This window comes from Blastocatellia bacterium (assembly GCA_035275065.1).
Lineage (GTDB): Bacteria > Acidobacteriota > Blastocatellia > UBA7656 > UBA7656 > DATENM01.
On record DATENM010000039.1, the window covers coordinates 115,344 to 230,686 of the forward strand.

Sequence of the window (115,343 nt, forward strand, 5' to 3'; positions counted from 1 at the left end):
GAGCCTATGGCTCAGACCGAACGCAAGCGGCTCTTTCTGATTGATGGGATGTCGCAAATCTACCGCGCCTACTACGCCATCCGCGGCCTCTCCAACTCGCAAGGTCAGCCGACGAATGCCGTCTACGGCTTCACCATGACGCTCAGGCGGCTCATCTCTCAAGAGAAGCCCGATTACCTTGGCGTCGCCCTTGACTCGCCGGAGCCGACCTTTCGCCACGAAAGCTTTGAGCGCTACAAAGCGACGCGCGGCGCGATGCCCGATGACCTGTCGGCGCAGATGCCTTACCTGCTGCGCGTCTGCGAGGCGCTGCGCGTGCCCATCACCCGCGAGCCCCGATACGAAGCTGACGACATCATCGGCACGCTCGCCAAGAAGGCCGAAGCGCAAGGGCTCGACGTCATCATCGTCACCAACGATAAAGACATGTGCCAGCTGGTTACCGACCATATCAAAATTCTGCGCACCGAGCGCAACGGCATGATGGGTTTGCTCGACCGCGAAGGGGTCAAGGAGCGGCTCGGCGTCTGGCCCGAACAGGTCGTTGATCTGCTCGGCCTCTGGGGCGACCAGTCGGATAACATTCCCGGCGCGCCCGGCGTCGGCGAGAAGGGCGCCCAGCAGATCATCGAGCAGTTCGGCTCCATCGAAAACGCCCTGGCGCACGCCGGCGAAATCTCGCGCAAGACCTATCGCGAGAGCTTGCAGAACAATCAGGAACTGATTCGGCAATCGCGCGAGCTGGCGCGCATCCACTGCGAGATGCCAATCGAGCTGGACCTTGAGGCGCTGGTTTATGAAGCGCCCGACCGCCGCGCCGCTTACGAGCTGTTTTCCGAGATGGAGTTCGCGCAACTGACACGCGAGTTCGCCGACGCCGCCACCGCCGAGGCGGTCGCGACCGTCGCGTCGCGCAAGGCGGGCCAGCCGCGCTACGTGCGCATCGAGACCCGCGCTGAGCTTGAAAAGTTCATCCGCTCGCTTTACGCGCTCGACCGCTTCGCGCTGGCGATGGCCGAGCGCGCCAAAGGCCCGGTCTACGGCATGGCTCTCTCGACGGCGCAGATGAACGCCGCGCTCATCGATTTCGAGAAGATCGAAGGCGCGTTGCCGCTAATCAAAGAGGCGCTCGAAAACGGCTTGATCCAGAAAGCGATTCACGACTGGAAAGGCGCGCTGACGTCGCTGCACCGCTACTGCTGTGACGCCACGCCCGCGCCGACGGATAAGGCAACTGTAAAGAAGATTACAGAGGGCGCGATGCAGGATTTCGCGCCCGAAGTGCGCATCGAAGGCGTCGAAGACGACACGCTGCTTGCGGCCTACTTGCTCGATCCGAATCGCGCCAGCCACCGCATCCTCGAAGTGGCGCGCGAATTTCTCGGCATCGAGATCGCCGAAACCATTGATGGCTTCGACGCGGACGACGCCCGCGCCCTGCAAGCGGCAGACTTGACCTTTCATCTCGCCGACGTGCTGCGCGCCCGGCTCGAAGAGAAAGAGCTGGAGCGCGTCTATACCGAGATCGAATTGCCGCTCGTCGAAATTCTCTTCGAGATGGAGCGCATCGGCGTGCGCATAGACACGCGGGCGCTCGCCGACGCCGGGCAAGAGATGGAGCAGGAGCTTCAGCGGCTGACGGCGAAGATTTATGAGCTGGCCGGCCAGGAGTTCAACATCAACTCGACGGTGCAGCTCGGCGAGGTTTTCGAGAAGCTCAACTTCGATGTCGGGCGCAAGACGAAGACCGGGCGCATCTCGACTTCGGCGGACGTGCTGGAAGAACTGGCCGCCAAGTACGAGCTGCCGCGCTTGATCCTGGAATACCGCGAGATCGCCAAGCTCAAGAGCACCTATGTTGACGCGCTGCCGCGCCTGATCGATCCGCGCACGGGCCGTGTGCATACGACGCTCAATCAAGCGGTGACGGCTACGGGAAGGTTAAGCAGCACGAACCCCAACCTGCAAAACATCCCGATCCGCAAAGAATCGGGCCGCCGGATTCGCGCGGCGTTTGTCGCGTCGCCGGGCTACGTCCTGATGTCGGCGGATTATTCGCAGATCGAGCTGCGAATCTTTGCTCACCTGACGGGCGATCCTGAGATGACCGACGCCTTCTTGAAGGGCGAAGACATCCACGCGCGCACGGCGCGGCTGGTCTTTGGCGCGAAGACCAAACAGGAAGAAAGCGAAGCGCGGCGGCTGGCGAAGATCGTCAACTTCGGCGTCGCCTACGCGGTCGGCGCTTTCGGGTTGGCGGCGCGCACGGGGCTGTCGCGGGCCGATGCGAAGCGCACGATTGACAATTACTACGAAACCTTCAAAGGCGTGCGCCGCTACATGGAAGAGATTCCCGCCGAGGTGCGCGAGACCGGTTTTGTGCGCACCGCCTTTGGTCGCATTCGCCCGATCCCCGACATCAATAATAAGAATCACAATCTGCGGGCGCGCGCCGAGCGCGAAGCGATCAACGCGCCGATTCAGGGGACGGCAAGCGACATTGTGAAGATGGCGATGGTGCGCGTCCATCGGCGCTTGAGAAAAGAGAAGCTCGGCGCACGCATGATCCTACAAGTCCACGACGAGCTGTTGTTGGAAGTGCCCGAAAAGGAAGTCGAGCGCACGACCGCAGCGGTGCGCGAAGAGATGGAGCGCGTCTATCAGCTCACGGTGCCGTTGGTCGTTGACATCGGGACAGGGTGCAACTGGCTCGAAGCCAAGCCGTAGTCATAAGCGCACCTGCCAACTTAAGGCAGCGCGAAGGCGATGACGGCGTCGCCGCGTTTGGTGCCGAGCTTGCCGTGACCGCCGGCGCAGATGACGACGTACTGCTTGCCGCCAATCTCATAGGTCATCGGCGCGGCCTGAGCGCTCGCCGGCAGCTCAGCTTTCCACACCTCCTTGCCGGTTTCTACATCAAAGGCGCGCAGGTAAGTGTCCATCGCCGCCGCGATGAAGACGAGACTGCCTGCCGTCACCACCGCGCCGCCGAGATTGAGCGAGCCCCACTCGCTCGCCTTTGGAAACATGCCGAGCTGCGGAATCATGCCGAGCGGCACTTCCCAGCGCAAAGCGCCGGTCGCCGCGTCAACTGCCGAGAGCGCCCCCCACGGCGGCGCATTGCACGGCGCGCCACTCGGGCTGACAAACGGCTCGCGGTACATCGCGTAAGGCGTGCCCTTCTGCTGAGCGAACTCGCCCTTCAGGCGCTCGCCTTCGTGCGAGGCGCGCATCCGTGTGTATTCGTCACGCGGGATCAAGCGCGCCACGGTCGCCAGACGATTCGTGTTGACGATGATCAGATTGCGCGCCGCGTCATAAGCCATGCCGCTCCAGTTCATGCCGCCGACGTTGCCAGGAAAGATCAACGTGCCTTCGATACTCGGCGGCGTGAAAACGCCCTCCGAGCGCAGCTTCTTGAGGCGCTCGCGGCAGGCTTCTTTGTCGGCAGGCGTTAATCCCCAAACATCATCGGGCGTCAGGCGTTGCGGCACGACCGCATGCGGCAGGGTAGGGAAGGGCTGCGTCGGCGAGCTCTGTTCGCCCGCTACATCGGTTTGCGGCACGCGGCGCTCTTCGACCGCAAACAAGGGCTTGCCGGTGTCCCGGTCGAGCAGGAAGAGGTGGCCGATCTTGGTGCCAACCGCGACCGCATCCACACGGCTGCCCCGGCGCTTGATCGTAATCAACATCGGCTGCGCCGCGACGTCGTAATCCCACAGGTCGTGATGCACGACTTGAAAATGCCAGGCGACCTGGCCGGTGGCGGCGCGCAAGGCGACGACCGAGTTGGCGTAATGATTATCACCTTTGCGCTCGCCGCCATAAAAATCCGGGCTCGGGCTGCCGGTCGGCACAAAGACCAGACCGCGCCGCGCGTCTACCGAGATAATTGACCAGGCGTTGGCCGCGCCGGTGCGCGTGGCGCTCTCGCCCTGCCAGCTCTGGCGCGCCGGGTCTTTGCCGTCTTTAGGAATCGGGTCCCAGCTCCAGCGCAATTGCCCCGTGCGGGCGTCGTAAGCGCGGACGACGCCGCGCTCGATCTCGACGCCGCGGTTGTCGCCGATGGACGAGCCGACGATTAACAGATCACCGATCACTGCTGGCGGCGAAGTCACCTGATAATTACCGCGATCCGTCAGCCGCACATCACGCGTCAGATCAACCTGCCCGTCATTGCCAAAGTCCTTGCAAGGCTGGCCGGTCGCCGCGTCGAGCGCGATCAATCGCGCATCAATCGTCGCGACAAAGATGCGGCGCTGCCCATTGCGGCTTTCGCGCCACGTCGAGACGCCGCGCGAAGTGACCTCCGAGTAGCTGCCCGCCGGGTTGACCTTCGGGTCGTACGTCCAGCGCTCGGCGCCCGTTTGCGGGTCGAGCGCGACGACGCGGTTGAACGGCGTGCTCAGATACAAAACGCCGTCAACCAGAATCGGCGTCGCCTCAAAGGCCGACTTGCGCCCCGCCGAAGTCTCAGGAATCGCGCCGGTGTGATACGTCCAGGCGACGCGCAGTTGATTGACGTCGTTGCGGGTGATCTGCGCGGCGGGTGAGAAGCGCGAGCCGCCGGCGTCGCGCCCGTATGCCGGCCACTCGTCTTTGGGCTTCTGCTGGCCACATACGGCTACAGGAGTCAAGCTCAACAATAAACCGGCGGTCAGCGTCAGCGCCGCGACAGTGCGCCGCCCGTGGGTCAACCATCGCTTTTCTAATCCCTCACTCATTGCGTCCCTTCCTATACGGCTGCGATCATCCACATTGCCGGATGCCAGACCATCTTACTTCGGCTTGCGATAGGTGACGCGCCATACCTTCATCGCGCCGTCGTCGGTGATGAGCATCGAGCCGTCTTTTAAAACCAGCAGACCGACGGGCCGGCCCCAGACTTCGGGGCGGTCTGCGCCGAGCATCCAGCCGGTCAGAAAATCGTCGTAGCCGCCGACCGGCTTGCCACTTTTATCAAAGTGGATGCGCACGATCTTGTAGCCGGTGCGCGGCTCGCGATTCCACGAGCCATGCAGCGCCACAAAGGCGTCGCCGCGATACTCTTCGGGAAACATCTTGCCTTCGTAAAAGGTCAGGCCGAGCACCGCCGAGTGCGCTTGAATCAAGACGTCGGGCACGACGGTCTTCTTCACCAGCTCGGGCTGCTCGCCTTTGCGGCGCGGGTCTTCGTGCGGGCCGGTGTAAGCATAGGGCCAGCCGTAAAACGCGCCATCGGTGATCGATGTCACATAGTCCGGCACCAGATCGTTGCCGATCAAATCGCGCTCCTGCACGGCGGCCCAGAGTTGCCGTGTGCGCGGGTTCCAACCCAGACCGATGGGGTTGCGCGTGCCGCTCGCAAAGATGCGCTGGCCGCTGCCGTCGGGATTGAACTCAGAGATGGCGGCGCGCATCGGCTCTTCGCCGGCATCCACATTCGTCTTCGAGCCGACCGTGACATAGAGCTTCGAGCCGTCGCCATTGAAGATCAAATTGCGCGTCCAGTGCTCGCGGTAACCGTTGCCGGGCAGGTCGGCGACTTTTTCGGGCGCGCCTTCGGCTTTCGTCTGGCCGGCTTTGTACTTGAAGCGGATGACGGCGTTGTTGTTGCCGACGTAGAGATAATCTTTCCAGAAAGCCATGCCGAACGGCGCATTGAGCCCCTCGGCAAAAACAAACCGCTGGTCTACGGTGCCATCGCCATTCGCGTCGCGCAGGATGCTGATGCGCTTGCCTTCGGATTCGGCGACAAAGACATCGCCATTCGGGGCGAGCGCCAGCCAGCGCGGGCGGTCGAAATTGCCTTCGGCATAGGTCGAAACCTCGAAGCCGGGCGGCAAGGTGAGCCGCGCATCAGCCGGCTTCGAGACGACGCGCGATGGATTGACCGGCCCTCTCAGCACCTCGGGCGGCGGCAGGTCGGCAACCTTGATGTCGTAATGCCGCAACTCGTTGGGCAATTCCGCGGGCAACGGCGAGCGCTTCGATGCCGACTGCGCGCAGGCTAGCGAAGCCGTTATGAGAAGCAGACTAATCAAAATCGCGGCGTGGCGCGTCAGGCGGGTGACGGCTGCAACATTCATTTTCAATCTCATGGATTCAGCTCCAGCGTTAGCAAAGATCCCTGTCCGTCCACAGGCGGCATCGCCGCCCGCATCATTTTCTCATCATGCTTTCTGCTTGTATAATGCCATTATGCAGAAGCGACAGATCGGCGTCGAGGTACTGGTGAAAGACCATTTCTGGAACGAGACGCATGGGCGCTACGTCTATGCCTATGATTGTCCCGCCTGTGGACAGGCGAAGCTCGTCGCCGAGCTAGGCATCCATCGCTGCGATTGCGGCTCGTGGCTGATCGTCACCAATCAGCGTTAGCGGCGGCGTTCATTCTTCGCCGCTATCGCTGGCCTTGAGCCGGAAGAAGACTTCCATCGTCACCTGGTATTCGATCTGGCCATCGCGCAAAGCGCCGCGCTGGTCGCGAATCTCGAACCAGCGCAGCTCATTAATGGTCTGCTGGGCGCGCTCGATGGCGACGCGAATCGCTTCGCTGAAACTCTCGTTCGACGTTCCCACTACGGTCACGCCTTTGTACACGCCGTCTGCCATAATCATTCCTCCTATAAAGATAGTGACAAGTGACGAGTGACAAGTGACAAGAAAGAAGTGATGAGTAATGAGTGAGAGAGCGTTGCAGCAATACCGACACGCTCTTGTCACTTGTCACTCTTTCCTTGCCGTGCCGCGATAGAGGCTGCCGATGATGCGCGGCAGGCCGGGCATCACATCGCGCGCCAGCCGGTCTATGGTCAGGCCGGCGCTGGTTATCAGCTCGTCAATCTGCCGATTGAGATGACAGCCGCAAGCGATGACTTTTTGAATCGGGTTGAGCCGCTGCTGCCACCTGGCAATGCGCGCGTCGTCGCTCAGCCCATGTTCGAGAAAGACCATCAGGCCCGTTGGCTTGAGGACGCGGCGCATCTCAAAGAGCGCCGCCGCCACATCGGCAATCGTGCAGAGCGTGAAGGTCGTCACCACGCCGTTAAAGTGGTCATCGGCAAAAGGCAACCGGCCGCTGGCGTCGAGATACATCTTGTCAACCGGCATCCGTGCGGCGGCAATGCGATTGGCGACGCGGCTGGCGAGCATGCGTTCAGGATCAATGATCGTCAGGTGGCTGACCGTTTCAGGGTAATGCGGCAGATTCAGGCCCGTGCCGAAACCGATCTCCAGCACCCGCCCCCGAAGCGGCTCAAGCGTTGCCCGCCGGTAACGACTGACTTCATCGCCGCGCAACAAGACATCGAGCGCGCGCGGGAAGATCTGTCGTGAATAAAAGCCCATCGCTCACCTTGCCAGTGAGCCAATACTTTACAACGGCGGCGGCAGCTTAGAGAAGGTGCGAAGGCCCGATTATCCTAAAGGTTTTCTTTTTGTTGCGGCCCTTGATAGGGCGGCGCGGGTTCAGATAGACTCATTACAGACGGTCGAATCCAGACTGCTGACGAGTGCCCTTGCGAGAATCTACGGGAGAGAATTCATGATGCCTTTTGTTCGGGCGATCACCGCCTGCCTTGCTCTATTGCTCTTTGCCGCGACCGGCGGCGCGCAGACGTTCGACGTCAAGACGCAGACGCTCAAGAACGGCATGAAGATTCTTGTGCAGGAAGATCATTCGATCCCGAACGCGACGCTTTACGTCTTTTACCGCGTCGGCTCGCGCAACGAGCGCCCCGGCACGACCGGCCTGTCGCACTTCTTCGAGCATATGATGTTCAACGGCGCGAAGAAATACGGCCCGGGCCAGTTCGACCGCGTCATGGAGGCCGCCGGCGGCAGCAACAATGCCTATACCAACAATGACGTGACCGTCTATCAGGACTGGTTCCCAAGCTCGCAGCTTGAGCTGATGTTCGACCTCGAAGCCGACCGCATTCAGAATCTCGCCTTCGACCCGAAGATCATCGAGAGCGAGCGCGGCGTCGTCGCCAACGAGCGCCGGCTGTCGGTCGATAACGACAACTTCGGCACGCTCTCCGAGCAACTCCAGGCGACCGCCTACACGGCGCACCCGTACCAGTGGCCTGTGGTCGGCTGGATGGTTGACATCGAAAACTGGAAGATGGAAGACCTGCGCCATCACTTCGAGATGGGCTACTCGCCGTCGAATGCGACGATGGTCGTCTGCGGCGATGTCAGCGCCGATCAGGTCTTCGCGCTGGCAAAGAAATACATTGAGCCGATCCCGTCGCACGCGCCGCCGCCGCCGGTGACCACGCAAGAGCCCGAACAGCAGGGCGAGCGCCGTCTGGTCGTCAAGAAGTTCGCGCAGTTGCCGCTGCTGATAGTCGGCTATCACGTGCCGCAGACGGCGAGCAATGAGTATTACGCTTTGCAGGTCTTGCGAACGATTCTCTTTTCGGGGCAAAGCTCGCGGATGTACCAGCGGTTAGTGGATAAAGATCAACTGGCGATCAGCATCACTTCAGACATGGAGTTTGCTTTCGACCCGACGCTCGTGCTGGTCACGGCGCAGCCGAAGGCCGGCGTCGCCACCGAAGCGGTCGAGCGCGCCATCTATGACGAGTTTGACAAAGCGCGGGCGCAGCCGGTCAGCGATCAAGAGATCGCCAAAGCCAAGAACATCCTGCTGGCCAACTTCTACCGCGAGATGAAGACGATCAACGGGCGCGCCAACACGCTTGGCAGCTACGAAGTCTTCTTCGGCGATTATCGGAAACTTTTCAACGCCGTGCAGGAATATAACAAAGTGACCGCAGACGACGTGCGGCGCATCGCGGAAAAATACTTTGGCGACAAGAACCGCACCGTCGCGACGCTCGTGCCGGAAGCCGAAGAGAAGAAATAGGGAAGAAGAATTCATGAAGCGATTGCTCACGCTTTTATTCGTCATTGCGATTGCCACGTCCGGCAGCGCGCCGGTGCGCGCCGCCGATGGCGCGCTCAAGCTGCCGCCTTTTAAGAAGGTCAAACTGCCGAACGGCCTGACCCTCATGTTGATGGAGCAGCACGAAGTGCCCATCATCAGCTTCAACTTTGTCATTCGCGCCGGGGCGGTTGCAGACCCGGCAGGCAAAGAGGGGCTGGCGGCGCTCACCGCCGGATTGCTGCGCAAAGGCACGCGCTCGCGCAGCGCCGACCAGATTGCCGCGGAGCTGGATTTCATCGGCGGCACGCTGAACACCTCGGCGACCTATGATGACTCGAACGGCGCGGCGGAGTTCGTCAAGAAAGACATCAATAAGGGGCTCGACCTGCTCGGCGACGTGCTGCTCAATGCGACCTTCCCGCAGGACGAAGTCGTCAAGCTGCTCAAGCAGCGCGCCGACGCCATCAAAGCCGCTAAGGATGAGCCGCAAGCGGTGATCGGCAATTACTTCAACGCCTACCTCTACGGCAATCACCCGTACGCGCGGCCCGTCGGCGGCGACGAGCGGACGCTGGCGGCGATCACCCGTGATGACGTGGTGAAGTTCTATCAAACCTACTACACCGCGCCTAACGCGATTCTCGCCGTCGTCGGCGATTTCAACACCGCGGAGATGCAGCAGGCACTCACGGACAAGTTCGGCTCGTGGAGCGGCAAGGCGACTGCCCCGGCGAGCGTGCCTGAGCCGCAGCCATTCGCCGGCAAGAAGCTGTTGCTGATTGACAAGCCCGACGCGACACAGACGTTTTATCAGATCGGCAACGTCGGCATCAGCCGCACCAACCCCGACCGCGTTTACATTCAGGTCATCAACACGCTGTTCGGCGGGCGCTTCACCTCGATGCTCAACAGCGCCCTGCGGATTCAGAGCGGCCTGACTTACGGGGCGCGCTCGACCTTCAACCAGTTGCGCGCCGCCGGGCCGTTTGCCATGTACACCTACACGCCGAACGCGACGACCGAAAAAGCGATGGACATGACGCTCGATGTCTTGCGGCGGCTGCACGACAAAGGCATCACCGAAGAAGAATTGAAATCGGCCAAGAGTTATATGAAAGGCCAGTTCCCGCCGACTATCGAAACCAGCGACCAGTTAGCGGCGCTGCTGGCGCAGTTGGAATTTTACGGGCTTGATGAAAGCGACGTGAATAACTATTACGCCAAGATCGATTCGATGACGATGCAGGACGCGCAGCGCGTCATCAAGCAATATTTTCCGGCGGATAATCTGGTCTTCGTGCTGATCGGTAAAGCTGGCGATATTCAGAGCGTGGTCAAGAAGTACGCCACGCAGTTCGATACGAGATCGATCAATCAGCCGGGATTTTGAAACCGCTTTGTCGCGTTTCAATGACGCGACGGCAGAATGATCCCCTTTGGAAAAGATGAAAAAGCTCCCAGCTATCGCGATCCTATTCGCCCTTATGATTTCGCCGCTCGGCCTGTATGCCGATGACGGAATGTGGACCTTCGATAACCCGCCGCGCAAGCAGTGGAAAGAGAAGTATGACTTCGCGCCTGCGGACGCCTGGCTCGATCATGTGCGGCTGGCCAGCGTGAGATTGAACGACGGCGGCAGCGGCGCATTCGTGTCACCCGATGGCTTGCTGATGACCAACCAGCATGTCGCCAGCGGCCAGTTGCAGAAAGTCTCGACCAAAGAACGCGACTACACCAAAGAAGGTTTTTACGCGCGCACCGCCACCGAAGAGTTGAAATGCCCCGACCTGGAAATCAATGTGCTGGTGGCGCTCGAAGACGTCACCGCCCGCGTCCGTGGCGCGGCCAAGCCGAATGCTTCCGACAGAGAGGCCAACCAGCAGCGCAAAGCCGAGATGGCGGCGATTGAAAAAGCCTCCGCCGAAAAGACCGGCCTGCGCAGTGAAGTCGTGACGCTTTACAGCGGCGGCGAGTACTGGCTCTATCGTTATAAAAAATACACCGATCTGCGGCTGGTCTTTGCCGCCGAAGAGCAGATCGCGTTCTTCGGCGGTGACCCCGACAACTTCACCTACCCGCGTTATGACCTCGACGTCGCTTTCTTCCGCGTTTATGAAAACAATCAGCCGCTCAAGACCGAGCATTATTTCAAATGGTCGGCAAGCGGGCCTGCGGACGGCGAGTTCGTCATTGCCAGCGGCAACCCCGGCTCGACGGCGCGGTTGTTGACGCTGGCGCAGATTCAGTACCAGCGCGACGCCGGCAACCCGCTACAGATGCAGACCTGGACATCGCGGCGCGATGCGTTGGTGAATTATGCGAAGCGCGGCCCGGAGCAGGCGCGGCAGGCCGGCGCCGGATTGCGCTCGCTGAACAATTCGCTCAAGCGCCTGGTCGGCCAGCAGGAAGGCTTGAACAACCCGCGGCTGATGGCCAAAAAAGAGGCCGAAGAGAAAGCCCTGCGCGATGCGGTCGCCGCGAATGCCGAGTGGCGGCAGAAGTACGGCGACGCCTGGGAGCAGATCGCCGCCGCTTATCGCGACCTGCCGCGGATGGCGCGGCGGCAGGCGTTCACGACGCTTGAGCCGTCGCGGCTCGGCAAGATCGCTTCGACCCTCGTGCGTTATGGCGACGAGGTCGGCAAGCCGAACAATCAGCGCTATGACGAGTTCCGCGACTCGAAGCTCGAATCGTTAAAGTTCACACTCTTTTCGCCGGCACCGGTTTACGCTGAGATGGAAGAGGCGATCATTGCCGCGTGGCTTGAAGAGGCGCAAAAAACGCTTGGAGCCGACGACCCGTTCATCCGCGCCGCCTTGCAAGCCTCGACGCCGGCAGCCGTCGCCAAAAGCGTGGTTGCCGGGACAAAGCTCGCGGACGTTGCGACGCGCAAGGCGCTCTTTGAAGGCGGCGCGGCAGCCATCGCCAAATCCGACGACCCGCTGATTCAACTGGCGCGGCGTGTCGAGCCGATCATCCGTGAGCTGCGCGCCTGGAACGAAGAGCGGATTCAGAGCGTCGAAGCGAGCGCCGGCCAGCGCATCGCCGCGGCGCGCTTTGCCGCATACGGCAAGACCGTGCCGCCGGACGCGAATTTCACGTTGCGCCTGAGCTATGGCCGTGTGCTCGGCTACGAAGAAGACACCACCTTCGTGCCCTACAAGACGACGCTTTATGGCCTCTATGATCGCGCCCGCAGCTTCGACGAGAAGCCGCCCTACGATCTGCCGCGCCGCTGGCAGGAAGGCGAAACGAAGCTGAATCTGGCGACGCCGTTGAACTTCGCCTACTCAGCGGACACCATCGGCGGCAACTCCGGCAGCCCGGTCATCAACCGCAACGCCGAGATCGTTGGTCTCAACTTCGACAGCAATGTGCAAAAGCTGTCGAACCGTTACTGGTACATCGAAGAGAACGAAGGCAGCCGCGCCGTCGCCGTGCATAGCGCCGCAATCATCGAGGCGCTGCGCAAGCTGTATGGCGCCGAGGCGCTCGCCAGAGAGATCACTGGCCGTTAAGAGAATCGAACCTTGCCCTTTGGCGTGACGTAAACGGTATTTGGCCTTGCCCAGTACGCCATATTTCGATTTTCTTTGCAGTCACAACCCACGCAGTGGAGCCGCTTGAAAGGAGTCGTCTGATGACCAGAGTGTTCGCGCTCGCCCTGTTGTTGCTTGCGCTGTCAATTTCTTCGTTTGCTCAAAGTGCAACCCCAACCTTATTTCAAAAGCCGACGGTAAACCGTACACACATCGTTTTTGTCTACGCCGGCGACCTGTGGATCGTGCCGCGCGAGGGCGGCGATGCCAAGCGCCTGACGGTAGGCGTCGGCACCGAAACCGACCCGCACTTTTCGCCCGACGGCTCGATGGTCGCTTTCACGGGCCAGTACGATGGCAACACGGATGTCTACGTCGTGCCGACGGCGGGCGGCGTGCCGCGGCGGCTGACCTACCACCCGGACAGCGACCACGCCGTGGGCTGGACGCCGGACGGCAAGCAGGTGCTGTTCGCATCGGGCCGCAACAGCACATCGAATTACGCGCGACTCTTCACCGTCGCCCTCGATGGCGGCGGGCTGCCCGCGGAATTGCCGCTGCCGGTCGCCTCCTTCGGCGCGTTTTCAGGCGACGGCTCGGCCATCGCTTACGAGCCGCTCAGCCAGTGGCAGCCTGACTGGAAGAATTATCATGGCGGCCAGACCATGCCGATCTGGGTGGCACGCCTCGCGGATTCGTCCGTCGAAAAGCTGCCGCGCGAAAACTCGAACGACCGTTACCCGATGTGGATCGGCGATAAGATTTATTTCTTGTCGAATCGGTCGGGCGCGGTGACGCTGTTCGCTTACGACACCAAGTCGAAGAAGGTTGATGAGCTGATTAAGAACAGCGGGCTCGATTTCAAGTCGGCGTCGGCGGGGCCGGGGGCGATAGCCCTCGAGCAGTTCGGCACGATTCAACTGTATGACCTGAAGAGTGGCAAAGCGAGCCCGGTCAATATCCGCGTCAACAGCGACCTGCTCGGCCTGCGCCCGCACTTCGAGAAAGTCGGCAACCGTATAACGAATGCCGCCATCTCGCCGACGGGGGCGCGCGCCGTCTTTGAAGCGCGCGGCGAAATCCTTAGTGTGCCCGCCGAGAAAGGCGGCCCGCGCAACCTGACCAACACCACTGCGGTGATGGAGCGTGACCCGTCGTGGTCGCCCGATGGCCGCTGGATTGCTTACTTCTCAGACGAGTCGGGCGAATACGAGTTGCACCTCCGCGACCAGCGCGGCACCGGCGACGTGAAGAAGATCAAGCTGCCGGCGACCTTTTACTATTCGCCGACCTGGTCGCCCGATAGCAAAAAGATCGCGCTCTACGATCATCAACTGACGCTCTGGTACATCGATCTCGATAAAGGCACGCCGGTCAAGATTGACCGCAACCCAATCGGCATGAGCAACGACGTGCTGGTGCCTGTATGGTCGCCCGACAGCAAGTGGGTGGCTTATGCCAGGCACTTGCCGAATCTGCTGCGCGCCATCTTCATCTACTCGCTCGATAGCGGCAAGGCGAGCCAGATCACCGACGGCCTGAGCGACGCGCGCTACCCGGCGTTTGATCGCAGCGGCAAGTATCTTTACTTCACGGCCAGCACCGACCTGGGGCCGCAGATCAGCTTCGCCGACCTGTCGGCCTTCGGCTCGCAGGTGACGCGCAGCGTCTATGCCGTCGTGCTGCGCAACGATCTGCCGTCGCCGCTGGCGCCCGAAAGCGACGAAGAGAAAGTCCAGCCGGAAAAGAAAGACGAGGCGGCTCCTGCCACTCCCGCCGCCCCCGCGGGCGACAAGAAGCCGGGCGATCAGCAGCCCGAAGAGAAGAAGCCCGATGCCGCGCAAGGCCCGGCTGCCGGCGGCCCGCCCGCCAAGAAAGCAGTCGAGCCTGTGCGCATTGACCTCGACGGCATTGACCAGCGCACCATCGCGCTGCCCATCCCGGCGCGCAACTACGTTGACCTGCAAGCCGGCAAAGGCAACCTGATTTACCTCGTCGAAGCGCCGGCGCAGGCGGGCGATGGCTTCGGGCCGCCATCGCTCACCGTGCAAAAGTATGACTTCGACAAGCGCAAGTTCGACAAGGCCATTGATGGCGTCGGCGCTTTTCAGGTCTCGGCCAATGGTGAGAAGGCGCTCTACCGCCAGGGGCCGAACTGGGTCATCGGCTCGACGGCGACCCTCGGCCAGCCGATGCCGCCCGGCGCGCCCGGCGGGCCGAACATCCTGAGGCTCGCCGACATGGAAGTCCACGTTGACCCGAAGGCCGAGTGGAAGCAGATGTACCACGAAGTCTGGCGCGGCGAGCGCGACTTCTTCTATGACCCGAACCTGCATGGCCTCGATTTGCGGGCGACCGAAAAACTCTACGAGCCTTACCTGAGCGCCGTCGCCCACCGCGCCGACCTGAACTACCTGTTCACAGAGATGCTCAACAATCTGACCGTCGGCCACATGTTCATCTTTGGCGGCGACCTGCCGCGCCCGGACTTCGTGCCCGGCGGCCTGCTCGGCTGTGATTATAAGGTCGAGAATGGCCGCTACCGGTTTGCGCGCGTCTTCAACGGCGAGAACTGGAATCCGCAATTGCGCGCGCCGCTCACACAGCCCGGCGTCAACGTCAAAGCCGGCGAATACCTGCTCGCCGTCGGCGGGCGCAACCTGACGGCTGCCGAGAATGTCTATCAAGCGTTCGAGAGCCGTGCGGGCAAGCAGGTGGTCATCAAAGTCGGGCCGAACGCCGACGGCTCCGGGTCACGCGAAGTGACCGTGGTGCCGGTCGCCGACGAGGACGGCTTGCGCCACCTGGCCTGGGTCGAAGGCAATCGCCGCAAGGTTGACCAGTTGAGTGATGGTAAGCTGGCTTACATTTATATCCCGAACACGGCGGGGGCCGGCTACACCAGCTTCAACCGCTACTTCTTCGCGCAGACCAACAAGGAAGGCGCGGTCATAGACGAACGCTTCAACGGCGGCGGCGCGCTCGCCGATTACGTTGTCCAGCACCTGACCCGCCAGTTGCTCAGCTACATTCACTTCCGCTATGGCACGCAGGACGTGCCGGTGCCGGCGGGCGCGATCTATGGCCCGAAGGCGATGTTGATTAACGAAATGGCCGGCTCGGGCGGCGATGCCATGCCGTGGTACTTCAAGAAGACGGGCGTCGGGCCGCTGGTCGGCAAGCGCACCTGGGGCGGGCTGGTGGCGGCATTCCCGGCGCCGCAGTTGATGGACGGCGGCGGCGTCACCGCGCCCGACGCAGCCGTCTACGGGCTCCAGGGTGAATGGGAAGTCGAGAATCACGGCGTCGCCCCCGACATCGAAGTCGAGATGGACCCGGCGGCGTGGCGGCAGGGCCGCGACCCGCAACTGGAGAAAGCCGTCGAGTACCTGATGAGCGAGCTCAAGAAGAACCCGCAGCAGAAACCGAAGCTGCCGGCTTATCCCAACTATCACAATGGCGCTGCCTCGTCAGGGAATAAATAGGCCGAACGCGTAATGTGTAATTCCGCAGCCCGCTGAAGCGGGCTTGCCCGCAGGGCAGCTAGGCCAGCCGTTTTACGGCTGGTTCATCGCGGCAGATAAACCGGAAGCCCGTTTTAACGGGCTTACCCAACCGGCTTGAGCCACCTGCAACCGCGTGGCTCAAGCCGCGGAGAGAAGGACGCTGAAGCGCCCTCCGATCTTTTCACTGCATCGCCAACCAGCGCTAGAATCGCTGGCCTAATTGCCCTGCGGGCAAGCCCGCTGAAGCGGGCTGCGGATTTGCTGTACTCAAGGAGACTCAGATATGAAAAAAGTATTACTCTCTCTTCTCTTCATGATCGCACTGACGGCGGCGGCGCTGGCGCAATCCAACAACAAGCCGCTGTTGATGCGCTATCCGACTGTCAGTCAGACGCAGATCGCCTTCTCGTACGCCGGCGACCTGTGGACGGTGCCGCGCGAAGGCGGCGAGGCGACGCGGCTGACGAATGGCGTGGGGAACGAAACCAGCCCCATCTTTTCGCCCGATGGCCGCTGGATTGCCTTCACCGGCGAATATGACGGCAACGTCGACGTCTACGTCGTGCCGGCCACAGGCGGCGTGCCGAAGCGTTTGACCTATCACCCCGGCCCCGATAGCGTCGTCGGCTGGACGCCGGACGGCAAGCAGGTGCTGATGGTGTCAGGCCGCGATAGCGCTTCGGGCCGCTATGCGCGCCTCTTTACGATGCCGATTGATGGCGTCTTCCCGACGCCGCTGCCGCTGCCGATGGGCTACGAAGGCGCATATTCGCCCGACGGCTCGCACCTGGCTTACGTGCCGCTGCCGCGCGGCTTCAACTCGTGGAAGCATTATCGCGGCGGCATGACGACGCCCATCTGGATCGCCAATCTCGCCGACTCGCAGGTCGAAAAACTGCCGCGCGACAATTCCAACGACTTCAACCCGATGTGGGCCGGCAACAAGATTTACTTCCTTTCCGACCGCAATGGCTCAATTACCCTGTTCGCTTACGACACGGGCGCGAAGAAGGTCGAGCAACTGGTCCGCAACGACGGCCTCGACATCAAGACGGCCAGCCTGGGGCCGGACGCCATCGTCTATGAGCAGTTCGGCTCGTTGAACCTTTACGACATGAAGAGCGGCAAAGCCCGCAAGGTCAACGTCACGATCAACGCCGATATGCTGGCAGTGCGCCCGCACTTCGAGAAGGTCGGGACGCGCATCGGTAGCGCGGCGATCTCGCCGACGGGGGCGCGCGCCGTCTTTGAGGCGCGCGGCGAAATCCTTAGTGTGCCCGCCGAAAAAGGCGACCCGCGCGACCTGACCAACACCACTGCGGTGATGGAGCGCGACCCGGCGTGGTCGCCCGATGGTCGCTGGATCGCTTACTTCTCAGACGAGTCGGGCGAATACGCCCTGCACCTGCGCGCCCAGAATGGCATGGGTGATGTGAAGAAGATCAACCTCGGCAGCCGCGCCTTCTACTACTCGCCGGTGTGGTCGCCCGACAGCAAGAAGATCCTCTACACAGACAATCACCTCAACCTCTGGTACGTTGACGTCGAGAAAGGCACGCCGGTCAAGGTCGTGACCTCGACGCGCGGCAGAGGATTCTACCCGTCGTGGTCGCCTGACAGCCGCTGGATCGCCTACACCATGCCGGTGGAGTCGTGGTATGGCGCGGCCTTCATCTACTCGCTCGAAGAGAGCAAGAGCACACAGATCACCGACGGCATGAGTGACGTGACCCTGGCCGAGTTCGACCGCAGCGGCAAGTATCTTTACTTCACGGCAAGCACAGACATCGGCCCGGCGGTCTTCGGCTTCGACATGACGAGTTACCCGCACCGCCCGACGCGCAGCGTCTATGTCGCTGTGCTGCGCAAGGATTTGCCGTCGCCGCTGGCGCCCGAAAGCGACGAAGAGAAAGTCCAGGAAGAGAAGAAAGACGGCGACAAGCCCGCCGACCCATCCATCGATAAAAAAGACGGCGCGGCCAGTCAGGCCGGCGAGAAGCCTGCCGGCAACCCGCAAGCCGCCGGCGCAAAGCCCGCCGGCAAGAAACAGCCGGAGCCTGTGCGCATCGACTTTGACAAGATCGGCCAGCGCATCCTGGCGCTGCCCATCCCGGCACGCAACATCATCGGCCTGGCGGCGGGCAAGCCCGGCACGCTATTCGTGGTCGAATTCTCGCCGCCTGCCGTGCAGACGCCGGGCGCGCCCGTGGGTGCGACCGTCAGCAAGTTCGACATGGAGAAGCGCAAGCTCGACAAGGTGCTCGACAACGTCAGGGGCCTGGACCTGTCGGCCAATGGCGAGAAGATGCTTTACCGGCAGGGCCAGAACTGGTTCATCGCCTCGGTGGCGACGCTCGGCCAGCCGCTGCCGCCGGGCGCGCCCGGTGCGCCGAGCATGCTCAAGACCGCTGAGATGGAAGTCCACGTTGATCCGAAGGCCGAGTGGAAGCAGATGTACCACGAAACGTTCCGCGTCGAGCGCGACTTCTTCTACGATCCGAATTACCACGGCCTCGACCTGCAAGCGGCCGAGAAGCGGTACGAGCCGTACCTCGATTCGCTGACGCATCGGGCCGATTTGAACTACCTGTTCCAAGAGATATTCGGCGACCTGACCGTCGGTCACCTCTACGTTTCGGGCGGCGACATTCCCAATCCCAACCGCGTTGCCGGCGGCCTGCTCGGCTGCGACTACGCGATAGAGAATGGGCGCTACCGCTTCGCGAAGATTTACGATGGCGAGAACTGGAATCCCGACCTGCGCGCGCCGCTCACACAGCCCGGCGTCAACGTGCAGGAAGGCGAATACTTGCTCGCCGTTGGTGGGCGCAACGTGACTGCAAGCGACAACCTCTACGCCTTCTTTGAAGCGACGGCGGGCAAGCAAGTGGTCATCAAAGTCGGGCCGAACGCCGACGGCTCCGGGTCACGCGAAGTGACCGTGGTGCCTGTGCCGAGCGAAAGCGGCCTGCGCAACCTCGCATGGGTCGAAGGCAATCGCCGCAAGGTCGAGAAGATGAGCAACGGCAAGCTGGCCTATGTCTGGCTGCCCGACACGGCGGGCGGCGGCTACACCAACTTCAACCGCTACTACTTCTCGCAGCTTTACAAAGATGGCGCGGTGATTGACGAGCGCTTCAACAGTGGCGGGCAGGCGGCGGATTATGTGATCGATTATCTGCGCAAGCCGCTGAACAGCTACTGGGCGGTGCGCGACGGCGAAGACTTCCGCCAGCCGTTCGGCACCATGCCTGGCCCGAAGGTGATGCTGGTGAATGAGTACGCCGGTTCGGGCGGCGATTACATGCCGTGGATGTTCCGCCGCGCCCAGATCGGGCCGCTGATCGGCAAGCGCACCTGGGGCGGGCTGGTCGGCATCGGCGGCACGCCGTCATTGATGGACGGCGGCGCTGTGACCGCGCCGAACTTCGGCTTCTACTCGCCCGAAGGCAAGTGGGAAATCGAGAATCACGGCGTCGCTCCCGACATCGAAGTCGAGATGGACCCGGCGGCGTGGCGGCAGGGCCACGACCCGCAATTGGAGAAAGCCGTCGAGGTGCTTCTCGAATCGTTGAAGAAGAACCCGCCGCCGCCGCACACCAAGCGCCCGCCATACCCGAACTATCACAATGGCAAGCCGCAGGATGCGAGCAAGTAGACCGCGCCTCCGCATGGAGTCCTGCCTTCGGGTGGGACTCCATGCGACCTGCACCCAAGGAGACTCCGTATGAAAAAAGCTATCTTTCTTGTGCTCCTCATCCTCGGCATGGCGAGCGCCGCTCTGGCGCAGGGCGATAAGCCGATGCTTTTCCGCCAGCCGACTCTGAGCCAGACACATATCGTTTTTGTCTTCGCCGGTGACCTGTGGATCGTGCCGCGCAGTGGCGGCAGCGCCGAGCGGCTGACCACAGGCGTCGGCGTTGAAGTGACGCCGATCTTTTCGCCCGATGGTTCCATGATCGCCTTCACCGGCCAATATGATGGCAACCTGGATGTCTACGTCGTGCCGGCCACGGGCGGCGTGCCCAAGCGGCTGACTTATCATCCCGACCCCGACGTCGTGACCGGGTGGACGCCCGACGGCAAGCAGGTCGCCTTCCTCTCGCCGCGCAATAGCGACACCTTTTATAACCGTTTGTTTACGGTTCCCGTAGACGGCGGCTTCCCGACCCAGGTGCCGCTGCCGATGGTCGAGCAGGCGTCTTATTCGCCCGACGGCACACGCCTGGCGTACATGCCGCTGGCGCCGGCCTTCCAGCAGTGGAAGCATTATCGCGGCGGGCGGACGACGAAAATCTGGCTGGCGCGGCTTGCGGATTCGAGCGTCGAAGAGATTCCGCGCAGCAACTCGAACGACTTCGACCCGATGTGGGTCGGCGATAAAGTTTACTTCCTCTCTGACCGCAATGGCCCGATCACGCTCTATGCGTTCGACACGCGCACGCGCCGCGTCACGCAAGCGATCACCAACAACGGCTTGGACATCAAGTCAGCAGCGGCGGGGCCGGGCGCTATCGTCTATGAGCAGTTTGGCTCGCTGCACCTCTACGACCTGGAGTCGGGCAAGGCCGAGCGCGTCAACATTCAACTGGCCAGCGACCTGCCCGGCGTGCGCCCGCATTACGACAAGGCGGCGCCGCGCATCATGGCCGCGGGCATCTCGCCGACCGGCGTGCGGGCCGTCTTTGAAGCGCGCGGCGAAATTCTGACGACGCCGGTAGAGAAGGGCAATGCGCGCAACCTGACCAATACGCCGGGCGTCATGGAGCGCGACCCGTCGTGGTCGCCGAACGGCAAGTGGATCGCTTACTTTTCTGACGAGTCGGGCGAATACGCCCTGCACCTGCGCGACCAGACAGGCATGGGCGAAGTCAAAAAGATCAGCTTCGGCAGCGCGGCGTCGTTTTACTATTCGCCGATCTGGTCGCCCGATAGCAAGAAGATCGCTTTCACTGACAAGCGGCTCAACCTCTGGTACCTGGAGATCGATAAGGGCACGCCGGTCAAAGTCGACACCAACACTTTTGATAATCCCTTCGCGGTGCTTGACCCGTCGTGGTCGCCTGATAGCCGCTGGATCGCTTACACGCGGCAGTTGAAGAACCGTTTGTGCGCCGCCTTCATCTACTCGCTCGATACGGGCAAGTCACAGCAGGTGACCGATGGCCTGAGTGACGTGCGCTATGCGGTCTTTGACCAGAGCGGCAAGTACCTCTACTTCACCGCCAGCACCAACATCGGCCCGACGACGGGCTGGCTCGACATGTCGAGCTTCTCGTATCAGGTGACGCGCAGCGTCTACGTCGCGGTATTGAAGAAAGACCAGGCGTCGCCGCTCGCGCCCGAAAGCGACGAGGAGAAGATTCAAGACGACAAGAAAGCCGATGGCCCGCCGAAGCCCGGCGCTAAGAAAGAGCCGGACCCCGTGCGCATCGATTTCGACGGCATCGGCCAGCGCATCCTGGCGCTGCCCATCCCGGCGCGCAGCTACGCCGACATGAGGGCGGGCAAGGCCGGCATGGTCTTCCTTCTCGAAGAGGTGCCGCAGGTTGGCGCCGGCGGCCCGCCGGGCAACGTCCTGCACCGCTTCGATATGGAGAAGCGCAAGTTCGAGAAGGTGATCGAAGGCGTCGGCATGTTCGCGGTCGCGGCCAACGGCGAGAAGATTCTCGTTGGCCAGGGGCCGCCGCTGCCGCCGGGCGTGCCGATGATCGGCTATCGCTTCCAGGTCATCCCCGCCGCGCAGCCGCCCAAGCCCGGCGAAGGCGGCGTCAACACCGCCGAGATGGAAGTCTACGTTGACCCGAAGGCCGAGTGGAAGCAGATGTACCACGAGGCATGGCGCGTGCAGCGCGACTTCTTCTACGATCCGAACTATCACGGGTTGGATCTGGCGGCGACCGAGAAGAAATACGAGCCGTATCTGGAAGGCATCGCGCACCGCGCCGATTTGAATTACCTGTTCGCAGAGATGCTCGGCAATATGTCGGTCGGGCACCACTTCACCTTCGGCGGCGACGTTCCGCAAGCGCCGCAGGTTCGTGGCGGGTTGTTGGGGTGCGACTACGCGATTGAGAACGGCCGTTACCGCTTCGCCCGCATCTTCAATGGCGAGAACTGGAACCCCGGCTTGCGCGCGCCGCTGACGCAGCCCGGCGTAGACGTTCGCCAGGGCGAATACCTGATCGCCGTCAACGGGCGCAACCTGACGGCGAGCGATGATGTCTATGCCGCCTTTGAAGGCACGGCGGGCAGGCAGGTGGTCATCAAAGTCGGGCCGAACGCCGACGGCTCTGGGTCACGCGAAGTCACCGTGGTGCCGGTAGGCAACGAGGGCGGCCTGCGCAATCTGGCCTGGATCGAAGGCAACCGCCGCAAGGTGGCCGAGCTTTCGGGCGGGCGCGCGGCTTATGTCTATCTGCCGAACACGGCGGGCGCGGGCTACACCAACTTCAACCGCTACTACTTCTCGCAGATTGATAAGCAGGCGGCGGTGATTGACGAGCGTTTCAACGGCGGCGGCTCGGCTGCCGATTATATGATCGATTACATGAAGCGCACGTTGATGAACAAGTGGGCGACGCGCGAGGGCGAAGACTTCGTGACGCCCGTAGGCGCGATCTTCGGGCCGAAGGCGATGATCATCAACGAGTACGCCGGCTCGGGCGGCGACGCCTTGCCGTGGTACTTCCGCGAGGCGAAGATCGGGCCGCTGGTCGGCAAGCGCACCTGGGGCGGGCTGATCGGCATCTACGGCTATCCGACGCTGATGGATGGCGGCCAGGTGACCGCGCCGCGCGTGGCGTTCTACAACTTGAAGGGCGAGTGGGAAGTCGAGAATAGCGGCGTCGCGCCCGACCTCGACGTTGATCTCGACCCGAAGGCGTGGCGTGCCGGGCACGATTCGCAGCTCGAAAAAGCTGTCGAAGTCGTGATGGCGGCGCTCCGTCAGAACCCGCCGGCGAAGTATCGCAAGCCGGCGTACCCGAACTTCTACAGCGCCGCGGGCCGTGCCGCCGCGCCGACGCCGTCGGCGCGCGCCAGGGTGACGAAGCGCAAGCCCGCGGCGAAAGCCAACTAGAGCGGTTCTTAATTGTGGGTGCCGTGTAGCGCAATCTGTTAGATTGCGCGAGTCACAGCGCAATCTAACAGATTGCGCTACACCCGATTGACTATCACTCTAAAGACATCAGCCCCGCGCGATGATCTGTTTCAGCAATAACAGATCATCGCGCGGGGCTGAATTTTTATGCAAACAGCAGAGCGCGGCGGGCGGCGCTCAAGCCTGCTGCGCGGACGGCAAGCCTTCGGGCGGCGCGGCGAGTGCCGCCAGCCGCCGCGCTCTTTCATCCTGCCGGTCGGTAATCTTCTTGACCACGATGATGCAGGCAATCGCCGTAATTATGGTTAACAGGTCGCTCGCCATATGGATCCAAGTGGCGATGATGTAGTCGTTAAGAATCTGCGCCTTGCTGTCCCAACTGTAAGCGATCCAGGCGACGATATTCGACAACAGCCACAATCCCCACCAGACCACCACCAGCAGCGACTTCGAGGAACCGGCGACGAACGCATGCATGGGCCGGACGCCGACTGCGGTGACTGTCTCCGGGTCGCTCTCGCGCCAGATTTCCTGAAAGACCTGGAAGGGGCGGAAGAGGTTAAGGATGGGAATGAAGAAGTAGCCGACGACCCATCCAGGCGTCGTGTCGGGGTTAGCGCCGAGCGGGCGCAAGTTCTTGTACGCGCCATACAGCCACACCAGAAAAACGACCGCCGCGGCGACAAAGTTGACCAGCACGACGAGCTGCACGACCGCCTGGCGCGTGTCGTTTGCCAGCAACTGCGCGGGCGTCACATCGGTCAGCCCTTCCATGACTTTGTAGAGCAGATCGATCTGCATGAATTTCGATACGGCGGCGATCAAGTGGGTGACGATATTGGCGGCAAGAAAGCCAATCGCCACGTAAGCGCGTGTGCGCAGCGGCTCATATGGCTCCACGACATCAGGCGGGTTCATCATCGGCGACTCCTCTGAATTCGGTCGGGCATCATCTTAACATCAACGCGGCGGGCCGCAATCATGAAACACGAAAGGCCGAGAGAACTGCTCCCCCGGCCTTTCGCGTTTCGACAAACCCGTTTGGCTTACCACTCGCCCTGGCGGACGCGCCGCTTGATCTTGCGCTTGACCAGGTCGCGCTTGAGCGGGCTGAGGTAGTTGATAAACAGCTCGCCGTCCAGGTGATCGGTCTCGTGCGACACGCAGCGCGCCTCCAGGTCCATCACGTCGAGGGTGAATGGGCTGCCGTCAATGTCCTGGGCGTGGACGACGACGCGCTTGGCGCGGGTCACCGGAAACGAGATGCCCGGAAAGCTCAAACAGCCTTCGTCGCCGGTCTGTTCGCCTTCTTCGATCTCGATGACCGGATTGATCAGGGCGATCTTGTGTGTGGTGTCTCTGCCGCTGCTGCAATCCATGACGAACAGCCGCTTGAGCAGTCCGACCTGCGGCGCGGCCAGCCCGACGCCCGGCGCGACATACATCGTTTCGAACATGTCGTCAACGAGCTTCTTCAGCTTCTCGTCGAACTCGGTGATTTCCTGGGCGCGCTGCTGCAACACCGGGTCGCCATATTTCACAATCTCCAGTTTCATTATTCGCTTTTCATCTCCTTGTGTCGTTCGTCGGCCAGTCGCCGCTCGGCTATCTTTTCGCCGAGCATGTGATTGAGCACCGCCGTGCGTGCCCGGTAGTGTGCCACTTCGCGCCATGCGACGCCGGCCAGCCCGATCAATATTATAGCAGCGCCAATTAAGCTGTGCGTAGCGTAACCCACGGCGAAGCCGACGAAGAAGATCGCCACCAGCGCCAGGTAATAGAAAATCCCGTGCGTGCGCGTCGCGTTGATCGAGCGGCGCAGCTCTGCGACCTCGCGGTCAAGCTCGTCGCGCCGCCGCGCCGCCTGCTCTCGTTCGTGCCCCGGTGAAAACATAGCGGATAGTGACAAGTGACAAGTGACAAGTGACAAGAGGTGACAAGTGAAGAAGCAAAGGCTCGCCTCTGGTTACTTCTTGTCACTTGTCACTCGTCACCTCCTCAGTATCGTTTCATCTGTTCGCAGTAGCTGTCGAAGTTGCGGCGCATCTCGCCGAGGCTGTCGCCGCCGAATTTTTCGCGCGCCGCGTCGGCCAGGACCATCGCCACCATCGCTTCGCCGATGACCCCTGCCGCCGGCACCGCGACAATGTCCGAGCGCTCGAAGGCCGCCGCCGATTCTTCTTTGTTGATCACATCGACGCTCGCCAGCGGGCGGCGCAGCGTCGAGATCGGTTTCAAGTGGCCGCGCACGCGAACCTCTTCGCCGTTGGTGATGCCGCCTTCGATGCCGCCGGCGCGATTCGTCGAGCGCGTAAAGCGCCGCTCGCCGGCATTATAGCCGATTTCGTCATGCACCTGCGACCCGCGCAGCCGGCTGACCTCGAAGCCTGCGCCGATCTCGACCGCCTTCACTGCGTGGATGCACATGATGGCTTGCGCCAACCGGCCATCGAGCTTGCTCGACCATTGAATGTGCGAGCCGAGCCCTGCGACTGCGCCGCGCGCCACGACTTCAAAGATGCCGCCGAGCGTGTCCTTTGCTTCTTTGGTCGCATCGATCAGCGCCAGCATGCGCGCCTCGGCCTGCCTGTCGGCGCAGCGCACCCGGGTATCATCGCGGATGGCAACGATCTCTTCCCATGTCGCCTGGACAGGCTCATCCGGCACGCCGCCGATCATTGCCGTGTGGCTTGCGATCTCGACGCCAAGCTCTTTCAGCAGCAGCCTGGCAAAAGCGCCGGCGGCGACGCGCGCCGCGGTCTCGCGGGCGCTGGCGCGTTCGAGAATATCGCGCAGGTCGTGGGTGTCGTACTTTAAGCCGCCGGCGAGATCGGTGTGGCCGGGACGCGGGCGAGTGACGCGCCGCGCGCGCTTCTCTTCTGTAAAGTCGCGCGGCTCGACGTTCATCACGTCCACCCAGTGCTCGAAGTCGCGGTTGCGGATCATAAAGGCCACAGGCGAGCCGAGCGTCGCGCCGTGGCGCACGCCTGCGAGGATTTCGACCTCGTCGCTTTCGATCTTCATGCGCCCGCCGCGCCCATAGCCCTGTTGTCGCCGCCAGAGCTCGTGATTGATGAACGACAGGTCAACCGGCAGGCCGGCGGGCAAGCCTTCGACGATGGCCACCAGACCCTTGCCGTGCGATTCGCCCGCCGTGGTGAAAGTAAAATGCATAGCTATCTCGTCTCTATTGATCGTCAGAGCGATTCTAGCCCGCGCCCTGCCGGTTCTCAAGACAAGCGGCGTTGTAACTGAAGCGTTCACCGCGCCAGTGTGATTTACATACGCCGTGCCTGTGATCATTCGCGCTCGCCGCGCTATACGGCGCGCTTTGCAGGGCCGGCAAACGGCACGCTCATTGCGAACTTGAGTGTTTTAATGACTCGCCGTGTGGCATTGCCACGCCGCGCTGTCACCGTTCGATGACAATTCACATTCCGACGAGCAAGGGGGAACGTCATGAAAACCATCACACGCATTGTTGCCATTGCTGTCCTGATGCTTGTAGCCGGATTGGCTAATGTAGCGCAGGCGCAGCATCCATACCGCCTCAGTGAAGGCGACCTGAAAGGGTTGATCAGCCGCCTGGAGCGCGACAGCGATCAGTTTCGCAAGAGTCTCGACAGCTCGCTCGACCACAGCCGCCTCGACGGCTCGCGCGCCGAAGACCGCATCAACGATTTCGTCAAAGGGTTCGAAGAAGCGACCGACCGCCTGAAAGATCGCTTTGATGACAACAACTCGGCGAGCGCTACGGTGCAAGAAGTCCTCGACCGCGCCGCCGTCATTGACCGTTTTATCGCTAACCACCGAGTGACCGGGCGCGCTTATGATGACTGGATGCGCGTGCGCGCCGACCTCGATGAGCTGGCGTCGACTTACACCGTTGCCTGGAAATGGCCGGTCATCGAAGTGACCGTCGTCCCCTCGGATACGGTGGTCACGGATGCGGTTGTTGTCGAGCGCCACGCGCGCCGCATCAATGACAGCGACGTGAAGAACATCATCAGCCGCATTGACGCGCAGGCCGAGCATTTCCGCCATTCGCTGCATGACGCGTTGAACCATTCGCACTTCAATCACACGAGCGCCGAAGACGACATCAATGCCTTCGTCAAGAACTTTGAGCGGGCGACCGACCGGCTCAAAGATCATTTTGGCAAACATAACGCTGCCGCCGCCGACGCTGAAGAAGTGATGCACCGCGCCGCCAGCATTGACGCCTTCATGCGCGCCCACGAGATGAGCCCGCGGGCGCAGGACGACTGGCAGGCGTTGCGCCGCAACCTTGACGAGCTGGCGCTGGCCTACAGCGTCGAATGGCGCTGGGACTAATTTTCAATCAAACGACAAGGAGGGAGATTATGAAGATAGAGGGAATCAGGAGCATGGCGCTGGCGCTTTGCCTGACGCTGATTGGCAGCGTCGCGGCGCTGGCTGACGATAAAGACAAAGGCCCGGTGGGCGAGTCGGCGAAGGCCGCCGCGGCGTTTCGCGAAATCATGGGCGCGCCCGACAAGGCCATCCCGCACGAAGTTCTCGACGCGGCTGAATGCATCGCCGTCTTCCCGGGCGCGAAGAAAGGCGCTTTCGTCGTCGGCGTGCAGAAGGGCGACGGCGTCGTCAGTTGCCGCACCGGCAGTGGCTGGAGCGCGCCAGTCTTTCTCGACATGGAAGGCGGCAGCTTTGGCCCGCAGATCGGCGGCCAGTCTACGGATTATGTGCTGCTCTTCATGAATTCGAAGGGCGCTGATCGTTTGCTGCAAAACAAATTCGAGATCGGCGGCGAAGCCTCTGTGGCGGCTGGCCCTGTGGGTCGTTCAGCCTCGGCTTCGACCGATTGGAAGCTGAACGCCGAGATTCTATCGTACTCACGCAGCAAAGGCGCGTTCATCGGCGCGGCGCTCAAGGGCGTGAAGATTTCCGTTGACGACAGCGATATGCGCAAAGTCTACGGCAGCAGCGCGACCGCGCAGGCGCTGCTGCGTGAAAACAAATTCGAGGCGACGCCAGCGGCGCGCGCCTTCCCGAACACGCTGGAACAGTTCTCCGCCGCGCAGGCGACCAGCAAACAGCCTTAGGCAAGTCGGATTGGGTGATTGAGCTGAAGCCGCAGCGGCCACGGATGGCGTGCATCACTGATGCGCTTCATCCGTGGCCGCGTTCGCGTTTGTGGTTTTGCCGCTCAAGCGACTTCGAGGCGGCGATTGCGCAGGTGCTTGATGCGGTCGCGCAACTCGGCGGCGCGCTCGAATTCATAACGGGCGGCGGCGGCGCGCATCTCGTGTTCGAGCCGCGCGAGCGTCTCTGCGATCTTCTCAGGCGTATACTCTTCGATCTCTTCGACGTTCGTCGGCACCTTGAAGTAATCGGCCTCGACAATCGACACCAGAGTCGAATCGATTGCCTTAACGATGGTCTGCGGCGTAATGCCGTGCTCGCGGTTGTACTCGGCCTGTTTTTCGCGGCGGCGCTGGGTTTCGCCAATGGCCCGGCGCATCGAATCGGTGATGCGGTCGGCATAGAGAATCGCCTTGCCGCGCACGTTGCGCGCCGCCCGCCCGATGGTCTGAATCAAGGATTGCTCCGAGCGCAAGAAGCCTTCCTTGTCGGCATCGAGGATGGCGACCAGCGAGACTTCGGGCAAATCCAGGCCCTCGCGCAGCAGGTTGATGCCGACCAGCACGTCGAATTCGCCGGCGCGCAGGTCGCGCAGAATCTTGATGCGCTCCAGCGTGACGATGTCCGAATGCAGGTAACGCACGCGCACGCCAACTTCGGTGTAGTACTCGGTCAAATCTTCGGCCATCTTCTTGGTGAGCGTCGTCACCAGGACGCGCTCGCCGCGCTCGGTGCGCTCGCGGATTTCATTCAACAGGTCATCGATCTGGCCGCGCACCGGGCGCACGTCGACTTCAGGATCGATCAAGCCGGTCGGGCGAATCACCTGCTCGACGACCTCGCCGCCGGTCTTCGTCAGCTCGTAAGGGCCGGGCGTCGCCGAAACGAAGATGAGCTGGCCGACTCGACGCTCCCACTCCTCGAAATTGAGCGGGCGGTTGTCCATCGCCGAGGGCAAGCGGAAGCCGTACTCGACCAGCGTGCGCTTGCGCGACTGGTCGCCGGCATACATGCCGCGCACCTGCGGGACCGTCTGGTGGCTCTCGTCAACCATGACAATCGAATCACGCGGCAGGTAATCGAGCAGGGTCGGCGGCGGCTCGCCCGGCAGCCGGCCCGTCAGGTGGCGCGAGTAGTTTTCAATGCCGTGACAGTAGCCCAGCTCCTTGAGCATCTCAATGTCATACAGGGTGCGCTGGTGCAGGCGCTGCGCTTCGAGCAGCTTGCCGCCGCTGATGAGCTTCGGCTCCCACTCGTCAAGCTCTTCCTTGATCGTGCGGATGGCGCGCTTCAAGGTGTCTTTCGGCATCACGTAATGCGACTTGGGGTAGATCGGCAATCGCTGGTGAGTTTCGAGAACTTCGCCGAGCAGCGGGTCAATCGTCGAGATGGCTTCGATCTCGTCGCCCCAGAACTCAATGCGGATCGCCCTGTCCTGATAGACCGGATAAATCTCGACCACGTCGCCGCGCGCGCGAAAGGTGCCGCGGGTGAATTCGATGTCGTTGCGCTGGTACTGAATCTCGACCAGTTTCTTGAGCAGCGCCGTGCGCGACAACTGCTGGCCGCGCTCGATGAAGACGACCAGGCCATAGTAAGCGTCGGGGTCGCCCAGACCGTAGATGCACGACACCGAGGCGACGATGATGCAGTCACGCCGCTCGAAAAGCGAGCGCGTCGCCGATAGCCGCAGGCGGTCAATCTCCTCGTTGATCGTCGCCTCTTTCTCGATAAAGGTGTCCGTCGAGGGAATGTAGGCTTCGGGCTGATAGTAGTCGTAATAACTGACGAAGTATTCGATGGCGTTGTGCGGGAAGAACGACTTGAACTCCTGGTAGAGCTGCGCGGCGAGCGTCTTGTTGTGGGCCATGACGAGCACGGGCCGGCGGACATGCTCGATGACGGCGGCCATTGAAAAGGTTTTGCCGCTGCCGGTGACGCCCAACAACACTTGATGCTCGCGGCCTTCGTTAATGCCGCGCACCATCTGTTCGATGGCCTGCGGCTGATCGCCCTGCGGCACATATTCGGATACAAGTTTGAAATCCATTGTTCCTCTTGCCCGGTTGTAAATCAGTCTTTGGACGGAAAAGAAAATTATACCCGCGGGCGGCGCGCGCCGGCAAACAGCGGCCCGGCGTCGGTAGTTTTTGTAACAAAAATCGCGAAAAAAGAGTTGCGCCGGCGTTAGAAAAATCCGCAGTTGATTGACTGGCGCCGACCGCTTGACTTTGCATGGGCGCATGCCGATAATGCCGATTGCCATCACACTGCCTTTAGTCATCGCGTGTGGATTTCCGCAGCAGTTGACAGCACAAAACCGAACAGGCGAGGAGTGACCATCAACCCGATCACAGAGACCAGCCTACCCGACTTGACGCTTTTCCGGCGCGGCAAAGTGCGCGATATCTATGCGGTCGAAGACCGGTTGTTAATTGTTGCGACCGACCGCCTGTCGGCCTTTGACGTGGTGCTGCCGAACCCGATCCCGATGAAAGGCGTCGTGCTAACGCAGCTCTCACTATTCTGGTTCGACTATCTGAAGGGAATCGTCGCCAATCACCTGATCTCGGCGCGCGTCGAAGACTATCCCGCGCCGCTCGCGGGGTTTCGCGAGCCGCTTGCGGGGCGCTCGATGCTGGTTCATCGCGCCGAGGTCTTTCCCGTCGAATGCGTGGCGCGCGGCTACCTCGCCGGGTCGGGCTGGAAGGATTACCAGCAGAGCGGCGCGGTCTGTGGCATCAAGCTGCCGCCGGGCCTGAAAGAATCCGCCCAGTTGCCGGAGCCGATCTTTACCCCGGCGACCAAAGCCGAATCGGGCCACGATCTGAATATCAGTGAGCGCGAAACCGCGAACCTGATTGGCGAAGAGGCGACCGCGAAGCTCAAGGCGCTGACGCTCGACATCTACGCGCGCGCTTCATCGTATGCCGCCGAGCGCGGCATCATCATTGCCGACACCAAGTTTGAGTTTGGCGTCAAAGACGGCGAAGTCATCCTGGTTGACGAGGCGCTGACGCCTGACTCGTCGCGCTTCTGGCCGGCGGCGCGCTACGAGCCCGGTCACAGCCAGCCGTCGTTTGATAAGCAGTTCGTGCGCGATTACCTGGAGACGCTCGACTGGAACAAGCAGCCGCCTGGGCCTGTGCTGCCCGACGAAGTCGTCGCCCGCACGCGCGACAAGTACCTGGAAGCGTACCGGCTGCTGACCGGGCACGAGCTGGCGCAATCCGCATGACGGTTCTCGATTATTTCGTTTTGATCGTTGTCGTCGCGTCGGTCATCTGGGGGGCGAGTCGCGGAATTATCAAAGGCATACTCTCGGTGGTCTCGGCGGTTTTCGGGGTGATTCTTGCGGCGCAACTTTATCCGCTGGCGGCGCCGCTGTTCGCGCTCTTTACAGAGTCGCCGCGCCTGGCGAACCTGCTCGGCTTCATCAGTCTCTTTTTGTTGGTGCTGATCGGCGGCAGCTTGCTGGCGCGATGGCTGCGCGGCGGGCTGAAGCGGGCACGGCTGGGATGGCTCGACACCGGGCTGGGCGCGGTTTTCGGCCTTGTGCGCGGCTGGCTGATCTGCTCAGTGATTTATCTCGCATTGACGGCTTTCCCCGTCAAGCTGGAAGCGGTCGGGCGAGCGAGCTTCGCGCCTTTGCTTCTCGAAGGCACGCGGGTGATCGCTTACCTGACGTCTAGTGATCTGCGCCGGCGCTTTCTTGACGGTTATGCCGTGGTTCAAGCGTTATGGGGACAACATGGGTGACAGGCCGCAAAAGCAAATGACGAATAAGAATAAACAAGTAGAGCGCTCGCTCTAGCGCCGAAGGAGAATTAACGATGAAAAGCAGGCTCGAGGCACTGGTCGCCGAGATGGTCGAACGCGGCATTTTGTTCGAAGACGCCGTCGCCGAATTCGAGAAGCACTTTATCTTATCGGTGCTGAAACGCACGAATGGCAATCTCTCGAAAGCCGCCGAAGAGCTGCGCATCCACCGCAACACGCTGTCAAAGAAAGTCGAGAAGTTTTACCAGAACGGCCACATGATCGGCGCGCGCCACCGCCGCCCGCGCGTCCGTGCGGCAGCCGTCGCCGCACGCGGCAAAAAATAATCGCCCCCCTGTTCCCCCGTTCAATGATCGTTTGCCGCCCCGGTTGCTGTCGTTGCCTGGCGCTTCAGAATCTCTTGAATATCGGCTTCGATCTTCGCCGCCTTGCGGGCGCTGGTGCCGATGTACTTGCTGTAAATCTTCATGTCGCCGGTGACCACATAGGTGGTCGGGAAGCCGATGACGTTGAGGTCATAGGTCTGGTCGTCATCGCCGAGCAGCACCGTGTATTTCATATTACGCTTGGCAACAAACGGTTTCACTTCCTTGGCGTCGCCTGAGGCCATCGTCACGCCGATCACCTTTAATCCCTTGTCGCCGTACTTCGCCTGCAACTGGTTCCACACCGGAATCTCCAGCAGACATGGGCCGCACCAGGTCGCCCAGAAATCGAAGACGTAGACACTGCCTTTCAGCGAGTCGGCCTTCACCGGCTTGCCGTCGAAATCCACCAGATGAACTTCGGGCAGCGCCTTCAAGGGCTCGGTGCCGGCGGCGTTCTGCGCGCTTGAAAGCGCGGGCGCAGTCAGGGCAAGGGCCAGGGCCAGGACGATCAAAAGTTTCATAGCGACCTCCGAGGGAATGTTGCCGTGACGCGGGCGTCACTCCTATGATTGTAGCCGACCGATGGCAGCGCAGGAAAGGGACGCGGCGACGCGGCGACACGTCCCTCCTGCGCCCCGTCTTGAGAAACCGCTGTTGATAGTGTAGACTTGCCTATGAATCCAACTGGAGGAAATCCGTGAGCACTGAATTAGGTCAGCTCATTGAGCTCCAGGAACTCGACCTCGAACTGCAACGGCTCAACGACAGGCTGGCACGCATCCCGGCGGAACGGGATCAAATCGAGAGCGAATTCCGGCAATACGCGGCAGAGTTCCTGAGACTTCAAGAACAACACGATAAAACCCTCAACGACCGCACCCAACTGGAAACCGAACTGGCCTCCGCCCAACAGCATCACGATAAATTCGAACAAGACAAGATGCGGGTCACCAACCCGAAGCAGTACGAGGCGGTGGTGCGCGAGATTGACGCCACGAAAAAACAGATCAGCGCCTTCGAGAGCGAAATCCTCAAGCGTATGGAAGAGACCGAGCGGCTGGCTTCGGAAATCGAGCAGCGCGCCCCCGACGTCGAGCGCCAGCGCCAGGAGGCCGACCAAACGCTGGCTGGCTTTGACGCCGAGCGGCAGGATGCCGAGCGGCAGATTGCCGACCTCAACCGGCGGCGGGCGGAGCTGGCAACGAAGGTCTCGAAGCCGCTGTTTGCGGCCTATGACCGGCTGGCGCGCAGCCGCCGCGGTCTGGCGTTATCGCTCATCAGCAACGAAGGCATCTGCTCGGTCTGCCGTGTCCGCGTGCGGCCGAAAGTCTTCAGTGACGTGCGCCGCGGCGACCAGATGATCACCTGCGAAAACTGCGGTCGTATTCTTTACTACAAAGCCGAATCAACCAGCGAAGCCGTGGGATGAAGTCAGTTCTCAGTTCTCGGTGAATCCTGTTGCGCGTCTGCCATACTGACAACTGACAACTGACGGCTGGCAACTGATTTATGGAACGCTTATCTATCGAAGGCATCCAGGAATTCTGGCAGCACCCGGACGCCGCTCATGACCGCAGTCTCATGAGCTACCGCCCGGCCATGCTCGTCGAGTGCTCGATCAATTTCCGCAGCCTGCGCGCCGGCTTGAACCATTCCGAAGAGCGCACCTACAGCGCCTGGCTGCCCGAATCCGACCTGGCGATTGATTGGGATCGCCCGGCAGTTGATTCGGCGACGCTGTCGCAACTGGCCACCCGCCCCGATCCCGGCATCCCCCATCATAATGGGAATTACCAGACGACTCGTGAAGGCTGCGCGCAGTATGAAGCCGAGTTGATCGCCCGACTGGTGCGCAACGAGCGGCTGCGCGTCTTCTTCACCCCGGTCTTTGGATTGTTCTCGGTGCCCGGCGAGACCCGCGAAGATTTTCTGCCGCGCATTGCCGAAGCGGCGCTGTCGCGCGTCGAGCCGGAATTGAAGCGCCTGCGCAACCGCTTCGAGCTGCAACTCGAACAGGTGCGCGAGGCGCAGGGCTTGAAGGGCTCGCGCCTGGAAGAGATCAGTCTGGAGAGCTTCATCGCCCATAAGTTGCACCTGTTTGAGAGCGAGCATCGCCTCGCCGATATGTTCTCGACGCTGGCCGGCGCGGTCTTTGGCACCACCGAGCCGAGGCCGCTTTCAGAAGTGGTCAAGTGGGAAGACGCCGAGCTACGCGAAGACCTCGACCGCATCGAGCAAGAGGCGAGCGAAGCCTTGCGGGCGCTTTACGAGGAATACCTGGCGCTGGCCAATGAGTACGACATCTTCGAGATCGGTCTACAGCCGCAGAATATACAGGTCGCGCGCCGCCTGCTGCTCTGGGTGCCTGTGGCCAACACACAGTAGCCGGTCGTCAGCGGTCGGTTGTAACTCGTGACCGCCTCTGTCAAAATTGCAACGATTCCACGGACGGCGCGTCCACGGAATCCAAGCAAACGACCGCCGACCACGGACTACTGCTTATGCCTCACGAACCGCCCGCGCGCATCGGAATCGTCACCAAGCCCAACGAGCCGCGCGCCGCCGAAATTGCCGCGCGCATCGCCGAGTGGGCCGCCGATCACGAGATCAACCTCTTCGTCAACGACCGCGTCAAAGAAGCCGACCTGCCGCCCGGCACCTTTTCGGCCTCGGCCCGCGAGATCGCCGATCATTGTGACGTGCTGGTGGCGCTTGGCGGTGACGGCACCATGATTGCCACCGCGCGGCTGGTGAGCGGGCGCGGCACGCCTGTGCTGGGCGTCAATCTCGGCACGCTCGGCTACCTGACCGAGTTCACCGTAGACGATGTGGTGCCGGCGCTCGAATACGTCGTGCGCGGCGATTATGAGATAGACCGGCGGCTGATGCTTGAATGGCGCGTCCTGCGCGACGGCGATCAGGTCGGCGCCGGCACAGCGCTCAACGACGTGGTCGTCAATAAGTCGGCGCTTGCCCGCATCATCGATATCGATTTCACGGTTGGCGGCCAGTACGTCACCACATTTCGCGCCGACGGGTTGATCTTATCAACGCCGACGGGCTCGACGGCTTACAACCTGTCGGCGGGCGGGCCGGTCATCGTGCCGGGCGTCGAAGCCATCGCCATCGCGCCGATCTGCCCGCACACGCTGACCAACCGCCCGCTGGTGCTGCCGCATTACGCAGAGATTCGCCTGCGCGTCCACACGCGCGAGCAGGAAGTGATGCTGACATCGGACGGGCAGACCGGCATGCCATTGATGGCCGACGACCGCATCGAGCTGCGCAAGAGCGCCCGCACCTTTAACACGGTGGCCGCGAAAGACCGCGACTACTTCGAGATTCTGCGCTCGAAACTGAGATGGAGTGGACGGTGAAAACAGGAGGCAGGAGGCAGGAGGCAGGAGGCAGTACCCGGATGGTCGTCTTCGATTCACATCATAGCCTTAATTCAAAGACTGCTTCCTGCCTCCTGCCTCCTGCCTCCTAGCTACCGGGGGACGCCATGCTATTTCCCATTGGGGATGATAATCAGGGCCGGCTGACGACACCGTTTGTCGTCTATGCCATTATCGCCGTCAATGTTCTCGTCTTCCTGCTGTTGCAACAGGCGATGATGACGCCGCAGGGCGAGTATTTCACCTCCGGCTATTCGGTCGTGCCGCTTGAGATCACGACCGGCACGGACCTGCAAGCGCCGGTCATCTTGCCGGGCGTCTCCGCCGATGCGCGCGGGCGCGCGGTTCCGCGCGCCGTGCAGATTCCGCAAGCGCCCGGCCCCTCGCCGATCTACTTGACGCTGCTGACGGCGATGTTCATGCACGGCGGCTGGATGCACATTATCGGCAATATGCTTTACCTGTGGATTTTCGGCGACAACATCGAAGACAATTTCGGGCACGGCAAATTCGCCATCTTTTATCTCATCTGCGGGCTGGCGGCTTCGTTCGCGCAGATCGCCGTAGACCCGCGCTCGCCTGTGCCTTCGCTGGGCGCATCGGGGGCGATTGCCGGCGTGCTCGGCGCTTATCTGGTGATGTTCCCGCGCAACCGCGTGCGCAACATCGTCTTTCTCGGCTTCTTGATTACCACCATCGAGCTGCCGGCGCTCGTCGTGCTGGGCTTCTGGATCGTCATTCAGATCTTCAGTCAGTATACGGCCAGCTTTTCGCCGGCGACGCACAGCGGCGGCGTCGCTTACATGGCGCACATCGGCGGCTTCGTCACCGGGTTGTTGCTCTCTTTCATCTTTCGCAACCGGCAGACGCGGCGCACCCAGCCGCCTTTTTATGAGTCCCACTGAATATGATCGTACTTGAACGCCTGACGAAAGTTTATGGCACGCTCACCGCCGTAGATCACATCGATCTGGTGATTCCGTCGGGTCAACTGGTCGGTTATCTTGGCCCGAACGGCGCGGGCAAGTCGACGACCGTCAAGATGCTCACAGGCATGATCGCGCCGACCGCGGGGCGCGCTGAGATTTATGGGCTCGACGTGCAGCAGCAGAGCCTCGAAGTCAAACGGCTGATCGGCTACGTGCCGGAATCGGGCGCGGTCTACGAAACGCTGACGGGCCGCGAGTACCTGGAAATGGTCGGGCGCTTGTATGGATTGGATGATGCGGTCATTCGCGACCGCGTCATCAAGTTCGCTGATTTTTTCGAGCTCGCCCGCGACACGGTTGACCGCAAGCCGCTGGCGACTTATTCAAAAGGCATGCGGCAGAAGGTGGTCATCTCGGCGGCGCTGATTCACAACCCGCGCGTCATCTTTTTTGACGAGCCGCTCAACGGATTGGACGCCAGCACGCAGTTGATGTTCAAGACCCTGATTAAGAACCTGGCCGCCGAGGGCAAGACGATTCTTTACTGCTCGCACATCCTCGACGTCGTCGAGCGCACCTGTGACCGCATCGTGATCATCGATCACGGTCGCGTCGCCGCCGACGGCACGCTCGCCGAGCTGCGGACGGCGAGCGGCGAGGGCTCGCTCGAACGCATCTTCAATAAGCTGACGGCCCCCGCCGACCTCGAAGAACGAGCCGAAGAGTTCTCGAAGACCTTCAGCTTTTAGCCGTTGCCGCCATGCCCATTCTTTCTTTTATCACCCCTGCGCTGGCGCGCTTCGATGTCGATAGGCGGCAACTGGCGACGCTCATCGGGGTTTATCTCAAGCAAGACCTGCGCGGCGGCAGGGCGTTTATGCAGTTCAGCGCCCGCGAATATGTGCGCGGCAATGCGGCGCTGCTAATGCTTTTCGGGATGTATGTCTTGACCGGCCTGGTGATGGGCGGCATGGCGCTGTTCACCGACATTGACGCGCTGCATTTCTCCATCGTGATGCATACCTTTACGTTGCTGATCGTCGCGCTCGCCATCCTCGCCGAATCCGGCAATGTCATTTTCAATGAGAGCGAAGCCGACATCCTCGGCCACCTGCCCATCAGCTCGCGCACCTACTTCGCCGCGAAGGTGCTGAACCTTTTTCTCTTCACCGCTTTGCTGGCCGCCGCCGCCAATCTCTTTCCGGCCATCTTCGGCATCTGGACGGCCGGCGCGAATGTCTTGTTTTTGCCGGCGCACGCGCTCGCGTCGCTGCTCGACGCGCTGCTGGCGACGGCGCTGATCGTTACCAGCTATGGCCTGCTGATGCGGCTGGTGGGCCGCGAGCGCTTCGACAGCCTTATTGCCTATAGTCAGATCGTTCTCGTGTTGCTCTTCATGTTCGGCTTTCAAATTCTGCCGCGCGTCATGGAGATCAACTTCTTGCAGATGGCGCGCAGTTACCGCTGGTATTACCTGCTGTTCCCGCCGGCGTGGTTTGCCGGCGTCACCCTGGTGCTGATGGGCAAGGCGCAGGCGTTTGCCGTGGCGCTGGCCGGCGTCGGCCTCACGGTGCTGGTGGCGCTCGGCCATCTGGCGATCCGCAAAGTCGGCAGTGATTATTCATCATTCGTCGTCGGCCTGAGTTATGGTGACGGCGCGTCAAAGCTGGTCACGGCGAGCGCGCCGGTCGTCGCACATGAGCGCGGCGGGGCCAGCCGGCTTAAATCTCTGTGGCTGGCGCGGCCTGCCGAGCGCGCCGCCTTTGATCTGGTTTCCGTCTATCTGCGGCGCAACCGCGAAGTGAAAGTGCGGCTCTACCCCTCGCTGGCCTACTTCATCTTCGTGCCGCTGCTGGCGGTCTTCAGCGAAGGCTTGCCCGACCCCTTCGTGGCGCGCGGCGTTCAGGCGTACTCGCTGATGGGGGCGCTGATGATCTGCTACGTCGCGCTTACGGCAGTCGAAGTCTTACGCTTTTCCGAGCATCAAGCGGCGGCTTACATCTTCCGTGTCGCGCCGGTGGCCCGCCTCGGCGACCTGCACGGCGGATTTCGCAAAGCGGTCTTCGTGTGGGTGGCGTTGCCGGGGTTTGCGGTGTTGTTTATGCTCTACGCCATCCTGTGGCGCAGCCCGCTGCATGCGGCGCTCTTGCTTGCGCCCTGGGTGATCATCACGCCGGCGGCGTTAATGCTCGGCTTTCTGTTTCGCGAAACCTTGCCGCTGGCGCGCAAGTATCAAAAGGGCCAGCAGACCTCGCGCAACCTGGTGCTGTTTCTCTTCTGCTTCGTGGTGCTGTCGGTGTTCGGCGGCTTGCAAGCAATCGCCATCCGTGGCCGCCTGCCTGTGATTAGAGCGGTCTTTCCTTACTGGCTGTTTATCGCCCTCAGCCTCTCGATCTCGGCGTTCTTTTACTTCAGCCTGCGCGCCTTGAGCCGCGAGGCGAGAGTGGTTCAGCCCGATGACCGTTTGTAGGCACGGGCGCAGCCGGAGACGTTTTTCGCTCGACCGTGGGGGGAACCAGCGGCTCTTCGACATGGCCGCGCTGCCAGTTGAAGAAGCGATAACGTCTGGAGGGCAGGGAGCTGAAACGCGGATCGCTGCCGGTGTAATAGATGTAGATTGATGGGCCGTACGCGGTGTCCTTCAACTCGCCCAGCAAGTGGTACTCCGGCCAGACATCGGGCGTCAGCAGCGCGTAGTCTTTGCCATCTATATCAACTGCTTTTCTCACGCGGTTCTCGATGTCGGCGAAGCAAGCATCCTTCTCAGGGAAGGCCAGCCAGACGGCGGGCGAGATTTTTCTGACGACCGGACACAGCTCATCAGGGATCAACTCTCTCAAAGTGGTTTCGTACTCGGCGAAGGTAACCAGGCCCGGGTTGCGCAGCCCTTCGCCATACTTCTTGTATAGTCTGACCAGCATGACGCCGAATGCGAGCCCCGCGATCAGCATGGCGACGGTTGCGGTTTTGTAGACCAATCGCGCCTCACGCCAGCTCCTCAGTCGTAAGCCGCCCATCCGATCATAGGCATCCTTGAGCATGACGGCCGCCGCGAGCGCGAACCAGGGCGCGAGATGCGCCATGTAATAAATCTCTTTGTGGCCCGTGATGATCGCGTGAAAGAGCACCGTTACCACGGTGACGATCAGCAGGTGAACGCGGTAATCGCTCATCGCCTGCTTCTGCCTGATGCGACGAGCGCACACCCAGAGCAGGTAGATGATAGCCGCCGCCGTCAGCAGTTGGAAAACATGCGACAGGGTGTGCGGCAAGCTCTGAAAGATCAGCCCATAGTGTGTGCCGGCGTACTGCGACCGGGCGGTGTACCAAGCGCGATAACGTGCCGCTTCGCCGACGAAGTTTTGCCAGAGCCCGCCCGGCTCGAAGAGCATGAAGTGAAGCTTGTCCTGGCGGTTTTGCAGTAGATAGTTTTTGTAATCGATCAGATCGTAAACGATCTCGTACGCCATGACGGCGAGCGCGCCGCCCGCGAATGCATAAAGCGGCCGCTTGCGAAACGCTCGCCATCCCTGGTCGAGCAAGATCAATAGACCGATGGCGCAAATCATGTAGAGAATGTTCGTGTGGCACATCACGCCACAGCCGACGGCCAGCCCCGATGCGAGGTAGTAACGCGCTTGCCGTCGTCGCCTGCCGACTTCGTATAGATAGAAGCCGAGCATCGCAAAGAAGGCCGCCAGATAGTCGTTGCGAAGCATGCGGCTGCGCTCGATGAAAGTGATGTCAGAGAGCAGCAGCAGGGTGGCCATCAGCCCGACCCGCCAATCCAACAGCCGCCGGCCCAGCGCATAAACCATCAACAGCAGCAGGACAGCCGTAATCAGGTTGAAGATGCGGCCTTGCAGCAAGCCCCAGCCGGTGAGCTTCAAGAAGCCGCCCAGGATGACGAAGTAGACGGGCGTGTAAGAATGCCAGTGGTTTTCGATGTCGCCGCCCAGATAACGCAGCATCGGCAGCGCCAGCTTGCCGTGAACGAGCATCTCGTAAGGCACCTGGAGCGTGTAGGCTTCGTCGGTTTCGGGCAGCGGCACGCTGGCCAATCGTTGCGCCGCGACCAGGACAAAGCCTGAAAGGATCAGCGCCAGCAGCGCCAGGTCGAGGTGGTATCCAAGATGTTTGCGGCGCATCGGTATGTGAGGCGTCGTGTCGCTCATCCGTAACCTGTTCGCGCATTCGGGCCGTGTGTGATGCCGCATCGCCGAACGGCTGGACGGTGATGCAGGACTGTGGCAAGCAAAGATAAACGGTTATCGCCCAAAGGACAAGCTCGGCGGTTCAGGGCTTCACTCTCTGCGTACGGGCAGGGCCATTCAGTTCTGCGAAACAGGGATGAAAGAAAAACACAGAGACACAGAGGTATGGAGACACGGAGAAAACACGGCGTCTCCTCTGTGTTCCCTCCGTGCCTCTGTGTCTCTGTGTTTAATTCACCTTTTGAATGTCGAGAACTGAATGCCCCTGGCGTACGGGCGAGCATCGCATCAGCGGGCCATTCTGCTATGGCGCGGTCGCCGCTGGTTGTGACACTATTTTGGCTCTATGAAAATGACAAGGGGCTTTATGAATATGAGGTTGAAGAGATCGGCGCGCCGCCGATGGAATTTGCGAAACGCGGTATTGGCATCTCTACTATTGGCGCTCGTCGCGGTCTGTAGTTTTAACAGCAACCGCGTCACGGCGCAGACATCTCCCACCCTCAGGTTAGTGCCGGTGCTGTCGGGCCTGGAAGGGCCGCTGTATGTGACCAGCGCCCACGACGGCAGCAATCGCCTGTTCGTCGTCGAACAAGACGGGCGCATCAAGGTGCTGCAACCCGGAGCCAGTGCGCCGACCGTCTTTCTCGACATCACGGCAAAGGTCCTATCGTTCAACGAGCAAGGGCTGCTCGGACTTGCCTTTCACCCGCAGTTTGCGACCAATCGCCGTTTCTTCATTGACTACATCCGCCGCTCTGACGGCTCAACGGTGGTTGCCGAATATCAGGTCTCGGCGACGAACGGGAATGTGGCCGAGCTGACCGAGAAAATTCTGTTGGTGATTGCCCAGCCGTCTGCCAGTCATAAGGCAGGCATGCTGGAGTTCGGCCCCGACGGCTATATGTACATTGCGGTCGGCGATGGCGGCCCGGCTCGCGACCCCAGCAACCGCGCACAGAATCTCAATGACCTGCACGGCAAGATTCTGCGCATTGATGTAGACCACATGGATGGCGATCAGCCTTACCGCTCGCCGGCGGATAATCCGTTCATCGGCTACCCGGCGCCGGCGCGCAGCGAGGTCTATGCCTATGGGCTGCGCAACCCCTGGCGCTTTTCGTTCGACCGCGAGACGGCGGCGCTCTATGCCGCGGATGTCGGGCAGGGAGCGCGCGAAGAGATCAACCTGATTCAGCGCGGCGGCAACTACGGCTGGCGCATCTTTGAAGGCACGCTCTGCACGAACCTTGATCCGCCGCTGTGTGCGACGGTGCAAACCATCCCGCCGCTGCTGGAATACACACACCCCAGCGGGCGTTGCGCGATCATCGGCGGCTACGTCTATCGCGGCACGCGCGCTAGCTTGCCGACGGGCGCTTACATCTATGGCGACTACTGCACGGGCGAGATTCTCATGTTGCAGAATGGCGCTGAGAAGCTGCTGGCCGATACTTCGCTAGGCATCACTTCGTTCGGCGAAGACGAGGCGGGCGAGATTTATGTCACAGGCGAAGGCGGCACCTTGCACCGCCTCGACCTCAACCCGCCGCCGACGACGCCATTTGCCATCGGTCGCGCGTGGGTGCGTAAGCGAGCGAGCGGCGCGGTGCTGGACCCCATCAGTGTGCGCGGCAATGGCAAGAAGTTCGAGATTGTCGTCTTGGAATCATCAACGCCGACGGCGGCATCGGCCAATGCGACGGTCGTCGTCAACGGCATCGAGCTTGCCACCGACTATACATCAACCGAGACCGAACATCCGATATTCGTGGCGCGGCTCAAAGGCTTTATGCTGGCGACGCCCGGCCCGCTCGTCGTCGAAGTCGTGCGCGCTGACGGCACGCGCTCGAATAAGCTGACCCTGCAAGTCGTGCCGTAAAGCCCGGCGCGACCTGTAAGCAGGCCACCCGTCAGAGAGGTTTTGCGGAGTGTTCTGCTTCGTCGCTTGCCGGTTTGCCGCGCCGCTCGCGTATCTTTGCCGAGAGCCGAGAGGTCAGCTGCCCGATGGTGATGCCGGCGCAGTAGAGGGCGACGGCTGAGGCGATGAATAGACAATAGTGAAGCGCCAGAATGTAGCGGTACTCGGTGCTCAACGCCGATTGAACGCAGAGATAGTAGAGCGGCACGACGAGCAACACCACCAGCACGCGACCGCGCCCCGCCAGGCCCAACAGCAACAAACCGGCGACGACTAGCGGCAGCATGCCCCTGGTCTTGAATAGATTCTTTTGCAGGCCGTGAGCGAGGGCGCGCGGGTAGCGCGTCCACAAGTAAGGGGTTGCGCCAAGCTCGAATAGATCGGCCTGACCCACTCGCGTGATGTGCGGGGCAGAGGCCGGCCCGTTGTTGCTAATCACCAGGCGCGCGGCGCTGCGGTCGCCGCTCGCAAACACCATCTGAAGCAGAGGCATCTCCGGCTCACCCGGCGGCTCATCAGACGACGGCTCGCGCCTTTCGCTTTTCGGTTTTCGGCTCGCTGCCGACTCCGCGGGCGGGCTATCCAGAATTGCCGACGCCAGTGTAAAGCGCCGGTCTACCGTAGTCACCTTGACCGCGGCGGCTGCCTGCTCGGCTTTGATTCTCAGGGTGAGCAGGTAATCGGTCTGTGGCTTGAGGCGCAGAGGCGCAGAGGCAAACTGATTGCCGAAGGCCGACGAATCGCCGGCGACCCGCAAGGATTGACTGCCGGCGTCCAGCGCCACGTCAGCCGCCGGTGCGGCGAAGGCTTCATCGCTAAGCCATCCCGATGCGGCGCTCGACCAGACAGGTGTCGCGTCGTCCGGGCGCGCGGCGGCGTGCGCGACCGCGGGCTCTGCGGAAATGATCGGCACGCTTGCGGTGTTGAAAGGCCAGTCGGCGGGGCGCGCATCATTGTAGCTGAGCATGAATGCAGCGCGGCGCAGCATGCCGCCGGCGAACCAGAAGGGATGAGCGCGAATCACCTGTAGCCCGCGCGCATAGCGGTACTGATCGCGCTCGATGCCATCCGGCGCCCAGGGGTTCTGGGCATAGTCCGGGCGGTTGTGCCACTCGGCATCCTTGAGCGCGGCGTCCTGGTCTGAAGTCGGCATTTGGAAGCGGCCTTGCTTATCCAGATCGCCGATGCCGACAACCAGATTCTCGCCGCCGGCAATCGATAGCGGGATGAAGCGATGAAACAGGATGGCGTTGCGAATCGTGATTGGCGCAATCACCAGGATCGTCGCGCCAATCAGCGTCAGCGCGTAGCGCAGCCGTTTGCCGCGAACAACCAGCGCCGCCAGCGCCAGGGCGAGAAACGGCGCCAGCATTAACGCGTTGGCGCGCAGCCAGCACGACACGCCAATCATAGCGCCGGCGGCGATCACCGTGCTGAGCCGGGGCTGCTTCGCCGCTTTGATGAGAAAGTAAACCGCTAAGAGGATCGGCAGCACCGCAAGGCTGTCGGGCGAAAGCCACAGCGAGTAGAAAGCCAGATGCGGCGATAGCGCGGCAAGCAAACCGGCAATCAGCGCAATTGTCCCGTTGAGCAGCTCGGCGGCGATGAGGAAGACCATCACGACCGCGAGCCCGTCACCGATGACTTGCACCCACCTGACCGCCGAGTTGGAATCATTCCACACCCCGAAGACCGCCGCCATCAGCATGGAATAACCGGGCGGGTGCAGCAGCAGTCGCGCATCTCCCGGATCAATTGGTGTGCGCGGAAAGAGCAGGCCGCCGCCTTCGCGCATCTGCTGCGCTTCGCTTTTGTACTGCCTGACCAGGTCGGCCATCCACGGCTCACCGCGCGTCAGCTCGGCGCGATAGTCCTGCCAGTGCAGCAGGCGAACGCCGACGGCGATGAGGAAGAGGCTGGCGCAGGTCAGCAGGATGATTGAGCGCCGCCAGCGAGCCGGCGGCGTGGCGTGCAAGCCGAAACGGTCGGCTGTCCATTTTGCGGTGCGGCGCGCGACCGACAGCCAGCGGTTGCGGTCTGACACAAATATCATGTGACGGTCTCGAAAGGCTCTCAGCTCTGATGAGCAGCGCCGCGATTATAGCACAACCGAAGTGCCACACCATTCACCGGCTCTTCGTCCGCAGGTACGACCGGTTGAAGCGCTTTCGAGCCGCCTGCTACACTTCTCTTTTACTCGCGCAGTCTGAAAGCTGACTACCGGCTGCAATCCTGAAACCTGTCGGCATAGACAGTCTAAAACCGCCCGGCGCGACTGTGGCGGAAAAAGGAGAGATATGGCAACCGAAATCCTGGAGCACACGGGGCTCGTCATCGAAGAGACGCCGCCCGAAGCCTTGGCGCTCGTGCCGCTCGACACCTTCGCTTACAAGTATCCCGGCAAAGAGATTCGCATCGAATTCACCTGCCCGGAGTTCACCGCCATCTGCCCGTTTTCGGACTTCCCCGACTTTGCGACGATCAAGCTCGAATACGTGCCCAACGAGCTGTGCGTCGAGCTGAAGTCGCTGAAGCTCTACATCAACTCGTTCCGCGCGGTGAAGATGTTTCACGAGCATGTCATCAACCGCATCCTCGACGATTTCGTGCGGGCGTGCGATCCGCTGGCGGTTGATATCGAAGGCGACTTTAATGTGCGCGGCAACATCAAGACGGTGATCCGCGCCGCGTACCGGCGCGCCGAAACCGCGCGACAGCGGGCGGGCGCGAACTGAGCCGCCGCCTTCGCCGTACAGACAGGCAATGCTATGGAGATGCAGAAGTCATACTATGTCGTCACCTACAGGCCGGCTTACCTGGCGCTGCTTCAGAGCAGGTCCGCCGATATTGCTCAGGCCGACGACCCCGGCGGCCTGCCTTGCGTCGTCGTCTCGATCACGCAGGGCGGCTTTGGGCAAGACATGATTGACGACGAGCGCCAGGCGAAAGAGCGCTTTCTCGAACACCTGTTCTACGCTGACGATGTTGACCTGTCGCGCACGGCTGACGTCTTCGACCAATACTTCACGCTCGTGCCGGCAGACGAATTGATCGATCTCGACGAAGAGGTTTGAAACATTTCTGGTTCCTGGTTAGTTGTCCCAGGTTCTCTGAAAGGGCCAGAGTTTGCTAACCAGGAACCAGGAACCCTATCTTTATGCAATTGACAATTTCCACGCCCGCGACCTTCAGCTTCCGCCGCACAGTCATCAGTCACGGCTGGTGCGAGCTGCCGCCGTTTGATCTGGATCGCCAGGCGTGGGCGCTCACGCGCGTCATTGCTACGGGCGAGGCGCGGCCCATCACCGTCACCCTTAGCGAAGGCGAGCAAGCCATCAACGTCACGACGCGGCGCAAGCTCAGCCGTCGCGCCGCCGACAAAGTTCTGCGTGATGTGCGCCACATGATGCGGCTCGACGACGACATGAGCGACTTTTATCAGCTCACGGCCAGCAATCCCGCCTTCGCGTGGATCGCCCGCAATGGCGCGGGCCGCTTGCTGCGCGCGCCGACGGTTTTTGAAGACCTGGTGAAGATGATGTGCACGACTAACTGCGCGTGGTCGCTTACAGAGAAGATGGTCGGCGGGCTGGTCGGCGCGCTCGGGCGCGAAACCTCGGACGGCCGCCGCGACTTTCCGACGCCTGAAGCGATGGCCGCGATGCCCGAAAGTTTTTACCGCGACACGGTGCGCGCCGGTTATCGCTCGGCTTACTTGAAAGAGCTGGCCGAGCGCGTGGCGACGGGCGAGCTCGATGTCGAATCGTGGCTGACGAGTGAGCTGCCGACCGACAAGCTGATCCGCGAGATGAAGCGCGTCAAAGGTGTCGGCGATTATGCGGCGGAAAACTTGTTGAAGCTCGTCGGTCGCTACGACGGCCTCGGCCTCGATTCGTGGGTGCGCCCGCAGTTTTCGCGCAAGCACAACAAAGGGCGAGCGGCGTCGGACGAAAAGATTCGCCGGCATTACGCGCGCTTCGGCACATGGCGCGGCCTCGCCTTGTGGTGCGATCTGACTGAGGATTGGCTCGACGAAGCAGGCAACGCCAAGTGGTGAACTAAAGCGGTTTTCAATTGGATGTAGCGCAATCTGTTAGATTGCGCCGTGACTCGCGCAGTCTAACAGATTGCGCTACACGGCAAACTCAATCGTTCAGCCGCGAGCGGACAAACCGCAAGACTTCCTGATTCATATAGCGCTCTTCAGCGGTGATCGTCAGGCAGGGTTTATTCCGCTTGATCTCGCGCGCCAGCAAGACCGCTTGCGACTCTGCCGCCGGCCCACCGCCGGCCCGATTGAGCAATAGATAAGCGTCAGCCATGTCGAAGAATTGCCGCGCCGAATCTTTAAAGTCGGCGCTCGCCGGATCGATGACCTGCAAGAAGAGCGTCGGTTTGATGAAGCGGCGCAGGCTGTTGCTTTCGATGATGACGTGCGCGTCTTCGGCAATCGCCTCTCTGAGCGAAGGCAGCGCCGTAAGCAATTCGCCCTGCCCGGCGCGCACCCACAGGGCGCGCCGCGCCCCGGCGGCGAGGAATCGCGCCGTGTCGGTGCCTGAGTCCCTTTGCCGCTCGGTGGTGATGGCGAAGGCATGCTCGGCGACGGCGCAATCGCAAAGCTCGCCGCTGGTCGAGCAGACGCCGTGGCCGAACTGCGTGATCTTGACCGCCGTCCAGTGCATCTCCGGCAGGCCGCGAATGATGCCTTCGACAACCGACGTTTTACCGATGTTGCGCGTGTGACCGCCGACCATCACCATCTTCATAAGCATTCCCAGCTTGCGCCGCCGCGGGCCGACACCGCTTGTCTCTGAAGCCCCTGATCGTTTATAACATGGCTCTCAGCACCAGCCCAACTTTCACCGTCTTAAGCGAAGGCATCCATGATCAAAGTCAGCATCCTTTACCCGAACAGGCCGGGCAACCGCTTCGACCTCGACTATTATCTCAACCAGCATATGCCGATGACGATTGAAAAGCTCGGCGGCGCGCTCAAGGGCGTTTCAATCGATTACGGCCTGACCAGCGACCTGCCCGATTCGCCGCCGCTCTACGTCGCCATGTGCCACCTGCTCTTCGATTCAGTCGAAGCGTTTCAAGCGGCATTCATTCCTCACGCCGCGGCGCTGCAAGGCGACATCCCGAACTACACGGACGTCGAGCCCGGCATCCAGATCAGCGAAGTCAAGCTTTCTCGCTGACCGCCACGCTTGACCTGACAACCCTGAAACAGACCCCTGTGAGGCGTCGTATGCTCAAGCAAATTACTTGAGGAGACTCACAATGAAAATGCTTTCAGGGCTGATGATGGTCATGCTCGGTCTGGGAACATCGTTCAGCGGCGCGGCGCAAACTTCGTCTTCGCCGGCGACAGCGGCAGCCGGGCCGGCGCGCAAGGTCAAAGGTCAGGTGTTGACCTCGCCTGCGACGCCTGCGGTTCGCCTCGAATTCGGCAAGGATTTCAAGTACGTCGGCCATCAGGAATTCATCCTCTACGACGTGGCGCACGCCGAGCAGCACTTCTTCGTGGACGCCGACAAGGATGGCCGAATCAAGCGATTCTACTGGGTGCAGTTCGAGGGCTACTTGCCCGGCAACACCCACACCTACCGCTACAAATCGAATCAGACGGTCGACATCGGCGGGCTGGCCTTCTTCGCCGACGCGGCGGCGAGAAATATGAAGATCAACGTCAGCCGCCCGGACTCGGACGGCAGCCGCGCCCGCGCTTTCCTCGAAAGCAAGGGCTACCGCATGGCCAGCGACGAGATGTTGTGGCAACGCCTTGTCCACCTCGTAGACGAGTCGCGGCGCGATGAATTGATGATCATCTATATGGAAGACCTGACACCGACAGGCTTACGGGCGAGCGACCTGTGGCGTGGCGGGCGGGCCGAGTCACAGTGGGACGACATGGCCAAAGCGCTGCTCGACCGCGCCGTCAAGAGTCTGAAACTGCGACGCTGATCGGTTGACCGGCGGCGGACTTTTTCAGGTATAGTATCACCCACCTGGCGGTTCTATTCGGCGTGCCCACTATCATAAGTTCCCAGATGGAGAAGGTCATGAATCCGATGTTTTCTCGACTGCTCGTACTTGTTCTCATCTGCTCGCAAGCTGCGCTCGGCCAATCCCCGGCGCAGTCGCGCATCCAGCGCGTCGAGACCGGGCTGCTGCCTGCTGTGCAGATCAAAGGCGCTCCCGGCTGGACGATCCAGGAGCGCATGAAGCATTACCGCATCCCCGGCGTCAGCATCGCCGTCATCAATGATTACCAGGTCGAGTGGGCGCGCGCCTATGGCGTCAAAGACCTTGAGACGAACGAGCCGGTGACGACGGAAACGCTTTTTCAGGCCGGCTCGATCAGCAAGCCGGTCGCGGCGATGGTGGCGCTGAAGAAAGTCAGCGAGGGCAAGATCGCGCTCGACGAGGACATCAACAACAAGCTGACCTCGTGGAAGCTGCCCGATAATGAATTCACCGCGAAGAAGAAGGTCACGCTCGCCAACCTGCTCTCGCACAGCGGCGGGCTCACCGTGCATGGCTTCCCCGGCTACGCGGTCGGCCAGAAGATACCGACGCTGCCGGAAATCCTCGACGGCAAGCCGCCGGCCAACACGCCCGCCGTGCGCGTTGACTTCGAGCCGGGCTCAAAATTCCGCTACTCAGGCGGCGGCATCACCATCGCGCAGCTCGCCATCATGGACATCGAGAAAAAGCCTTACCCGCAGATCGCTCGCGATGTCGTCCTCGGGCCGCTCGGCATGACGCACAGCACCTACAGCCAACCGCTGCCCGACGACTGGCGCAAGCAGGCCGCGACCGGCTACCGGCCCAACGGCAAAGAGGTCGAAGGCAAGATTCACGTCTACCCCGAGATGGCGGCGGCGGGATTGTGGACGACGCCCACAGACCTCTGCAAGTTCGCCATCGAGGTGCAGCTTTCGCTGGCCGGCAAATCCAACAAGGTACTCTCCAAAGAGATGGCGGCGAAGATGGTGACGCCTTTCCTCGCGGACGCGCCGCCCGGCCTGGGCTTCTTCGTTGAGAAGCACGGCAACGCCGTCTACTTCGGCCACGGCGGCGCCGATGAAGGCTTTCGCGCCGGCCTGCTGGTCAATCGCGATAAAGGCTATGGCGTCGCCGTGATGGTCAATTCCGACAACGGCCAGATCATTGACGAAGTCTTCCGCGCCGTCGCCCGCGAATACCAGTGGGAAGATTACCTGCCGCCGCCGGTCGCCGTGGTGACGCTCGCCGCCGACAAGCTGGCCGATTACGAGGGGCGTTTTCAGCTCTACCCGGACCTGGCTCTGACCGTCAGCCGGCAGAACGGCAAGCTGCGCGGGCAAGTGACCAACCGCGAAGCCTTCGACCTGCTGCCCATCTCTGACACCGAGTTCATCACGACGGCGGATGATGTTCGCTACGTCTTTGTCCGCGACGCCGCGGGCCACGTCGCGGCGATGAAGGTGCGGTTCGGCGAGGGAATCATAACGGCCCCGCGCCTGGCTAAAGACGCGCTGATCCCTTACGAGCTGCTGGTGGCGGGCAAAGTTGATGAAGCCGTCGAGGCGTATCGGAAGATCAGGCGCGAGTTCCCGAACGATCCGGGGGCGTCCGAGGAGCATCTCAACAACCTGGGCTACGGCCTGCTCCAGCAGAAGAAGATTGCCGAAGCGATTGCCGTCTTCAAGCTCAACGTCGAGCTGTACCCGAAGTCCTGGAACGTCTATGACAGTCTGGGCGAAGCCTACATGGCGAATGGCGAGAAAGAGAAGGCCATTGCGAGCTACAAGAAGTCGCTAGAGCTCAACCCCGGCAACACCAATGGGGCGGCGATGCTGAAGAAGCTGGAGCAGTGAGCGGCGCAAGGCGGGTTTCATTTTGATGTAGCGCAAGGCGGTTAGCTTGCGCAGCGACTGGCGCAAGCTGTTAGCTTGCGCTACATGGCAAACGCTATCGAAAACGGCGCTAAAGTGACACGGCCTGCTCGGCCCAGAATTGAAATTCGCGATGCTTATGCTCTTCGGCTTTTGCCAATTGCTCGCCGCTCGCCACCTGCCGCACACGCTCGAAGACGCGGGCGCCGACATCGTCAATCGTTTCGGTGCCGTCAATGATGCCGCCCGCCGACAAGTCGAGGTCACGCGACATGCGCTCGTAGACCGGCGTGTTCGAGGCCAGCTTGATGACCGGCGCAATGGCATTGCCGATAGTCGTGCCGCGCCCTGTGGTGAAGACGACGACCGTCGCGCCCGCAGCCACCAGCCCCGGCGTTGATTCTTGATCGTAGCCCGGCCCCTGCATCAGGTTCAGGCCGCGACCGCCGGGCGGCTCGGCGTATTCGACGACGCCTTCGACGCGCGTCGTCCCGGCCTTGGCAATCGCCCCGAGCGACTTGATGGTGATGTTGAGCAGGCCGCCGGCCTGATTGCCGGGACTCGGGTTCTGATTCAGCACGGCGCCGAACTTCGCGGCGTAATCTTTGTACCAATCAACCATGCGGTAGACGGCGCGGCCGGTCTCGGCGTCCCTGGCGCGGTTGGCGAGAATGTGCTCTGCGCCACAAAACTCCGGCACTTCGGTTATCAGCACGGTGCCGCCCCGTTCGACCAACAGGTCGGCGGCGCGGCCCAGCGCCGGGTTAGCCGACAGGCCGGAAAAACCGTCCGAGCCGCCGCACTTCACGCCTAGCACCAGCTCGCTTACCGGCACGGCTTCGCGCGTCGCGAGGTTGACTTCCGGCAGCATGCGCTCGACCTCTTGCATGCCGCGCTCGATGGCCGCCTGCGTGCCGCCGACTTCCTGAATGCCGATCTTGGCCACAGGCTTGTCGAAAGCGCGCTCGCGCCTGAGCAGGTACTTTTCGACGTAAGCCAGGTTGGTCTTCTCGCAGCCCAGATCCATCAAGATGACGCCGCCGACGTTCGGGTGATCGGCATAGTTCGATAAGGTCCGTAGCATCACGTCGAGGTTCGAGCCATCCTGACAACCGCAGCCTTTATTGTGCGGGATGGCAACGACGCCATCCACATTAGGAAAGCGCTCGCGCTTATAGAGCATGAACTCAGCCATCATGGAAATCTGCTGCGCTTCGTGGCTGGCGCACATGCTGGTCGGAATAATTAGGACGAAGTTGCGGGTGCCGACGCGGCCATCGCGCCGGCGAAAGCCCATGAAAGTTGGGCGCTCGCTTTCGGGAACATAAGCCGGCGGCGGTGTTGCGAGGTCGTCAGGCAACTGGCGCACGACGGGAACGTCGTCGGTCATGTTGGCGTGAGTAATCGCGTCGCCTTCTTGAATGCCGAGCGAGGTGCCGATGGGCTGGCCATACTGCAAGACGAAATCGCCCGCCGCAATCGCCCGCGTCGCGAAGCGGTGGCCCGGCGGCACGCTCGCCTTGACCTCAAGCGCGCGGCCGCCGGGCAGGGCAACGATCAGTCCGGGCTCGGTCTGCTGTTTGACGACGGCGACGTTGTCTTTGGGATCAACGATGATGGCGTAATCCTGAATTGGCGCGGCCTGTGCAGTGCGTAGGTCAGTCATGATCTTTTCAGCTCACTCTATAAATTTGGCGATGGTCTGTGATGCTTGAGCCGCATTCATTTTACCGGTATAAGGTCCGACGCGCTATTGCTGAAGCAGTCGCTGCAACCCGGCTTTGCGCGACGTGTCTTTGGCCGAGGTCAAGAAGCGCTTCAGCCATGCTCGGCGCTGCGCGTCGCCCCGCGCGGCAATCTCGGCAAGCTCTGTGAAGTTATCTTCGACAAACGCTTCCTTGCTGAAGCCCTCGAAGGCGCAGGCGTTGTCGAGCTGTTTCGCCGTTACCTCGCTGCGGCGCTCGTCGAGGATGAATTCGCCCTGCGCGGGATTCCACACGTAGTAAGCCTTCAGTCCCCTGGCGAAAAGCGAGAGCGGCGTATCGTTCGCGTCATTGGCCGAGATGTTGTAAGTGATCATGAATTGAATCGGTATCGTATAGACGCCGTTTTCAAGATCGTGGCGCAATACTACCGCTTTATAAGAGCGGCCGAGAGACGCCTGGTATGGCTGATGCTCGCCCTCCACGGGATAAGAAAGCACCTTCTTCACGCCATCGTCGCGAACCTCGTGCCAGCCTTCTTCATAAGCCACCATTCCCAATCCGCGCCCGGCCAATTCTCGGACGACCAGCCAGGTGCGGCCGTCGCCCTGCTCGATGCGGTAGGCGGGCGGCCCGTACCGCTGGCCGTGACAATCAACCGAGCCGAGCAGCTTCCACTCGCCTGAGCCTGCCTGTCGGAAGATCAGGTACTGGTAGAAGTCATGGCTCTGGAGCGATATCTTCAGGACGACCGTCTTTCTGCCATCTTCATTGCTTCTCGTCAGGTCGAAGGTCTCCGCCTCGCAACCGCCTTCGCAGCGATAAGTCATGTCTGTCGGCAGCTCAATGTTCAACATTCGCCAGACCTGCTTCAGGTCAAGCTCGTCGTTAATGTCTATGAGCGACTCGATCAGGTAAGGCGACGGCGGCGCGGTATTCTGGGATGGTTTCGGGCTCTGCGCCGCGAGCGCGGAGGCGGCAAACACGGCGCAGAGCAGCGCACAGCCGAGCCGGCGCAGGATCGATGCCGCTGGACGTCGGCGCGCCTCAGAGAAGAAACTGTAAGGACGATTGCGGGTCATATTCCTGTGCTTCTTTGCCATGCATGAAAATTCTAACCGCTCGGTCGCCGATCAAGCTAATAGTCGTGCCCTCGACCCTGAGCATGCTGCCTTCGCGCAATCCGACGACAGTAATCGTGGGATTGACTTCGATGAATTCGAGAAGCCGTTCTTCGCGCGTCTCGCCTTGATGGCCTTCGGGGTGCGCGTCCAGGTAGTGCGGGTTGATCTGAAAGGGCACGAGGCCGAGCGCGGCAAAGCCCGGCGGCTCGATGATCGGCATATCGTTCGTCGTCTTGATGGTTGGGCAGGCGACGTTCGAGCCTGCGCTCCAGCCGATGTACGGCACGCCTGCGCCGACCCGCCCGCGAATGGCTTCCAATAGATTTTGCTTGTAGAGCCGGTGTAGCAGGTGAAATGTATTGCCGCCGCCGACAACGATAGCTTCGGCCTCTGCGACCGCCTGCCGCGCATCCTCGCGTGTGTGGATGGCATCGAGCCCGTAGCCGAACTGCTCGAAGCGCTCACCCACGCTTTCGGCGAATTGGTCAAAGGTATAGCGCACGGCGGCGAACGGGATGAATAGCACACGGCGCACGCCGCCGCCGAGAAAGGCTTTGATCTGCGCTTCGGCATGATCGAGATAGCCTTGCCCGTAGTTTCTGGAGTTGCTCAATAACAGTAATCGCCTGTCCGTCATGGTCTCAATCGCTTTCGCCCTCTTGCTTAGAATGGCCGACGAGTGACCAAAAGCTTACCATGCCCGCCTCTGTGGAGGCAGCCCGCTCTATCCGCTTGCAAAAGCGCAGCCGTCCCGAAAAAGGCTGAAATTTCGCCCGACTCAGGTATAATAAGCCGACAACGTGGACCCATGCGGATAAAACCGACAGTCAGCTTTAAGGAGTTGATGTATGAGAGGCCACATCTGCCAGCCTGTTTGCGACAAGGCGTCGGAAAATCGCAAGCCCTTCAACCCATGCAGACCGCTTGAGACCCGTCGTCAGCCAATGACACGGTTGATGGCAGCGCCCGCTTGCTGGAGAAGGCTTGCGACTCTGTTGGTGATCGGTATTGCCTTCGCGTTCCTTCAGCCCGCAAACGCCGGGGCGCAGACCGTGACCCTGGACAGCGTCAGCAGCAATGGCGCTTTTGACGGGACGGTTGGCGTGATGAGCCTCAGTTGGTCGCACACGGTCGGCAACGGGCCGAGTCGCATACTGATCGTCGGCGTTTCGACCTCGACGACCATGCTGCCTCCCCTCTCACCTCCGACCCGAGTCAGCGGCGTTACCTATGCCGGCATCGCGATGACGCGCATCCTGACGCAATCTTCAACCGACTTTCGCAGCGACGTCGAAATGTTTCAGTTGCTCAATCCGCCGGTCGGCACGGCTAACGTCGTCGTCACCCTCACCGCCGCCGGCATCAACTACGTCGTCGGCGGGTCTGCGTCGTTTTTCAACGTCGATCAATCCACTCCGTTCAACGGCACCGCGCAGAATTCAGGCGCCAGCGGCTCGCCCGCCGTCACGGTGATCAGCGCGCCGGGGAGCATGGTGCTCGATACGGTGGCGACCTTGCCGAGCGGCTTCCTTGCGCCGGCGGGCGGGACACAGACGCTGCAATGGGATGGGAGCCCGTTTTTTGGCTTCGCCTTCGACGTCGGCGCCGGCAGCACGCGGGCGGGCGCCAGTCCGGCGGTGACGATGATGTGGCAAAACATCGGCCAGCCGTGGGCCATCGGCGCTGTGTCATTAAAACCAGCAGTGCCGACCGCCGCACAATTGTCGTCGTTTACCGCTACCGGAACGGAGACCGGCCGCGTGCTGCTCGCATGGCAGACTGGCTTTGAAGTCGATAACCTCGGCTTCAACCTTTACCGCGACGACGGTGGCAAGCGCGTGCGGCTCAACCGCCAGATGCTGGCCGGGTCGGCGCTGCTCGCAGGCCCCGGCCTCAACCTGCGCGCGGGCCATTCCTACTCGTTGTGGGACGGGCTGCCTCTGAGCAAAGACGCGCAGTACTGGCTTGAAGACGTTTCCATCGATGGTCACAGCACATGGCATGGGCCGATTGTTGTCGGGTCTTCAACGCTTGCTCCCTGGCAACCGCGCCCGCTGCCGCCGCCCGCCGACAGCCCCGTGCGGTTGAGCGCCCTCGGCGTAAATGCCTCGCCATCGGCAGCGACTCACCTGCTGGAGCGCGCCGCCGCGCCGCCGCAGATCAAGCAGGCTTCAGCCGCCGAGCTGGCCGCGCAAACTGATCTTGCCATGCGACCGGCGGTGAAGATTGCGGTCAGGCACGAAGGCTGGTATCGCATCACTCAAAGCGAGTTGATCCAGGCCGGGCTCGATCCGCAAACCGACCCGCGCCTGTTGCAGATGTTTGTGGACGGCAGGCAAGTGGCGATTGCGGTGGCGGGAGAAACCGATGGGAGCTTTGATCCGACGGACGCGGTGGAGTTCTACGGCGTCGGCATCGATTCGGCAGCGACCGACACTCGCGTCTACTGGCTGGTCGCGGGCGCGCAGCCCGGCCAGCGCATCACGCCTGTGAAAGCCAAAGGCGCGCGCGCGGCTGAGCCGAGCTTCGCTTACACGGTTGAGCGGCGTGACCGCAGCATCTACTACCCGGCGCTCAGAAACGGCGACCGCGAAAATTTCTTCGGAGCGGTGATCGCCCACGAGCCTGTCGAACAGCTGTTGACTGCGCGGCACACGGACGGCGCACCCACGTCATCGGCGCAGCTCGAAGTGACGCTCCAGGGCGTCACCCTACAAACGCATCGCGTCCGCCTGGACTTCAACGGCGCGACGGTCGGCGAAGTCGGCTTCGAGGGCGATGCCCTGGGCGTGGCGAAGATTACATTGCCGGCCTCGGCGGTGAAAGAGGGCGACAACCGGCTAACGCTGGTGGCGCTCGACGGCACGAGCGACATCAGTCTGGTTGACACCATCCGCTTGACCTACCGGCACCGTTACGCGGCGGACGACGACGCCTTGCAATTCAGCCTCGCCAGCCGCCAGCAGGTAACGATTGAGGGATTCAGCAGCCAGGCGATTCGCGTCCTTGACGTCACCGACCCGGAAGCGGTGCGCGAAGTGCGCGGACAGGTGCAAGCGCGCGGCGCGGGTTACAGCGTGACGGTGAGCGGGCCAGCCGGCGGGCCGCGCCTGTTGCTGGCGATTGCCGAAGGGCAGAGCCGGCGCGTCGCCGCGTTGACCGCCAATCAGCCGTCGAGCTTGAGGCAGCCTGCCGCCGGCGCAGACCTGATCATCCTGAGTCACCGTGACCTTCTCGACCGCACACGACCGCTCGCCGCCTTGCGCCAGAGCCAGGGTTTGAGCGTCGCCATCATTGATGTCGAAGACGTGTTTGACGAGTTCGGCTTTGGCGTAAAGTCGCCGCAGGCGATCAAAGACTTTCTCGCGTTTGCCCGGTCGAGCTGGCAGAAAGCGCCGCGCTACTTGCTGCTGGTCGGCGACGCCAGCCTCGACCCGAAGAATTACCTCGGGCTAGGCGATGCCGACCTGGTGCCGACGCGGCTGATCGATACCGCAACGATGGAGACGGCTTCCGACGCGTGGCTGGCCGACTTTGATGGCGACGGCATCGAAGACATGGCCGTGGGCCGCTTGCCTGTGCGCAGCGCCACGGAGGCCGCCGCCACGGTCGCAAAGCTCATCAGCTACGAGCAAAGCGCGCCGGTGGACGGCGTCTTGCTGATTGCCGACGCCAACCGCGATTTTGATTTTGCGGCGGCGAGTCGGCAGCTACAGGGCTTAATCCCGCAGCGCATGATGGTCGAGAGGCTGGATGAGAATCAACTGAGCGCCGCGACCGTCAAGCAGCGATTGATCGAAAGCATCAATCAAGGAAGGAAGCTGATCAACTACAGCGGTCACGGCTCGGTCAGCCTGTGGCGGGGCGAGGTCTTCACTTCAAGCGATGCCGGCGCGCTCATCAACGACGGCAAGCTGCCGGTCTTTGTGATGATGACCTGCTTGAATGGCTACTTTCATGACCCCGGAATGGAGAGCCTGGCCGAGAGCCTGATGAAGGTCGAGCGCGGCGGCGCTGTCGCGGTCTGGGCGTCATCGGGAATGACTGAGCCGGGCAGTCAGGCGTTGATGAATCAGGAACTCTACCGGCAACTATTCGGCGATGCAAGCTTGAGACTCGGAGACGCCATCATCAAGGCGAAGGCCGCCGCCGGCAGCACAGACACGCGGCAGACATGGCTGTTGTTCGGCGACCCGACCATGCGTGTGAAGTAGTCGAAATCGCTGCGAGAAAAGATCACTTCTTGAAGCGGAATGTCGGCCCGGTGTGGCACCGCTTACAGTCGCCGAAGTCGTCGCCGCCAAAGGCGCGCTTGTTGTTATGACAGGTCATGCAGCTTTGCGCCGACGGCGAAGCGTGGTGCATCAGCGGCTGCGGCGCGGTCACCTGATCGCGCCCGCCTCCGGCACGCAAGCGGTGACATTCACTGCAACTCAGATGTGCCTTTCCTGTATGCGCGGCGTGGTTGAAGTTGACCTGAAAAGCCTTGGCGGCCATCGTCGTCCGAAAAGCGCCGCCCGCCGCGTGACACGTCGAGCAGGCGGCCATGTCGCGTCCCTCTGCCTGTGCGCCGGCGTTGTGACATTGATAACAGGTGGCGTGCGCCGCTGCGCCCGCGGGAATCGTTAGGGCGACGCCGCGATTGGCGGCCTTGTGGCAACTGGCGCAGTCGGCCCTGGCGTGGCGCGAGTGCTCGAAGCGCACGCCAAAGCTCTTGAGCGCCGGCGACGGCTTGAGCGCCCCATCCTTCGGCTCGGCAGTTTTGTGACAAATCGTACAGATCGGCCCGCCGAGCGCGGCGAACTTCTGCGAATGGCAGGCGGCGCACGGGCGGTGGCCGGGCCGCGTCGCCTGTGTCTCGCCCGCGCTGCGGCGATGGCAGGTGGCACATGGCAGCCGCGAATGCGCGCCGCTGGTGTGCGCGAACTTCGAGAAGTCAAGCTCGGTATTCTGCGCCGTCGCGGCTGCCGAGGAGGACGCCGCCGCTTCGACTTCAATGGCGGCGACCGGCGCATTGTCCGAGATTGCCCAGGCGACGGCGAGCGCGGCCAGGATGACGGTGGCAAGCGACAGCCTGCGCCGCTTCGCGTTGCGCGGCCAATCGGGCGAGCGGGGCGCATGAGGTTCTGGCATTCCGGACATCATTTCTTATCCTTCATCGCCGCGATAGCTTTCAGGTGAGATGCCGGCACCGGCTGTTTGCCGAGTTGCACATGGCACTTCGTACACTGAAACGCCGGACTGGCTTTCTTCTGCTCCGCTTCCAGGTTGAGCGCGCCGCCGTCGGCGGCGCTCGGCGTGACGTGACAGCCTGACCCCGTGCCGCCACACGACAGCACCGGCACAGTTGGCCCTTTCGGGTCAGTGGTGTTGATAGCGGCGACTTTGTGGCAATCCTGGCAGCTCAACTCGGCGTGGCTGAACCATTCGTGGCGGAACTTGCCGGCCTCGCGACGGCCCCACTTGTCGAGGTCTGTGCGGTCGCTAATGCCCATCACGGCAGCGAGCTTCGGGTCGAAGTCGGCGTGCGGCTGGCGCTGCATTGCTACGTAAGTCGCCGGCATCAGTTTGTGACATACGCCACAGTCTTTCGCCGCCGGCGACATGTCTTCCGAGTGACACGAGAAGCACGCCTGGTGGCCCGGAGGCGAAGTCTTATACGCGCCTTTCTTGAGCCAGAAGGCGGTTTCGGGCAAATCCTTGGGCGGCTTAATCAGGTACTCGTCGTCGGCATCGCCTTGCGGCTGGTAGGTCTGATGGCAGTTGGCGCAGACAGCATTCTTGTCTTCAGGCTTCTTCGCTTCGGCTTTCTTCTCTTGCCAGTAAGCCGCCCGCAGCAGGCGCGGCGTGTCGTCGCTGTGTTCTGCCGGGGCGACGCCGAACAGGGATTCGTGCTTGTCGTGCGGGAAGTAGACGCGGTATTCCGAGACGGCATCCTTGCCTTTTGGCGAAGCGTCAAAGAGCGCGCGCAGGCTGGGGAAGGGGAAGCGCGTGCTGTTGCGCGGCGACGGGTCTGTGTGGCAATTGCTACAAATCGTCGGCACCGCGCCGCTGAAGAACTGCGCGCGATGACAGGGCAGACACGAAGCATGCTGCGGATAGTCTGTGACGTCCGGGAAGGCCGCATCGCCTTTGCGCGCGGCCTTCCAGTTGGCGGAAGGGAATTTGTGGCAGGCGTCGCAAGCTTGCTGCTGGTGTGCCGCAACCGCGTGCCTGAAGTGCGAATAATCGCGCGTCTGGTTGCGCGTCGCGAGCCCGCGACGATTAGCGCGCTGGGTGGGTTCGGCTGACGCCACGACGCCGGTCATCGCCGCCAGCGCCGGGTAAACCCCCACCCCGGCCATGAACAGCAGGATGGCCAGTTTCAACTTTCGATCTCTCATGCAGACTCCCCGAGGCCGTAGCGTGTTCCTTACCTATCCAACTCGTAAAAGGCGCGAAGTGCGCGTCCTTTAGCTCACGCTATCTAACCCTACAAGCGAGCGTCAGATGGGGCTATGACCGTGGTCACCGGGGATTGTGACGGCGGTCACAGCAAGAGGGGAAAAGATGAATGGTGAATGATAAATGATGAATTGGGGAAGGAATCAGAAGCCGGACTTGCTATAGATAATCCCTTACCTCAGGGCAATCAGTTCTCGACATTCATAAAGATGAATTAAACACAGAGACACAGAGACACGGAGACACAGAGTCTTCTCTGTGTTCCCTCCGTGTCTCTGTGTTTGTTTCTCATCCCTTTTTGCAGAACTAAATGGCCCTGCCCTTACCTTTTACTCTTTAGTTCATCATTCATCATTCATCATTTCTTCAGGCCGGTACGGTCGTACGATAGCCCAGCTCGGCGAGCGCCACCTGTGTGCCGCGCAGCAACTCGTCAATGTGTTCGAGCTTTTCGACGCCGACAACGAAGGCGTCAACGACACCCGATTCGATCTGAAAACGGAAGCACGAAGCCGGCGATAAGGCATCCGTGCCGCGCACGATGTCGCCCTGGCCGACAACTTTCATGCCGACCATGCCCTGACCTTTGGCGCGCATCCCGGCAAACAGCTTGCGCAAGGTTTCGACGTCAGCGTCAGCATGTTTGGCGCGCGCATTCCAGCGCACCTGATTAGTGTCAACCCACGGGCTGGCCGCCGCTGCTTGCAAAGCTTCAAAGCTGTGACAGGTGACGCCGTGGGCGCGAATCTTGCCCTTCTGCTTGGCCTCTTCCATCACATCCATGACGCCGCGGTAGCGCGTCGTCCAATCGCCCTCGGTGACGCAATGGACGATCAGCACGTCGAGGTAATCCGTGTTCATCTCGCGCAGGAAGCGGTCAATGTCCTGTCGCACCTGCTGCGGCTCGCGGCTGTTGGTCTTCGTCTGGATGATGTAGCGGTCGCGCGCCACGCCCTGCATGGCGCGGCCAAAGTAAGGGTTGCTGCCGTATTGATCGGCCAGATCGAAAAAGGTGATGCCGCTGTCGTGCGCGTGACGCATCAGCCGCGTAAACGCCTCTTGCCCGAGCCGTGTTTGATTCGACTGGTGATTGATGCCGACCGTGCCTGTGCCGATGCCGACGACGGAAATCTTCAGGCCGGTCTTGCCGAGACTCACCTTATCGGTCGGGTTCTTGATGGCGGGGTCAATGACGAAGGCAGCGGCCTCGACGGGGGCGTCCGTGTGCAGCCCGCGACCGGCCAGCACGCCTGCGCCGAGCGCGCCCGTCGCGGTCAGCGCGATGAAGTTGCGGCGGCTCAGTTTATCCATGTGCCCTCCTGTGGCAGCGATTCTGTGCCACCAGCATAGCAGACGCGGCGGGGGAAGAAAACGACGCGGGGACGCGGCGACGCGGGGAAAGATGAGTGGTTCATCTCTGTCTTTCCCTCGCCGCGTCGCCGCGTCCCCGCGTCCCCGCGTCACTCTTCCGCGTCGCCACGTCGCCGCGTCTCTCTCTACTTCTTCTTGAAGCGCACCCAGAAGGGTACGCGCAGCGTCGGCCCTTGCGAATCGGCGACGCTGACGAAGCCTGTGTAGTCGCGCTTATCGGCGCGCTTGACGGCATCGATGGCCAGCGTCACTGATGTGCTTTGTCCCGGCACAAGCGTCACCGTCAGCGGCGTCGCTAGCGCCATACTGACGCCATCGCCGGGATCGAGTTGCTTGATGCTGAGCGTGAAGGTGCGTGACTGGTCGCTGGTATTCGTTATCTGGAAGTCGAGGCTGGTCGACACCGGCTTCTTCAGTTTTAGAATGCCGAAGCTCAGGCTCGCCGGCGCGAATGTCGCCGCGACGTTCGCCGCCTGTGCCAGGTCAACGCGCCCCGCGCCCATCGCCAACACTCCGGCATTCGTCGTCTTACTTGTCGTCGTAAACACGCTGGTCGTCGCCGAACTGATCAACGCCGATTTCACCTGCGCCGGCGTCCACGTCGGATGCTGTTGAATGACTAGCGCGGCGGCCCCGGCAATGTGCGGTGTCGCCTGGCTGGTGCCGCTCTCGGAGCCGAACCCCGACGGGTTGGTTGATGTGAGCGCCGCCGAGTAAATGCTTTCGCCCGGCGCGGCAATGTCCGGTTTCAGGGTTTGCAGCAGCGACGGCCCGCGCGAGCTGAAGTCCGAAACGACGTCGGCTGCAATCAACGGCGTCAGGTTGAGACTGGCATCCGCATGGGCGCGGGCGAAATCGCGCAACGCCAGCCCTGCGGTACGCGACACAAACACGGAAGGGATGCTGGTGCCACCGACTGCCATGTGAATCAAATTATCGCCGCCATCCGTGCCTTCGCTGATGTCTTTGTTGTAAACGATGGCCGCTACGGCGCCCGCCGCGCTGGCGTTGTTCACCTTCTCAGTGAACGCGCAAACGCCGCGCTCCATCAACGCGACTTTGCCCGCGAGCGATCCCGCCGTCAACGCCGAGCAGCCGCGATCATTGCTGACCTCGACAAAAGGCAGCGCCGTCAGCGCCGCGTTGAACCGCGTCGTTGATCCATCACCGACGACGCTTTCGATGTTGATCAGGCGGGACGCGACCGGCGACGGCCCGGCTACGGTCGCCATCGCCGTGATCGCATGAGCGTTGGAAGTCGAGGCGACTGTGATGGCCGATGGCGCAATGGCCGGCGAGGCGATAGTCATCTCGTCATCAACGCCGCCTTCGCCCGAATTGCCGGCGGCCACGGCAACCACCATGCCGCTGGCGACCGCCGATTCGACGGCGCGCGCCAGAAAATCGAGCTGCGCCGTGGCGTCAGCCCCTAAGCTCATGTTGGCCACGTCGAAGCCGTCACGCACGGCTTCATCGAGCCCCGCCGCGATCAGGTCGGTCGAGCCGCTGCCGCTCTTACCTAGCACGCGATAGTTGCCCAGGTAAGCGCGCGGCGCGACCCCGCAGAGCGGGCCGACCGGCGACATCGTGTCCAGATTACCGGCGGCGATGCCGGCGACGTTCGAGCCGTGCCCGTTCTCGTCCAGCGCCGAGGGGTCGTTACCGGAACCGCTGACGAACGACTTGGCGACGATCACTTTGTTGTTCGTAAGCCTCTGGCTGCCATTGTTGGAGCGCGGAAAGCCTTCAGGGGCGCTGTAGCCCGTGTCATTGAATAGCGGATTTGTTACATCGATGCCGGTATCGATAATGGCGATCTTCATGCCGGCGCCGGCATTGCCCGAGCCGCCGAGCCGTTCCCACATCGCCGGCGCGTTCGTCAGCGGCACGCTGGTGTCGAGCAGCGTGTGACATTCGCGCACCAGCTCGACGCGCTTGACGCCGGGGAGCGATGCAAGCATAGCGATCTCGGTGCCGCGCGCTTCGACGGAAACGGCGTTGGCCACGGCTCGCAACTCGGCCCGCACACGCAGCGCCGGCGCAATCAGACGGGCACGCGCTTTAAAGTTCTCCTGCTCGCCGCGCATCTCGCCGTCGAGCGCGGCGGCTTCGGGCGAGTCTAAATCAACGCGCCGACGGCGCTGCATCATAGAAATCTGCTGATGTTGGCGCTCGATGAGCGGCAGCCCATCAAGCTCGATGATGGCTTGCACTGCGCCCGGTGATTTCAGCGCCTGTTGAATCGGCGACTCGTCTGTGCGCGGCGCCAATTGCGCCGGGCGGCCCTGCGCCGGGCCGATCAGCGCCTCGACCACGAGCATCGCCGCGATGCCTACTCTGAGCCATGAAAATCGTTTTGTCATATTACCACCACTATCGGCAGCGACACGGACGCTGCCTGCTTAACCGGCAATGAATCTTCGGGAGATGATTGATTGCGAACTGATTGAGACCACGCCAGCGCCACGCCGTTGCCGGGCGGCGCTGACAATAAAGCGAATTCCCACTGATTTAGAGAGCCGCGCCGCGCTTAAAGCCGGATGATTTTGCTCTCAGCCTCCGGCATATTCAATTTGCGCGTCGCGTTGCGCGAATCGATGACTAGCGGGGCCAGCCGCACGACGCGCGCGTAATCTATCGATGTATGATCCGTAACGATCACCGCGCAATCACAACTGCGCAGCGCCGCGTCGGTCAGCTCGACGCTTTCGAGCGTCCCCTTGCCGTCAAGGTTCATCTCTTGGATGTGCGGATCGTGATAGCTGACCTGCGCGCCTTTGTGCAGCAGTTGGTCAACGATGCCGAGGGCCGGCGATTCGCGCACGTCGTTGATGTCGCGCTTGTAGGCGACGCCGAGCACCAGGACTTTCGATCCCTTCAGCGGCTTGCGGTGATCGTTCAAGCCGTCCTGCACCAGTTGAACGACATGCTGCGGCATGTGCGAGTTGACCTCTTCGGCCAGACTGATGAAGCGCGCCTCAAACCCATGCAGCCGCGCCTTCCACGATAGGTAATGCGGGTCCAATGGAATGCAATGTCCCCCGATGCCGGGGCCCGGGTAGAAGGCCATGAAGCCGAACGGCTTGGTCGCCGCCGCCTGAATGACTTCCCACGAATCGATGTTCAGGTGATAGCAGAGCTGCGCGATTTCGTTGACCAGGCCGATGTTCACCGAGCGGAAGGTGTTCTCCAGCAGCTTGGCGGCTTCGGCGACGCGCGCGCTGGTCACCGGGTGGACGCGCTCGACGATGGTTTGATAGAGCGCCGCCGCGACCGCTGTCGATTTGTGACTGACGCCGCCGACGACTTTCGGGATGTTGTGCGTCTGGTATTTCTCGTTGCCCGGATCAACGCGCTCCGGCGAAAAGCCGAGGAAGAAATCTTCATCGAGCTTCAGGCCGGTCTCTTCGAGCATCGGCAGCAACACTTCGTCGGTGGTGCCCGGATAGGTGGTTGATTCCAGCACGATCAGTTGCGGCGAATGCAGGTAGGTCTTGACCTGTTCGCTGGCGGCCAGGATATAAGAGATGTCCGGCTCTTTGGTCTTGCGCAGCGGCGTCGGCACGCAGATGACCACCGCATCACAATCGGCGAGCTTCGAGAAATCGGTCGTCGCCGCGAGCTTACCCTCAGCGACCAGCGCCGCGACCTCCGCGGTCGGCACGTCGGGGATGTGCGAATGGCCGGCGTTGATGTTGTCGGTGCGCGCCGCATCAACGTCAAAGCCGATGGCGCGCAGGCCGCCGCGCCCGAAGGCCGTCGCCAGCGGCAGTCCCACATATCCGAGACCGATCACGCCGACCGTGGCATGCCGCTCGCTGATTTTCTTTAACAGTTCCTCGCTCATTCGCTTGACCCTATTGCTATCCCTTTTGTCGTTGATTGGCCGAGGGCTACAATTATCAAACTATGACCCGCGGGCATCCGTCAACAAAAAAATGATAAGCGATGAGCGGCGAGTAATGCGTGAGAACCTACGGCAACAAACGCTGCCCTCACTCGCCACTCATCGCTCATCACTTTCAACTCATCACTCATCACTTCGCAGCGTCGCCAGCAGCTCGTCGCGCGTCACCGTCGCGGTGCCGACTTTGCCGACGACGACGCCGGCAGCGTGATTGGCTAAGATCGCCGCTTCGGCAAAGCTCGCGCCCGCCGCCAAAGCCAGCCCCAGCGTTGCGATCACGGTATCGCCGGCGCCGGTCACGTCATAGACTTCGCGCGCCACCGTCGCAATGCGCGTCACCTGGCCGTCATCCGTAAACAGCGCCATGCCTTCTTCGCCGCGTGTGATGAGCAGCGCCCGGCAGTCAATCGCGCCGAGCAAGCGGCGGCCCGCTTCGATCAGACTGGTTTCATCTTCGATGGCCAGACCGGCGGCTTCCGCGGCCTCTTGATGATTCGGCGTAATCACGGTCACCGGTTGATAGTTGGCAAAGCTGCGCGTCTTCGGGTCGAGACAGACAGGGATGGCGCGCGACCGCGCTGCCTCAAGTGTCGCCCGTAGCACGCCAGTCGTCAGCAAGCCTTTGCTGTAATCGGAAACCACCACAGCGTCGGCGGCGTCGAGCGCGGCGGTGAAGCGCTCGACGATGGCTTCTTCAATCGCCGTAGCGATGGGCGCGCGGCTTTCGCGGTCGGCGCGCACGACCTGCTGATTGTGAGCAATGATGCGCGTCTTGAGCGTCGTTGTGCGCGCCGGGTCAACGACGACGCCATCGCTTGCGATGCCGACTTCGTGCAGCGCCACGCGCAGGCGTTCGGCGTTGGCATCCGCGCCGGCGACGCCGACCGTCACCGGCTGTGCGCCGAGCGCGACGAGATTGGCGGCGACGTTGCCCGCGCCGCCAAGCGCCAGCGTCTGGCGTTCGACCTCGACGACGGGCACGGGCGCTTCCGGCGAGATGCGCCGCACGCGCCCCCAAATGAATTCATCGAGCATTAAATCGCCGAGCACGACGATGCGCCGGCCAGCAAATCTGGCCGTCAATTGTTCGGCGCGCTCTCTCTCCAATGTGGTCATAAGCTCAGGATGCCGAGGAGCCGGCCATTCTACCTAACTGGCTGCCAGAGCCAGTTTCAAGACATCGTCCGCCGCCGCGATGACTGCGCTCGGCGGCACTCGCTGAATCGCGAATGAGCCATCGGCATCCGGCGTATTCGTATCTTTTTGCCCCCGCGCCTCATCTGACAGGCCCCCAGCCCCCGGCCCCCGGCCCCCGGCTATCCGGTACGGCGAATCCGTCCACGGGTGCCAGACCTCAGGGTTCGACGAACCGAAGACGGCGACCAGCGGGCGGCCGAGCGCCGCCGCGATATGCATCGGGCCGCCATCGTTGCCGACGAAAGCACGCGACAGATTGATTAAGGCGACCAACTCTTTCAACGTCAAGCCGACAAGGGCCAGCGCGCCGGCCTGCGCGGCCACGGCTTTTGCCAGCGGCTCTTGCCCCGGCCCGCCGATGACGACGCTCGGCAGTTGCCAGCGGTCGCCGAGGTGCCGAACCACTTCGGCAAAACCGGCCGCGGGCCAGCGCTTCGATTCAAAAGCCGCCGCCGGCGCGATGACGGCGAAGCGGCCAATGTGGCGCAGGCTGTTAGCTTGTGCAAAGCCTCCGCTCAAGCTAACAGCTTGCGCCACACAGGCGGCCTCTAATTTTTCAAGCATGCTCTGTTCGGCAGCGCTCGACACCGCGAGGCTCAGTTGCGGTGGCTCGGCCGGCCACGGCACGCCCGACCAGTGCAGCAAGGCTAATTGCTGCTCGACACTGTGGACTTGCTTGCGCCCGAGAATCACATCCGGGTCCGGGGCGCGCAGGTCGAGCCAGCGCGAGTGTCTGTAGCCTGCATAACCGACCGACCGCCCCGCCGCGGCGAACCGCGCCAGCCCGGTTGCGGTCGTGCCGCCGTGCAGGTCAAAGGCGACGTCGTAGCGCGCGCGACGCAACTGCCCGATCAGCCGTGCGCGCCCGCTGATTGATTTTTCGGCGATGAGCAGGTGGTCAACCAGCGGGTGATCTTCGACGAGCGGCGCGGCCAGCGGCTCGCTGACGACGGTGATCTTGATCTCCGGGCGCATGGCTTTGAGCGCCGCCAGGCAAGGCGTCATCAACACCGTGTCGCCGATTGAGCGCAAACGAATGAGCAGGACTTTGCGCGCCGCCGACCAATCCGGCAACGGGATGGCCGCGTCGCGCTTCACGCTTCGGTCACTGCCTCATCGATGAGCATCACCGGGATGTCGTCTTTAATGGGGTAGACGCGGCGGCACTGCGGGCATCTCAAGCCGCTGCCGTCGGCCTTCAGTTCGACTTTCACCTTGCAGGCGGGACAAGCCAGAATCTCAAGCAAGCGCTCGCTTACGGCCACCTCGCACCTCCTTCAAATGGACGGTTCAGTCTATCACCGGCGTCCGTGAGCGTCAATTTTCGCGCCCGTAGCGCGCCGCCGCCTTTCGCTGTTAAACTCATAGAGGCATCCGCGCGTATGGCTCATGGGTTGATCCCCTGACAACTTGAATAAACGGTCGGTGCGCTTTGTGCCCTCGCATCGCTCAGCCATCACGCGCACACGGTTCGGGAGTTTCATGGTGAATAGACGTTTTGTATTCGCAATCATTCTCGCTCTCATCGTCGCCGTCTGCTCCGGGGCAACGGCGACGGCGCAGGACGATGTCGTCAAGCTCAAGGCCGATCTGGTGACGATTGACGCGACGGTGACCGACAAGGACGGTAACTTCATTCGCAATCTTAAAGCCGACGACTTCACGGTCTACGAAGACGGCGTGCCGCAGAAGCTCGACTTCTTTGAGGCCAGCGAACAGGCGGCGCTGACCCGCCCGCTCGCCGTCGTCGTCGCCATAGACACGTCGGGCAGCATCAAGCCCGAAGAGATTGCCCGCCAACGCCTGGCGACCGAAAACTTCATGCGACTGGTGCGGCCCGAATCGGTCTTTGCGGTCATCGCCTTCAACACAGAGACGCGCGTGCTGCAAGACTTCACCAGCGACGCCCGCAAGGTCAGCGCCGCCTTTCAGAAGATCGGCGAAGTCACCGGCTCGTCGCGCATCTTCGGCTCGATTGACAAAGCTGTGGGGATGCTCAAGCGCGCGCCGCGCTTCCGCGACGGGCGCCGTTTGCGGCGCGTCGTCATCGTCCTGACCGACGGCTACGACAACGTCTCGTCGCCCGAGCAGGGCGATTTGATCCGCCGCGCCAACGACGCCGAAGTGACGGTCTTCTCGATCACCCTGCCCTCATATATGCCCGGCGGCTCATCGGACAAACGCGTGATGACTCTGCTCGACGTGTCGCGCATCGTGCCGATGACCGGCGGCGCAGACTTCTCGGCGGATACCCGCGATTTCGCGCCGGTCTTCAAATCCATCGCCGAAGAGATACGCTCAGGCTACACGCTGGCTTATTACCCGCCCGAGTCGAGCCGCCGCGACGGGCGTCTGCATCAGGTGCGCGTCGAGTGCAAACGCGTGGGCGCCATCATCCGCGCCAGCCGCACCAGCTATCAATCGCCGGCGAAGTAAATCCTGGCTAAAGCGCGCCGCATCCGTTACCATTAAAGTTTGCATTACCGCGGGAATTCATCACAGAGAGCAGTAAGCGCGAATGAGTGAAAAGAAGAAAATTGGCATGGTGAGCCTGGGCTGCCCGAAGAACCTCGTCGACAGCGAGGTGATGATGGGCTTGCTGGCGCGGCAGGGCTACGAGCTGACCAGTGATTCGGCAGAAGCCGACGTGCTGGTGGTCAATACCTGCGGCTTCATCGATTCGGCGCGCCAGGAATCCGTAGACACGATTCTTGAAATGGCGCAGCTCAAGCAGACCGGCAAGGCGAAACAACTGGTGGTCGCCGGCTGCCTGGTCGAACGCTATCGCGACGACCTCAAGCGCGAGATTCCCGAAATCGACGCGCTGATCGGCGTCAATCAACTGACCGAGATTGAATCGGTCGTGGCGACGTCGCAGCCGCGCAGCCTGCCGATCTATAGCGACGGCGCCAGCGTGCCGGAGCTCTATCTCTATGACGAGACGACGCCGCGATTGCGCGCCACCGCGCCCTATACGGCGTACGTCAAGATCGCCGAAGGCTGTGACCACACCTGCGCCTTCTGCATCATCCCCAGGCTGCGCGGCGTCTTCCGCTCGCGCTCGCCCGAATCGATTCTGCACGAAGTCGAAGCGCTCACGGCACAGGGCGTCCGCGAGATCGTGTTGATCTCGCAAGACACCACCGCTTATGGCAGCGACTTGAATTTGAAAGACGGACTGGCGCGCTTGCTCGAAGCGATCAGCGACGTGCCGGGCGTCGAGTGGGTGCGCTTTCTTTACTGCTATCCGACGAATATCAGCGACGAGCTGCTGCGGGTGATGGCCGAGCGCGCGAACGTCTGCAAGTATTTCGACATCCCGTTGCAACACGCCAGCCGCCGGGTCTTGCAGCGTATGCGGCGCGGCGGCGCGCGTTCGGCTTACGAGCGCCTGATCGCCCGCATCCGCGAGCGCGTTCCCGGTGTCGCCGTGCGCACCACCTTTATCGTCGGCTTTCCCGGCGAGCGCGAGGAAGATTTTCGGGAGCTGGTCGAGTTCGTGCGCGCCGTCGAGTTCGACCGCGTCGGCGTGTTTACCTATTCCGACGAAGAGAACTCCGCCGGCATTGAGCTGGACGAAAAGGTTGACGCCAAAACCATGCGCCGACGCGAGCGCCTCTTGATGAAAGCGCAGGCACGCCTGTCGCGCCGCCGCAATCGCCGCATGGTCGGTCGGCAAGTGCGCGTCTTGCTCGAAGGCCGCTCGAAAGAGAGCGACCTGTTGCTTGAAGGGCGCATGGAAACCCAGGCGCCGGAGATTGACGGCGTCGTGTTGATCAACGACATCCCCGAAGGCCGCGAGGTGCGCCCCGGCGATTTCGTCACCGTCGAGATCACCGAAGCGCACGACTATGATCTGATCGGCCGCATTGTTTAACGACGTGCTGCGCGAAGCTCGGGTTGTGATAGAATCGCCCCACACAGAGGAAGAGCCATGTCAATTCCAAAAGAAAAATGGATGACCATAGATGACCTCTTGTTGATGCCGGATGATGGCAACCGCTACGAGGTCATCGAAGGAGAGCTTTTCGTGACACGCGCCCCGAATTTTGACCACCAGGCTGTCATCTCCAATCTGAATACACTGATTGGCATCTATTTGCGAGAGAATCCCATCGGCTCGGTTGTTCCCGGCCCCGGCGTGATCTTCAGCAAATTCAGCGGCGTCATTCCCGACCTGCTTTTCTTGACGCACAAGACGCGAAAGAAAATCCTCTCGGCAGGCAAGCTCAAGGGCGCGCCGGAACTGGCGATTGAAGTCGTTTCGCCCGGCGCTTCGAGTCACCGCCGTGACCGCGTCGCCAAGCGTCATCTATTCGCCAAGTATGGCGTTCAAGAGTATTGGATTGTTGATTACAAAACCTGCACGGTCGAAGTCTACGCCCTGGAGCAGAAGGTTCTGCAACTGGTTTCCAAACTCAGCGAACAGGATGTGCTCACCTCAAGCGTGCTGCCGGGGTTCACCTGCAAGGTCGCCGACATCTTCGCCGATTTAGATTGATCGCTCTCCTCTCTTCAAGCAAGCTGATGCGCCGACCCGCTCCTACAAAACCTCAAGAGATGCCCCCGCTCAGTCGCCTGGGCTACTATGTCGCCACGGGATTTGGCGCGGGCCATGCGCCGATTGCGCCCGGCACGTTCGGCGCGGCGGAAGGCGTCGTCCTCTTCTTCATGGTCAACGCCCTGGTCAATCAACGATTGATGCTGACGCCGCTCGCGTCGCTACTCGTCTTTGCCATCATCAACGTCGCGCTCTACGCCGTTGGCGTATGGGCCTCGGATCAGGCCATCGCCGCGACCGGCTTGAAAGACCCACGCCTCGCGGTGATTGACGAAGTGAGCGGCCAGCTCATCGCCATGACGCCGCTGATCGTCTACCCGTCGCTTGCCGGCGTTCTGGTATCGTTCCTGCTCTTTCGCGCCTTCGACATCTTCAAGCCATATCCGATTCGCAAGCTCGAACGATTGCCCGGTGGCTTCGGCATCATGAGCGATGACGCGCTTGCGGGCGTCTATGCCGCCGTGCTGACATGGCTGGCGCACAACTTCAGTTGGATTTAGCGCCGAGCGTGGTATGCGAAAAGACCTTCCGGCTCATGAGCTGCCGCCAGCCGAGATGCGACAGATCATCGCGCGTGCTGACCCGCGGGGCTCGCCGCGCGTCGAGGTCATCAAGCGAGCCGACGGCAGCGGCCCGCGTATTGGCGTCTTCGCCGCGTCGTTCAATCCCGTCACCATCGCTCACCTCGAGCTGATGCGGCGGGCGCGCGATGCCTTCTCACTCGATGAAGTGCTGGCGCTCGCGGGCCGCGCCAATGCCGATAAGCGCGGTTATGAATGCGCCCTCGAAGACCGCTTGCGGATGCTCTTGCTCGCCGTAAGCCGGGACGCGCAGCTTGCGGTCGGCATCGCCTCGCACGCTTTCTATGTTGATCTGCTTGAGGCGCTCACGTCGCTCTACCCGCAAAGCGATTTGCACTTCGTCGTCGGCTTCGATACATTCGAGCGCGTGTTAGACCGGAACGACGCTTACACCGCGAAATACCATCTTCGCTTCAACGACCGGCGTGCGGCGCTCGACACGCTTTTCTCGCACTGCCGATTCATCGTCGCCGGGCGCAGTGGCGCGGGCCGCGACGAAGTGCGCGCCCTGCTCGCCGATGAGACGGCGGCGATTCGCGAGCGCGTCTCATATCTCGATTTCCCAACCGACCTCGGCGAGCGCTCGGCCTCAGAGGTGCGCGACCGCTTGCGCGCCGGCCTGCCGATCACCGGATTGGTGCCGGCAACGGTCGAAACTTACATCGCTCGACGCGGCCTGTACTCGTAAACAGAATAAGGTTCATCGCAGATGCTCAAAGCAGAAATCATCGCCATCGGCTCGGAGTTGTTGACGCCGTTGCGCACGGACACGAATTCGCTGTGGCTCACCGAGCGGCTCAACTCTATCGGCATCAGCGTTCATCAGAAGACGATTGTCGGCGATGAAGAGGGCCGGCTCGAAGAAGCCATGCGCGACGCCCTGCGGCGCTCTGACGTCATCATTTCGACCGGCGGTCTCGGGCCGACCGAAGACGACATCACGCGCAAAATCTTTGCGCGCGTCACGGGCCGGCAACTGCGGCTCAATTACGAAATCCTTGAGCGCATTCGCGAGCGTCTGACCAGTCGCGGCTATCAGATGACGCCGAATAACGAGCGCCAGGCGCTGGTGCCGAGCGGCGCGACGCCATTGCCGAACCCCAACGGCACGGCTCCCGGCCTGCGCCTCGATCAAGAGGGCAAGCTCGTCGTGCTGCTGCCCGGCCCGCCGCGCGAAAACCAGCCGATGTTTGACACCTATGTGATGCCCGAGCTGGAACAGCGCTCGCGCGGCCTGCGCCTCAGCAAGCGGGTGTTAAAAGTCACAGGCATGGGCGAATCGCAGCTCGATGATAAGATCGCGCCGATCTATCAGCCGTACACCAACCCGACGACGACGATCCTGTTCACCGATGCTGAAGTCGAATTGCATCTGACGGCCACCGCCGAGAGCGCGGCGCGCGCCGAGGCGCTCGTCGAAGAGCTGGCCGATAAGCTCGAAGAAGCCATCGGCGACAACTGTTATTCGACGCGCGGCGAGCAGCTCGAAGAGGTGATCGGCCTGCGCTTGCGGCTGAAACAGATGACGCTTTCGACCGCCGAAAGCTGCACCGGCGGGCTGGTCGCCGAGCGCCTCACGCGGGTGCCGGGGGCGAGCGATTATTTTGCCGGAAGTATTGTGAGCTACACCAACGACGTGAAGATGAAACTGCTGGGAGTTCCGGCGGAGATGCTCGAACGGCACGGCGCCGTGAGCGGCGAGGTCGCCGAAGCGATGGCGCGCGGCGTCAAAGAGCGCACCGGCGCGACCATCGGCTTGAGCGTCACCGGCGTCGCCGGCCCCGGTGGCGGCACGCAAGCCGTGCCGGTCGGCACGGTCTATGTCGGGCTTGCCGATGATGTGACTTCGACAAATCGCCGTTTGAATTTGCTTGGCGACCGCCACTTGATTCGCTGGCGTGCCTCGACCGTCGCGCTCGAAATGGTGCGGCGGCGTTATCTCATCTAATCGAATATGCCGCAGGCTTCTCTCGATCAACTGCTCGACCAACTCGATGAAGCGAAGCGCGACTTTGGCGCGGCGGGCGGACGTGTGGCCATGCTGCTTGCTGAAATTGGTAAGCGCGAGCTTGAAGACGCTGAGGCGCTCGTCCGCTTTCACGAAGCCCTGCTTTTCATCCGCGCCTACCCGCAAGATCGCGACGCGCTGGTCGCCGCGGATCGCTTGCTCGATAGCTTCGGCCAGCGGGTTGCGGCGTTGCTCAAGGCGGGTGCCGATCCTGTGTCGTTCGATTACATCGAATACTCCGGCATCGCCGGAACGACGCTGCACGGCCACTACAGCTATGGCTTCGCGCGCTGGCTGGTGGCGTATCACACGGATGATGTCGAGATTGATTGGGCGCGCTACGAGACGCCGGAGCGATTGGCGCTGGTCTTGCCGCGTCTCGTGCCGTTGATGTACGAAGACACACTGGTCGAAGCCAACATCCCTTACCGCGACTGGATTCAAGCGGCAAAGCCCGCGGGCCTAAGCGACCTCGCATGGCTGGTGGCGCAGTTCGAGCAGTCGGATCTTTCAGAGCGCGAAAAGAGCGCCGCTTACGACACGCTCGAACTCTGGATACACTGGCGGATGGATGATTCAGCCGCCTCGCGCACCCAAAACCGCCACATGCCGGAACGAGTCTTCTACCACACAGAGCCGTTGATTCGCCGCAACGAGGTATCGCTCGAAGCCGTTATTCGCGCCCCGCTCAAGCTCGCAAAACTGTCGCGCCGCGACGGCCAGCAGGTCGTCAATCACTGCCGCGAGACGACGGGCGCGCGTTACCGCGAGCTTTATGGCATCGCCTATGGCGACCCGGCGAGCGTCGTGAAAGCTGAAGTCGGGCGCGGCCTTGAACTCTTCCTCTGGGGCTTGTCAACCGAGCGCCGCTTGCCGTTGCGCGGCTATCACGCCGGCTTCGCGCTCAAGAATGGCGTGCCGAACAATTACATCGAAGGCATCACCATCTGCGAGCGCATGGAGCTAGGCTTCAATCTGTTTTACACCTATCGCGAAGGCGAATCCGCCTGGGTCTATGCGCAGGTGTTACGAATGCTACACGGGCTGACCGGCGCGACCTGCTTCTCGATAGACCCGTATCAGATCGGCCATCACAACGACGAGGCGCTGGAATCGGGCGCGTTCTGGTTTTACCGCAAGCTCGGCTTCCGCCCGACGCGGCCCGACCTGATGAAGCTCGCGGCCAGGGAAGAGCAGCGTATCCGCGAGCGCCGCGATTACCGGACATCGCTGCGGACACTCAAGCGGCTCGCCGAAGCGCCGGTGATTTACGAGTTGCCCGGCACGAGCCGCGGCGATTGGGATAACTTCAGAGTGCGTAAGCTCGGACTGCGTGTGGCAGAGCGCACGGCGAGCCGGTTCGCCGGTGACGCGACGCGAATGCGCGCCACGGCGATCAAGCAAGTGGCGCGGGCGCTCGGCGTCAAAGTGGATGAGCTGAAGAAAGCAGAGCGCCAGGCGTTCGCCGACTTTGCGGCGGTGCTGGCGCTGATTGACGATCTCTCGCGCTGGACGGTTGAAGAAAAGCAGATGCTCGTTCAGATCATTGACGCCAAAGCCGCGAGCGACGACGCGCGCTATGCGCGACGGCTGCAAAATCATGCGCGGCTGCGTGCCGCGCTCATCGCGCTGGGCTCCTGAACTCAATACTCCAGCTTGCCATCAAACATCAGCTCTTTAACTTTGAATCGCGTATTGAGCGTGAACCCATTTGCCGCCACCTCATTGCTCATGTCGGTGTTCAGCTTTGGATTCGGCCGAGTATTGCCTGCCAGGGTGTCGCTGTTGGAAATCGTGCTGTTGAGCTTTGAGCCGGTGCCCAGCTCGGCATGAAACAACAGCTCGCCGCTATCGGGCGCGAGCAGCGGCTTGCCGCCCACGACGCGCGGGAAGACGAAGCGCGCCCCGAAGCCGTCGTTGCGCGGCGCTTGATATTCGCCGAGGAAGATGCGCTGGCCGTCGCGGGTTAACAGGTAGGTATTGTTCTTGAGGTCAACGGTCTTGAGCTTTTGCAGCAGGCTCTGCGCCTGTTGCAGCAGGTTGCTGGCGTTGCCGTCGCAGGTCACCGTGACGATCACATAATCGGGGAAATCGGCCTGCGCGAATGCCTGCAACTGCTTGCTCATCGCTTCGGGCATCTCGCCTTTGCGCTGCAACTCCATGACCCGGTAGATAGCTTGCCGCACCGGCCTCGCCGAAAACAGACGCATGGTGAAGGTGACGTTGATGACGTCAGCGATAGTGGATTGCGCGGCGCCGCGGCTGGTGGTCACCGAAGCGTTCTTCGAGGTGTCGGTGAAGGTCTGCTTCTGGCTCCAGGGCGAGTCTGTGAGCAGGCGCAGGGCTTCTTTCTCCGACCACTCGGTGTAGGGCTTCTTGTTCCATTGCGCCGCCGCGACGAGCGGCAAGGCGGCGAGCATCACGGCCAGTAGCAGGCGAATCGATTTCTTCATCGCGCCTCCAATCGGGTTATGCAAGTAAGGTGGCCTGAATGGCTGCGCCATCATAACCTCGTTTCAACGCCCTGGCAAACGCCGCAAAACCGGTGCGCCTCTGGCGTGTCAGCCCGCACAGCGATTTGTAGCCTGGGTTGACATCCCAAAAAGGGGGACGTAGAGTAGGACGGCTTTATCACCGGTACGTAGTGAGCTGCCCAGGTTCGTATCAATTCAGGGACAACTGCCAGGCTGGATTTTAGAGACGAGACGGCTGGATTTCGAGAGTCTGGTCGATCTGGCCTCACCGCCCGGGACTCTAATGCCATGGTGTGGCTGAAACAATTAGGTGCGTTTGACATAAGTCGTAGGGGGCAAGAGTCCCTGGAGTTTTGAATCAGGCATATACTGCTCGGCCACATTCACGCCTGGCCATAGACCAACAGGAAGGAGAATCATTAACCATGACCGACACGACGAACGCCCCGGAAAGCGACCCGAAAGCATGGACCTTGATGTTTTATTTTGCGAGCGATAACTCGCTCGCTTCAACCATTGTTTCGCAGCTTAAAGCGCTCAAGGATGCCGGGTTTCATCAGCAGGCAAACGTCATTGCCTATTTTGACCCTCAACCCAAAAACATCCCCAGCCACGTCTTTGACGTGAATCTGGTTGAGAAGCTCAAAAAGCCCCATCCCCCACGCCACGTTTTCGCCGGCAATGATCCCTTCACGAGAAACCTGGTCTTCGACAGGCTCTGGACAAAAAAAGATAAGGAAACGCGAGATACGCTCCGGCAATATTTCGAAGAAAAATACAAAAACCAAACCCCGCCATTCAAATACAGTCCCAAGCAGGTTCCCGACACGCTGGTCGGCGAGCAGTCGCCGCGAGAATCGCTGGCCAATTTCCTGGAGTTCTGCCGGTTAAACTATCCGGCGCGCCGCTATATGTTATTCATTCTCGGTCATGGCGTCGTCGTCGGCAATGACATCTTTTTGCTCGACGAAAACATACCCGACGACGACGATGACGATGACAAGAAGGATAACAAAAAGGATACCAAACCAGCGGCCAAAACCCCTGTCGACCAAGCAATGGTAAAGAAGCCGGCGCGCCATTCGTTAAAGCTGAAAGCCCTGGGCGAGGAGCTGGAAACGTTCAAGAAGAATATCGGCGCGGATAGCCGATTCGAGTTACTCGGACTGCATAGCTGCTCGATGAGCGGCCTGGAAGTGGCTTATGAAGTTCAGGGCACGGCCAATTATCTGCTGGCCTCGCAAGGGCCGGCGTTCGTCGGTAGCTGGCCATACAAGCAGATACTGACTCGCATCTTCAATGATCTGGAAGACCTGGCTGAAGATGATAGCCCGCCGAAGTTGGAAGAGCGGCTGATCAGGATCTTCAATTACTGCATTCAAAACGGCTACGACTTTTGGTTGGCGGGATATTCTTTCGACATGGCGCTGTGTGATCTGAACAACCTGACAGACGGCCCGCAGGGCGCCACCGCGGCGATCAAGGAATTATCCCAGGCCCTCATCGCCGGCTTGAAGGAAGAAGATGAAGCGCTAAAGAAGCAAATCAAGGACTTGATTCTCTTGGCTCACTGGGAGGCGCAGAGCTTCTGGCAGGAGCAGTATACCGATCTCTATGATTTCTGCTATCGCCTAAAGAGCAGAATCCCGGAGAAGCCAGAACCGCCTGCTAAGCTGAAAAGAATACGCGCGGCGTGTCAGGACATGATGAAGACGCTGAAACGCGGCAAGCGGGGTGAAGACAACGGCCTGATCGTACGCTCCGGGTTCATCGGGCCGGCGTTTCAATACTCGCACGGCCTCTCGGTCTTCTTTCCCTGGTCCGAGCCGGTGGATAAGAAATTCATGGATCGCTATGCCAAATACAAGTTCACCTTAAAGTTTGAGAAGGACAAGGACAGCGCATGGCTTGATTTCCTGAACACCTATTTTGTCGAAACCAGGCGCCCTCTCCACGCGGATGAGCCGAAGGACGAGACGGATGACCCCGGAACCTTAGCGCCAACACTCGTTATGCAAGACAGTCTGCTGTCCGCGCTCCAATCTATTGCTGACAGTATCTCCGGTAGTACAGGGCAACTAGGCAAGGGGCCGGGTGATCCGACCGGTGACGACTGCGAATGTCCGTCGATCAAGAATTATCCGTCCTCGACCAACACGATCAAAAAAGATTACCAGACGCCTTTGGGGCCGGACCTCGCCGAGCAGTTCGCTAGCAAGGCCCCACAGGAACAGGAGTAGGTTCGGTGTTTCTCTGAGCCGTGAGCCTTATGAAAGCGTTACCTGGCCGCCTTGGATTATTGGCTGCGCTGTTCTGGCTGGTCGCAGGCGCGGCGGCGCTTCACGCGTCCGTGGCGACAGAGTCGGCGCGGCAGCTTGCGGACGGCGCAGATGACACGGCCATCAGCTTGAAGGACCGGCAGGAAGCGCTAAAGAAGCTGACAGAGGCGGCGCAGCTCTTTCTCGACAGCGGACAGAAAGAAGAGGCGGCCCGCGCGCTCAACCGTGCGGGCCGCCTTCAGTTATTACTGAACGCGCCGAATGATGCGATCAACAGCCATCGTCAGGCATTAACCCTGCTCAAACCGGCGGCGCCGCCTGACGTCGAGGTGGATAGCTTGAACGGCATGGCGGCGGCTTATATGTTGTTGCAAAACCGGCAGGCCGCCCAGGAGGCGCTGCGCCGAGCTTTCGCCCTCAGCAAGCAGTCGGCCTATACGTCAGGCCAGGCACAGGCGCTGCTGATCCTCAGCGACTTTCAGAATTACGATAACCATGTGCTCGCCTTACAGACCGCGCAATCCGCCCTGACGCTCTGGCAAGCGCTGAGCGACAAGCGTGGGATGGCTCGCGCCTGTTCGCTGATCGGGCGCTGTTACATGGCGCAAAACCTTCTATCCGACGCCACGCAACATTATCAAACCGCGTTGCAACTCTGGCGCGAACTGAGCAACCCTCCAGAAGAGGCGGCGGCGATCATCATGATTGCTTTCATCGAGCAGCGCAAAGGTGAGTGGGAAAACAGCCTCTCGCTTTTGACCGAGGCCCAGGCCCTGCTCGATGAGGAAGCCGAGCCGCAGCGCATGGGAGAAATTGCCGCCGGCATGGCATGGGCGTTTCATGAGAATGGGCTGCCGGAAATCAGCCTCGCGCATTATCAACGGGCGCTCGATTATTTCCGCCGGGCGCAAGATATCCATATGATCTGGTATGTCACCTGGGCCATCGGCAAGGCGCATTACCTGCTGAATAACTATCCGAGCGCCGTGACCTATCTGCAACAGGCCCTCGACCAGGTTGCGCCAGATAGCATTACCGCTGCGCCGTGCTACGAATATCTCGGCAGGGTGTACATTTCAACCGGCCAATATGAGATGGCTCTGCAAAACTTAGAATGGGCGCTTGGGATTTATACGAGAACCGTCAACCCGATGGAAGCGGCGCGGGTGCGCGGCCTGCTGGGGCAAGTCTCCGAGCGCCAGGGCCTGTCGAATCAGGCGCGACACGATTACACGCAGGCGCTAGCAACCTTCAGCAAGTTATCTGATCGGTTGAATCAGGCGGCGATCTATTACGCGCTGGGGCAGTTAGAATTTCGGAGCGGAAACGATATCGTCGCCGCAGACTACTTGAGAAAATCTATCGCGGTCACCGATGACGTTCGCCGGGCTTCGGCGAGCAGCGACCTGGCCGCCGCCTTTTCGGCTACGGTTTATGAGCGTTACGAAAAGTACATCGAATGTTTAATGCATCAATATGCGGCGCGGGCGGCGCCGGCGCTGCTGGCGCAGGCTTTTGAGACCAGCGAATTGGCGCGGGCGCGCTCGCTGGCAGAGTTATTGCGCGCCACCCAATCCCATCTGATCAACGGTCTCGACCCGCAGTTGGCCGAGCAGGAAAAATCGCTGCGGCAGGCGCTCAGGGTTAAAGAAGACTATAAAGTCGCGCTATTGGCCGGGACTTACAAGACTGCGGAACTGCTTGCGCTCGATAAGGAATTGGCGCAACTAAAAGCCGCTGCGAATCAGGTCAATGAAAGCATTCGGGCGCGCTATCCGGCTTATGAGCAGATGGTCAGGCCCGCCGCCTGGACTCTGCGACAAATTCAGGAGCAGGTTATCGCGGACGACCAGACCGTGCTTTTAGAGTACAGCCTTGGCGCCGACAAGAGTTACGTCTGGGCCGTGACCCGCGATCACATTCAGAGTTACGAATTACCCGCCGGCGCAGTAATTAACGCGGCAGCACAAGAGGTCTACAAATTATTGGCGAGCCCGCCAGACCCGGAAACCGAGAAGTCATTATCCCTGGCCATTCAGAGCCTGGGGCGGATGATTCTGTCGCCGGTCGCCGCCGAGCTGAGCAAGCGCCGCCTGCTTATCGTCGCCGACGGCGCGCTCCACTACCTTCCTTTCCAGGTCATGCCAAACCCTTCGGCGGGTGACGAACCGCTGGTCGCCAGCTATGAGATTATCAACATTCCTTCGGCCTCGATTTTGGGAGAATTGCGTAAAGAAGCGCGGCCTCGGCAAGCACCGAAAGTGTTAGCCGCGTTTGGCGACCCGGTCTTTGCGGCGAATTATGCGCTTCGCAAAGAGACCGGCGATGCCGAGCCGCTGGCCGCCGCACAGTCGCCGGATGTGGCCGGCTGGCACCGCGCGCTGCGCGACATTGAGCTGAATGGAGATCGCTTCGACCCTTCGGTCATCAAGCCGCTCTTTTATGCCAGGCGCGAGTTAGCCAACCTGCGCGAGGCGGCTAACGGCAGAGAGGTGTTCATCGCCTCGGGCTTTGCCGCTACCCGCGAACAATTGCTCAGCGTGGATCTAACGCAATACGCCATTCTTCATTTTGCCACGCATGGCCTGCTTGACCCGAGGCGACCGGAGAATTCCGGTCTGGTGCTTTCCACAATGAACCGGGACAGGCAAGCGCAGAACGGCTTTGTCGGCTTGCAAGATATCTATGGATTGCGGGCGCCGGTTGGTCTCGTCGTCCTGAGCGCCTGTCAGACCGCTCTTGGCAAAGACGTGCGCGGCGAAGGCTTGCTGGGTCTGACGCGCGGGTTTATGTATGCGGGCGCATCCAGCGTAATGGCCAGTTTATGGAAGGTGGATGACGAGGCGACGGCGGAATTAATGCGCCTGGCTTACATCAACATGCTGCAAAAGGGGATGACCCCGGCGGCGGCTTTGCGCGCCGCGCAGAATGACATCCGGCACAGGCCCGAGTGGCAGTCGCCTTACTTTTGGGCGGGGTTTACCTTGCAGGGAGAATATCTCCAGGCCATTTCTCTGCCCGCCAAAAAAGTCACGCCGCATTTCAACAGCGGCGTGATCCTTGGCGGCGCGGTGATGTTAATGGCCAGCCTTGCCTTATGGTATCGCCATCACCGAAAACGAAGACAACGGCAGAGCCCTTAGCTATTCCACTTCGAAGTAATAGCTGCCATTCATCCGTTGCTCTGCGCCGTCTAGTCGGGTGACGAAGAGCTTCAGCGCATATTGCCCGCGCGCCAGTTGGGCTGCCGGAATGATCACGAGAATCGATTTCGCCTGGTTCTCAGCTACCTCAAGCGATTTCGTCGCGCCATTCTCATTCTCCAGCTCGACCCGATAGCGCGCCGCCGGCGGCGTCTGCGGCGGCAAGGCTAAAGTAATCCGTAGGGCCGCGATGTCGGAGGTGAGCTTTACCTTTTCAGCTTGTATGCCTTCGGCGCGATTGTTGTTGCTGATGGTCAAAGCCAGCGCCGCGGTGGCATGGCCCGACGGCGAGCGGGGAATGAAGAACCACAAAGCGCCGGCGATGACAGCGATAAGCGCGGCTGCGGTGGCGATGCGGAGCGGCCAGGACAGGCTTCGCCAAAAAGCGTCGAAGCGTTCCGTCCATATTGCTTTTGGCGGGGGGGCGATGCCGATAGCCTGAGATGCCGCATGGCCTTCATCCGCATAACGCCGCACGGCGGCGGCTAAAGCAACACGCGCTTGCCGCGCAGGCGTCGTCAGGTAATTCCCTTCAAAATGTTGCCGTTGTTCCGGCTCCAGCTCATCGCGCAAATAGGCCTCGATCAATTCGTCTTCAACGACGCCGATCTGATCCGGCCATTCCTCCTGAGCAAAGCACTCCTCTTCGAACCGTTCCAGAGCCTCCTCCGGCAGTTCTTTTAATAGGTAAGCAATAATACCTTGATCGGTCATCTATTTAGCACCAGGATGCTCTCGAAAAGAGCCGGTACAAATCTGAGTCGAACGACGTCCTCATTAGTATATGCTACAAACATCAGTTCGTTACGTGTCAAAGTTTTCCAGTGGGCCCTCGTTTGCGCGTTTCTGGACACAATCCGACAAACGATTACGCAGCCGGGTCACCCGAATCCGTAGCGCCAGCACCGAAATTCCTAAGGCTTCGGCTAAGCGACGCCGGAATTTAGCCCGCGACTGGCCTTGTACGTCACGACAATAGGCGAGGAGCAACTGCTGCTCATCAAGGGGGAGCTTCTCGAAACAGGGCTTTAAGATAGCGTAGATTTTTTCCACCAGCTCGCCGGAAGACTCGCTTAACTCCAGGATAAACTTGCGCAGCGCCGATTCTTCCCGCTTGATCAGGCGGTATTTTTCTTTGGCGATATTTTGCGCGATACCCAGGCAGTATTTATCCACATCGGGCACGACTGCGCCGGCAGCGATCTTGACGATGGCCCGATCAAGGGTTTCATCCGCGGCGCTCACAGGGTCCGTAAGGCCCTTCATTCTAAAAAGGCCGATGAGTCGCTTATGGAGGTTGGTATAACGGCGACCCGCATCTTCGGGATCAGGCGCGAGAAGTTCCAAAAACCGCGCGAACATCTCCTGATTGACCTGGGGCGGGCGCTTTGAATCTCTTCGGGGCGAATCCGTCATTTCTGGCTCGATCAGGCTTGATACGAATGATGGCACACGAGTAAGCTGCGCAATACATAAACCCAAAGGCTATGAACCGGGCGACCCTTATTGCTGAATGAAGCGAATTGCCCACAGCAGAATACAACAACAAATCCGGCAGAGCAAACAGCCTGATTTCCGCCCGGCAGGCGCCGTCCGTTCAAGTCACTCAGTGGTTAAGCGGGGTTCGCCCTGACGCGAGGCAAGGGGTAAGCGTTGATCTTCCGAGCGCCGCTGTGGGATACTGCTACACTGGCAGTTATGAAAATCAAGGACAACCAGGCCCTCAATATCCTCACGGTCCTAACCCGTTTTCACTTATGCATCAGCAGGCCCTTGGGTCAGACGCGATACTGACTAAACGGCCTGCGTCGTCAGGAGGTTATCGATGCGACGTACAATATTCATCATCACACTCGGATTGACGCTCTTTTTCACTGCGGTTGTGGCCAGCGCCCAGCGGCCGGGCAAACAAAAGCCGCGCCCGCAGCCCGCCGACCAGCCGGCGAAGGGCGCGCCGGCAGAAGCCAAACCCGCGCCCGCGAAGTCCGCCGCTAACGATCAATGGGCGCTGCTGATCGGCGTCAGCAACTATCCCGGCCAGATTCAAAAGCTGACCTACGCCAGCCGCGACGCGCACTCGATTAAGGACTTGCTTGCGAGCTCCGCCCGCTTGCCCGAAGATCACATTCGCCTGCTCACGGACGAAGGCCCCGCAGACGCCCGCGCCACCAAGCAGAACATTCTCGCGGCCATCGATAATCTGGCGACGCGCGTGCAGCCCAACCATCAGGTGATTGTCTTTCTGGCCGGCCACGGCATCGCCCGCGGCCTCGGCGCACAGGCCAAGAGCTACTTCCTGCCGGCCGACGTGGATGCGTCGTCGAAAGAGTCGCTTGAGCGCACAGGGCTTGATCTGGAAGAGCTGTCGCGGCGGCTCGGCAACCTGAAGGCTTCGCAGTTCACGATCTTCATAGACGCCTGCCGCGAAGACCCTTTCCCCGGTCGCGGCATCAAAGGCAACACCATGACCGACGTGATGGCGCGCGGCCTGCGCGTCACGCCATCGTCGGCACCGACGAACGGCGCGCCGCCGACTTCGGTGGTCTTTTACGCCTGTCGGGTTGGCGAGCGGGCTTTTGAAGACCCGAAGCTTGAGCACGGCGTTTTTACTTACTACATCCTCAGCGGCATTCGCGAGCTGGCCGGTCGCCCTGATGGCCGCGTCGAAGCGGGCACGCTGGCGGTTTACCTGCACGACAACGTGGCGAAGTGGAGTCAGGACTTTCAAGAGCGTGCCAAGTACCCGGCGGAGCAGACGCCGACCATGACGGCTACGGAAGTGCGCGGCCCCATCGTCATCGTCAAACTCGCAACGCCGACCAAAGATGTGCAGTCGCCGAGGAGCGGCACCGTCACGTTGATGACATCGCCCGCCGAAGCGGCCCTGACCCTGAACGGGCAGGCGCTTGGCGCGTCGCCGACGCAGAAAGAGCTGCCGCCGGGCGAATACACCGTGCGCGCCGAGCAGCAAGGCTTTCAGCCGGCGGAAACCAAAATCACCGTCGTTGCCGGCGTGCAGCAGGAAGTCACCCTGACCTTGAAGCCTGCCGCCGCAAGCGCCAGTTATGAAAAAGGCGTGAAGTTTGAAGCCGATCACCTGTGGCCGCAAGCCATCGCCGCTTACGAGATGGCTTTGCGCGAAGACGCCGGCTCGATGGCCGTCTACGAGCGGCTGGCGAATGCTTACCTCGAGAACGCGCGTTATCGCGATGCGGTTGATCTGTTGCAGACGGCCAGCGACAAGCTGCCGAACAACGCGCTGCTGCTGGCGCGGCGGGCGCGCGCCCTGAGCCGCTGGGCTAGTGTCGAGCCGACCGAAGACCTTTCAACGAACCCGCGCCCGTCGAAAGCCGCCAATCAAAAAGACGCCCGCAAAGAAGCGGTGAAGCTGGCCGAGCAAGCGGCGAAGATTGATCCCAACTCGGCGGCGGTGAATCTGGCGTTAGGTTATGCCTACGCGCTCGATCCGAAAGATCAGTCGAAAGCGAACGCCGCTTTCGTGCGCGCTTCGACAATCGCCCCCGAAGATGCCGAAGCTTACTATGGCGTCGGCTACACCTACCGCTTGTTGAAGCAGTACCCGCAGGCGATCCCGCAGTTGAAGAAGGCGCTACAGCTCAGGCCCGATTATTACGACGCGCACCGCGAGCTGGCTTACTGCTATCACGCGACCAACGACACGGACAACGCCATCCGCGAGTACAACACGGCGACCGGTTATCGCAGCGAGACGAGTAATTCGGGCGAGATGGCGGGCAATCACCTGGCGCTGTCGGCCTTGTATCAGGAGAAAGGCCAGCAGGTCGGCGGCAGCGAAGGCGAGCAGATTTCCGCGGCGGGCAAGGGCCACGAGAGCGAGGCGCGCGATTACGACCCGACGTTGAAAGCCGCCCTGCGCGTGCTGAACGAGAGCGGCCTGTCGTACCGCATGCAGAGTTACCTGCCGTCCGAGCTGCGCAACGTGATCGATACCAAAGGCGTGCGCGTGCCGATTCCCGGCGGCAACAAGATCAAGATTCCCTTCGGCAAAAAGCCATAATCCAAACTTGAACCGCCAAGACGCCAAGATCGCCAAGGGCCGCTTCTCTTGGCGATCTTGGCGTCTTGGCGGTTAATATCCTTGCGATGGCTGACGACCCGACCGGCGCTATCGAAGCGTTCATCAGCGCGCTGCCCGACCCGCAGGGGGCGCGCGCCTTCTGGGAGCGCCTGCAAGCAGTTCGTAAGCTGGATTACAATCGCGATTCGCTGCTGGCGTCGCGCCTGTTGACGCTGGCGGCGTACAGCCCGTTTCTGGCCGAAGACCTGCTGCGCCATCCTGAGCATATCGAGTGGCTGCGGCGCGAGGCCGAGAGCGGCTTTGATCGCGTCAAGACCCGCGAGCCGTTGGGGGACGAACTGGCGCGCTTCCTGATGCGCGCCTTCGACAGCGACGAGCGCATGCGGCTGGCGCGCTTCAAGCGCCGCGAGTTGCTGCGCATCTACCTGCGCGACTGCCTGAAAGTTGCGACGCTCGCCGAAGTCACCGAAGAGCTGTCGCACTTGGCGGACGTCATCCTCGGCCACGCTCTGGCGGTCGCTCATCAGGAGATGGCGAACCGGCACGGCGCACCGCTCACGCGTGACGAGCGCGGGCGCATTCAAACCGCCGAGCTGGCCGTCGTCGCTCTGGGCAAGCTCGGCTGCCGCGAATTGAACTACGCCTCGGACATCGACCTGTTCTTCCTGTTTGCCGGCGAGGGCCAAACCGCCGGCGATGGCCGCTCGCTAGAATCGGTCATCAGCAATAAAGCCTTCTTCAAGGGCGTCGCCGAGCGCATCACGCAGCTGATCGCCGGCCAGACGGCAGAGGGCGCGGCCTATCGCATAGACCTGCGGCTGCGGCCATACGGGCGCGATGGCGATCTTGTCTGGGAGGTCGAGCGCGCCGCCGACTACTACCGGCAGAAGGCGCAGAACTGGGAGCGCCAGGCGTTGCTGCGGGCGCGCGCCGCGGCGGGAAGCGAGACGCTGGTGGCGCATTTTCTCGATCTGGTGCGCGACGCCATCTTCACCGCCGCGCCGCGGGATTACGCCATGCAGGAAGTCCGGCGCGCCAAAGAGAAGATTGACCGCGAAGTCGCACGGCGCGGCGGCGGCTTTAACGTCAAGCTCGGCCGCGGCGGCATCCGCGAAATCGAATTCATCGCGCAAGCCTTGCAACTGCGGCACGGCGGCCATGAGCCCTGGGTGCGCTCGACACAGACGTTGATCGTGCTGGCGCGGCTGGCCGACAAAGGCTACCTCAGCGAAACCGAGCGCGCCCGCTTGAGCGCCGCCTACAGCTTTCTGCGCACAGTGGAACACCGCTTACAGATGGAGCATGGGGCGCAAACGCATGCGCTGCCGATGGCGCGCGAGCGGCTCCGGCTAGTGGCGCGGCGTTGCGGTTACTTGCAAAGCGCCGACGCGGCGGCAGAGCTGTTGCGCGACCTGGAGGCGCACACGTCCGCGGTGCGGGCGACCTATCAGCGCGTCTTTGCCGACGACGGCGCGGCACCGATTGTGGCAAAGGTTACAGAAGCGCCGCCGGCTCGCGAGATGGATGACGAAACGGCGCGGCTCGCCCGTCAGGCGGTCGCGGCGCTCGGCAGAGTTTCCGGCGCGCTTGGCTCGTCAGAGGAAGCAAGTGCTGAGGCGCGCGGCGCTGACGCTGCCGCCATCGAGCGTGCCGTGGTCGCGGCGCTCGACCTGGCGATCAATCCGCTACGCTCGCTGCGCAACCTGTCGGCGTGGGCCGAATCCTGCGCCACCTTTCTGCGCGACCGCACCGCCGCGAGCGCCGCGCCGTTCGACTTCGATGATTTAATCGAGCGCTTGCTGCCGACTCTGAGCAGCCAGTATCTTGCCAACCTGCTGATTGCCCGCCCGATGCTTGCCGACGCGCTTGGCGAACAGTCGCCACGCGACGCGGCCGCCTTTTATCAACTCATGCGCCGGAGTATTGCCGACGACAGCAGCCCGGCGGCCAAGAGCGACGCGCTGCGCCGCGCCTGGCTCCGGCAAGTGCTGGCCATCGGCTACAACGATCTCGTTGTCAGTGGCCGGTTGCCGGTTGCCAGCGAATTCCGGCTGACAACCGGCGACCGGCCACCGGCCACTGATTCATTGCGCGTGAATAACCTTACACAAACGGCGCTCGCCGAAGCGAGCTTGCGGCTGGCCGTCGAGATCGCTCTGGAATCGCTCGGCGTCAAGCCGCCGCCTTCTGTCGCGCAAGAAAACGAAGCCTCGAACAGCGAGCCGTCCCCGGCCCCCGGCCCCCGGCCCCCGGCCCCTGACTTGCCCTTCGCGATTCTCGGACTTGGAAGGCTCGGCCATGCCGGGATGGATTATGGCTCGGACATGGATTTGCTCGTCGTCTTTGATGACGCTGACGCGTGGCCGCCCGCCGTGCTGGCTTCAAACGCGGCATTAAAGACGGACGAGCTGCCGCACGAGTTTTATGCGCGCTTCACCTCAGAGCTGGTGCGCGTGCTGGCCTCGATCACGCGCGAAGGCTTGCTCTATCGCGTAGACCTGCGCCTGCGCCCCGAAGGCAAGAACGGCGCGCTGGCACAGGGACTGAATGGGCTGGTGGCTTACCTTACGCATCGCGCTTCGGCGTGGGAGCATTCGGCTTACCTGAAGGCTCGCGAGGTGGCTGGCGACCCGGCATTCGGGGCGCGCACACGGCAGGCGCTCTGCGAAGCGTGCTTCGCGGCGGCGGCGCGCAACGCCAATCTCAAAGACGAGCTGGCAGCGATGCGCGAGCGCATTCAGGCAGAGAAAGCGCGCGGCAGCCAGGTGAACGTTAAGTGGGGGCGCGGCGGCATGACCGATGTGTATTTTGTCACGCGCTATCTGCAACTCAGCGAGCGCATCGATTACCCGCCCGCGGAAGGCACGGCGGCGCTCATCCGCCACCTGGGCGAGCGCGGCGCGCTGGACGCGGCATCAACCGAGGCGCTGTTTGCGGGCTACACCTTCTTGCGCCGGCTCGATCACTGGATGCGGCTGTTGCTGGATCGCCCGACGCCCGTACTGCCGGCCTCGCACGTTGCCTTGAACGACCTGGCGCGGGCGCTCGGCATCGCCTCGCTCGACGCCTTCGAGCAGCAGTTGGCGCATCATCTGGCGGCGATTCGCGCCGTCTATGACCGCGTGTTTGCCTGAATCGAATCGGTTAAGTTTTGCGTCGCCTGATAAACATCGGCGACCGTGACGCGCGTCATGCAGCGATGGTCAATCGGGCAATCGCGCAGCATGCAGGGCGAGCATTCGACCGGGTGGCGAACGACTGTGGCAAGGTCGGCGAGCGGGCGCGTGGCGAAATCTTCGGTCGGCCCAAAGATGGTGACGGTCGGCACATGGAGCGCCGCCGCGACGTGCGCCGCGCCGGTGTCGTTCGAGATGACCAATGCCGCGCAGGCCAGCACGGCTTTCAATTCGGCCAGACTGGTGCGGCCCGTAAGGTCAGCGACTTTCGAGCGCATCTGAAGGGCGACGGCCCGCGCCGCCTCGCGGTCGCCCGCCGTGCCGACGATGATCGTCTGAAAATCGTCACGCTCGTTTAACTGGTCGGCGGTCGCCGCGAAACGTTCCGGGGGCCACTGCTTGGCGCGGCTGTTGGTGGCGCCGGGATTGAGCGCGATCAATCGCCGGGTTGGATCGATCCCGGCGGTTTCAAGAATCTGTCGGGCATGCGCGCGCCCGGCTTCGCCGACGCGCAAGGCGGGCTGCGCGTCGAGATCAACATGACTCTGGCCGGTCATCTGTTGTTCGACTTGCGCGGCGATGTTGAGATAATAGCGAACCTGATGGCGGCGCTTGAAGTCGGCTTCAAAGCCAATCGCCCGCGTCAACAGTAAGCGGCGCGTGTCGGTCGCATAGCCGACAATCTGCTTTGCGCCGGCGGCGCGGGCCGCCACCGCCGCGCTGAACGAATTGGGCAGCAACACCGCCATATCAAATCGCTCGCGCCGCAGCCGTCGGGCTTCGTGGAAGAATTGCCGAGTCACCTCGAACGGGCCACGCGCCTCGGTCACCGTGATCAAGTCGTCGGCAAGCGCTTCGCCCTCGAACAATCCCGCGACCCGTGGATTGGCGACCAGCACGATGCGCGCTTCGCTAAAGATGCGCCGCAACTCGCCGAGCGCCGGCAGCGCCATCACCGCATCGCCGACCCAGTTGGGCACGCGAATCATCAGCTTCGCGGGTGTCTGGTGCCGGGTGTCGGGTGTCGGGTGTCGCTGCTGTTCATTCATCGCTTCGTATCATAACTTAAAGATCAACTCCCAACACCCGACACCCGATGCCTAAACCTGGCTGTAATCCGTGATGACCGATTTATCGCCGAGCGCGGCATGGCCTTCGACCATAACGGCGCGACCAATGTGACAGCCCTTGCCGACGAGCGCGCCGCTCAGTGTTGCCTGCGGGCCGATGCGCGTGCCGCCGCGGATAACTGAATTCTCGATGCGGGCGCGCTCTTCGATATAGCAGTTGCGGCTGACCACCGAGTTGATGACCTGCACGCCGGGTTTCAGCGTGCAGGATGGGTCAACCACCGACCGCGCGTCAATCTCTGCCGTAGTGTCGAACTTCTCGCCGCGCACGGCAGGCAGCCTGTCTATGAGTTTCAGCTTGCCGTCCAGCACATCCATGTTGGCCTGCCAATAACTCGGTCCCGTGCCGACATCGCGCCAGTAGCCGCGCCAGATGTAACTGTAAAAGGCTTCGCCGGCTTCAAGCAGCTTGGGGAAGACGTCGTACTCGAACATAAACGGCTCGCCTTCGGGAATGTACTCCAGGACGCGCGGCTCCAGAACGTAGATGCCGGCGTTGATCGTGTCGGCGGTGACTTCTTCAGGCCCCGGCTTTTCGACAAAGCGCCGGACGCGCCCCGCGTCATCGGTTTCGACGAAGCCATATTCGGTCGGGTTCGGCACCGGCGCGAGCACAATAGTGGCCGTCGCCTGACGCTCGCGGTGCTGTTGGATGACTTCGTTCAGATCGATATCGGTCAGCACATCGCCGTTCAAAACGACCGTGGTTTCACTGATGAGACCGGCGGCATGGCGGAACGCCCCCGCCGTGCCGAGCGGCGAGGCTTCGACCGTGTAGCTGATGCGGACGCGATGGTCTGTGCCGTCGAGTAGCTTGTCTTCAATCTTCTGCGGCTGATAGGAGAGCGACAGGATGACGTCGCGCACCTCGGCCCGCTTGAGCAGCTCTAGCTGATAGATCAGCAGCGGGCGATTGGCGATAGGAAGGATTGGCTTCGGCGTATGCATGGTCAGCGGGCGCAGGCGCGTGCCTTTGCCGCCCGCCAGTATCAATGCTTGCATGAAAGATCAATGCTCCTGTCTGGATATACGGTCTCGCAATTAAGCCAAAGTGTAGCACCGCCGCGCGCCCGCTGACAAACAGGCCGCCACCGCGCGCCAGCCAAGTTGATGGCAGGGCTCGCGGGGCTGTGGGATAATGGCTAGCTGGGATACAAGACGGCTTTTTACAACATCGCTCTTTTGAAAGGAAAGGCTTATGGCAGACGCAGTCATTTTGGCGGGCGCGCGCACGCCTGTCGGCAAATTCATGGGCGCGCTCTCAGGCTTCAGCGCCGTTGAGCTTGGACGGCTCGCGGCGCGCGCGGCTATCGAGCGCGCCGGCATCTCGCCGCAGATCATCAACGAAGTCATCATGGGCAACGTCGTGCAAGCCGGCAACGGTCAGAACCCTGCGCGACAGGTGGCGCTCGGCGCAGGCATCCCTGACGCGGTCGGCGCTCTGACGATCAACAAGGTCTGCGGCTCAGGGCTGAAGGCGGTGATGCTGGCGGCCAACGGCATCAAGGTCGGCGAGATCGAAGCGGCGGTCGCCGGCGGCATGGAATCGATGACCAACGCGCCTTACCTGTTGAAGAAAGCGCGGCAGGGCTATCGCATGGGCAACGGCGAGCTGATCGATTCGATGATCGGCGATGGCCTGTGGTGCGCGTTTGACGATTGGCATATGGGCTGCACCGGCGAAGTCGTCGCCGAACGCTTCAATGTGACGCGCGCCGAGCAGGACGAGTACGCCTTGAACTCGCACCGCAAGGCGGTGGCGGCGATCAAGGAAGGCCGCTTTGACGCCGAGATCGTCCCCGTCGAGATTCCGCAGAAGAAAGGCCAGCCGCTCGTGGTGCGCGCCGACGAAGGGCCGCGCGAAGACACGTCGCTCGAAGCCCTGGCGCGACTGAAGCCGGCGTTTAAGCCGCAAGGCGGCACGGTCACCGCCGGCAATGCGCCGGGCGTGAATGACGGCGCGGCGGCGCTCGTCGTCACTTCCGACGAGCTGGCGCGCAAGCTCGGTCGCAAGCCGATGGCGCGCATCGTCGCGCAGGCGACCAGCGGCGTTGAGCCGAAGCTGGTGATGATGGCCCCGATCACGGCGATTCAACTCACGCTGGAGCGCGCCGGCTGGGACCTGGCCGATGTCGATTTGATCGAGCTGAACGAAGCCTTCGCCGTGCAGGCGGTGGCGATCACACGCGAGCTGGGCATTGACCCGGCGCGCTTGAACGTCAACGGCGGCGCGGTGGCGCTTGGGCATCCGATTGGCGCGAGCGGCGCGCGCATCCTGGTGACACTGCTCTACGAGATGCAGCGGCGCGGCGCGCGGCGTGGGCTGGCGGCGCTCTGCCTGGGCGGCGGCAATGCGGTGGCGATGGCCGTCGAGCGATAAGCCGGCAACAACCTGCCTCTGAATGGACGGCGAAAATCCGCCGTCCATTTTTAAAGTTATGATAAAGTACACGGGCCCTAGCCCATCCTGGGAGGTCTGTGTAATGGCCGAAAAAACGCCCACCGTCGCCATCAGCGTCACCCCTGATCTTGTTGAATACCGTAACCTGATCCTGATCCTTTGCCAGGAGATGGGCTTGCAACCGGTGGTGACGGATATGTTTTTTGCGATAGAGGGCACCCTGTCGCCAGTGATCGACGAGGCCGATATTTATCTGGGCATCATTGGCCGGGAGTACGGCCCTGTGCTTGGGAGCTCTGCCATATCGCGCGTCGAGATGGAGTACAACCAGGCCGCCAGGCGCGGTATCCCTTGTTTCATTTTTATGATGGAGGAGGCAGCCTGATGCCACAAGATGATAGCGCGAGCAGGCTGCAAGCCTTCAAAGCGCGGCTCCGCACCGAGCAGCAAGTCCGGGTCTTTACGGGGCCTGAAGACCTGCAAGCACAGGTCGCCGCCACGCTCGAAGCCCATCTCAAGCCAGCCTCCAAAGGCAATCAGGCCGACCCGGTAAATACAACGGATTATCTGCTGACGGGCGCGGCGGAATCGGGCCTCAGCTATGCCGCGCGCTTCGCCGAGCAAATAACCGGCAATGCGCGCTCGATAGATTCCGTCCTGTTGTTGGCCGGGTTCCTGGTTCGTGTCCAAATGGCCGGCGAGCCGCGCAATACCTCGCAGTTCGTTCTAAAGTATTTGCGCGACCATCGCCACAATCCGCCGACCACGGAAACCATTCCAGCCGGCCCGATCATTTTACTGGGACTCAACTCGCGTTACGGGATCAGCTACGTGCCGACCCAGGACGTGGGGATAAACTGGGAACCGCTGCTTTCCGACGAATCGCGAAGCGTCATTGCCGTCGCCGCCGATTATGTAAAGAAGACCTCTGCCAGCACCCACCCGCTTCCAAATCAGGTGCATACGCGGCATCTGATAGCGGCGCTAGTCGCGGGCGCCGGCTCGACCGGCCCCTTTGCCGTGCAGGCGTTGTTGGCCGGGTTGTCTTATGATCTCAACGACCTGCGCCAGAAGCTCTGTGCTTTCATCGAATCGGCGTTGTTCAATGATGACCGTGAAGCCTGGCGGCAGATTTTGCTGACCTCGTCAGAGTCGTCGTCGGAGTCGTTACAGGATTTGCCGCTTGCCGGCTACATCGCCGACGCGCTTGAGAACGACGACCGCACCGAGATCAAAGATCAGCTCGATATTACCGACGAAGTCAACGCGCTGTGCGCCGTGATTATGGCCGAGAACGTGAAGCCGCCGTTGTCGCTCGGACTGTTCGGCGATTGGGGCACCGGCAAGAGCTTCTTCATGAATAAAATGCGCAAGCGGATCGCTGAGCTGGAAGCGGAATCGGCGCGCGCCGTCGCCGAAGGCAAGCCGACCGCCTTCTGTTCCAACGTCGTGCAGATTCCGTTCAACGCGTGGCACTACATCGATGACAATCTCTGGGCCAGCCTGGTTTCGCGAATCTTCGACGGGCTTTGCGACGAGCTGACGGACGTGCCGACAAAACCGGTAGTAGACCGCGAAGAGTTGTTTAAGCGATTGCAATCGTCTCAGGAGTTCCTCGCCGAAGCGACGCGCAAGAAGGCCAGCGCCGAAGCGATCAAGGCAAAAGCCGAAAGCCATCTCGATAAGGTGAAGGAGGAGCGCGAGCAGGCGAAAAAGAAAATCGCCAAGGAGCAAGCGCAATTTGAGCAAGCGAAAATCGATCTCGCGGAGGTGAAAGAACAGCATCAGCAAGCGAAAATCGATCTCGCGGAGGTAAAGGAGCAGCAAGCCAAACAAGACTTCTCTGAGGTGCGCCCAACCGACGTGCTGAAAAGCGTCCTGGAGGATGAAGGGACCAGGAAGAAATTGACCGATGCGGCCAAAGAACTGGGGCTGCCGGCGGCGCAGGAGAACGTCGGTGAGCTGATTGAAGTGGCCAGGAATGTGCGCCGCCTCGGCGGTCGCCTCCGGGTCTTTGGCCGATGGTTAATCGCCGGGCCGAATCGCACGCGAAGGATCATCGTGGTGATCGCCTTACTGGTGTTGCCGGTTCTGATTGTTTCGGGAATTGATCGGCTGATCGCTTCACCGCAGGTGCAGGCGGTGGCGAAATGGCTGGGGCTGGCGGTCACGGCGCTCGCCGAGTTCCTGGCCTGGCTCAAGCCCTGGTACGCCAAAGCCAAAAAGGCCATGTCGAAAATGAACGCGGCAGGTAAAGAGGCTGAGAATTTAGCTGCTCAACAGCAGAAGGCGCAAGCCGAGGAGCTTACCAAAAAGCAGAAGGAGCAAACCGACGAGCTCGCCAAGAAGCAGAAGGAGCAGGCCGAAGAACTCGCCAAACGACAGCAGCAGGTCGAAACGCTCGCCAGCCAGGTTGACGAGCTGCGCCAGGAAGAGCTGGCGGCGCAGCAAGCCTATGAACTGGCCGAGCAGGAGGTCGCCAGGCTGCAAGAGGAGATCAATGAGATTCAGGCCGGGCGGCGCTTGCGCAAATTCATTCGCGAGCGGGTTGATAGTTCAGATTATCGCAAGTATGCCGGAATCATCTCGCTGATTCGCAACGATTTTGATAAATTAAGCGGCCTGCTCAGAGAGGCCAGCGACGAAAAGCGCGGCCCCGGTCTGCCGCGCATTGATCGCATCATTCTCTACATCGATGACCTTGACCGCTGCCCGGCAGATCGCGTCGTCGAGGTTTTGCAAGCTGTCCATTTGCTGCTGGCCTTCCCGCTTTTCGTCGTGGTCGTCGGCGTCGACTCGCGCTGGATGCTGCAAGCGTTAAAGAAGCACTACGCGGAATTCCTCGGCTACAGCGGCGACGAATCCGGGTTTGCCGATGGCGACATGAGCAGTTGGACTTCGACGCCGCATAATTATCTGGAGAAGATTTTCCAGATTCCCTTCACCTTGCGACGCATGGGCCCGAAGGGGTTCGAGGGGCTGGTTCAAAGCCTGCTGCCGGTGCGGGCGCAAACCCCATCGCAAACGCACTCCGGTACATCCAATCCGCCGCCGTCGCCGCCATCACCGGGGCAGGAGCATCAGGCCGCACCGCCGCCGCCACCGCTAGGCCAGGCGCCGCCGCCCACGCCGCCGCAACAGCCAGGGCAAACACCGCCGCCCACGCCACAGCGGCAGCAAGCCCAAACGCCGCCGCCCGCGCCGCCCGCGAGTCGCATTAACATGATGCCGCCGAATCTCGCCATCGAGCCGTGGGAGCTGGAAGACATTCAGAAGCTCTCATCGATGATCTCATCACCGCGCGCCGCCAAACGCTTCATCAACATCTACAGGCTGATTCGCGCTTCGCTGAAAACGCGCGAGCTGGCCGCTTTCGTCGGCAGCAACGAGCGCCGCGGCGAGTATCAGGTGGTGCTGATTCTGCTTTCCATCCTGACGCGCTTCCCGAACAAGGCGAGCGAAATCTATGTCCATCTGCTCAAGCGTGAGGCGACGGATTGGCGGCAACTGCTCGATGACTTAAAGCCGCGCGCCAGCGGGACGAGCTACGAGAATGTCGTAGACGCAACGATAGACATTACGGAGTATCCGATCTGGCGGACGGTTTATGAAGGCTTGACCCGAATCAGCAACTTGCTCAACATGCATTACCCCATCGAGAGGTTTGCCTACTGGACGCCGCGCGTCGCGCGCTTCTCGTTCCAATCGGGCCGCGTGATCGCGACGTTTGGCGAGGATTCGCAGAACGGGCAGAAGACCGCCGCCCCGGCCTAGCGCCACTAGGCGGGCCGCCCGGCGATTGCCCTTGTCGCCGCTTACTTGTCACCGGTCACCTGCCGTTTTAATATGCTGAAGGACGCGAAACTTTAACCCGAGTAGAAATTATGGGCGATCAGGATGCCGCCTTCAGCACCCCGGTTGATCTTCCTTCAGATCAACCGTTTAGCGAAACCGCAGGTGATGCTGATCCGCTCTTGCCGCAGGCGCGAAACGTATTCGTTGCTCTGAGCCAATTTACAATCGCTAATAACATGGTGGCCGAGGTCAGGCAGGCTTTTCTTAATCGCCCGCATCTGGTTGACCAGGCGCCGGGCTTTTTGCGCATGGAAGTCATCTCGCCTGTGGAGTCGCCCGAAGAGATCTGGCTGCTGACGTACTGGACGGACGAAGCCAACTTTCGCGCCTGGCATCACAGCCACCAGTACCGCGAGTCGCACGGCCAGATTCCCAAGGGCTTGAAGCTGATGCCGAAAAGCGCCCGGCTGCGGTTCTTCGAGCGCCTCTGCTCATAAGTGCGCCATGCAGGAATTGCCACAAGAGACCAGCCGCTTCATTGACGGGCGCAGCCAGGCGCTGGCCGAAGCCATGACGGCGCGCCAGTATGCGGTGATGCCGGAGCTGGCCGCCCGCTACGGCGAGCCCGGACGCGCCAAGTGCCTACAGGACGCGCTCTATCATTTGTCGTATTTGTCGCAATCCATCGCCGCCGGGCGGCCCGCTTTGTTTGCTGACTATGTCCAGTGGGCCAAAATCATGCTTGCCGGGCGCGGCATTCCTGCCGAAGACCTCGCCACCAACCTCGCTTGTATGCGGGAGGCGCTCGAGCAAGTCTTGCCGCCACCTATGGCGGCGCTGGCCTGCGGCTACGTTGAAGCGGGCGAGGCGGATTTGCCGCACTCCGCTTCGACCGCCGCGTCGTTCATCGCTGACGGCGCACCCCTGAGCGATCTGGCGCGTGCTTATGTCAGCGCCTTGCTCGACGGCGACCGCCAGCGCGCCAGCCGGTTGATCCTCGAAGCCGTCGCCGGCGGCGTCAGCGTGCGCGATGTTTATCTACAGGTGTTCCAACCCTCGCAATATGAGATTGGGCGATTGTGGCAGATGAACACGGTCAACGTCGCGCAAGAGCATTATTGCACCGCCGCGACACAGCTCATCATGTCACAGCTTTATCCCTATATTTTTACGAACCGGAAGCACGGCTGGCGGCTGGTCGCCGCCTGCGTCGGCGGTGACCTGCACGAGATCGGCGTGCGCATGGTGAGTGACCTGTTCGAGATGGACGGCTGGGACACGTTTTATCTGGGCGCCAACATGCCCGCGGCGGGCATCATTCAGACGCTGGCGGCGCAGCGCGCCGACGTCCTTGCCATTTCGACGACGATCAGCACCTATGTAAAGAATGTTACCGAATTGATCAGCGCCGTGCGGCATGCGAGCGAAACCGCCCGCGTCAAGATTCTGGTCGGCGGCTATCCTTTCAACATCGCCGCCGACCTGTGGCGGCAGATTGGCGCAGACGGCTACGCGGCAGATGCCGCGGACGCGGTCGCAGTCGCCAACCGCATGATGAACAAGGAGCGTCTGTGATGAGCGCCGCCAAGACGCCAGCCGGGATTGCATTGCTGTGCGACGCGCAGGGCACCATCCTCGAAGTCGTGCGCGACGAGCTGGGCCTCGGCGAGCGGCTCGCGCCGGGGCAATCGTTTACGGACCTCCCCGATGGCGAAAGCCGCGAAAAGGCCCGCCTCTTTCTCGCCACTCTCCGCTATCAGGGGGCCGCTTTCGACTGGGAACTGAACGTGGGTCTCGGCGAGCGTCTCGGCGTGCTCCACTTCGCCGGCGGGCGCACCGGCGACCGCATGTTGATCGTCGGAGCGGCTTCGCCATCGGCGGCGGCGCGCGTTTATGAAGAGCTGATGAAGATTAACAGCGAGCAGGTGAACGTGCTGCGCTCGGCGGTCAAAAACCTCTACTCGGAGGTGCGCCAGTGGCAGGAGCGCGACAGTCACATCTATGAAGAGTTCAGCCGCGTGAACAATGAGCTTGCCAATGCGCAGCGCGAGATGGCCAAACAGAATGTCGAGCTGGCGCGCTTGAACGAGCAGAAGAACCAGTTCATCGGCATGGCGGCGCATGATCTTAGGAATCCGCTATCGGTGATACTGAATTTCAGCCAGTACCTGCTGCGCGACGAAAGCAAGCCGCTCGCGCCGCAGCAGCGCGAGTTCATCGCCATCATCGAGCGCAACAGCAAGTTCATGCTCAACCTGATCCACGACATTCTGTCATTGAGCCGCATCGAATCGGGCCGCCTGCATCTCGATTTGCAGTCGGTTGACCTGGCGGCGCTGGTGGCTGCGAACGTCCATCTGAACCGCGTGCTTGCCGAAAAAAAGAAGATACACCTCGGCTTCAAGGCGGATGCTGACCTGCCGCCGATCCTGCTCGACGCCGCGAAGATCGAGCAGGTCATGAATAACCTGATCTCCAACGCGCTCAAATTCTCTCACCCGCATCGCACGGTCGAAGTGAGTGTCACCCGCACGGTGGATACGGTGCAGATTGCGGTGAAGGATGAAGGGCAGGGCATTCCCGCCGGCGAGCTCGACAAGATTTTTAAGCCCTTTGAAAAGACGAGCGTCAAGAGCACGGACGGCGAGCAGAGCACCGGCCTGGGGCTGGCCATCGCCAGCCGCATCGTCGAAGGCCACGATGGGTGGATCGCGGTCGAAAGCGAAAGTGGTCACGGCTCGACCTTCACGGTGATGCTGCCAATACGCGCACAGACGCACAGCGCTTAGGGCACCGGCCAGCAATCGGCTAACGTCGGACTTTTATCACCGCGCCGGCACCGTGAAGATGATGCTCTTGCAGGTGACGCCGCCTTCGGCCTTCTGAAACTCGGAAACGTCAACCGCACAAACCTTCAGGCCGCGCCGTTCGAGTAATGCAATCGTCCGCGGAAAGGCGCTCGGCAGAATCACGGTTTCCCCAATCAACAAGGCATTAGCGGCTCCTGGCTCAGTCGCCGGTACATCAACTAAATCAAAAGCCGCGAACGGCGCTGCGTCAATCCAATCGCGGTTGATGAGCAGCGTGTTGTGGCCGACCTGCGTGCAGGCGCTCTTGAGGTGCAGGCAGCCCGTCACTTCAACGCCCTGGACTTCATAGCCAAAGGGCGCGAGATGCGCGCCGAGTTGCGCGACACCTGCTTGATTCGTGCGGCGCGTTAAGCCGACGAACAATTGCCGCCCGACGCGCAGCACATCGCCGCCATCGAGCGTCGCCGGCGCTTCGAGGTGACGCAGCGGGCGATAAGCCGCCAGAGCTACAGCTACGCTCCTGGTCTCCGGTCGGCGGCTCGCCGCGCCCATCAACGGAATGACCGCAAGCTCATCAACCACGATGGCCGCGTCTTCGACAAAGACGGCGTCGGGCAAGTCCGGCTCCGCGGGCAAACGGACGACTTCGACGCCGAGGCCGCGCAAAGCGTTTTCATAAGCGTGATGCTGCGCCGCGGCCCTGGCTACGTCTATCGGCTGCTGCTCATGAAACGTCAGCTCGCAATCATTGATGCTCGGACTGACGGAACGGGTCAGGGCGATCAACATCATATTCTCCGCGCTTTCTTCACGCTTCACTTCTTCCGGCAGGCTTCCGCATCCACCGGCTTGCCGTCGAGCAGCGCCGCCGCCGCGCAGGCCCACAGCGGCGCGAGAAGGGAACTCGCCGAGTTGGTTTCGTGATAATGATTCGGCACGCCTTTCGCCTTGCACGGGTCTTGCGCCTGGCTTGCACCGCTCAGCCCGTAGGCCGGCGGCAGGAAATCATAACCCGGCACGATGTAGCCAAGCTCGTCGGGGCAGAGGCCGATGATGAACTTATACTTCTTCGTCATGCGCTCGCGCACGGCGGGCTCCGCCGGTCGTTTGGTGTCCGCCTCCGTACAGTCCTGCCTCTTGTAATGTTCAACACCATAGAAGACTTCGGGGAACAGCTCGCCCGGCGTCGTGATCATCTGCGCGTCGCCGAGCGTGATGGCGTAGATGGTCGTTTCAATCTCAACCTTCTGTCCCGCCTGCGGCGCAGGGATGGTGTCGAGGACGCTACGGCCTGCGAGGAACAGATACCCTTGATTGTCCATCGGCGCGCGCAAAGTGGCTTTGCGAATGTCGAGTGTGGCGACCGGGCTCATCTCGCCGTGATCGAGCGCCGCGAAGACCGCTTTCGCCACGTCGCGCCCGATGGCTTCGGTGCGCTCAAAGGTATAAACCGGGCGGTTGCTGTTGGCGGTAAGCGGATACTCTTTGCCGTCAAACGTGGTGCGGTCGTGGTTCCGGTTGTTCGAGTCGCCGATGATTTCGACGGCGCCGATGTCGCCGCTGACATAAATCGCCGTGCCGCCATATTGCTTCTCGACCGCCTCGCGCACGGCGTGCGGGAAGTCCGATGTCAGCACGGTGTTGCGACTCTCCATGCTTTCGGGATGCGTGTTCCAGTTGATGAAGGTGGCGATGACGCGGTCGAGCGTGCTGCGCGTCGCGTCGAAGAATTGCATCACCCGCATCTCTTCGTCATAGAAGGCCGGCGGGCGGCCATGCGTGCGCGTCTGCATGCCGGCGATGGCCGGCGACGCTTGCGCTGTCGTCATGCCGAGCTTCATCACCGCGGGCCGCGTCGCTTGCGCCGCCTGGTTCACCGCTTTAGCGATCTGCCGGTCAATGAAGCGCAGGTAGCGGGGAAACTTGCCATCGCTCAACGGGTTCACGCCCCACGCGCCGATGGTGTCCGGCCCTTCGTGGTTGTGCGTGCTGGTGATGAGGATGTCGCTGACGCCGAGGCGCGGGTCTACGAGTTTCTGCACTTCGCCGAGGCCATAATAATTCGCCTTGCTGTAGTAGCCGATCAGGTCGAGCGCGACGATGGCAATCTTAGCGGCGCCCGATTCGATGACGATGGCGCGCGCCCAGAGGTCGTCATGTTTGCCTGTGGCGATGCGGTTGTCGCCAAAGCCTGCGAGAAAGACGCCGTCGTACTTGCCTTTCGATGAGGCATCGAGCGCGTCGTTCGCCGAGTCGTCAACGAAGGCTTCGCCGGCGTCCCAGCGGCCATTGTGATTCGCATCCGTGAAGCGCTCGCCCCAGACGCCCGACTCGGTGACCGGGCCATCCCAATCCGGGTTGGTTCCGAAGGGAGTGATCGGCAGCGCGGCGATGCCGACTTTCAGGCTGTTCTTGACCGGGCGCGGGCCAGCGGCCAGCGGCAGCGCCGGCAAACCGGCGAGCAGGATCACAATGGCGAAGACAAGTCGTTTTTGCATGGCGTTCCTCCAAATCAGAAATGATGAAGTATGAATGATGAATGATGAACAGCCGGAGCTCGTGCCATTGCAGTGAGCCGCCTTTCCCTTAATTCATCATCCATCATTCATCGTTCATCATTGGGCTGTTGCTTGCGAACGTAGATGTCATAGCCGACAATCGGCAGCTTGTCGTACTTCTGGGCGACCCATTGTTCAAGGTCGACCGCCTGCGAGATGTTACGCAGGCGTGATAGCGCGACCAGCTTCGGCGCGGCGGCTTCCATCTCGGCGATCATCGTTTGCACCGAGCCGCCATACTTCTTCGCCGCGATGTAGTCGGCTTTGTTGCGATCCCAGAGAATATACGGATTCAGGTTCGGCCTGTTGGTCATCACCAGCAGCTCCAGCGTGCCATGCACGTAGACCTGATCGTCGGGGCCGAGGCGGTCGTAGGCGAGCTTTAACTGCTGCTCCTGAATCTTCAACGTCCATTCCTGCATTCTGAAGGTCACGGCGCGGCCTGCGCTCAGGATGAGTAGCAGCAGCAGGGCCGCCGCCGGCAGCCGCTCGACCCAACGGCGCAGCGCCGGCTTCGATTGCGCCAGCCGGCTGGCTTGCAGGCGGGCGGCGGCTGCGGTAATCAGCCAGCCGGCAAAGAGACCGACGAACGGGAAGAACGGCAGGAAATCCGGCCCCGATTGGAAGTTGATCAGGCAAAAACCGAGGTAGACGCCAGGGGCGATGACCAGGGCGTCTCTGAACAAGTCGGGTGATTGTAGCGCCGCCTTCAAGGGCCGCCTGGCGCGCAGGCGCTCGCCGGCGAACCCAATCAACCCCAGAAGCGCCAGGATCACCCAGACGACGTCAACTCGGAAAATGCGTAGCGTCACCGTCCACAGGTGCGCCAACATATCGCCCAGGCTGCGCAGCTCTGCCGGCGCGTAGACGTTGAAGTTGTAAGCGACCGTCCAGGTCCAGAGGTCCGCGAGCGCGCCGACCGCATAAAAGTAGGCAACCACGAGCGCCAGCGGCAGCAGCGCCCCGGCTACGACCTTCAAGGCTCGTCGGTCGCGCCAGCTCGTCAGGTAGCGCGAGAAGATCAAGAAAGCGACGCCGGCGAACAATAATCCCGGCTGCCAGCACAGGCAACTGAGCATGGCGCTGACGCCGGCCCAGAAGGGGCGGTCGCCGGCGATCAACAACAGCGACAGCATGCCGAAGAAGATCATTGTCAGCTTCGGCTGTGTGCCGCCTTCGACCCAGCTGACGAAGTGATAAGAGGTCAGCGGAAAGAGGCAGGCCATGAGCGCCGCCATGCGCCGGCGCAGGTAGGCTTCGCCCACCAGGTAGATAACCGCCGACAGCGCCGCCGCCATCAGCACCTGCATGACGCGCACGGCCATCACATCGCGCAGGCCGACCGCCTGGCCCAGCCACATGGCCAGGGCGCTCAGGTAAGCGCTCGCCGGCCCCTTGATCTCGACCACATCGCGGTAAGGAATCTGGCCGCGCCGGATGGCTTGCGCGACGTAGTCCCAGATGGCCGCGTCACCGACTTCCATCTGGACAAACAGCCGCCACGCCAACAGTGTGAGCAGGCTGAATGCAAAGACGGCGAGCGCCACCGAGCGCACGGCGGCGGTCTCTGTAAGCTGTCGCCAGAGGGCTCGGAGGCGGCCCCTGGCGGTGGTCGCGGCGGCTGAATGGTGCCTTGAGATTTGCTGCATAGTCGGAGGTCGGGCGGCAAATTCTACATCAGCGTTTTGCGCCATGTCGAGCTTGGCCCGGCGCGCGCGCGATTGGCGCCGCCGAGCGGGCGGGCGCAGGGGTTTGGCGTTCGTCCCACGGCAGGCCGGCTTTGTCAAAAACTCCTTGACAAGTTTGCGGAAAAAAAGAATGATATGCGCGTCCACGGCTCTCTTATAGCTTGTTAATCAATCGTCTTTTTTTTAGTCGGGCAGCGTGATGACCTGCCCCTCTCGGCCTAATATCGCGAGGCTGGTCTTGAGCAATGCGTCGTCGAGGCATGCTTGAAAAAGAGCGCATATCGCAAGCAGTGGCTGCCCATTGCCGCATCGGCCCGGTAGGAAATAGGCGACCTTACCCGCTCACAGGAATTGAAAGGAGACGAAGTATGCGAATTAAGTGCAAACGCTTGCTGCTGGCTGTCATGGTGACAATGCTCGTAGCAAACCTGGCCTTACCAGTCCTGGCGCAAAATCCGACCGGCGCGATTCGCGGCACCGTCACCGACCCGCAGGGGGCTATCGTCCCCAACGCGACCGTCACCGTGACCAATAAAGCGACTGGCGAGAGCCGCAAAATCAGTACCGGCAGCGATGGCATCTATGCCGTCGAAAACCTGTTGCCCGGCGATTATGAAGTGAAGATCGAGGCGCAGGGCTTCTCGACGCAGGTGATCACGGCGCCGGTGCAAGTCGGCAACACCACCAACGGCGACGCCGCGCTGCGCGTCGGCACCAAAGAAGAGATCGTCGAGATTCAAGCCGAAGCGCCGCAGATCGACAAAACCAATTACAAGATTGACGGCGTCATCGGGCGGCAGAAGATCGATGCCCTGCCGCTCAACGGGCGCAACTTCTTGCAGCTCGCATCGCTGGAGCCGGGCGTCGGCGTGACGACCAAGAATCCCGGCTCGCAGAACAACCTCTTTAACGTCTCGATTGGCGGCGCCAATTCGGCGCTCACCCGGCTGACGGTTGACGGTGGCAGCATCCTCGACCCGGTCTGCGGTGGCGCGGCGCAAAACTTCTCGACCGAGACGATTCAGGAATTCCAGATTTCCACCTTCAACTTTGACCTCTCGACCGGCATCACCTCTGTGGGCGCCATCAATATCGTCTCGCGAACCGGGAGCAACGACCTGCATGGCAGCGCGTTCCTCTTCTTCCGCGACCATAGCCTCTCGGCGCTGCCGACCTACTTCCGCCCGAGCCGCAACTTCGACCCGTTCTTCCGCCGCTACCAGTACGGCGGCAGTTTGGGCGGCCCGATCAAGAAGGATCGCGCCTTCTTCTTCGGCAACTACGAGCGGTTGGATCAGACATCGGCCATCAGCACGGTCGTCACCGGCTTTCCGGGCTCGTCGGCGTTCAACAACGTCACCACCAGCCCGTACAAAGGCAACCTGGTCAACGTGCGCGCCGACTTCAAGATCAACGACAAGATGAATGCCTTTGTGCGCTACAGCCATGATGACAACGATGTCTTCGCGCCGGACACGGACAACACCCTGCCGTCGAACTGGCGTGTCAATTCGAGCAACGATGACAACATTCAAGGGTCGCTGACGCGCATCTTTACGCAGAACCTGGTCAACGACGCGCGCTTCAACTTCCAGCACATCGTCAATGACGAGTCGATTCCGACCGCTGCCGACTGCCCGCCGTCGAATATCGGCTGCATCGGCCTGGGCGGCCCGCAGATCCGCGTCGCCGGCAGCAACTTCCGCGCCGGCAATACGGTCAACGCGCCGCAGAATCGCGATCTCAAGCGCTATCAGTTCACCGACAACCTGAACTGGGTGAAGGGCTCGCACCGCTTCCGCTTCGGCGGCGAATACGAGCACAACTATGGCACGGGCGCGTGGGCCTTCCTCGACCCGGCGCTGGTCGTCGTGCATAACCCGACGACGATAGTCGGCGTCAACCAGTTGGTCGCCGCCAACGTCAACGCGCTGCCGCTGCCGGCGCCGGTTAAGGCGGGGATCATCGCCGGCCTGACCATTCCCATCCCGTCGGTCTTCTTGACGGGCGGGACGCCGACGCTTGCAGACATCCTCAACCTGCCGGTGGTCGCAGGCAACTCGGGCGGCACCACCATCCCGCTGGTCGGCATCGGCGACCCGTCGCAGCCGCCGCCGTTCCAGACCGACATTGCCCGCCAGAGCAACCGCGGGCGCTTCTACGCGCAGGATTCCTGGCTCGTGAAGCCCGGCTTTACCTTCAGCTTTGGCGCCTCGTACCAGTACGAGACCAACCTGCAAAACCATGACCTGGCCAAGCCGGCGTTGCTCGCGCCGCTGCTCGGCTCGACCGGCAAGCCCGGCAAAGACAAGAACAATATCGCGCCGTCGTTCGGCTTTAACTATGACGTCGGCAACAAGGGCAAGACGATCATCCGCGGTGGCGCCGGCATCTATTACGACACCGTGCTGTTCGTGACCCGCCTGCGCGAGCGCTCGGCTATTGGCCCCATCGGCAATGGCCGCTCGCAAATCGCCGGGACCTTCTTCCAGAACACCATCGCGTTCCCGCAGATTCCCGGTCTGCCGTCGCCGCTCAACCTGATCAACGTGCCGCTGGGCGCGCCGATCTTCTTCGGGTTGTTCCCGACCAAGCTGACGGGCGCCAACTTCATCACCATCCGCAACCAGCAGGTGCCGGTGATTGAAAACACGCTGCGGTCGCTCGGCACGTCGGGCCTGACCAGCATTGACTTCTTCAAGACCGGCACCGACATCCTCGACCCGAACCTCGAGGTGCCGTTCTCCGAACAGGTCAGCCTCGGCGTACAGCGCCAGCTAACGTCGAACATGACGGTCTCCGCCGACTTCGTTTTCCGTCGCCTGATGCACACCTTGCAGCAGTACGACGCCGAATACTTCAGCCGCCCGGCGGCAACCGGCGGCCCGATCATCCGTCCTTGCACGTCGGCAGAAGCCTTTAACCCGGCGATCCAGTGCGCCAATGGTCCGGTCGGCGTCATCAAGAGCATCGGTCGTGACGACTACCGCGCGCTGCTGGTGAAGCTCGACAAGCGCTTTGCTAACCGCGTCCAGTTCACCGCCAGCTACGCGCTGTCCAGTTACAAAGGCTTCCCGTTCGTTGATTTCAACAACCTGTTCGGCCATTACACCTACCAGGACGCGGACGTGCGCCACCGCTTCACCTTCAGCGGCGTCTTCGATCTGCCGTGGAATTTCCAGGCTTCGCTGATCGCCTTTTTCCAGAGCAAGCCGCCGCTGTCGGCAAGACTTTCGGACACCATCGACGTCAACGGCGACGGCGTCGGCGGCGACCCGCTGCCGGGCGTCGAACTGAACTCGCTCAACCGCGGCACCGACCGCGAGGAGTTCTTGCTGAAGCTCGGCCAGTTCAACGCCACTCAGCCGGCCAGCTCGCAGATCATCATCCCGGCGAACTTCCGCTTCGGCGATAACTTCCAGTCGGAAGACATTCGCATCACCAAGACCTTCAAGTTCCGCGAGCGCTGGCAGCTTCAAGGATTCTTCGAGGTCTTCAACATCTTCAACATCTCGAACCTGACCGGCTATGGTCAGACGCTGGGCTCCGGCTTCGGCGTGCCGACGGGCCGCGCCGGCCAGAACTTCGGCACCGGCGGGCCGCGTGCCATCCAGCTCGGCGGTCGCTTCCAGTTCTAAGCGGCGGTCGGACGAGAATAAAAAGCGCGCCGGGCTAGGATTAGCCCGGCGCGCTTTTTTAGTTTAAGGCGGCCGTGCGCCCGTCAGGCGACAGACGCGGCGCGCTGAATCACTCGGCGCCGGTGATGGCTTGAATCTGTAGCTGCAAGCGCCGCAGGTTGGCTTGCTCTTCGGGCGGCAGCCTTAGCTCGCTGTGTGAGCGCACCGCAAAGGCGGCTTCTTCCTGCCGCAGGCGTTCGAGCTTAACGTAGAGCGTAAAAAGGTAGCGCCGCGCGGCTTCGACCTGGCGCTCGGCGTCGGCCTCGCGGCCCTTCAATTCCTGTATAGCTTTGTCCATCGCGAAGACGCGAGATTGCAGCTTCACCAGCTTATTGATGTCGCCGGTGTCGCGGATCTTCCGCTCGACGGCCTGCATCTGCTGGCGCTCGCGCTGACGGTCTTCGAGGACGGCGCGCGTCTGTAACAGCTTCGCCTCCATCTCTTGCAACGTGGCTTCAGCTTTCGCCAATTGACTATTGTGATGGCTATTGCGTGGCAGCATAACGATCCCTGGGCGCGGCTCCCTTGCTCGTTGAATGGGTTATGTACCGGTTGTGCGACAGTAGGGGCAGTCTTCCAAGAGAGTAGAGCGAAGCGGCTGAGGATGCAAGAGTATTTGCAGCAGGCGGCAGGAGGAAGCCGAAAAACGGCTGAGAAGACTGACAAAACTCAGGAAGCGGCGCGCCACGCTTTGAACTCAAGCCGCAGATCATAAAGCTCGGAGGCGAAGGTGTACAGGTCACGCGCCATCCGGTCAAGTTGCTGTGCCTGTCGCGCTTGTTCTCCTTTGATCGCCGTCACGTCATCTTCAATTCGGCCCACTCGCGTTTGCAGATCGCCAATCTGAGTTTGCAAATCGCCAACCTGAGTTTGCAAATTCCCAACCTGAGTCTGCAAATCGCCAACCTGCGTCTGAATGCCTTTCAGCATATCCACGATGGTTTCAAGCGTCGGTTGGGTATTGCTATTTTCCATTAGCGGTATCTTAAACCTGGAGTGGAAAGCCGTCAATGACTTTTAAGTCGTTTTCCGGTATGATAAGCCGATTCGGGTTATCCGCTAAACCGCAAAGACACGGTTGCGGGCGCGGGCTTCGAGCTGCTGCGCCTGTTCGATCATGGTGGCCAGCGTCGGCCCGCTGTGGGCGACCGGAAGCCCCAGCTCGCGCTCCAGGTCGGCGAGCGTCAGGTCATCGAGAAAGATGTGTCCCGACTTCAAGCACGCCTGTTCCGGCACGATGACAAAGCTGCCGCGAATCTCTTCGCGCGCCCGCAGCACGTCGGTGCCGCCGAGCAAACCCGCAACCGTCACCTCCGGGCCGAAGAACCGATTTTGCACCGCCACGGTCTTCAGCCGCGTGCTGAATCGCTCATTCAATTCCGCGACGTAGCGCGCCAGGATCGGCTCAAACAACTGGCCTGTCACCACCGTGCCGTCGAGCCCGCCGGGCGCCAGCCGCATCGTTGATCCGAGGTCGCGCTTGAGCGTCGCCCGCGCCCCGATCACAAAGCGCCGCACCATGCCGACGCCGTCTTCGATCTGCGGATAATCGCCATAATGCCGGCGACCGGGCAGCGGCAAGCCGGCGCGCAGGTAAAACTCGTCGGCCAGAAAGACGAACGTCGAGCCGAAGCGCTCGCGAAACGCCCGCTGCACAGGGCGCATCTCGCTAATCAAGTCGCGCGCAAACTCCGGCGTTACCGCCGTCATTCGGTCTTTGTAGTTGTGCAATTCCGTAAACACAACCGGCACGACGGCCACGGATGAGAGGCGCGGATATAGCTCGGCCAAATCCTTAATCGTGCGGCGCAGCACCGCGCCGTCATTGATCGTCGGGCAGAGAACGATCTGCGCGTGCAGATCGATGCCCTGCTCGGCCAGATAGCGCATCTTGCCGAGCACGTCGTCCGGGCGTTTGCGCCCGAGCAGGTACTGGCGCACTTCGGGGTCCGTGGCATGCACGGAAACGTACTGCGGCGACAGGCGCTGCTCGACGATGCGCTCCAGCTCCATCTTCGAGATCGACGACATGGTGGTGTAATTGCCGTGCAGGAACGACAGGCGAACGTCTTCGTCTTTGAAGAAGAGCGATTCGCGCGCGCCTGCCGGGTTCTGATTACAGAAGCAGAAGATGCAATCGTTGGCGCACTGGCGCGGCGAGAAGTATTCGAAATCGAGCCCCCAGATTTCGCCCTCGGCCACTTCGACATCGATTTCGCGGGTCTCGCCCGACGCTTTGACGACTTCGAGCCGCACGCGGTCTTCGCTGCCGGTGTAGTATTGCCAGTCGAGAAAATCGCGCAGCGCCTGGCCGTTAGCCTTCATCACGCGGTCGCCGACGGCAAGACCGATTGCTTCGCCCAGCCCGAAAGCGTCCACGCCGCTGACCGTGACGCCGCGCTCTTTTTTGATGTTGATCGGATAGACCGTCTCGAACAGTTCTGTGTACATAGCAAGCCCTGGCACCATGCGAGCCTCAGGCTCGCACAGTAAATCATGTATTGTACACGGGCCGGCTGCGGATTTCACGGATTATTAGGCGCCCCTGTAGCCGCCGCGCCGCCCTTTACAGCCCGGCGGCGCGTATGTTAACTTTTTTGGGTTCAAGAGGAACAAGAATTTCTATCCGTGTAGAGGAGAGTAGCGAACGTGGCGTTAGCGAAGGAAGCAAAGACCGGCATCATCGGTCAGTACAGAGTTCACGAGTCGGACACCGGCTCGCCGGAAGTTCAGGTGGCGCTGTTGACGCAGCGCATCAACGACCTCACCGAGCACTTCAAAACGCATGTGAAAGATAACCATTCGCGGCGCGGCCTGCTGAAATTGGTCAGCCAGCGTCGGCGCTTGCTCGACTACTTGCGGCGCAAGAACGCCGAGCGCTACCGCGAAGTCATCAGTCGTCTGGGTATAAGGAAATAGAGATCACGAGGGAAAGGCCGCGCCAAAGCCAGGTTGCTTCGGGCGGCCTTCTCAATTGTCGGCTCTCTGGCGCGCGGCCAGTCGGCTCACACCCGCCAGGCAAGAAGCAACCGTTCGGGTACAGCCGGCCTGCGCAGTTTATTCTCGCACTCGCGCGTCGGTTTATCGGTTCAGACACCGCCATCGCACATGATGACCACGGGAGCGCGCCGGCCAGGCCGAGCGGCTCACCGTGGTTTCGTTTTTTTCAGGCAACCCCTGCACACCCCGGCTCGCCGCCCGTATGGCGCATAGTCCGGCGTGGCAGCCAGCAAAGTCGCGCAACCCAGGACGGGCCATCCCGGCAACCATCGGGGCGCTCAAGGATGGAAGCAGGCGTGATGCACTTCGCACCCCAGGGTCGCGATCAGGGCCGCTCATAGGCCGCCCCGGCGATCATCGAATGGGGCCGAAGCCGCCAGGCGCACACGCCCTGCGCGCGCAGCGGAAGGAATAAGGAGACAGATATGGAGTTGAAAGAAAGCGTTCAATTAGGCGGACTCGACTTTTCTATCGAGACCGGCAAAGTCGCCAAACAGGCGGATGGCGCGGTGATCGTGCGCTACGGCGACACAATGGTTCTCGTCTCGGCGGTCGGCTCGACGCCGCGCCCTGACATTAACTTTTTCCCGCTCACGGTTGAATACCGCGAGTACGGCTATGCCGCAGGGCGCATCCCCGGCAACTACTTTCGCCGCGAAGGCCGCCCGTCGGAAAAAGAGACCCTGACCTCGCGGCTCATTGACCGCCCGCTGCGCCCGCTGTTCCGCGAAGGCTACCGCGACGACACGCAGGTGATCGCGCTCGTGCTGTCGGCGGACGAAAACTATGATTCCGACGTGCTGGCGATTACCGGCGCCTCGGCGGCGCTTTACCTGTCGGATATCCCGTTCGAAAACCCCATAGCCGGCGTGCGCGTCGGCTTGATCGAAGACCGCTTCATCGTCAACCCGACCTACGACCAGACGCGCGCCTCGCAACTCAACCTCATCGTCGCAGGCTCCGAAGAAGCCATCGTGATGGTCGAAGCCGGCGCGCAGGAGATCTCGGAAGAGGTCATGGTCGAAGCCTTGATGTTCGGCCATAACGAGATCAAGAAGCTCTGCCGCATGCAAAAGGAGATGTATCAAAAGCTCGGCGTCACCAAGCGCGAAAGGCCGGCGCCCGAGCTTGACGCCGAGATGATGAACGACATCTCTGGCCGCATCACCGATGACTTGCGCGACGCGCTCGACACCGGCAAGCACGGCAAGCTGGAAAGCTATGCCAAGGTGGACGCGCTCAAAGAGGCCACCGTCGCGGGCTACCCCGAAGAGGAGCCCGACAAGCGTAAGATGGCCAAGACGATCTTCGATCACCTGAAAGAGAAGGTCTTCCGCGAAGACATTCTCGAACGCCGCCACAGGCCCGACGGGCGGCGCTTCAGCGAGATTCGTCCGATCTCGATTGAGACCGGCTGGCTGCCGCGCACTCACGGCTCGGCGCTGTTCACACGCGGCGAGACGCAGGCCATCGTCACGGCGACCCTCGGCACCAGCGAAGACACTCAGTTCATGGATGACCTGGAGAAGGGCGAGATCAAGCGGCGCTTCATTCTGGCTTACAACTTCCCGCCGTTTTCGGTTGGTGAAACGGGCCGCATCGGCTCGCCGGGACGCCGCGAGATCGGCCACGGCGCGCTGGCCCGCCGCGCCCTTGAGCCCATGCTGCCGAGCGAAGAAGAGTTCGCCTACACCCTGCGCATCGTCAGCGACATCACCGAGTCGAACGGCTCAAGCTCGATGGCGACCATCTGCGGCGGCTCGCTGGCGCTGATGGATGCCGGCGTGCCTGTGAAGCGCGCGGTCGCCGGCGTGGCGATGGGGCTGGTGATGGAGGGCAATCGTTACGCGATTCTCACAGACATCGCCGGCGCCGAAGACCACTATGGCGATATGGACTTCAAAGTCGCCGGCACGCGCAATGGCATCACGGCGTTGCAGATGGACATCAAGGCCACAGGCATCAACGCCCGCATTCTCGCCGACGCGTTGCAGCAGGCCAAGGATGGCCGCTTCTATATCCTCGACAAGATGGAGGCGGCGCTCAACACGCCGCGCGAAGAGATCAGCCAGTACGCGCCGCGCATCCTCACCATCCAGATTCCCGTTGATAAGATTCGCGACGTCATCGGGCCGGGCGGCAAGGTGATCCGCGGCATCGTCGAGAAGACCGGCGCCAAGATCGATGTCGAAGACAGCGGGCGCATCAACATCGCTTCGGCGAATCTGGAAAAGGCCGAAGCCGCCAAGGCGATCATCGAAGGCATTACGGCGGTGCCCGAACTGAACAAGACCTATCTTGGCACGGTCCAGCGAATCGCCGACTTCGGCGCGTTCGTCGAGATTCTGCCCGGTACGGACGGCTTGCTGCACGTTTCCGAGATTGCCGATTATCGCGTCCGCGACGTGCGCGACGAATTGCACGAGGGGCAGCAGTTATTGGTCAAGGTGATCAATGTTGACCCGTCGGGCAAGATTCGCCTGTCGCGCAAGGCTGTGTTGAAGGACGAGCGCGCCGAGCGCGGCGAAGAAGAGCCGGAAGATGATCGCGGCAACCGCGACGGCGAAGGCGGGGAAGAGCGCGGCTATCGTGAAGATCGCCCGCGCGACGACCGCCCGCGTGATGATCGCCCGCGCGGCCCACGTCCCGGCGGCGGCGGGCGTGACCGCCGGCCCGGCGGCGGCGGCGGCGGCCGCGGCCCGCGCCGCTAAAGCCGACACTTCAAAAGCGAGTCGAGTGGCAAGGGCAACGATGGCAACGTAGGCCATCGTTGCCTTTTTTCTTTCCGGGCAGATCAAATTGCGACCGGCGGCTCGGCGTGGCATTATATCCCTGGACATTCGATCATTGCCGAACCGACATTCCAGGGAGCAATGATCCATGCGTCATACCTTTCTTTTCCGCCGCTTCATTCTAATCGCTCTGATTCTGGCCGCGGGCTTCACTGCCGCGGCCTTCTTCGATCACGCGGTTGCGGCACAGCAAGAGGCGACCGATCCTTTCTGGAGCGACATCAAAGAGCGGCATATTAAAAACCGCGAGAGCCGCAATATATTTCCCGAGTCATACCGTACCGTGCGCCTGAGGAAGCAAGCGCTCCGACAGGCGCTCGCCGGCGCGCCGCCGGAGTTCACCGCCCATGCCGAGCGCAACGACGTGCGGATCAGCATGCCGCTGCCCGATGGCAGCTTCGGCAACTTCCGCGTTGAGGAATCGCCGATTATGGAGCCTTCGCTCGCCGCTCGCTTGCCCGACCTGAAGACCTATGCCGGTCAGGCGGTGGATGATCCGGCGGTGACAATGCGCTTCAGCTGGTCGCCCGATGGCTTGCAGGCCATCATCCTGTCGCCGAAAGGCATCGTCATCGTCGCCCCTTATGCCGGCGATAACAGCCGCGATTACCTGGTCTATTACAGCGCCCTCGATTCTCAGGAGATGGTCTCGAAGCAATGCCTGGTGAGCGGCGCGATGCAGAACGAAGCTCTGTCTCGCGGCGCGGTTCAGCCTATGGATGACTTCGCCCCCAGCGTCGTCGCCGGCTCGACCTTGCGCACCTACCGGCTGGCGGTCGCCGCCACAGGCGAGTTCACCCAACAATATGGCGGCGGCAGCGTCACGCAGACGCAAACGGCTATCGCGCAGAACGTCAACCTGATTAATGCCATCTACCAGAAAGAGCTTTCCATTCGCTTGACGCTGATCGATAACACCCCGATCATCTTCACCGACCCGAACACCGACGGGTATACCAACAGCAATCCCGGCACGATGCTCACAGAGAACCAGACGAAGCTGGACGCGGTGATCGGCTCGGCCAATTACGACATCGGCCATGTCTATGGCGCGATTACCGGCTTGCCTGCCGGGTCGCGCTCGTTTTCGGGGATCGCGTTTATCGGCGTCGCCTGCGCGGCGGGCCAGAAAGGCAAAGGCGCGTCGACGATGGGCGGCGGCTCGACCACCGACACCATTTTTGTAACCGGCATTACGCACGAGTTCGGCCATGAGCTAGGCGCGTCGCACAGCTTTAACACCGGCTCCAGCCCCTGCGGGCCGCAACGCAGCGCCCAGAGCGCCTGGGAGCCGGGCGGCGGCTCGACGCTGATGGCCTATAGCATCTGCGGAGCCGAGAATCTACAGCCGTCAACCGACCAGTACTTTCACACCGGCAGTCTTGAGCAGATCATCACCTATGTAACGTCGGGCGGCGCCTGCGCGGCGCAAAGCTCGACCGGCAACCACCCGCCGCTGGTCGAGGCCGGGCCGAACTATACGATCCCGTCACGCACGCCATTCGCATTGACGGCGATGGCCAGCGACCCGGACGGCGACCCCCTGACTTATGCCTGGGAAGAATATGATCTCGGCACCGCTTCGCCGCCGAACACAGACGATGGCAGCCGCCCGATTTTCAGATCACACCCGCCGGTGACCAGCCCGACGCGGCTCTTTCCTTCATTGAAGTACATTCTCAACAACGCCAATGACCCGCCGCAGACCTATGTCCTCAACGGCACCACCTACACGACCGGCGAGGCGCAGCCGACGACGAACCGCATCATGAATTTCCGCGTCACGGCGCGCGATAACCGCGCCGCGGGCGGCGGCATCCAGTCCGACGCTATGCAGGTCACCATCGTCGCGGCGGCTGGTCCTTTTCAAGTGACTCAACCGAACACTGCGGTTAGCTGGGCGGGCGGCTCGACGCAAACCGTCACCTGGAACGTCGCCGGCACTACGGCGTCGCCAATCAGCACGGCGAACGTCCGCGTGCTGCTTTCGACCGATGGCGGCAACACCTTCCCCATCGTCGTTCTGCCGAGCACGGCGAATGATGGCTCGGAGCCGATTCGCGTGCCGAACGCGCCGACCACGCAGGCGCGCATCAAGATTCAAGCCGTCGGCAATATCTTCTTTGATGTGTCGGACGCCAACTTCACGATCACCGCCGGGACCGGCGGCGTCTTCAGACAAAGAACCGACATCGATGGCGATTTAAGGTCAGACATCGGCACCTACAGGGATGGGCTATGGAGCTTTTTGCAATCGTCGCAAGGCTACAGCACCAACAGCGCGCTCTTTTTCAGTTGGGGCGGCGCGGGCAGGCCGCCCATCATTGCCGATTTCGACGGCGATGGCCGCGCTGACATTGGCTACATCGAGCCGCCCGCGGGCGGCCAGAGCGCGACGTATGCCATCTTGCTGTCGAGTCGCAATTACAGCTTCGCGCCGGGTCAGCCGTTGTTCGTGCCGGCGGGCTACCCCTCGCTCGGAGACACGCCCGTCATAGGTGACTTCGATGGCGACGGCAAGACGGATCCGGGCATCTGGCGCTCGTCGCAGGGCGTCTGGATCATCCCGAAATCATCATCGAACTACACCAGCTACATCTTCACGCAATGGGGCCAATCGGGTGACGTGCCTATCGTCGGTGATTTTGACGGCGATCATGTCTCCGACCTCGGCTTCTATCGCAATGGCCTGTGGGGCATCCTGCAATCGTCGCAGGGCTACAGCACCAACAGCGCGCTTTTCTACAGTTGGGGCGGCGCGGGGCTTG

General features: G+C 61.7%; 84 protein-coding genes (1 of these 84 only partly in view). 49 read left to right on the top strand and 35 right to left on the bottom strand.

Annotated elements, in window-relative coordinates; all coding sequences use genetic code 11:
- The first annotated feature begins 6 nt into the window (after positions 1-6).
- Positions 7-2,727: a DNA polymerase I gene (gene polA, locus VJ464_08635; protein HKQ05182.1), complete on the top strand. Its 2,721-nt coding sequence runs from the start codon at positions 7-9 to the stop codon at positions 2,725-2,727.
- A gap of 20 nt (positions 2,728-2,747) precedes the next feature.
- Here the strand turns inward: polA and VJ464_08640 are convergent, their stop codons facing one another.
- Positions 2,748-4,724 (bottom strand): pyrroloquinoline quinone-dependent dehydrogenase, encoded by a 1,977-nt coding sequence (locus VJ464_08640; protein ID HKQ05183.1) that lies wholly within the window; start codon positions 4,722-4,724, stop codon positions 2,748-2,750.
- Positions 4,725-4,778: 54 nt separating this feature from the next.
- Positions 4,779-6,068: a sorbosone dehydrogenase family protein gene (locus tag VJ464_08645; protein HKQ05184.1), complete on the bottom strand. Its 1,290-nt coding sequence runs from the start codon at positions 6,066-6,068 to the stop codon at positions 4,779-4,781.
- Between the two features lie 112 nt (positions 6,069-6,180).
- On the opposite strand from VJ464_08645, the gene VJ464_08650 reads away from it, so the two are divergent.
- Positions 6,181-6,360: a hypothetical protein gene (locus VJ464_08650; GenBank protein HKQ05185.1), complete on the top strand. Its 180-nt coding sequence runs from the start codon at positions 6,181-6,183 to the stop codon at positions 6,358-6,360.
- Positions 6,361-6,369: 9 nt separating this feature from the next.
- On the opposite strand, the gene VJ464_08655 is transcribed toward VJ464_08650, so the two are convergent.
- Complete coding sequence (locus VJ464_08655; protein ID HKQ05186.1) at positions 6,370-6,594, bottom strand: dodecin; 225 nt, start codon at positions 6,592-6,594, stop codon at positions 6,370-6,372.
- 114 nt (positions 6,595-6,708) lie between these two features.
- Positions 6,709-7,329, bottom strand: coding sequence for a methyltransferase domain-containing protein (locus VJ464_08660; GenBank protein HKQ05187.1), 621 nt, complete (start codon positions 7,327-7,329; stop codon positions 6,709-6,711).
- 196 nt (positions 7,330-7,525) lie between these two features.
- Between VJ464_08660 and VJ464_08665 the strand changes: the two genes are divergently transcribed.
- The 6 genes from VJ464_08665 to VJ464_08690 all read left to right on the top strand — a co-directional run bounded on the left by VJ464_08665 (position 7,526) and on the right by VJ464_08690 (position 23,001).
- The gene (locus VJ464_08665) at positions 7,526-8,854 is read left to right on the top strand and encodes a pitrilysin family protein (protein ID HKQ05188.1); all 1,329 of its coding nucleotides are present in this window, start codon (positions 7,526-7,528) and stop codon (positions 8,852-8,854) included.
- A 13-nt stretch (positions 8,855-8,867) separates the two neighbouring features.
- Positions 8,868-10,265, top strand: a complete 1,398-nt coding sequence (locus VJ464_08670; protein ID HKQ05189.1) for a pitrilysin family protein — start codon at positions 8,868-8,870, stop codon at positions 10,263-10,265.
- Between the two features lie 55 nt (positions 10,266-10,320).
- Positions 10,321-12,393: a S46 family peptidase gene (locus tag VJ464_08675; protein HKQ05190.1), complete on the top strand. Its 2,073-nt coding sequence runs from the start codon at positions 10,321-10,323 to the stop codon at positions 12,391-12,393.
- Positions 12,394-12,515: 122 nt separating this feature from the next.
- Complete coding sequence (locus VJ464_08680) at positions 12,516-15,899, top strand: PDZ domain-containing protein (GenBank protein HKQ05191.1); 3,384 nt, start codon at positions 12,516-12,518, stop codon at positions 15,897-15,899.
- Positions 15,900-16,203: 304 nt separating this feature from the next.
- Positions 16,204-19,578 (top strand): PDZ domain-containing protein, encoded by a 3,375-nt coding sequence (locus tag VJ464_08685; protein ID HKQ05192.1) that lies wholly within the window; start codon positions 16,204-16,206, stop codon positions 19,576-19,578.
- 69 nt (positions 19,579-19,647) lie between these two features.
- A complete protein-coding gene (locus tag VJ464_08690; GenBank protein HKQ05193.1) occupies positions 19,648-23,001 on the top strand; it encodes a PDZ domain-containing protein in 3,354 nt (1,117 codons plus the stop codon).
- 198 nt (positions 23,002-23,199) lie between these two features.
- Here VJ464_08690 and VJ464_08695 read toward each other — a convergent pair whose 3' ends face one another.
- From VJ464_08695 to aroC, 4 genes are all read right to left on the bottom strand, one after another.
- Positions 23,200-23,943, bottom strand: coding sequence for a DUF4328 domain-containing protein (locus VJ464_08695; GenBank protein ID HKQ05194.1), 744 nt, complete (start codon positions 23,941-23,943; stop codon positions 23,200-23,202).
- Between the two features lie 125 nt (positions 23,944-24,068).
- Positions 24,069-24,578 (bottom strand): peptide deformylase, encoded by a 510-nt coding sequence (def, locus tag VJ464_08700; protein HKQ05195.1) that lies wholly within the window; start codon positions 24,576-24,578, stop codon positions 24,069-24,071.
- The gene (locus VJ464_08705; GenBank protein HKQ05196.1) at positions 24,578-24,916 is read right to left on the bottom strand and encodes a hypothetical protein; all 339 of its coding nucleotides are present in this window, start codon (positions 24,914-24,916) and stop codon (positions 24,578-24,580) included. The genes def and VJ464_08705 overlap by 1 nt, the downstream gene beginning before the upstream one ends.
- A gap of 104 nt (positions 24,917-25,020) precedes the next feature.
- A complete protein-coding gene (gene aroC, locus VJ464_08710) occupies positions 25,021-26,196 on the bottom strand; it encodes a chorismate synthase (GenBank protein HKQ05197.1) in 1,176 nt (391 codons plus the stop codon).
- A 285-nt stretch (positions 26,197-26,481) separates the two neighbouring features.
- Here aroC and VJ464_08715 point away from each other — a divergent pair, with 285 nt between their 5' ends.
- Positions 26,482-27,357: a hypothetical protein gene (locus tag VJ464_08715; GenBank protein ID HKQ05198.1), complete on the top strand. Its 876-nt coding sequence runs from the start codon at positions 26,482-26,484 to the stop codon at positions 27,355-27,357.
- Between the two features lie 29 nt (positions 27,358-27,386).
- Entirely contained in the window at positions 27,387-28,103 is a 717-nt protein-coding gene (locus VJ464_08720) for a lipid-binding SYLF domain-containing protein (GenBank protein HKQ05199.1), read from the top strand.
- A 104-nt stretch (positions 28,104-28,207) separates the two neighbouring features.
- Here the strand turns inward: VJ464_08720 and uvrB are convergent, their stop codons facing one another.
- Positions 28,208-30,193, bottom strand: a complete 1,986-nt coding sequence (gene uvrB / locus VJ464_08725) for an excinuclease ABC subunit UvrB (GenBank protein ID HKQ05200.1) — start codon at positions 30,191-30,193, stop codon at positions 28,208-28,210.
- A 285-nt stretch (positions 30,194-30,478) separates the two neighbouring features.
- Between uvrB and VJ464_08730 the strand changes: the two genes are divergently transcribed.
- The 3 genes from VJ464_08730 to VJ464_08740 all read left to right on the top strand — a co-directional run bounded on the left by VJ464_08730 (position 30,479) and on the right by VJ464_08740 (position 32,249).
- The gene (locus VJ464_08730) at positions 30,479-31,381 is read left to right on the top strand and encodes a phosphoribosylaminoimidazolesuccinocarboxamide synthase (GenBank protein HKQ05201.1); all 903 of its coding nucleotides are present in this window, start codon (positions 30,479-30,481) and stop codon (positions 31,379-31,381) included.
- Positions 31,378-31,902 carry a CvpA family protein gene (locus tag VJ464_08735; protein HKQ05202.1) on the top strand — a complete coding sequence of 175 codons (525 nt, stop codon included), beginning with the start codon at positions 31,378-31,380 and terminating at the stop codon, positions 31,900-31,902. Before VJ464_08730 ends, VJ464_08735 begins: the two co-directional genes overlap by 4 nt.
- Positions 31,903-31,976: 74 nt before the next feature.
- A complete protein-coding gene (locus tag VJ464_08740) occupies positions 31,977-32,249 on the top strand; it encodes a helix-turn-helix domain-containing protein (GenBank protein HKQ05203.1) in 273 nt (90 codons plus the stop codon).
- 20 nt (positions 32,250-32,269) lie between these two features.
- Here VJ464_08740 and VJ464_08745 read toward each other — a convergent pair whose 3' ends face one another.
- Positions 32,270-32,812, bottom strand: coding sequence for a TlpA disulfide reductase family protein (locus VJ464_08745; GenBank protein ID HKQ05204.1), 543 nt, complete (start codon positions 32,810-32,812; stop codon positions 32,270-32,272).
- Between the two features lie 176 nt (positions 32,813-32,988).
- On the opposite strand from VJ464_08745, the gene VJ464_08750 reads away from it, so the two are divergent.
- The 6 genes from VJ464_08750 to VJ464_08775 all read left to right on the top strand — a co-directional run bounded on the left by VJ464_08750 (position 32,989) and on the right by VJ464_08775 (position 39,088).
- Positions 32,989-33,720 carry a C4-type zinc ribbon domain-containing protein gene (locus VJ464_08750; GenBank protein ID HKQ05205.1) on the top strand — a complete coding sequence of 244 codons (732 nt, stop codon included), beginning with the start codon at positions 32,989-32,991 and terminating at the stop codon, positions 33,718-33,720.
- An 80-nt stretch (positions 33,721-33,800) separates the two neighbouring features.
- The gene (locus VJ464_08755; protein ID HKQ05206.1) at positions 33,801-34,676 is read left to right on the top strand and encodes a hypothetical protein; all 876 of its coding nucleotides are present in this window, start codon (positions 33,801-33,803) and stop codon (positions 34,674-34,676) included.
- A 116-nt stretch (positions 34,677-34,792) separates the two neighbouring features.
- The gene (locus VJ464_08760) at positions 34,793-35,668 is read left to right on the top strand and encodes an NAD(+)/NADH kinase (protein ID HKQ05207.1); all 876 of its coding nucleotides are present in this window, start codon (positions 34,793-34,795) and stop codon (positions 35,666-35,668) included.
- A 128-nt stretch (positions 35,669-35,796) separates the two neighbouring features.
- Positions 35,797-36,594, top strand: a complete 798-nt coding sequence (locus tag VJ464_08765) for a rhomboid family intramembrane serine protease (GenBank protein ID HKQ05208.1) — start codon at positions 35,797-35,799, stop codon at positions 36,592-36,594.
- A gap of 2 nt (positions 36,595-36,596) precedes the next feature.
- Positions 36,597-37,367 (top strand): ABC transporter ATP-binding protein, encoded by a 771-nt coding sequence (locus tag VJ464_08770; GenBank protein HKQ05209.1) that lies wholly within the window; start codon positions 36,597-36,599, stop codon positions 37,365-37,367.
- Between the two features lie 11 nt (positions 37,368-37,378).
- Positions 37,379-39,088 (top strand): hypothetical protein, encoded by a 1,710-nt coding sequence (locus tag VJ464_08775; protein ID HKQ05210.1) that lies wholly within the window; start codon positions 37,379-37,381, stop codon positions 39,086-39,088.
- Here the strand turns inward: VJ464_08775 and VJ464_08780 are convergent.
- The gene (locus tag VJ464_08780) at positions 39,030-40,793 is read right to left on the bottom strand and encodes a glycosyltransferase family 39 protein (protein HKQ05211.1); all 1,764 of its coding nucleotides are present in this window, start codon (positions 40,791-40,793) and stop codon (positions 39,030-39,032) included. The genes VJ464_08775 and VJ464_08780 overlap by 59 nt on opposite strands.
- A 264-nt stretch (positions 40,794-41,057) precedes the next feature.
- Here VJ464_08780 and VJ464_08785 point away from each other — a divergent pair, with 264 nt between their 5' ends.
- Positions 41,058-41,294 carry a hypothetical protein gene (locus VJ464_08785; GenBank protein ID HKQ05212.1) on the top strand — a complete coding sequence of 79 codons (237 nt, stop codon included), beginning with the start codon at positions 41,058-41,060 and terminating at the stop codon, positions 41,292-41,294.
- Complete coding sequence (locus VJ464_08790; protein ID HKQ05213.1) at positions 41,257-42,714, top strand: PQQ-dependent sugar dehydrogenase; 1,458 nt, start codon at positions 41,257-41,259, stop codon at positions 42,712-42,714. The genes VJ464_08785 and VJ464_08790 overlap by 38 nt, the downstream gene beginning before the upstream one ends.
- 31 nt (positions 42,715-42,745) lie before the next feature.
- On the opposite strand, the gene VJ464_08795 is transcribed toward VJ464_08790, so the two are convergent.
- A complete protein-coding gene (locus VJ464_08795) occupies positions 42,746-44,806 on the bottom strand; it encodes a glycosyltransferase family 39 protein (protein HKQ05214.1) in 2,061 nt (686 codons plus the stop codon).
- A gap of 244 nt (positions 44,807-45,050) precedes the next feature.
- On the opposite strand from VJ464_08795, the gene queF reads away from it, so the two are divergent.
- From queF to VJ464_08810, 3 genes are all read left to right on the top strand, one after another.
- Positions 45,051-45,488, top strand: a complete 438-nt coding sequence (queF, locus tag VJ464_08800; GenBank protein HKQ05215.1) for a preQ(1) synthase — start codon at positions 45,051-45,053, stop codon at positions 45,486-45,488.
- 33 nt (positions 45,489-45,521) lie between these two features.
- Complete coding sequence (locus VJ464_08805) at positions 45,522-45,827, top strand: hypothetical protein (protein HKQ05216.1); 306 nt, start codon at positions 45,522-45,524, stop codon at positions 45,825-45,827.
- A gap of 83 nt (positions 45,828-45,910) precedes the next feature.
- The gene (locus tag VJ464_08810; protein ID HKQ05217.1) at positions 45,911-46,810 is read left to right on the top strand and encodes a hypothetical protein; all 900 of its coding nucleotides are present in this window, start codon (positions 45,911-45,913) and stop codon (positions 46,808-46,810) included.
- Between the two features lie 88 nt (positions 46,811-46,898).
- Here VJ464_08810 and VJ464_08815 read toward each other — a convergent pair whose 3' ends face one another.
- Positions 46,899-47,519, bottom strand: coding sequence for a hypothetical protein (locus VJ464_08815; GenBank protein HKQ05218.1), 621 nt, complete (start codon positions 47,517-47,519; stop codon positions 46,899-46,901).
- Positions 47,520-47,636: 117 nt separating this feature from the next.
- On the opposite strand from VJ464_08815, the gene VJ464_08820 reads away from it, so the two are divergent.
- The 3 genes from VJ464_08820 to VJ464_08830 all read left to right on the top strand — a co-directional run bounded on the left by VJ464_08820 (position 47,637) and on the right by VJ464_08830 (position 50,618).
- Complete coding sequence (locus VJ464_08820) at positions 47,637-47,954, top strand: EthD family reductase (protein HKQ05219.1); 318 nt, start codon at positions 47,637-47,639, stop codon at positions 47,952-47,954.
- An 82-nt stretch (positions 47,955-48,036) separates the two neighbouring features.
- Positions 48,037-48,720: a hypothetical protein gene (locus VJ464_08825; protein ID HKQ05220.1), complete on the top strand. Its 684-nt coding sequence runs from the start codon at positions 48,037-48,039 to the stop codon at positions 48,718-48,720.
- Positions 48,721-48,818: 98 nt separating this feature from the next.
- Complete coding sequence (locus tag VJ464_08830; protein HKQ05221.1) at positions 48,819-50,618, top strand: serine hydrolase; 1,800 nt, start codon at positions 48,819-48,821, stop codon at positions 50,616-50,618.
- A 109-nt stretch (positions 50,619-50,727) separates the two neighbouring features.
- Here the strand turns inward: VJ464_08830 and VJ464_08835 are convergent, their stop codons facing one another.
- The 3 genes from VJ464_08835 to pepE form a co-directional block, all read right to left on the bottom strand.
- Positions 50,728-52,302: an altronate dehydratase family protein gene (locus tag VJ464_08835; protein HKQ05222.1), complete on the bottom strand. Its 1,575-nt coding sequence runs from the start codon at positions 52,300-52,302 to the stop codon at positions 50,728-50,730.
- A gap of 84 nt (positions 52,303-52,386) precedes the next feature.
- The gene (locus VJ464_08840) at positions 52,387-53,421 is read right to left on the bottom strand and encodes a hypothetical protein (protein ID HKQ05223.1); all 1,035 of its coding nucleotides are present in this window, start codon (positions 53,419-53,421) and stop codon (positions 52,387-52,389) included.
- Entirely contained in the window at positions 53,387-54,076 is a 690-nt protein-coding gene (gene pepE / locus VJ464_08845; GenBank protein HKQ05224.1) for a dipeptidase PepE, read from the bottom strand. Before pepE ends, VJ464_08840 begins: the two co-directional genes overlap by 35 nt.
- Before the next feature lie 343 nt (positions 54,077-54,419).
- Between pepE and VJ464_08850 the strand changes: the two genes are divergently transcribed.
- Positions 54,420-57,677 carry a C25 family cysteine peptidase gene (locus tag VJ464_08850; protein ID HKQ05225.1) on the top strand — a complete coding sequence of 1,086 codons (3,258 nt, stop codon included), beginning with the start codon at positions 54,420-54,422 and terminating at the stop codon, positions 57,675-57,677.
- Positions 57,678-57,699: 22 nt separating this feature from the next.
- Here the strand turns inward: VJ464_08850 and VJ464_08855 are convergent, their stop codons facing one another.
- The 8 genes from VJ464_08855 to VJ464_08890 all read right to left on the bottom strand — a co-directional run bounded on the left by VJ464_08855 (position 57,700) and on the right by VJ464_08890 (position 67,647).
- Positions 57,700-58,596: a cytochrome c3 family protein gene (locus VJ464_08855; GenBank protein HKQ05226.1), complete on the bottom strand. Its 897-nt coding sequence runs from the start codon at positions 58,594-58,596 to the stop codon at positions 57,700-57,702.
- An 8-nt stretch (positions 58,597-58,604) separates the two neighbouring features.
- Entirely contained in the window at positions 58,605-59,846 is a 1,242-nt protein-coding gene (locus VJ464_08860) for a cytochrome c3 family protein (GenBank protein ID HKQ05227.1), read from the bottom strand.
- A 427-nt stretch (positions 59,847-60,273) separates the two neighbouring features.
- The gene (locus tag VJ464_08865) at positions 60,274-61,218 is read right to left on the bottom strand and encodes an aldo/keto reductase (protein ID HKQ05228.1); all 945 of its coding nucleotides are present in this window, start codon (positions 61,216-61,218) and stop codon (positions 60,274-60,276) included.
- A 185-nt stretch (positions 61,219-61,403) separates the two neighbouring features.
- Positions 61,404-63,641 (bottom strand): S8 family serine peptidase, encoded by a 2,238-nt coding sequence (locus VJ464_08870; GenBank protein ID HKQ05229.1) that lies wholly within the window; start codon positions 63,639-63,641, stop codon positions 61,404-61,406.
- Between the two features lie 167 nt (positions 63,642-63,808).
- Positions 63,809-65,125, bottom strand: a complete 1,317-nt coding sequence (locus VJ464_08875; GenBank protein ID HKQ05230.1) for a nucleotide sugar dehydrogenase — start codon at positions 65,123-65,125, stop codon at positions 63,809-63,811.
- 183 nt (positions 65,126-65,308) lie between these two features.
- On the bottom strand, positions 65,309-66,301 hold the full coding sequence (gene rfaE1, locus VJ464_08880; GenBank protein HKQ05231.1) for a D-glycero-beta-D-manno-heptose-7-phosphate kinase: 993 nt from the start codon (positions 66,299-66,301) through the stop codon (positions 65,309-65,311).
- Between the two features lie 33 nt (positions 66,302-66,334).
- Complete coding sequence (locus VJ464_08885; GenBank protein HKQ05232.1) at positions 66,335-67,480, bottom strand: glycosyltransferase family 9 protein; 1,146 nt, start codon at positions 67,478-67,480, stop codon at positions 66,335-66,337.
- A complete protein-coding gene (locus VJ464_08890) occupies positions 67,477-67,647 on the bottom strand; it encodes a Trm112 family protein (GenBank protein ID HKQ05233.1) in 171 nt (56 codons plus the stop codon). The genes VJ464_08885 and VJ464_08890 overlap by 4 nt, the downstream gene beginning before the upstream one ends.
- 217 nt (positions 67,648-67,864) lie before the next feature.
- On the opposite strand from VJ464_08890, the gene VJ464_08895 reads away from it, so the two are divergent.
- The 7 genes from VJ464_08895 (at position 67,865) to VJ464_08925 (ending at position 75,173) form a co-directional block, all read left to right on the top strand.
- The gene (locus VJ464_08895) at positions 67,865-68,818 is read left to right on the top strand and encodes a VWA domain-containing protein (GenBank protein ID HKQ05234.1); all 954 of its coding nucleotides are present in this window, start codon (positions 67,865-67,867) and stop codon (positions 68,816-68,818) included.
- An 82-nt stretch (positions 68,819-68,900) separates the two neighbouring features.
- Positions 68,901-70,259 (top strand): 30S ribosomal protein S12 methylthiotransferase RimO, encoded by a 1,359-nt coding sequence (gene rimO, locus VJ464_08900; protein HKQ05235.1) that lies wholly within the window; start codon positions 68,901-68,903, stop codon positions 70,257-70,259.
- Positions 70,260-70,316: 57 nt separating this feature from the next.
- On the top strand, positions 70,317-70,883 hold the full coding sequence (locus tag VJ464_08905; GenBank protein HKQ05236.1) for a Uma2 family endonuclease: 567 nt from the start codon (positions 70,317-70,319) through the stop codon (positions 70,881-70,883).
- Between the two features lie 59 nt (positions 70,884-70,942).
- A complete protein-coding gene (locus VJ464_08910; protein ID HKQ05237.1) occupies positions 70,943-71,443 on the top strand; it encodes a phosphatidylglycerophosphatase A in 501 nt (166 codons plus the stop codon).
- A 13-nt stretch (positions 71,444-71,456) separates the two neighbouring features.
- The gene (locus tag VJ464_08915; protein ID HKQ05238.1) at positions 71,457-72,212 is read left to right on the top strand and encodes a nicotinate-nicotinamide nucleotide adenylyltransferase; all 756 of its coding nucleotides are present in this window, start codon (positions 71,457-71,459) and stop codon (positions 72,210-72,212) included.
- A gap of 21 nt (positions 72,213-72,233) precedes the next feature.
- Positions 72,234-73,472, top strand: coding sequence for a competence/damage-inducible protein A (locus VJ464_08920; GenBank protein ID HKQ05239.1), 1,239 nt, complete (start codon positions 72,234-72,236; stop codon positions 73,470-73,472).
- Positions 73,473-73,478: 6 nt separating this feature from the next.
- Positions 73,479-75,173, top strand: coding sequence for a hypothetical protein (locus VJ464_08925; protein ID HKQ05240.1), 1,695 nt, complete (start codon positions 73,479-73,481; stop codon positions 75,171-75,173).
- A gap of 2 nt (positions 75,174-75,175) precedes the next feature.
- Here the strand turns inward: VJ464_08925 and VJ464_08930 are convergent, their stop codons facing one another.
- Positions 75,176-75,985 (bottom strand): hypothetical protein, encoded by an 810-nt coding sequence (locus tag VJ464_08930; protein HKQ05241.1) that lies wholly within the window; start codon positions 75,983-75,985, stop codon positions 75,176-75,178.
- A 446-nt stretch (positions 75,986-76,431) separates the two neighbouring features.
- Here VJ464_08930 and VJ464_08935 point away from each other — a divergent pair, with 446 nt between their 5' ends.
- On the top strand, positions 76,432-78,246 hold the full coding sequence (locus tag VJ464_08935) for a clostripain-related cysteine peptidase (GenBank protein HKQ05242.1): 1,815 nt from the start codon (positions 76,432-76,434) through the stop codon (positions 78,244-78,246).
- Positions 78,247-78,275: 29 nt separating this feature from the next.
- The gene (locus tag VJ464_08940) at positions 78,276-81,428 is read left to right on the top strand and encodes a CHAT domain-containing protein (protein HKQ05243.1); all 3,153 of its coding nucleotides are present in this window, start codon (positions 78,276-78,278) and stop codon (positions 81,426-81,428) included.
- Here VJ464_08940 and VJ464_08945 read toward each other — a convergent pair whose 3' ends face one another.
- Positions 81,429-82,202, bottom strand: coding sequence for a hypothetical protein (locus tag VJ464_08945; protein HKQ05244.1), 774 nt, complete (start codon positions 82,200-82,202; stop codon positions 81,429-81,431).
- 90 nt (positions 82,203-82,292) lie between these two features.
- The gene (locus tag VJ464_08950; GenBank protein ID HKQ05245.1) at positions 82,293-82,940 is read right to left on the bottom strand and encodes a hypothetical protein; all 648 of its coding nucleotides are present in this window, start codon (positions 82,938-82,940) and stop codon (positions 82,293-82,295) included.
- A gap of 373 nt (positions 82,941-83,313) precedes the next feature.
- Between VJ464_08950 and VJ464_08955 the strand changes: the two genes are divergently transcribed.
- Entirely contained in the window at positions 83,314-85,527 is a 2,214-nt protein-coding gene (locus tag VJ464_08955) for a caspase family protein (GenBank protein ID HKQ05246.1), read from the top strand.
- A 65-nt stretch (positions 85,528-85,592) separates the two neighbouring features.
- Positions 85,593-88,682 carry a hypothetical protein gene (locus VJ464_08960; GenBank protein HKQ05247.1) on the top strand — a complete coding sequence of 1,030 codons (3,090 nt, stop codon included), beginning with the start codon at positions 85,593-85,595 and terminating at the stop codon, positions 88,680-88,682.
- On the opposite strand, the gene waaF is transcribed toward VJ464_08960, so the two are convergent.
- Positions 88,661-89,773 (bottom strand): lipopolysaccharide heptosyltransferase II, encoded by a 1,113-nt coding sequence (gene waaF / locus VJ464_08965; GenBank protein ID HKQ05248.1) that lies wholly within the window; start codon positions 89,771-89,773, stop codon positions 88,661-88,663. The genes VJ464_08960 and waaF overlap by 22 nt on opposite strands.
- A gap of 51 nt (positions 89,774-89,824) precedes the next feature.
- Positions 89,825-90,856, bottom strand: a complete 1,032-nt coding sequence (locus VJ464_08970; GenBank protein HKQ05249.1) for an NDP-sugar synthase — start codon at positions 90,854-90,856, stop codon at positions 89,825-89,827.
- 196 nt (positions 90,857-91,052) lie between these two features.
- On the opposite strand from VJ464_08970, the gene VJ464_08975 reads away from it, so the two are divergent.
- From VJ464_08975 to VJ464_09000, 6 genes are all read left to right on the top strand, one after another.
- Positions 91,053-92,234, top strand: coding sequence for an acetyl-CoA C-acetyltransferase (locus tag VJ464_08975; GenBank protein ID HKQ05250.1), 1,182 nt, complete (start codon positions 91,053-91,055; stop codon positions 92,232-92,234).
- Between the two features lie 103 nt (positions 92,235-92,337).
- Positions 92,338-92,640, top strand: a complete 303-nt coding sequence (locus VJ464_08980) for a DUF4062 domain-containing protein (GenBank protein HKQ05251.1) — start codon at positions 92,338-92,340, stop codon at positions 92,638-92,640.
- On the top strand, positions 92,640-96,029 hold the full coding sequence (locus VJ464_08985; protein ID HKQ05252.1) for a P-loop NTPase fold protein: 3,390 nt from the start codon (positions 92,640-92,642) through the stop codon (positions 96,027-96,029). Before VJ464_08980 ends, VJ464_08985 begins: the two co-directional genes overlap by 1 nt.
- Positions 96,030-96,139: 110 nt before the next feature.
- On the top strand, positions 96,140-96,547 hold the full coding sequence (locus tag VJ464_08990; GenBank protein ID HKQ05253.1) for an antibiotic biosynthesis monooxygenase: 408 nt from the start codon (positions 96,140-96,142) through the stop codon (positions 96,545-96,547).
- 7 nt (positions 96,548-96,554) lie between these two features.
- Complete coding sequence (locus VJ464_08995) at positions 96,555-97,625, top strand: cobalamin-dependent protein (GenBank protein HKQ05254.1); 1,071 nt, start codon at positions 96,555-96,557, stop codon at positions 97,623-97,625.
- The gene (locus VJ464_09000; GenBank protein ID HKQ05255.1) at positions 97,625-98,839 is read left to right on the top strand and encodes a HAMP domain-containing sensor histidine kinase; all 1,215 of its coding nucleotides are present in this window, start codon (positions 97,625-97,627) and stop codon (positions 98,837-98,839) included. Before VJ464_08995 ends, VJ464_09000 begins: the two co-directional genes overlap by 1 nt.
- Before the next feature lie 36 nt (positions 98,840-98,875).
- Here the strand turns inward: VJ464_09000 and VJ464_09005 are convergent, their stop codons facing one another.
- From VJ464_09005 to VJ464_09015, 3 genes are all read right to left on the bottom strand, one after another.
- Positions 98,876-99,652: an arginine deiminase-related protein gene (locus VJ464_09005; protein ID HKQ05256.1), complete on the bottom strand. Its 777-nt coding sequence runs from the start codon at positions 99,650-99,652 to the stop codon at positions 98,876-98,878.
- A gap of 23 nt (positions 99,653-99,675) precedes the next feature.
- Positions 99,676-101,358: a neutral/alkaline non-lysosomal ceramidase N-terminal domain-containing protein gene (locus tag VJ464_09010; GenBank protein ID HKQ05257.1), complete on the bottom strand. Its 1,683-nt coding sequence runs from the start codon at positions 101,356-101,358 to the stop codon at positions 99,676-99,678.
- A 107-nt stretch (positions 101,359-101,465) separates the two neighbouring features.
- A complete protein-coding gene (locus VJ464_09015) occupies positions 101,466-103,067 on the bottom strand; it encodes a DolP-mannose mannosyltransferase (GenBank protein HKQ05258.1) in 1,602 nt (533 codons plus the stop codon).
- A gap of 407 nt (positions 103,068-103,474) precedes the next feature.
- Between VJ464_09015 and VJ464_09020 the strand changes: the two genes are divergently transcribed.
- Positions 103,475-106,744, top strand: coding sequence for a TonB-dependent receptor (locus VJ464_09020; protein ID HKQ05259.1), 3,270 nt, complete (start codon positions 103,475-103,477; stop codon positions 106,742-106,744).
- A gap of 109 nt (positions 106,745-106,853) precedes the next feature.
- On the opposite strand, the gene VJ464_09025 is transcribed toward VJ464_09020, so the two are convergent.
- The 3 genes from VJ464_09025 to VJ464_09035 all read right to left on the bottom strand — a co-directional run bounded on the left by VJ464_09025 (position 106,854) and on the right by VJ464_09035 (position 109,234).
- Positions 106,854-107,252: a hypothetical protein gene (locus VJ464_09025; protein ID HKQ05260.1), complete on the bottom strand. Its 399-nt coding sequence runs from the start codon at positions 107,250-107,252 to the stop codon at positions 106,854-106,856.
- A gap of 200 nt (positions 107,253-107,452) precedes the next feature.
- Positions 107,453-107,794, bottom strand: a complete 342-nt coding sequence (locus tag VJ464_09030) for a hypothetical protein (GenBank protein ID HKQ05261.1) — start codon at positions 107,792-107,794, stop codon at positions 107,453-107,455.
- A 48-nt stretch (positions 107,795-107,842) separates the two neighbouring features.
- Positions 107,843-109,234, bottom strand: coding sequence for a DUF512 domain-containing protein (locus VJ464_09035; protein HKQ05262.1), 1,392 nt, complete (start codon positions 109,232-109,234; stop codon positions 107,843-107,845).
- A 198-nt stretch (positions 109,235-109,432) separates the two neighbouring features.
- Here VJ464_09035 and rpsO point away from each other — a divergent pair, with 198 nt between their 5' ends.
- The 3 genes from rpsO to VJ464_09050 all read left to right on the top strand — a co-directional run.
- Positions 109,433-109,702, top strand: a complete 270-nt coding sequence (gene rpsO, locus VJ464_09040; GenBank protein HKQ05263.1) for a 30S ribosomal protein S15 — start codon at positions 109,433-109,435, stop codon at positions 109,700-109,702.
- A gap of 506 nt (positions 109,703-110,208) precedes the next feature.
- The gene (gene pnp / locus VJ464_09045) at positions 110,209-112,494 is read left to right on the top strand and encodes a polyribonucleotide nucleotidyltransferase (protein ID HKQ05264.1); all 2,286 of its coding nucleotides are present in this window, start codon (positions 110,209-110,211) and stop codon (positions 112,492-112,494) included.
- 169 nt (positions 112,495-112,663) lie between these two features.
- Positions 112,664-115,343, top strand: the 5' portion of a protein-coding gene (locus tag VJ464_09050; GenBank protein ID HKQ05265.1) for a zinc-dependent metalloprotease family protein. Its footprint extends 338 nt past the window's final position; only the first 2,680 of its 3,018 coding nucleotides appear in the window; it begins with the start codon at positions 112,664-112,666; its stop codon lies off the right edge, out of view.

What these genes read in the sequence shown, in the direction of transcription:
- polA (HKQ05182.1), top strand. Translation starts at nt 7, where the DNA reads ATGGCTCAGACCGAACGCAAGCGGCTCTTTCTGATTGATGGGATGTCG.
- VJ464_08640 (HKQ05183.1), bottom strand. Translation starts at nt 4,724, where the DNA reads ATGAGTGAGGGATTAGAAAAGCGATGGTTGACCCACGGGCGGCGCACT.
- VJ464_08645 (HKQ05184.1), bottom strand. Translation starts at nt 6,068, where the DNA reads ATGAATGTTGCAGCCGTCACCCGCCTGACGCGCCACGCCGCGATTTTG.
- VJ464_08650 (HKQ05185.1), top strand. Translation starts at nt 6,181, where the DNA reads ATGCAGAAGCGACAGATCGGCGTCGAGGTACTGGTGAAAGACCATTTC.
- VJ464_08655 (HKQ05186.1), bottom strand. Translation starts at nt 6,594, where the DNA reads ATGGCAGACGGCGTGTACAAAGGCGTGACCGTAGTGGGAACGTCGAAC.
- VJ464_08660 (HKQ05187.1), bottom strand. Translation starts at nt 7,329, where the DNA reads ATGGGCTTTTATTCACGACAGATCTTCCCGCGCGCGCTCGATGTCTTG.
- VJ464_08665 (HKQ05188.1), top strand. Translation starts at nt 7,526, where the DNA reads ATGATGCCTTTTGTTCGGGCGATCACCGCCTGCCTTGCTCTATTGCTC.
- VJ464_08670 (HKQ05189.1), top strand. Translation starts at nt 8,868, where the DNA reads ATGAAGCGATTGCTCACGCTTTTATTCGTCATTGCGATTGCCACGTCC.
- VJ464_08675 (HKQ05190.1), top strand. Translation starts at nt 10,321, where the DNA reads ATGAAAAAGCTCCCAGCTATCGCGATCCTATTCGCCCTTATGATTTCG.
- VJ464_08680 (HKQ05191.1), top strand. Translation starts at nt 12,516, where the DNA reads ATGACCAGAGTGTTCGCGCTCGCCCTGTTGTTGCTTGCGCTGTCAATT.
- VJ464_08685 (HKQ05192.1), top strand. Translation starts at nt 16,204, where the DNA reads ATGAAAAAAGTATTACTCTCTCTTCTCTTCATGATCGCACTGACGGCG.
- VJ464_08690 (HKQ05193.1), top strand. Translation starts at nt 19,648, where the DNA reads ATGAAAAAAGCTATCTTTCTTGTGCTCCTCATCCTCGGCATGGCGAGC.
- VJ464_08695 (HKQ05194.1), bottom strand. Translation starts at nt 23,943, where the DNA reads ATGATGAACCCGCCTGATGTCGTGGAGCCATATGAGCCGCTGCGCACA.
- def (HKQ05195.1), bottom strand. Translation starts at nt 24,578, where the DNA reads ATGAAACTGGAGATTGTGAAATATGGCGACCCGGTGTTGCAGCAGCGC.
- VJ464_08705 (HKQ05196.1), bottom strand. Translation starts at nt 24,916, where the DNA reads ATGTTTTCACCGGGGCACGAACGAGAGCAGGCGGCGCGGCGGCGCGAC.
- aroC (HKQ05197.1), bottom strand. Translation starts at nt 26,196, where the DNA reads ATGCATTTTACTTTCACCACGGCGGGCGAATCGCACGGCAAGGGTCTG.
- VJ464_08715 (HKQ05198.1), top strand. Translation starts at nt 26,482, where the DNA reads ATGAAAACCATCACACGCATTGTTGCCATTGCTGTCCTGATGCTTGTA.
- VJ464_08720 (HKQ05199.1), top strand. Translation starts at nt 27,387, where the DNA reads ATGAAGATAGAGGGAATCAGGAGCATGGCGCTGGCGCTTTGCCTGACG.
- uvrB (HKQ05200.1), bottom strand. Translation starts at nt 30,193, where the DNA reads ATGGATTTCAAACTTGTATCCGAATATGTGCCGCAGGGCGATCAGCCG.
- VJ464_08735 (HKQ05202.1), top strand. Translation starts at nt 31,378, where the DNA reads ATGACGGTTCTCGATTATTTCGTTTTGATCGTTGTCGTCGCGTCGGTC.
- VJ464_08740 (HKQ05203.1), top strand. Translation starts at nt 31,977, where the DNA reads ATGAAAAGCAGGCTCGAGGCACTGGTCGCCGAGATGGTCGAACGCGGC.
- VJ464_08745 (HKQ05204.1), bottom strand. Translation starts at nt 32,812, where the DNA reads ATGAAACTTTTGATCGTCCTGGCCCTGGCCCTTGCCCTGACTGCGCCC.
- VJ464_08755 (HKQ05206.1), top strand. Translation starts at nt 33,801, where the DNA reads ATGGAACGCTTATCTATCGAAGGCATCCAGGAATTCTGGCAGCACCCG.
- VJ464_08760 (HKQ05207.1), top strand. Translation starts at nt 34,793, where the DNA reads ATGCCTCACGAACCGCCCGCGCGCATCGGAATCGTCACCAAGCCCAAC.
- VJ464_08765 (HKQ05208.1), top strand. Translation starts at nt 35,797, where the DNA reads ATGCTATTTCCCATTGGGGATGATAATCAGGGCCGGCTGACGACACCG.
- VJ464_08770 (HKQ05209.1), top strand. Translation starts at nt 36,597, where the DNA reads ATGATCGTACTTGAACGCCTGACGAAAGTTTATGGCACGCTCACCGCC.
- VJ464_08775 (HKQ05210.1), top strand. Translation starts at nt 37,379, where the DNA reads ATGCCCATTCTTTCTTTTATCACCCCTGCGCTGGCGCGCTTCGATGTC.
- VJ464_08780 (HKQ05211.1), bottom strand. Translation starts at nt 40,793, where the DNA reads ATGAGCGACACGACGCCTCACATACCGATGCGCCGCAAACATCTTGGA.
- VJ464_08795 (HKQ05214.1), bottom strand. Translation starts at nt 44,806, where the DNA reads ATGATATTTGTGTCAGACCGCAACCGCTGGCTGTCGGTCGCGCGCCGC.
- queF (HKQ05215.1), top strand. Translation starts at nt 45,051, where the DNA reads ATGGCAACCGAAATCCTGGAGCACACGGGGCTCGTCATCGAAGAGACG.
- VJ464_08805 (HKQ05216.1), top strand. Translation starts at nt 45,522, where the DNA reads ATGGAGATGCAGAAGTCATACTATGTCGTCACCTACAGGCCGGCTTAC.
- VJ464_08810 (HKQ05217.1), top strand. Translation starts at nt 45,911, where the DNA reads ATGCAATTGACAATTTCCACGCCCGCGACCTTCAGCTTCCGCCGCACA.
- VJ464_08815 (HKQ05218.1), bottom strand. Translation starts at nt 47,519, where the DNA reads ATGAAGATGGTGATGGTCGGCGGTCACACGCGCAACATCGGTAAAACG.
- VJ464_08820 (HKQ05219.1), top strand. Translation starts at nt 47,637, where the DNA reads ATGATCAAAGTCAGCATCCTTTACCCGAACAGGCCGGGCAACCGCTTC.
- VJ464_08825 (HKQ05220.1), top strand. Translation starts at nt 48,037, where the DNA reads ATGAAAATGCTTTCAGGGCTGATGATGGTCATGCTCGGTCTGGGAACA.
- VJ464_08830 (HKQ05221.1), top strand. Translation starts at nt 48,819, where the DNA reads ATGAATCCGATGTTTTCTCGACTGCTCGTACTTGTTCTCATCTGCTCG.
- VJ464_08835 (HKQ05222.1), bottom strand. Translation starts at nt 52,302, where the DNA reads ATGACTGACCTACGCACTGCACAGGCCGCGCCAATTCAGGATTACGCC.
- VJ464_08840 (HKQ05223.1), bottom strand. Translation starts at nt 53,421, where the DNA reads ATGACCCGCAATCGTCCTTACAGTTTCTTCTCTGAGGCGCGCCGACGT.
- VJ464_08850 (HKQ05225.1), top strand. Translation starts at nt 54,420, where the DNA reads ATGGCAGCGCCCGCTTGCTGGAGAAGGCTTGCGACTCTGTTGGTGATC.
- VJ464_08855 (HKQ05226.1), bottom strand. Translation starts at nt 58,596, where the DNA reads ATGCCAGAACCTCATGCGCCCCGCTCGCCCGATTGGCCGCGCAACGCG.
- VJ464_08860 (HKQ05227.1), bottom strand. Translation starts at nt 59,846, where the DNA reads ATGAGAGATCGAAAGTTGAAACTGGCCATCCTGCTGTTCATGGCCGGG.
- VJ464_08865 (HKQ05228.1), bottom strand. Translation starts at nt 61,218, where the DNA reads ATGGATAAACTGAGCCGCCGCAACTTCATCGCGCTGACCGCGACGGGC.
- VJ464_08870 (HKQ05229.1), bottom strand. Translation starts at nt 63,641, where the DNA reads ATGACAAAACGATTTTCATGGCTCAGAGTAGGCATCGCGGCGATGCTC.
- VJ464_08875 (HKQ05230.1), bottom strand. Translation starts at nt 65,125, where the DNA reads ATGAGCGAGGAACTGTTAAAGAAAATCAGCGAGCGGCATGCCACGGTC.
- rfaE1 (HKQ05231.1), bottom strand. Translation starts at nt 66,301, where the DNA reads ATGACCACATTGGAGAGAGAGCGCGCCGAACAATTGACGGCCAGATTT.
- VJ464_08895 (HKQ05234.1), top strand. Translation starts at nt 67,865, where the DNA reads ATGGTGAATAGACGTTTTGTATTCGCAATCATTCTCGCTCTCATCGTC.
- rimO (HKQ05235.1), top strand. Translation starts at nt 68,901, where the DNA reads ATGAGTGAAAAGAAGAAAATTGGCATGGTGAGCCTGGGCTGCCCGAAG.
- VJ464_08905 (HKQ05236.1), top strand. Translation starts at nt 70,317, where the DNA reads ATGTCAATTCCAAAAGAAAAATGGATGACCATAGATGACCTCTTGTTG.
- VJ464_08910 (HKQ05237.1), top strand. Translation starts at nt 70,943, where the DNA reads ATGCCCCCGCTCAGTCGCCTGGGCTACTATGTCGCCACGGGATTTGGC.
- VJ464_08915 (HKQ05238.1), top strand. Translation starts at nt 71,457, where the DNA reads ATGCGAAAAGACCTTCCGGCTCATGAGCTGCCGCCAGCCGAGATGCGA.
- VJ464_08920 (HKQ05239.1), top strand. Translation starts at nt 72,234, where the DNA reads ATGCTCAAAGCAGAAATCATCGCCATCGGCTCGGAGTTGTTGACGCCG.
- VJ464_08925 (HKQ05240.1), top strand. Translation starts at nt 73,479, where the DNA reads ATGCCGCAGGCTTCTCTCGATCAACTGCTCGACCAACTCGATGAAGCG.
- VJ464_08930 (HKQ05241.1), bottom strand. Translation starts at nt 75,985, where the DNA reads ATGAAGAAATCGATTCGCCTGCTACTGGCCGTGATGCTCGCCGCCTTG.
- VJ464_08935 (HKQ05242.1), top strand. Translation starts at nt 76,432, where the DNA reads ATGACCGACACGACGAACGCCCCGGAAAGCGACCCGAAAGCATGGACC.
- VJ464_08940 (HKQ05243.1), top strand. Translation starts at nt 78,276, where the DNA reads ATGAAAGCGTTACCTGGCCGCCTTGGATTATTGGCTGCGCTGTTCTGG.
- VJ464_08945 (HKQ05244.1), bottom strand. Translation starts at nt 82,202, where the DNA reads ATGACCGATCAAGGTATTATTGCTTACCTATTAAAAGAACTGCCGGAG.
- VJ464_08955 (HKQ05246.1), top strand. Translation starts at nt 83,314, where the DNA reads ATGCGACGTACAATATTCATCATCACACTCGGATTGACGCTCTTTTTC.
- waaF (HKQ05248.1), bottom strand. Translation starts at nt 89,773, where the DNA reads ATGAATGAACAGCAGCGACACCCGACACCCGACACCCGGCACCAGACA.
- VJ464_08970 (HKQ05249.1), bottom strand. Translation starts at nt 90,856, where the DNA reads ATGCAAGCATTGATACTGGCGGGCGGCAAAGGCACGCGCCTGCGCCCG.
- VJ464_08975 (HKQ05250.1), top strand. Translation starts at nt 91,053, where the DNA reads ATGGCAGACGCAGTCATTTTGGCGGGCGCGCGCACGCCTGTCGGCAAA.
- VJ464_08980 (HKQ05251.1), top strand. Translation starts at nt 92,338, where the DNA reads ATGGCCGAAAAAACGCCCACCGTCGCCATCAGCGTCACCCCTGATCTT.
- VJ464_08985 (HKQ05252.1), top strand. Translation starts at nt 92,640, where the DNA reads ATGCCACAAGATGATAGCGCGAGCAGGCTGCAAGCCTTCAAAGCGCGG.
- VJ464_08990 (HKQ05253.1), top strand. Translation starts at nt 96,140, where the DNA reads ATGGGCGATCAGGATGCCGCCTTCAGCACCCCGGTTGATCTTCCTTCA.
- VJ464_08995 (HKQ05254.1), top strand. Translation starts at nt 96,555, where the DNA reads ATGCAGGAATTGCCACAAGAGACCAGCCGCTTCATTGACGGGCGCAGC.
- VJ464_09000 (HKQ05255.1), top strand. Translation starts at nt 97,625, where the DNA reads ATGAGCGCCGCCAAGACGCCAGCCGGGATTGCATTGCTGTGCGACGCG.
- VJ464_09005 (HKQ05256.1), bottom strand. Translation starts at nt 99,652, where the DNA reads ATGATGTTGATCGCCCTGACCCGTTCCGTCAGTCCGAGCATCAATGAT.
- VJ464_09010 (HKQ05257.1), bottom strand. Translation starts at nt 101,358, where the DNA reads ATGCAAAAACGACTTGTCTTCGCCATTGTGATCCTGCTCGCCGGTTTG.
- VJ464_09015 (HKQ05258.1), bottom strand. Translation starts at nt 103,067, where the DNA reads ATGCAGCAAATCTCAAGGCACCATTCAGCCGCCGCGACCACCGCCAGG.
- VJ464_09020 (HKQ05259.1), top strand. Translation starts at nt 103,475, where the DNA reads ATGCGAATTAAGTGCAAACGCTTGCTGCTGGCTGTCATGGTGACAATG.
- VJ464_09035 (HKQ05262.1), bottom strand. Translation starts at nt 109,234, where the DNA reads ATGTACACAGAACTGTTCGAGACGGTCTATCCGATCAACATCAAAAAA.
- pnp (HKQ05264.1), top strand. Translation starts at nt 110,209, where the DNA reads ATGGAGTTGAAAGAAAGCGTTCAATTAGGCGGACTCGACTTTTCTATC.